This is a genomic window from Aquimarina litoralis, from assembly GCF_039523995.1.
GTDB lineage: Bacteria > Bacteroidota > Bacteroidia > Flavobacteriales > Flavobacteriaceae > Aquimarina > Aquimarina litoralis.
Map to the genome: position 1 here is coordinate 922,747 of NZ_BAAAGE010000003.1, position 115,343 is coordinate 1,038,089.

Genomic DNA, 115,343 nt, shown 5'->3' on the forward strand with positions numbered 1-115,343 from the left:
GGAAAAGAGTAATAAAAGCAAGAGATATTCAAACAAGACGTTTTAGAGAGCAGAAAAATATCCATTACAATGCCCAAATGAATGTAAAACAATTACGATTGTATTGTCAATTAGATACTGCATCTAAAGAATTACTCAAAACAGCTATGGAACGATTGAACCTATCGGCAAGAGCCTATGATAGAATTCTTAAGGTCTCCAGAACCATAGCAGATTTAGAGGGTTCAGAATGTATTAACGGGTCTCATATTTCTGAAGCGATCCAATATAGAAGCTTGGATAGAGAAGGATGGTTAGGCTAACAAAAAATAGACATAAATACGTTATTTTTACACAACGAGTAGGGTTATTATAGATACATCTGTTATTATAAAGAGAATATTAATTATTACACAATTATAAATTAATCATTTTAATCAATCACTAAAATTTTAATTAACTATGAAGTATTTTTATCTCATTTTCGCATTATTATCTTTTGGGGTTTTAACTGCGCAATATAATCAAGAAGCTCCTTGGATGAGTGACTTGAATAATAAGAAAAATAATAGTAAGACAAAACCTACCTTTCAAGAGATTCAACAAGCTTTCAATGCATATTGGGAGACTCATGATAAAGATAAAAAAGGAAGTGGCTATAAGCCTTTCAAAAGATGGGAATATGTATGGGAAGATATTGTAGATGAAGAAGGATATTTACCAACGTCCAAAGATAAATGGATTGCATGGGAGCATAAAAATGAAATAGAAAGTAAGCTATCTGGTACCGACTTAAGTAATTGGGAAGCAATAGGGCCGTTTACCCATACAAATACAGGGTCTTGGTCTTCTGGACAAGCAAGAACTAATGTAATTCTAGTAGATCCTAATGACACAAATACATGGTATGTAGGAACACCAGCAGGTGGTTTATGGAAATCTACTAACTTAGGAGGAGCTTGGACGCCATTAACAGATAACTTACCACAAATTGGGGTTTCTGGAATAGCAGTCGACTACGCTAATTCTGATATTATTTATATAGCAACAGGAGATGATGATGGTAATGATACACAAAGTGCTGGAGTATTTAAGTCCACTGATGGAGGTCAAACTTGGAATCCAACAGGTTTAGGACCTGATAATACACCAAGTTCCATGAATGAAATTTATATGCATCCAACAAATTCTTCAATTTTATGGGTAGCCACAAATCAGGGAATATTTAAGACAAATGATTCTGGAGTTTCATGGGATAGAACACTTTTAGGAAATATAAAAGATTTAAAATTAAAACCAGGAGATCCAACTACCATGTATGCGGTAACAACTAATGAGTATTATAAATCTACAGACGGCGGAGACACTTTTAATCAAATAACTAATGGAGTGCCTACTTCAAATGGTAGATTGGTGATAGAAGTAACACCAGCCAATAATAATTATGTATATATTTTAAGTGTAAATGAAGATTTTACGTTTAAAGGGGTTTATCGCTCAGAAGATAGTGGAGATTCCTTCTCAGAGAGGAATACTGTGACGGATGTAATTGAAAGTAGTCAAGCTTGGTTTGATTTAGCATTAGGAGTATCTCAAACGAATGCCGAAGAAGTATTTGTTGGGTGCTTAAATGTTTGGAAATCAGAAAATGGAGGAACTTCTTTTTCTAGATTGAACAATTGGAGTTTTCCTCAAGGGGCCTCTTATACCCATGCTGATATTCATATGATTAGATCTTTTGATGGAACAGTATTTGTATGTTCTGATGGAGGAATTTATTCTTCAGTAAATGGAGGGAATAATTTTACTGATCATACCGGTGGTATTCAAGCGAGTCAATTTTACAAAGTTGCAATCTCTCAGAATGACCCTAATAAAATGGTTGGGGGACTTCAGGATAATGGAGGACATGCATATAATAATGGAAATGGTAATTGGTTGAATTATTATGGAGCCGATGGAATGGATACGGCTATAAATCCTACAGATGATGATAAGTATTATGGTTTTATCCAAAACGGAGGAGGTCTTTATATGTCTAATAATGCAGGGAGTAGTAGCTCAGGAAGTGTAAATCAGCCTATAGATTCAAGAGGAAATTGGGTAACTCCTTTAGCAATGAATAGTACTGGAGAGTTATTTGCTGGTTATAATAATCTATATAGATTAAATGCTTCAGAGAACGGATGGGTACTACTCGCAGGTTTGGGAAGTCCAGCTGATCAAATGGAAATAGCACCTTCCGATGATACTATTATGTTTATTGCTGTTGGGAGCACACTTAAGAAAACTGAAGATTCTGGAACAACGGTTACAGATGTATTTACTTTTGGAAGTAATATTAGAGGAATTGCAATTCATAGTACAAATCCTAATATCGTATGGATTACTACAGCTTCTGGAGTACAAAAATCTATAGATGGGGGGGTAAGCTTTGATGATATATCCTCTAATCTACCAGTAAATGATAGATACTTTTTCATTAATGATATTGTACATCAGGCAGGAGAAGCTCAGGATGCAATTTATCTGGCTACGAGTATTGGAGTATTTAGAACTGTTACCAATGGTTCTTGGACTCCTTTTATGAACAACCTTCCTACTACAATAGTTAATGATTTAGAAATAAATATTGCTGATAACTCTATTACTGCAGCAACTTATGGAAGAGGGATCTGGAGATCATCACTTCCTAGTTGTTTAACAATTACTGCTGAACAAGAACTTTCCGTAGATAATGGAGCTTTTGAACAAGGATCAACCCAAGGATTATGTACAGGACAATCAATTGAGCTAAATTTAGAAGTATTAACAGGTGATAATCCTAATTTTAGTTGGGTAGGACCAAATGGTTATACAAGTACAGATTCTTCTATCATATTTAATGATTTATCATTAAGTCAGGCAGGAGAATATATCGTAACAATTAACTCAAGTAATACTTGTGGAGCTATCGATTATTCATTTACATTGGATATTGAAGAGGCATTAGAACCAATAGCTTCAGAAGTGAATGTTTGTGCGGATGATTCAGCATTACTGACTGCTTCTGGAAGTTCGGATTTTAAATGGTATACTTCTGCTACAGGAGGAACTGAAATCGCAACCGGTAGTTCATTTACAACTCCTGCAATCACTGCTTCTACAACGTATTATGTGTCTGGTGTTTCTGGTAAAATTGTTACAGAAAAAACCACAGCTCCTGCAGTAAATACAGCTACGGATTATACGAATTCTCCAGGAATTATTTTTAATACTTCGGATGATGTAATCATAGAGTCTTTTACTGTTTCTGCAATGCAGGCAGGAGAAAGAACTATTCAGGTGGCGAATAGCTCTGGTGATTTGGTAGCATCGGCTACAGTTGATATCCCAGAAGGAGAATCACTTGTGACTGTGAATCTAAATGTACCAAAAGGAGACAATAATGTGATATCCGTTTCTAGTGATTTAGTATTACTAAGAAGAACACCATCTGGAAACGGTGTGAGTTACCCATATACATCTCCTTCTAATATTGTTTCGATCGTAGGAAATTCCTTCAATGCATTAGATTTTTATTACTTTTTTTACGAATGGAATTTCACCTCTAAAGGAGGAAGATGTGAGTCTGTAAGAACTCCGGTAAATGTTAATCTAGCTACTGATGTTCCAGATTTAACCGATGGAGATAGTGAGTATAGTATTGATGGAGCAGCGGCTACATCTTTTAGTAACGGAGATACAGTTTCTGTTATTGAAACTTTGGATATTGAATTAACTATACCAGCTTCTACTAATAATGCATCTGTGGTATGGACAGCTCCTGGAGGACAGACGTATAATACCGATACTATTAATTTTGCTAACATCGAGTTAGATGGAAATGAGGATGGTGATTGGACAGTAGAGATTACTTTTGGTGCCAATTGTGGTGTTCCAAATCAATTGATTAACTTTACTTTGGATGTACAACCGGCTACGCTTAGTGTTGATGATTTAAATATCGATACTATTCAAGTGTATCCTAACCCGGCAAATGGTACACTCTTTATTGATAATTCTCTTGATTTTGTAAATCCAGTGATTAATATTGTTGATATAAGAGGAAGAAAATTAAATGACTTCGTAGATGTACAAAATGTATCATCAAAGAGAATTGAAATTAATACTTCTTCATTAGCTTCTGGAGCCTACTTTGTTATGATCGAGAATGATCAGAAAAAAGTGATTAAGAAAATGATCAAAAGATAATCTTGATATACTAGTTATACCAAAACTTAAACTAGCAAAAGACCTCTTACTATTTTTAAATAGTTAGAGGTCTTTTTTTGTAAGATAAAGATGAGAACATCCTAAAGATTAAACCAATTTTTGACTATGTCTTGAAGAATTCATAAAAAACACCTTATTTAGGACTTATAATTATAAGGAATAGAGTCTTTTTAACTTTTTTTTAATAATCCAACAAAGGGAATACTCACTTGCTTAAAGTACTTTTAAAGCTTAATCTAAATAATACATCATGAAAACTCGAATATCTAGGACTTTTATCGTGGTAATGTCCTTTTTATTTGTTTCCGTTATTTCTTGTAAAAAAGAAACAACTGAAACTCAATCAGAAAGCGAAGAAGTTGGTAAATTATCTATCGATTTTGAAAAGTACGAATTAGAAAACGGTCTTCAAGTCGTTTTACATCAGGATAAATCAGACCCTATTGTTTCTGTAGCGATTCAATATGGTGTAGGATCTAATCGTGAAAAGAAAGGAAGAACAGGTTTTGCTCACTTGTTTGAGCATATGTTATTCCAGGAATCAGAAAACGTTCCGCAAGATCAATTTTTTAAAAAAATCCAGGATGTAGGAGGAACCCTTAATGGTGGTACTTGGCAAGATGGTACAATTTATTATGAAGTAGTACCAAAAAATGCTATGGAAACAGTAATGTGGTTAGAGTCTGATAGAATGGGGTTCTTAATTAATACAGTTACCGAAAGTGCTTTTAATAATCAACAGGAAGTAGTACAGAATGAGAAAAGACAACGTGTAGATAACAATCCTTATGGGCACACAAACTGGGTAATTGACAAGAATATTTTCCCAGAAGGACATCCTTATAACTGGCAGGTAATTGGTGAATTGGTAGATCTTCAAAACGCAACAGTAGAAGATGTAAAAGAATTCTATGATAAGTATTATGGACCAAATAATGCAACGTTAGTATTGGCAGGAGATTTTGATACTGCAGAGGCTAAAGCAATGATCGAAAAGTACTTCGGAGAAATTAAAAAAAGACAGCCGGTAGAAAAATTAAAAGTTCAGAATGTTACGTTGTCTGAAACAAAGAGATTCATGCACGAGGATAACTTTGCAACTACAGCCCAGCTTAATATGGTTTGGCCAACGGTAGAGCAGTATACAAAAGATGCATATGCGTTGGACTTTTTAGGAGAGCTATTATCAGAAGGAAAAAAAGCACCATTGTATAAAGTGCTTGTAAAAGAAAAAGAATTAACATCTGATACAAATGCTTGGAATAGATCTATGGAAATTGCAGGTAAATTTAGAGTGAATATTACTGCAAATGATGGCAAAAGCCTTGCAGATATTGAAGCTGGAGTTTTTGAAGCTTTCAAGAAATTTGAAGAGGAAGGAATTACAGAAACAGATATCGAAAGAATTAAAGCAGGTTTAGAAACGCAATTCTATAATGGAATCAGTAGTGTGCTTGGTAAGTCTTTTCAATTAGCACAGTATAATGTTTTTGCTGGAGATCCAGGATTTATTACACAGGATATCGAAAACATAAAAGCGGTTACTAAAGAAGATGTACTTAGAGTGTATAATACTTATATAAAAGATAAGCCTTATGTAATTACCAGTTTTGTTCCTAAAGGGAAGATAGATTTAGCAGCAAAAGATTCTGAAGTAGCTGCAGTGGTGGAAGAAGAGATCAAAGAAAATGTTGAAACAGCCGTAGTAGATTCAAAAGAGGAGATAGAAAAAACACCTTCTGCTTTTGATAGATCTGTAGCACCAAAAGAAGGAGATTCTCCGAAATTAAATATCCCTTCTTCTTGGAATACAACTTTATCTAATGGAATGAAGGTATACGGAATAGAACAAAACGAATTGCCTTTGGTTAATTTCAGTTTAGTAATTTCTGGAGGACATTTGCTTGATTCTTTTGATAAGGTAGGAGTGGCGAATTTAATGACAGATATTATGATGGAAGGAACCGCTACTAAAACTCCAGAACAATTAGAGGAAGAAATCGAATTGTTGGGAGCTTCAATCAACATGTATACAACACGAGAAGCGATAGTTGTTAGTGGAAATACGTTAGTAAGAAATCTTGATAAAACAATGAATCTTGTAGAAGAAATTCTACTACAACCAAGATGGGATGAAGAGGAATTTGCAAGAATTAAGACTAAAACTATTAATGATATTAAAAGGTCTTCAGCTAACCCTAACGTGGTGGCAAGAAATGTATACAATAAGGTATTGTATGGAGATAAGCATATGTTTGCCTATCCAACAAGCGGAACTGTAGCATCTGTAGAATCTATTACTATTGATGATTTAAAACAGTTTTATAACAATAATTTCTCACCGTCTGTAAGTAAATTCCAAATTGTTGGTGATTTAGGTCAAGGCAAAGCTCTTGAAGCACTTAAAAATTTAGAAAGTAAATGGGCAAGTAAAGAAGTAACAATTCCAGAATATGAGATTGTAAATAATAGAGATAAAGCATCATTGTACTTTGTAGATATACCTAATGCAAAACAGTCTGTTATTAACATTGGAAATTTATCAATGGCTCGTACGGATGAGGATTATTTCCCAGCAACTGTTATGAATTATAAATTAGGAGGATCTTTTTCTGGAAATGTAAACCTTATTTTAAGAGAAGAAAAAGGATATACATACGGAGCTAGATCTGGGTTTAGAGGAAGTAAAATCCCAGGTACTTTTACAGCATCTTCTAGTGTTCGTACCAATACTACTTTTGAATCAGTAAAAATCTTTAAGGATGAAATCGAGAAATATAAAAAAGGTATTTCCGAAGAAGATCTTGCTTTTACTAAAAACGCATTGATTAAATCAAATGCACGAAGGTTTGAAACTCAAGGAGCTTTATTAGGAATGTTACAAGAAATGGGAAGATATGATCTTGCTCCTGATTATATTGCTAAAGAAGAAGCTATTATTGAAGGAATGACACTAGAGCAGCATAAGGCATTAGCAAATAAGTATTTGGATGAATCTAAGATGGCATATTTGGTTATTGGAGATGCAGCAACGCAGTTTGAACAATTCAAAAATGCTGGTTTTGATGAAGTAATTATGTTAGATAAAGAAGCTAAAGAAGTAAAACTATCTGATGTGAAAATGTAATCATATTCTCATGGTTATGAGAAAAAAAAGGAAGTGAAACTTTTCACTTCCTTTTTTTTTGAATATAATTTAAAGTTAAAACTCAATTTTTGGGGATTATATAATTTAGGGAAAAAATACTATGATTTATCTGCCTAAGATAGAACTTAATAGTATTTTAGAGATATTCTTGATGTATATATCTTTTTATACGTTTTTGGATGTATTTTCAATGTTTTATTAAATTTTATGGCAAGTAATGAAAACAAAAAACATATTTACTTCACTTTTTTTTCTTTTTTATTTCGTTATTTTCTATGCAAATGACTTTCAATTTGCGCTACAGAAACATCAAAAACCAGTTAATACTTTTTCCGGCAATATAGGTAAAGACTCCTCAATACATATGGTAGTTTTTAAAGACAAAAATCAAAAGAATTACGGAGTCAAATCTTTTTTTGTAGACAGTAATGACATAGTTACTGATTTAGAGATTTTATATTTTACCAAAAAACCAGATATTCTTTCTTATCATTATAGAGATAACATTGTTTCTTTACTAGTACAGACGCACAGGTTTGTTAACAATGTTGGAGGAAACAATAACAGACAAATCTCAGGGTATTCCAAAAAGTTATATACCATCTCGTTAATAGATATGAATATTAGTAATAAAGAGGTAAAAAAACTTGACTTAGTGGATGATCAAGTTGATTTAGTAGATGCTTATTACAGATTGGATGATCAGACGTTAGCCATTGAAATTCAAGAAGAAAATCTTAAAATAAAAAAAATAAAAAATTCAACTTTAATTGATTCTATTTCAATTCAATTTAAAAAGAATGATAGTTTACTAGTTAAAGAGATGTTTACCGAAAGTTTTCAATTTGTTAGAACCAATGAATATGTCAAAAATGGTTCTATATCAGATGCTAAATTTTATTATGAAAAGCAAAAATTGTATTATACAAATTATAACAAAAAAGATAAAAAAATAATCACTGCAACTATTTCTTTGCAAAAGGATGTTGATCCTATAATTAATGAGATCCAGCTTTCACCTCGATACTCATTCAAGTGGACTGCTATGGCTACTTACGTATATGAAGATCATCTATTTTTATTTTGCAGAAATTCTAAGGATATGTATTTAGATGTTATAAATTTTATAACAGGAAAATCTGTTCATAAAGCGAACTTTATGAGTGCTTATTCTAGTGTGCTAGATCCCAAAAAAATCAATTCTTTAAATAGTAAATTGTCTTATTATCTTAATAAACCAACGATTACAGTAAACAAGACTAGAGAAAGAAATATGTTAATTCGTTTTGACTATGTTAAATCCGATAAGTATTATTATAATGACAATTGGTGGTTTCATCATCAATTTATGATGCAACATCAGAATGTGACGTTTCCTCCAACAACAGTTCCTAATAGATTTGGTCCTAATGAACCCTACATAAATGAAGATGGTATTCCTGATATAATAAAAAAGAAAGATTTATCATTAGAAATTATTTTAGATCCTTCTTATAATATTTTAGAAAATGTAGATTCAAAAACAATCTACAAGAAGATCGAAACAGAAAAATTTATCAAACAAATAAAAAAAATAAATGGTGCTAAATTTTTAACTTCTTCTTTTACTGAAAACTTTATCAGATACCTGTTTTATTCCAAAACATTTAAAACTTTTGTATTAAAAACAAGTACTTATCCAAAATAGAATTTTAAATTTTTAGATATTATTGTGTTTAATTTTTATCTTATGTATCAGTTTACAAATGTACTTTTTAAACTCCATATTTCTCATCCCATACCCATCAAGTCCAATAAGCTCAACATTCTTAGAATCCAAAGAAACTAACTGAATATAAAACAGTGAATACCCATCGTTTTTAAACCAGATTTGATTCTCTTTTTTTAAGATTTCGTAGTTACTACATTCTTCAGAGAAAGGTGATTCTTTGATCAAAGCATAGTTTTCATAGTTGATACACTCATAATGTTTCTGAATTTTTGACCAGTATGCTCTATAATATCCAATAATAATGATCGATAGCATGAAGAGTAAAGTAAGTGTAAACATAATGTGTGAGTTTTAGATTGGATTTAATAATTTCCAATAGATTGTTGAACCGAAAAGAAGTTTAAATCCTTAGACGGATCATTCAATTCAATTTCACCTTTTTTAATATCATCTTCAAAAGTTATGAGTTTTTTAAGTACTCCATTTTCTGTATAAACCTTCCAAGGTCCTTGTCTTTTGCCAGAAACAAATTCTCCTTCTATTTTTACATTTCCGTTAGGAAAAAAAGCTTTCCAAGTTCCATGCTCATTTCCGTTTTTATAGTTTTCAATAAAAATCAATTTACCTTCTTTATTATAAATTTTCCAGGTACCTACAGATTTGCCGTGTGAAAAAGCACCTTCTTTTTTTAATTCCCCATTGTTAAAGAAAAACTTCCAAAGTCCATGCAATACATCATTTTTGGTTTCACGTATTTCTTTAATAGTACCATTATTATAATGTAATGTTTTCTTTGTACTTGTATTCGTTTTTACATTTTCTGATATGTTCGAAGTGTTTTTAGTAGAAGAAAGAACTAATTCTTGTGAATGTGTTTTTGAGATGAAAATGATAGAAACAATGAATGTGTATTTTAAAAATGCAGTTCTCATGATAAAAGAGTTTTAATTTTTACAATACAAAGATTCATAAATACTAAATTCTCAGCTACACCTCATTTAGTGAAAATGTTCTCACTGAATTCAGGGGAATAGAACTTTGCGTTCTTGCTTAGCATCTATATCTATTAAAAATACTGTTAGTCCAAAGAATACTTTAGAATTATATGTTGTAGTTAAATATAATATCTTGGGGTATTTACCCCTATGTTTTAAAGTTGTTTTCCTATGCAGAATCCGTGTTTTAGCTATGTGAATTAATGTTTCTAAAACATAATTTTATATCATCTTAATCAGACACATATTTCCCTTTTACAGATTAAGAATTACTACCCCTATTTATCATTGATTACCTGATTTATGTAAAGTTTAAAAACATCTCTGAGTTGGAGATGAATACTATAAACGTTAAACCATATTACTAATAGACTAATATAAACCTATGATATTCGAGGTATTACAGATAATTACTGAAGAAATTAATAATTTCTTTAATGTAGAGATTGATGAAAAACCAGTTTCTCTAGAGAACATTGCTTTTATTGATTCGGAAACAAATGAGAATTCCAGTACCAATAATAATGTAATTCTATCATTACTTCATACCGAAGAAGAAGCAACACTTAAGAATATACTAAATCACCAGATAGAAGGGGCGAAAGTTGTTTATAAAAATAACAAAGTCCATTTGAATCTATACATCATGTTCTCGGCAAATAGAAGTGACTACACAGAGTCATTAAAGAGTCTATCGAAGGTTATAGAATTCTTTCAGTCTAAAAGGATTTTTGCACAAAGTAATACAAATTTTGATAGAGCATTAGATGGAATGGATCAAATCAAGGATTTCAAATTTACCGTAGAACTTTTTAGCCCATCTTTTGAAGAGATGAATTTCATTTGGGGAACACTAGGAGGAAAGCAGTACCCTTCGGTGATATATAAAATAAGTGTACTCGAAATAGAAAGAGATGTTACTCAGGCTGAAGGCGCATTGATAAAGGAAATTAATGGAAGTTTAAATCATAATTAGATGGCGTTTAGAATTTTATACGATACTCTCTTTTCTGTAGAGCTACTTCATTCCTATTTTCTGGATGATGGAGATGTTACATTTCAGTCCATGAATGATGATGAGAAGGAACAGCAGTTGAAAAAGTATAACTTTTTGGATGCTATTGATGTGATTCCATCTCTTGCTACTTATAGAATAATGAAGAATCATAAACTGATTTTAATTAACGAGTCCAAAGGTTTTAAGCTGTTAAGCAATGTTTTAGAAGATACTAATAAATTGAAATCAAGTAGTTTCCTAAATAGTGAACTTACACTAACATTTTTCTTATACAAAAAGGACTATTTATTTGATAATTATACAGAATTAATTGAAGAGAATAATCAGCTCTATTATTTCTCGAATAGAAAACCAGTAACAGAAGCGAATCCGTTCTCTTATATCCCAACGAATATTTCTAATGATTTAGTTACAGAAGATTTTTTGATAACTGAAGAAAGTACACAACAGTTATGGTTTGATATCCAACAGGCAAACATAAATGCAGAAATCAATAAGCGATTGGACTTAATTGCCGAATTAGATCAAGATGACCTAATAACTGATGAAGGTAAACTAATTATTGAGCAATCTATACAAAAAGAGAAAGGGAAAGGTTTATTGGGAATTATAGAGTTGAAAATGATTGGAGATAATACTATGGATGTGGTCGAAATCGATATGAGTGATCCTAACGAGAGTAAAAGTTTTTTATTAGATCCCTTCCCAGCATTCAAAATTCATTTCAATAATAGAAAAACAATCTGGAAGTATATCAAAAAATCAGATGAGAATGAATTGGAAACTTCTTCGGTAAAACCATTGACTAAAAATGGCTTTATAGAAATTGATCCAAATACGGACTTTTCGGGAACATTACCAGTGGATATTGACAAATATATGTTTCCAAATCCCACTGCAAATATGATAAAACAAGTAACAGACGAAAATACAAATATAACAACAACATATTCTGAAATTTTTATTTAATAAACAATTAAAATTATGGCAACTACGTACAAAACACCAGGGGTCTATATAGAGGAAATTGTAAAGTTTCCTCCTTCGGTAGCCCAAGTAGAAACAGCTATTCCAGCTTTTATAGGGTATACTGAGAAAGCAAAAGAGAAGGAAGAAGATCTTACAGAGACGCTGCATATGGATCCAAAGAGAATTACCTCTATGTTGGAATACGAGGTGCACTTTGGGTTTCCACAAAAAGAGACCGCTTTAGGAATTACCATTACCGAAGTCGATGGAGAAAAATCCATTACAGTTACAGAGCCTGTAGAAGATGAAAAATCACCTTTTTTAATGTATTATGCCATGCAAATGTATTTTGCTAATGGAGGAGGACCGTGTTATGTGGTTTCTGTAAATACGTATGCAGATGCAATTGCAAATAATTCATCAACTCCAGTACAGTTTAATGACCTTACTGACGGTTTAAATACACTAGAAAAAGAAGATGAACCAACGTTATTATTGTTTCCAGATGCAACTTCACTTGCTAATGAAGCAGATTTCTATAACCTATACAATAATGCATTAGCGCAGTGTAAAAAAATGCAGGATAGATTTAGCATCATAGACACCTATACAGATGATGAAGATGTTGAAATGAATGAACCAGAAGGAGTGAGAAATTTAATCACTTCGGATATTGATGAAAAGAAATATGGAGCAGTGTATTTTCCATATTTAAAAACAATTTTGGATTATCATTATGATGAAGATGCTTTGGAAATCACTCATAATACCAATCAACCAGTACTTTTAAGTGATACCAACGATTTATTGACGAATATCGCTGATGCGCAAGCTGCAATGACAGGTTTGGTAACAACTCTTACTACAGAAGATACAGCTTTACAAGCAATGACAGCTGGTGATGCGCTAGCAAATTCATCAACGATAACGAATGCACTCACGCCGATCGTAGAAAGTTTATCCGCTATTGTAGAAGATACAAATACAATAGTGAGTAATGCTCATACTGCTGCAGCTAACTCTAACGAAGACGCTGTAGTTTCCGATGCCGCAACCGCCGCTGCAGATGCTTTAGCAGTAGTAGTAGAAGATAGTTCAACGATAGCAACATTGATTACTTCTTTAGAGACTCATCTAACTACTATCCAAGAGGCTGCAAACGGAACAGCTGTAAAAACAGAATCTGCTAATGCCGTTTTGGCCTTAGCTACAGTGGATGCAATGATAGACGCCGTGGAAGCCTTAATAACACCTCCAGTAATAACTGCAATTACAAATGCACAAGCCGTGGATCCAGATAGTGGAAACTTAGATGGTTTTAAGTTGAGTGCTATAAAAGATATGGATAGTGCCACATATAATAATATTAAAACAGCTATCAATAATCTTCCGTTAGAATTACCACCATCATCTGCAATGGCTGGAGTATATGCAAGAGTGGATAATGATCGTGGAGTATGGAAAGCACCAGCAAATGTTTCTGTAAAATATACGGTGAAGCCGAGTCAAAAAATCACCAATGATATCCAAGATAGACTTAATGTTGATACTACTGCAGGAAAATCAATAAATGCAATTAGAACATTTACAGGAAAAGGAACCTTAGTTTGGGGATCAAGAACACTGGCAGGAAATGATAAAGAATGGAGATATGTGCCGGTAAGAAGGTTTTTTAACATGGCAGAAGAATCTATTAAGAAAGCTACAGAGCAATTTGTTTTTGAACCAAATGACAGAAATACATGGGTTCGCGTAAAAGCAATGATAAATAATTTCTTAACACTGCAATGGAGAGCAGGAGCTCTTGCAGGACCTACTCCTGATAAAGCATTCTACGTAAATGTTGGTTTAGGAGAAACCATGACTGCTAATGATGTTTTAGATGGTAAAATGATCATAGAAATTGGAATGGCAGTAGTACGACCAGCAGAATTTATCATTCTTAGATTCTCTCATAAAATGCAAGAAGCATAATAACTCTTAACTAATATAAAATTTTAAAACATAGAAATCATGGCAGAATATCCATTACCAAAGTTCCATTTTAAAGTAACTATCGGTGGAGACACCGAACTGAATTGTACAGAAGTATCTGGTTTAGATTTTGAAACTGAAGTTATAGAATATAGAGGAGGAGCGGATAATGATTATTTCAAGAAGAAACAACCTGGAATGACCAAGTTTGCAAATATCGCTATCAAGAGAGGAACTTTCGCCTCCACTAAAGGACAGTTCTATGAAATGTGGAAGAAAAACGTCTTTTTCCAAGAAGGAGAAGAGAAGTTTAGAAGCGACCTTACCATTAGCATGTTAGATGAAAAACATGAGCCAATACTCACTTGGGAAGCTGCAGATGCATGGTTGTCTAAACTGCAATCTACGGACCTAAAAGCAGATGGAAATGAGATCGCAATAGAGTCTGCAGAGTTTGTAATTAATAGTCTTAAACTAGCATCCTAATGGCTACCTATTATCCACCAGTAGGCTTTCATTTTAGTGTAGAATTCACCGGTTTGTCTACCGGTGAAAAAGACTATCATTTTCAGTCTGTCTCCGGATTAACAGTGGATATAGAAACTGAAGAAGTTACTGAAGGTGGAGAAAATAGGTTTAAGCATAAAATTCCAGTAAGAACTAAATACCCTAATCTGGTTTTAAAAAGAGGACTTCTAGTAAACTCAGAGGTGGTGAATTGGTGTAAAAAAGCTGTGGAGAACTTTGATTTTGAGCCAATAGATCTAATCGTCAAGTTACTTAATGAAAAACACGAACCGCTGATATCCTGGAATATAGTGCATGCATATCCTATAAAATGGTCCATCGGAGATTTTAATGCCGAAGAAAGTAAAGTGGTTATCGAGACGATTGAACTAGTATATAACTATTACAATACCATAACATAAATACAAATGGGAGCAATAGAAATTAAAGAATTGCATATTAAGATCAATGTTGATAATGATGCAAAAAAATCTGAAGGCAAAGTAGCTAAAAGTTCTAAAGCTGATAAGGATGCTATTATTGCTGAGTGTGTTGAACAAATTATGGAAATAATTGCTAAACAAACAGATCGTTAGTCATGAGTACAGGAGAATTAACAAAACTTAGGGTAAAAGCGTATAGCGATCCTCAGTTTAACGATGAGGTAGCTGATGGAGAGTTTACAACACTGATTAATCCAGAGAAGTATACGTTTAATTATAAGATTGAACAAAATGAAGATCAAGCGGCAGGTACCAGTGATCTTTCTCCAAGATTCAATAAAAAACTTCCGGAAGATCTGGAGTTAGAGTTTTTATTTGATAGAACAGGGGTCATTGTTCATTATGGTAATAATCCTAATGTAAGCTCTGGTAATACTGTTTTTAAGGACAATGGAGAAGGGGTTATTGATGATATTGAAAAGTTTAAAAAAGTAATCCTAGATTATAATGGAGAAGAACATGCTCCTAATTATGTAATGATATATTGGGGAACCCTTTTGTTTAAAGGGAAACTCACTGAAATGAGCATAGAGTTCAAGCTTTTTAAATCAGACGGAACTCCAATTCGAGCGGTTGCCAAAGCAAAATTTCAAGGATTTGTAGAAGACGACTTAAGAGTTGCAAGAGAAAATAATCAGTCTCCTGATTTAACGCATGTGCGCTTAGTAAAGGAAGGGGATACATTGCCACTAATGTCGCATCGTATTTATGGAGATTCTAAATATTATCTCGAAGTAGCGAAGGTAAATGAACTGACATCTTTTAGAAAACTGAAAGTAGGAACAGAACTCTTTTTTCCACCAATAGAAAAAATTTCATAATCATGGCGCAAGGAAGTGTAATACAAACCTCTAAAAGTGCGGATCTGATCACTCATAAACTTTTGGTGGGAGGAAATGAACTGTCTAAAAAGTATCAGGTAAAGACGATTTCTATTGAAAAAGAAGTAAATAGAATTCCTACCGCTAAAATTATTCTAATAGATGGAGAACCTGCAAAACAAGATTTTGAACTAAGTAATGAGGAACTACTAATTCCAGGTGCAGAAATCGAAATTACTGCAGGGTATCATTCAGATGAAGAAACGGTTTTTAAAGGAATCATCATTAAACATAATATTAAAATAAGAGCAAATGGTTCTTATTTGATTGTAGAATGTAAAGACGAAGCGGTTAAGCTAACGATTGGTAGAAAAAGCAACTATTTCTATGAAAATAAAGATAGTGATATTATCGAAGAAATTATTGGAGCATATGGTATTGATAAAGAGGTAGAAGCTACAAATTATGAACATAAAGAATTGGTGCAATATCATACTTCTGATTGGGATTTTATCGTAAGCAGAGCACAAGCAAATGGCAAGTTGTGCTTTGTCGATGATGGCAAGCTAAGCATTAAAAAACCGGATTTTACTTCTGGAGAAATCGAAACGATAACTTTTGGAGCTACAATGCTCGATCTAGATGCAGAGATTGATGCCAGACATCAGATAGATAAGGTTACTTCGTATAGCTGGAATTATGCTGATCAGGAACTTGTGGAGATTGAGGCTGCAGATCCATCAGTTTCACTTAATGGAAATTTAGAACCGTCAGATCTTTCATCAATAATAGGATTGGAAAATCTAGAATTGAGACATGGAGGATCACTTTCTACCAGTGAAATGCAAGATTGGAGTGATGCAAAGTGGATGTTTCAGCAATTATCTAAGATAAGAGGAAGAGTCAAATTTCAAGGAATCCCAGCGGTTAAACCAGGTACTATTTTAAAACTTCAGGGAGTTGGTGATCGATTTAATGGAAACGTGTATGTCACAGGAATAAGTCATCATATTTCCGAAGGTAATTGGACAGTAGATGCGCAATTTGGTATCAACCCTAAATGGTTTTCTGAAACTTATGATATTAATCCATTACCCGCTTCTGGATTATTATCGGGAATCTGTGGACTCCAAATAGGTATTGTAAGTCAATTAGAAGAAGATCCTGATGGAGAAAATAGAATATTAGTGCAATTACCCATTATAAATAATGAAGAACAAGGAATATGGTGTCGTGTTGCATCTTTAGATGCAGGAGAAAATAGAGGAGCATTCTTTCTTCCTGAAATCTCGGATGAGGTCATTGTAGGCTTTATCAATGATGATCCTAATGACGGAGTAGTATTAGGAATGCTTAATAGTAGTGCAAAACCAGCTCCTATAACTGCTAGTGATGATAATCATGAAAAAGGATTTATTACTAGAAGTGAAATGAAAGTACTTTTTGATGATGATAAAAAATCCATAAGTATTGAAACTCCGGCAGGTAAAAAAATAGTGCTGGATGAAGATGCGGGATCCATAGTAGTGGAGGATGATAATTCTAACATTATTACCGTCGATAGCTCTGGTATTGCGATTGAAAGTGCAAGCGATATCAATCTTACAGCTTCTGGAGATGTAAATATCGAAGGAACCAATGTAAATATTAAAGCCAACGCACAATTTAAGGCGGAAGGTTCGGCAGGAGTAGAAATGTCTTCGAGTGCTACCGCAACCCTAAAAGGATCCTTAGTACAGATAAATTAGAGAAATATATAGAGAATGAAAAGAAGAGCTTGATAGCAAATTCTTGGGACAGAAACTATAAACCAATAATTAACAACTAAAAAAAGAAAATACAATGCCACCAGCAGCAAGAATAACAGATATGCATGTATGTCCTATGGTAACCGGAGTAGTTCCCCATGTGGGAGGTCCAATACTTCCAGCAGGAGAACCAACAGTGCTCATTGGAGGTTTACCAGCTGCAAGAGTGGGAGATATGGCAACTTGTGTAGGCCCTCCAGACACAATCATTATGGGATCTGGAACCGTAATGATAGGAGGAATGCCAGCAGCAAGAATGGGCGATAGTACAGCTCATGGAGGAACCATAGTCATGGGATTGCCAACAGTAATAATAGGAGGATGATTATGGATACAAATACATCATTTTTAGGAACAGGATGGGGATTTCCACCAGAATTTGTAAAGGAAGGTAACGAGTCCGGAAAAGTAGCAATGCTTTCTGATGAAAGTGATATTAAAAGTAGTCTAGAAGTTTTACTATCTACCCGTTTAGGAGAACGCGTAATGGTTCCGAATTATGGATGTAATCTCGATGAACTTTTATTTAAACCTCTAAATCTCACTTTGAAAACTTTTGTAAGAGAGTTAATAAAAAATGCCATTCTCTACTACGAACCCAGAATAGATGCAGAGAAAATACAAATTGATCAAACCAATGAATTGGATGGAGAATTATTAATCAATATCGATTACCGAATTAGAGCAACCAATGCTAGAAATAATTTGGTGTTTCCATTCTATAAACAAGAGGGTACTAATATTTAAACAAAAATAAAAAGACAATACAATGAGCAGCAGTTGCGAACATAACGATCTATTATTGATGAGGAATGGTACTTCTCAAAGTCAACGTTGTATTGATGCACTAGACCCAGAAAGTATACAATTACACGATTTGAATATCGATGATTGGATGCGATTTGCATATAGGTTCTCACAAAAAGTACAATATTTTGATACAGAAAGTAATACCGTTTCAGGTGACTGGAGTAGCTTTTTTGTAAAAGAAGAAGAAATAGCAAATTTCGTAGAAAAAATTACAAAACTAGAAGAAGCTGGCAGTGCAATGGAAAAAAGTATTCAACCACATCTTTCCTTATTTGCAGCTTTTTTGAAGCTCACTAGCTTTTCGCAAGAACGACTTAATAGTTTGTCTAAAAAACATCTTGATTTTTATTATAAAGAAGTTCTGAAATTAAGTAATAAGGCAGCTGTAGATGATAAAGTGCACGTATTGTTTGAACTAGCTAAAAATGCTATTGAGGTTAAAATAGATAAAGACACTAAGCTAGATGGAGGAAAAGATGAAGATGGCATAAAGCGCGAATATTATACGCAAGAAGAAATTGTGGTCAATGAAGCATCTGTTTCTTCATTACGTAATGTATTCTACGAAGAAGGAGTTGGTATTAGAAATGCTTTGATTGCAAATTCATACGATGGATTAGGAGAAGATTTTCCAGATGATCAGATACGATGGTGGCCTTTTGGATATCCTACAGATACATTAGGACCAACACAAGATGCTGCAACTTATCCGAATCTTCCTTTTGCAAAAACTGGTTTTGGAGTCGCGTCTCCTGTTCTATTGCTAAAAGAAGGAAAAAGGACAATAACGTTTACTATAAGTTTAGGTGCGTTTAGCACAGCAGGAATAAATACTTCAGATATTCCAGAGGCACTAGCCATTTTTTTTAGTGGAGAAAAAGAATGGATCGAAGCAGAGATTAATGTTGCAGAATCTACTGTAGCTTCTGGGGAACTAAAACTAGTGGTTATAATTAATGAAGGACTAGAGTCTATTGTTGGGTATGACCAGGAAGTGCTTTTGGAACCCTATACAACTACAGATCCAGTAGCCAGATTTTTAATAAAAAATAGTATTACGAATACCATTGGAAATACCTTTCAAAATATATTTTCTGCTACTAAGGTAAATAATATCTCTATTGATGTCTCTGTAGATTCCATTCAGGATATAACCATTGAAAATGATTTAGGGGTTTTGGATGCTTCCAAACCATTTTATCCTTTTGGTCCTCAACCTAAAAAAGGATCTAATTTTTTTATTGGTCTTCCCGAAGCATTGGATAAAAATTGGACCGAAATAAATATTGATTTCTCTTGGAAAGATAAACCCAGTTTGGTCGAAAATTATATAGCTTACAGAACAGAGTTTATAGAAAGAATTAGTAAAGATAGATATACGTTAGCTTTAAATTCTAGTGGAGGATTAGTCAATGATGATAATTTAGAAGCTATTGTAGCTAATGAAGACTATTTCACTTCAGAAATACAAGTTCTAGAGAATGGGGTTTGGGAATCAAAAGATCTGGATCATTTACTTTTTAGCGAAGCTGATCGCAATAAAAGTACTATAGCAATTACCCGTACTGCTGAAGTGGGAAGTGAAAAAGGTGGTTTTTTGGATTTTCTTATGGATCCATTACCAAAATTTCAAAAAGGAGGATTTCCATTTCAATCAAAGATACCCGCTAAAGAAAAGTTTTCAGCTTCCATAAAAAAAGGTTTTGTCAAACTTATTCTCAATCAATCATTTTTACATGATCTGTTCCCTAAGATTTTTTCGGTAGCATTATCCAAAGAAAATGCTACTGACACATTAATTCCAAATGCGCCGTATACTCCACAGATAGAAACAATAAAAGTTGGATATACAGCACAAGCAAGTATGACAGATGCTAATGTTCAGCTATTCCATGAACACCCTTTTGGTATATCGGAAGAAAGTGAAGATTTAAAAACGGCATCTGTACTAGCTATTGCCAATCCAGAAATCAAATTATTACCAGCTTATAAAAAAGGATGCTTGTTTATAGGGATTGAAAATGCGAAAAATCTACAAAGTGTTTCCTTATTAGTACAAACCTTAGAAGGTAGTGAAAACCCTGAAACGGCAAATGATTTTGCTGATGGAGAAAAACTAGCATGGTCCATATTATGTAATAATGAATGGCTGTCTTTAAATACAGATTATATAATATCTAACAACACGGATAATTTTCTAAAATCAGGAATAGTAAAGTTTTCGATTCCAAAAGAAGCTACAAAAGAAAATACAAAATTACCAACAGGATTATTCTGGGTTAAAGTAGAGAATCCAAGAGATTTTGATACCGTAAGTCAGCTTATAGATATTAAGGCGCAAGCTGTTTTAGCACAATTTCAAAATAACAATAATAATCTGAATCATTTACAATATGGTATTCCTGAAGGAACAATCTCTAAGTTAGTAGAACGGCTAGCAAATGTAAAAGGAGTTGCCCAGAATTATGGTTCTTTTGATGGTAAACCAGAAGAAACTGATAAAGATTTTTATCGCAGAATTAGTGAACGCCTTAGACATAAACAAAGAGCTATTACTATCTGGGATTACGAAAACCTGATATTACAAGAATTTTCAGACATCTATAAGGTTAATTGTTTAAATCATACCTCTTTAACGTCTTTTTTATCTCCTGGAGATGTAACCTTGGTGGTCATACCGAATATCATTAACCAAAATGTATATGATCCTTATAAACCAAGAATCAGTAAAGCAAAACGTAATGCTATTCAAGAATTTATTAATGATTTGAATACGCTCCATGTTGCGGCTCAGGTAATTAATCCAGTATACGAAGAAGTTAAGGTCAATTTAAAAGCGAAGTTTTACGAAGGTAAAGATGAGAGTTTTTATAGTATCCAATTACAAAAAGATATTGCTAAGCTTTTAGCTCCTTGGGCTTTTGAGGAAACTTCGGTAATTGATTTTGGGATTACCCTACACCAAAGTATGGTAATTAATTATATCGAGAAATTATCATATGTAGACTACATAACCGACTTTCAATTATTGCAAGAAATAGGGATTGACGCATCTACCGGAAAAAAAATATTTAATCAAACAAAGAAAGTAGTACCATCAAGTGCGAAAGTGATTCTCACTTCTGTAGAATATACAAAGCATGCTGTAAGTGTAGTGAGTCCTTCAGAAGAATGTAAAGTATAGGAATGATGATTTTTAAAATATAGAAAAATAGGAGAAAGAATTAATTATTAAAAACTAAAACTCGTGAAAGAAACGATATCCATACCCAAAAATATAAGAACCAAAAATGATTTGGATTATGAATACTTGCGAGAGATTGGAGTAGACTATATAGAGAAAATCGGGAGTAAGCTATGGACAGATTATAATGTACATGATCCTGGGATTACTATTTTAGAAATGCTGTCGTATGCCATAACAGATTTATCGCAACGTATCGAAATGCCTATAGAAAATCTTTTAGCATCTAAGAACAACAATATGGCAAAAATGCACGAACAGTTCTTATCTGCTATACACATTTTACCCACAAAACCAGTTACAGCTTTAGATTATCGCAATCTTTTTATTCATATTGATGGTGTAAAAAATGCATGGATAAAACAACACGAAGAATTTATACACGTCAACTGTAAGGAACATCCCGCTCAATTATCCTATACTCCTTTTGATGAAAACCAAACTTTTCCAGCACCATTTAAATTAAAAGGTCTTAATGATGTAATTATTGATCTGGAAGAAGAAGTTGAAGATCCAACTACTATTATTTCTTTAGTAAAAGACATATATAATCAGAACAGAAATCTTTGCGAAGATGTAGTAGATGTTTCTATTGTAGAAGAACATCCTATTGCGATCTGTGCATATATAGATTTGGATCCAGGTGCTGATGAAGAATATATACTAGCACTAATTTATCAAGCTATAGACCTCTATTTTTCTCCAACCGTTAATTTTTATTCTTTACAGCAAATGTTTGATAAAGGATATACAACAGATCAAATTTTTGAAGGACCTATTCCCTTTTCAAGTGGCTGTGTCCCTTTAGAAAGTAATAAAGGTGGTTTTATTGATAAAGAAGAACTAATCAAAGCAGATCTTCGAAAGGATGTTAGATTATCTGATATCATTCAGCTCATCATGAATATCGAAGGGGTTCATGTAATTAAGGATATCTCAATAAGTAATTGTGGAGAAACTTTAGGATTAGAAGGTGCATGGAATATTTGTATTAAGGATTGGCATAAACCAGTACGATGCGATAAAAGTACTTTTAATTTCACCAAAGGATTATTACCAATAGGAATTAATAAAGAAAAAGTAGCGACCCACTTAGCTAAACTAAAAGCACAGGAAAAAGCCAAATATGAAGATGTTGAGATAGAAGATGTAGCAATGCCATTAGGGAAATACATGGCGCCAGAAAGTTACACAACCATACAGAATGATTTTCCTGATGCCTATGGGATTTCTCCTTTTGGACTTCCCGGAAATGCTAAAAAACCAAGAAAGGCCAAAGCAAATCAATTAAAAGCATATTTGTTGTTCTTTGATCAAGTATTAGCCAATTATTTTCAGCATCTATCCAAAGTAAAAGATTTGTTATCAGTGGATGAACATCTGAAAAAACTATATGTGGATAATGTAATACTTACGGAAGCAGAAGAACTCAAGAATAGGCAAACCTATTATGCACAAAAAGTTGAAGATGTTACTGATATTAAAATGATAGTAGGGGATTACTCGAACTATGAATCTGATCTTCTGGGGATCATAAATGATCTGCACGAAGAAAAAACAGGAAAAGAGGTGTTCTATGAACGAAGGAATCAATTATTAGATCATTTGATTAGTCGATTTGCTGAACGATTTGGTGACTACGCTTTTATGATGAAATTAATTTATGGCGATAATGATATTGCCAATGATGAAATTTTGAGGGCAAAGCTTAGTTTTTTACAAAATTATAAAGAAATCAGTTGCGCAAGAGGACTGGGATTTAACTACTGTAATCCAGAATCTAACTTAAACGATAATGGTATTTGGGATACGGTGAATATTTCAGGTGTTCAACAAAGAATAGCAAAATTACTAGGGATTGTAGATCATAGCAGAAGAGATTTAGCTTCCGAATTTTTAGAAGTTTATGAAGAACTGGATGATGATGGTGTAACAGAATACAGATGGAGAATTAAAAATGAAAGTCAGGTATTGCTATCGTCCAGTAAGCATTATCATAGTTTAGAGGATGCTTTTAAAGAGCTTTTCTTAGCATATCATTATGCTAAAAACCCAGATAATTACGACTTTAAGTTAACCGAAGATGGTACTCAGACATATTTCAACCTAATTAACCCTGATATCAATGATCCAGAGAACGAAGATTGGATTATCGCAAGAAGAATAGCTTTTACAGATACTAAAGAAGAAGGTGTAGCTGCGAGAGATGCTCTAATTGCACTAATAAAAGAGGTAACGGCAGATGAAGGAATGTATATCATAGAACATATCCTGCTTAGACCAGATAAGAATAATTTAGATCAATTTGATGTTGAAGATCCTTCAGGATTAGAACCCGATGCCAGTCCAGAAAATTTTATGCCAGTATGCATAGATGCAGATTGCAAGTCATGTAGCCCTTTCGATCCATACTCCTTTAGGGTTTCGATCATACTTCCTGGATGGACGAAGAGATTTGGGAATAAAGATTTTAGAAGATTTGCCGAGCAATTGATTAGAGAAGAGCTACCTGCTCATGTTTTGGCCAAAGTATGTTGGATTGGACATCCCTTAGGATTAGTGCCAGATGAAGAAAATGACATGCTACATCTTCAAACCAAATACAAGAGCTTTTTAGAGCAATTACATTGTGATACTAGTATAGGAAGCAAATCAGATATCGAGAATTATAGAGCCACTTTAAATGAATTGATAGAGGCTATGAATAAGGCCAATACAATTTATCAAACAGGAAGATTGCACGATTGTGATAATGATGATACAGAAGAAACAGGAAACAAAATAATATTAGGAAGAACCAATATTGGGAATCTTTAAAAAAAGAAGAAAAATCATGGCAACAATACGATTAGAAGAAATTACAACACAATATCGATCTTTTGTTGATGATCAGGTATTGACAGCAGAACAATTAAATACTATTATAGAATATTTCGAAGATCAAAATCGACTTACTCGTATTTGTTTGAGTGGAGTAGGAATCGTCTGTGGTTTGGATGTTTCGTATGAAGAAAATAGTTCTATAATCATTTCGGATGGATGTGCAGTAACCACGGATGGAGATTTGGTAAAGTATCTTTCTAAGACATATACACATATCAAGGTTTTTGAAGATAATGAAGCTAATTATAGCAAATTTGATACTATCAATACCATCCATGAACTGATTACCACAGAAGAATCAGAAACTACGGATTCCCTTGCCCTGAATGAATTAGAAGATATCAATGATAAAGTAGTTGTGCTATATCTAGAAAATTTTGCAAAAGAAGAAACGCCATGTACTTCTACCGATTGCGATACTCAAGGCCAAGAACAAGTTGCCAACATTAGAATCTTATTAGTATCTAAAAATGACGCAAAAGCAATTAGTAATCAATCTAATGATCCAATCTTTAACAGGCATAGTACCACAAAGAAGTTTATAAATCTTCCAGAATTAGCAGTAAAACGCGTTATCCTAACAAACCAATACATAGTAGATAACTCTGGTAATACTGTTATTTCTCAGAACTCTAATACAACAAATTATTACCGATTAAAGAAAAGTTATTACGATGTAATTAAAAGTACTTCTATCATAATAGATTTAAAAACAGCTATTACTCGTCTATTTACGGATTTTAGAACTTTATTGGATACGGATTCTTTAGAAGTAAATAGCAGCAAAGGTATTATTGATAATATAGATGGTTTATTTGATTTTAGTATAAATGATATTCCTATAGATATTCAATATAGATATGATCTTTTAAAAGATTTGATAAGTACCTATACAGAAATTAAATGTTTATTATTTGATTTAAGATGGGTTTGTTGTCCGAATAGAAACGCATTTCCGAAGCATCTTTTATTAGGTGAATTAGTTCCTGAAGAAAGTTATCTCGAATGTAGACATAGTTTTTACCCTTCATCGATTATTACCGATGGAAAAGAAAAATGGTTAGAAATACGAAACTTAATTCAGCGTATGCACTATATGTTAGAGGAGTATCGAATTACACCATCTGCCTTTACAACAATAAAGGTAACACCATCAAGAGATTATGATGAAGATTTAAGCAAAAGATCAATACCTTATTATTTCAGTACTTCTAAAAACCTTATTCAAAATTGGAATTATACAAAAACCAAGAAATTCCAAGAAGATCAGAATTTAGGGTATCGGAGTTCGAATCTATCCAGTAATGATACTATTCAAAACCCTTTAGATTATAATATTGACACAAACGATTTCTATAGAATTGAAGGTCATTTAGGAAAAGACTATCGTACTGCAATAAAAGATCTGGATACTATAAAAACCGAAAAAGGGTTAGCATTTGATATAAAAGTGTTAAGTATTGACGAAGCCCTAGAAAGTTTGGATTTATCGGATTATAAATGTCAATTTGAAGATCTTAATGCTGTATTGAAAGCCTGGAGAGCGGAACAAAATTGTTTGAATGCAAGTGTGGCTAGATTTTTCTCAGGTTTTAGTTTACAAGATAAAGGAAAACACAAATACTACAGAGTAAATAGTTTTGAAACCAATAATACTGGACTTGTAGCGGAGGAACGTTCTTTTTTAGCTCCGATCACACTCGATACTAGTAGAACTGCTTCTATAAATACATTGGCTCTGGAGACTAATTTTGCAAATATAGGAGGTTTCGAAACAGTATATAATGTAGATACTGTTGTAGAAGAAAATATTATCAAAGAAGAAGATGTTTTAGGAAAATTTATAGATAAAGCATTTAAAGAAAAACCAGAAGGCTCTGCAGAGGATATTATCGCAGTAATTAAAAAAGATATAGAGGAGGATCCTGTTATTTCTGCTTGGGAAACAGAAATAAAAGAAGTAGCAATAGACCAGCCAGCAGAGATATTAGCGCATACAAAAGTAGCTACTAGATATATTCCTAACAGTGTAGAGGAAATGGAACCGCAACGAATTAATGATTACAAGATCACCATTGAGAGTCTATGCGAAAAGGTAGAAGCCTATAAAAAGAGAACTACAGGATTATTATACTCGCAAGCATCAAACTATCAAAGAACAGGTTTTGAACAGCAATATGCATTGTTGTTAAATCAATTGTCAATTAATTGTTGTGCAGCAGAGAAAATAGAAATACTACTAGATGAAATTCAAAAGCGCAAAGAAGAAGTTCTTTCCCAAAAACTTTTGTCAAAATTTGTAGAAAAAAATTCTGGATTAGAGCATAAGGCAGGTGTAAAACCAGGAGGAACTTTTGTAATGGTATACAGAGGGAGAACCAAAACACACGGATTATCAATAGCCAATAATGCGTTTTTATCATTAGCACCTGTGACAAATGCAGTTACACCACTTAGTTTTTCTGCTATAAATAATCCAATCACATTAAACCCTCTTACGAATATAAATACCAATAGTTTAGCACTAAATCCAATACTTCCAGAACTAAGTGTAGCTAATCTCACAGGACTAAACAACCTTTTTTCCGTTCCAATTTCTAATGTTACAGAAAATACAGTGGTAGCAGATTTTTCATTACCGTATATATGTTGTTCTGATTGTGCTCCAACAGCATTTATTATTCCTAAACAACCTGTTTCACTTCGATTACCTGTGGATCATATTTGTCTACATAATGAAACTGCTCCAATTCCTTTCGAGGTAGTTCCAGCAGATGGAATTGTGGCTGCAAGCGTTGATGAAAGCCAAAATGGAGGAGTAGTACAGATAGATGGTCGATTCTTCTTTGATGCTAGTCAAGTGACAGAAGAATTGTTAGGTAATGAAATAGCGTTTACAGTAAATGATCAAATTACAGATGCTAAAATTACAGTGTTTAGAAGACCAGAGTTTGATTTTGAAAACTCTGAACCACGGTATTCTAATGATAATACGATAGCCTCAGTAAACTTTATGGTGCAAGGAGCTGACCTTCCTGCGGGTGTTACTTATTTCTGGGATTTTGGAGACAATACGTTACCTGATAACAGAACAGACGAAAACCCAAGACACGAGTTTAAACTTCCTGTAAATGATCAGAATTTAGCGACGGTTACTTTAACAATAACTAATGGAAAATGTAGTCATGATGTTTCTCATGATATTCAGTTTGAAGTAGAAGTGATCGATACAGATTGTGTAATTGATGCAAAAGGAACTATCCAAAAAGGATTCGAAGAATTACCACAGTTTAGTGATTTATCCGAAGAAATAAGAGTCAACATTTTTGAGCCTACATCAACTTTATACAAAACTGTTGTACAGGATATGGATGCATTTATTGCAGGGAAGTTCAATGATCAGCTGATGATGAGTTTTGGACCATTAATTAGAACTACCGCTGAAGCAATTTTAAAAAGAATAGAAGAACAAGATAGTTTCGAATTTAACGCTTTAACCAACATTTTCAGACTACAAATACAATTGTTCTATGCTATTTTATGCTGTCAGTCCAATGATCAAATCGAAGAATTCAGAGGAGAATTAGAAGAGGTATTGGCATCGATTACAAGCGCATTAGAAGAGTTTAGAAATAATCAAATGATTGTGGATACTGATGGAAGATTAAAAGAATTTTTAGACATCACATTAGAAAAAGTATCGGATAAACCGCTATTGGTAGAAAGAATCAAAGAACAATTAGAACTTTTATAAGTAATGGATAAGAGCAAGCATATCATAAAAAAAGTACTCTTTGAGGTAAATACTGCCGATACTAAAACGGCATATTACCTCAAAGATCATCTAGATGTGTTTTTGAAAGATAGTTTATTGCCTACGATTACCTCTTATTTTAATAGTGTACAAGGATTTGGGGATCAAATCTTACGATTCGATACACTTAGACTAGATATTGATTGTGCTAATGTAAAAGATCAAGTACAACTTCAGTTGGATGTCGTAAAGGCATTTCAAAAGAAATTAGGAAATATCGGCGATAAAGCGTTTTTAGATACAAAAGATGCTCCATTCTTACGAACTACCAAAGAGAAAAGTGATGTAGATGCATTTTTCCATTTTCTAAAAACAGGAAGAAATCCATGGTGGGATTCAGAAAAGAAATTAGAAGATCCTTTATTTATAAATACACTCATTTCCAGGAAGAACTTTAAGAAGGAGCTTTTAGAAAAGATAGGAAACTCAAATGTTCGAAAAAGATTGATATATCAATTTTCTGATGAGGTTTTGATTAGGATTTTCAGTAACAGGAAAAATAATATTTCTTTTCCGAAAACACTAACAAACCAAAACAAGCGAGAACAATTTTGGGATTCAATCATAAGGTTTCAGAGGCATAAAAATAAAGAAATACTTCATGAAGAGTTTAATAAATTAGATCACTTTGGTACAAAAAATACTATTCAAAAAGAGGTTTCTCAATTTTTCAAAGAACACTTAAGATTAAAAGATTTTACAAAAAAGGATCTACTTCCTGAAGAAATCAAACTATCAGAACTGCAAAGCATAATTGAGAAAGCATGTACTAAACAAATCAAATTAGCACTAGAAGCAAATAAGGTATTTAAACTTTCGCCTAAGAACATTGAAAAGCACATCGATGATAAATTCAAAAAGAATATAAACAACAAGGTGCTAAAGAAATTAATTGTCCAATTTACAAAGGAGTTATCAACCTTTGTGAAAGAAAAACAAGCTGGTTCACGAAAAGCAATACAATCTTTTGTCGAAGAATTATTAGATGAACAACTAACCATCGAGGTCGATAGTAGTTTACAAAATATTGATATCGCCGAAGATCAAATATTTCAGTATACAGAAGAAGAAATAGACGAAATAGAAGATGTTGCTATTTACATACGTAATACGGGTTTGATCTTGCTTCATCCTTATCTAAAAATCTTGTTTGGTGCTTTGGGACTTTTGGATAAAGTAGGTACAATAGTTCCAGAAAAAGTAGAATTGGCAATCCATTTATTGCACTATCTGGCTACCAAAGAAGAAGAACCGATGGAAACAGACTTAACATTAGAAAAGTTCCTATGTGGTTACCCATTAGATAAACCAATTCGGAAGCATATAAAGTTCCCCAAAAGTTTTAAAGAAGAAAGCGAAAAATTACTGAATTCAGTTATCCAAAATTGGCAAGTGCTAAAGAACACTTCCGCAGATGGATTACGAGAAAACTTCATTAAAAGAGAAGGAAAGTTACTATTAGATCAAGAATCAGGTAAGCATCGAATCATTATTGAGCGTAAAACACAAGACCTACTATTAGAAAAACTTCCATGGAATCTAAATATGATTAAACTACCATGGTTCGATCAACTGTTTTTTGTGGAATGGTGAAAAAGGGAATGTAAGATTTAAATAAGATAAATGTCACACTGAGCTTGTCGAAGTGAATTTAAAGCAAAAAAACTATAGGTTATAGGTTGAACGATTTTATAAGTTTTGGAATAGAATACACAATTAGATATAAAGTAATAAATAGATACGGCATGAGATTACAGCGAAAGAAAAAACCAGGAGTTCAGCATCAGGGATCACAAGCTTTTATTCAGCCAAAACTAAAGGTAGGACAGCCAGGTGATAAGTACGAAGTAGAAGCAGATAAAATGGCCGATCAGGTAGTAAATAAACCTTCTTCCAAAACAGAAGGGGCTATTCAGAAAAAGGGCTCTGAAGAAGAAGTGCAGCAAAAACCTTTGGCTAGTACAATAACTCCTTTCGTACAGAGAAGTATGTTTAAAGATAGAAATGAAGGAACCGTACAGAAGATGGAAGAGGAAGAAGCGGTGCAACAAAAAGAGGAGGAGGAATCTGTTCAGAAGATGGAAGAAGAGGAAACGGTACAACAAAAGGAGGAAGAAGATGCTGTTCAGAAAATGGAAGAGGAGGAAACCGTACAGTCCAAATGTGATGATTGCGAAAGTGAAGAAAGTGTACAAAAGATGGAAGAGGAGGAACCTGTACAAGCAAAATCTAATACCAATTTAGTTTCTTCAAATTCTGATAAAGATTCATCTATAGAATCCAGATTGAAAAATAGTAAGGGGAAAGGCAATAAAATGACTGGCGACACCAAAAATGAAATGGAAACAGGTTTTGGTGCAGATTTTAGTAATGTAAATATTCATACTGATACAAATGCAGTTCAGTTAAGTCAGGAATTGGGAGCACAAGCTTTTACACATGGAAATGATGTGTATTTTAATAAAGGTAAATACAATCCCGATTCTAAAGAAGGGAAACATCTTTTAGCACACGAACTAACACATACCGTTCAGCAAAGTGGAATGATTCAAAGATCAGTGAGTGAGAAAGAATCAAAAGATTTACAAGCCGAACGTTTCAAAGGAAATTTTAGATTAGAACAAGCACATGATCATATAAAATTCATTAGCAAGGGTTCAAAAGGATCGCATGTAGAAAAATTGCAAAAAGGATTAATGAATATTGGTTTTGCACTACCACAATTTGGAGCAGATGGTGATTTCGGAAATGAGACAGAAAGAGCCGTTTTTAGCTTTCAAAATGCATATAATCTATCAGTAGATGGAATCGTTGGTAGCGAAACGATGGGAACTTTGGATGATGTGCATTCAGGGAAAAGCTTAGGAACAGGTTGTTGTGTTGAAGCTTTTCAGTTGCCACAGTCAGGTCTTCCATTTAAGACGATTAATGGAGAAATGTTATCAGAAAAAACTTTTTGTACCAAGAAAAGTTTCAGAATAACTTCTTTCGCTAATTGGGTAAAACCACATGTTTCTAAACATTATAGATTATCTATTGTAGCAATTGATCATGGTTCAGTACATAAACCAATTAGACGATTTGATATAGGGAAGTCAGAAACCCAATTCTTTAAGATAAAAACTAAAGATTGTATGTTTTTCAAAGTATTTATCCAAGTATTTGATCCAAGCAGCAGCCCTGAACTCAGAGGACATATTACTCTCGTGTAAAATTCAAATAATGCGATAAATAGTAAATAAGAAAATTACAGTTAGGACTTATATAAAAACTAACCATCATGAAAGCATTACTAAACGATTTATATCTCTACGAACTAGTATTATTATTACTGGGTGTCTTTTTATTCCTTATTCTAAGTGCTGGATTGGTGTATTATATTATTAAGAAAGAAGAGATTAAAAAACTACTATTGTTCTTTCCAATTCCTATTTTAATGATAGGGTACCCAAGTGTAAAAGAAATAACCATCTCATCAGATAAAATTGCATTTTCGAAGTATCAGGAAGAATACATTAATAATCCTGAAGATACTATTGCAAAACAAAACTTAGAAAAGCTCACTGAAAAACTCGAAGAGCGAGCCCATTCTCCAGAAGATATTATACAGATTAGTAAAGCAAAATTGTTGTTGGGAAATACCAAAGAAGCCGTACAATATGCTAATAAGGCTATTAAAATAGAGAAGGAGAGAACCAATTCAGAAAATCCGTCAACAACCGAAGATCCATCGGTTAATGATGCAGTTAATTCTTCTCAAAAATTAAAAATTACTACTCAGGCAAAGCAATTAAAACAATTAGCGCGAATTCAGAACATGAAAAGCAATGATATAGATACCAATGCTTTAAATGCTAAGATAAATGAGTTAAAAGTTGATAAAGAATTAGTAAAAACCAAAGAAATCATAAAAAGAAAAGCTTTGGAAAATTTAAAGGTCAAAAACTAAAACATGGATATAATAGTAGATACCTGTATAGAGTGACATGTTTACAACGGCAACAAGAAATACTACCAGCGCTAAATCTAGCAATACTTCTCTTTTCCAAAAGGATAAGATGAATAATGCTTTTATTCAACCAAAGTTGAATATTGGTAAGCCTGGTGATAAGTATGAAATAGAAGCGGATAGAGTTGCTGATACGGTTGTTGCTAAAGGAAATGATCAAAGTAGTTCTTTTTTTAGTCCAGTTCCGCAAGTACAAAAACAACAAGAAGAGGATGTTCAAAAACAAGAACTAGTAGAGAATGAAGTGCAACAGAGGTCTTTAGGTGATACCATAGCTCCTTTGGTTCAACGACAATCAGAAGAAGAAATACAAAGCAGAGAACTGCCAGAAAATCAGATACAGCCGAAAGTAGAAAGTACCAGTGCCGTAACAGAACTTCAGAAACAGGAAGAGGAGATTCAGGAAAAAGAGGAGGAAGAAGAAGATGTACAATTGGTACAGCTGAAATCCCAAGCTGCATCAGTAACAGATAGCTCAATAGAATCTCGATTACATAGTTCTAAAGGAAGTGGGTCACCATTGCCAAAAGATACCAAGACCCAAATGGAGTCAGGTTTTGGTAGAGATTTTAGTAATGTACGAGTGCATACTGATTCGAATGCAAAACAAATGAGTCAGGATTTGGGAGCGCAAGCTTTTACACATGGTAATGATATTTATTTCAATGAAGGTAAATTTGATACTTCTTCCAATTCTGGAAAGCATTTACTTGCGCACGAATTGACGCATACCGTACAACAAGGGGCATCTACGGTTAGAAAAAAACCAGTAGAAGTAACATCTGCTCCCAAAATGGTTCAAGGATCATTCTTAGATTGGATACCGGATTGGATACTTGATAACGCGCGTAACCTACCTGGTTATTTGTTGTTTACGGTGATTATACAATACGACCCTTTACGAGGAGAGCGAGTAGAACCCACACCGACAAACCTTTTAAGAGGGCTCATAGGTTTAGTACCATTTGGAGTAGCAATTTTCGATAAGTTACAGGAGTATGCAATTCTTCAGAGAGTTTTTGATTGGGTTACAGGAAAGTTAAGTGAATTAAACCTCACTACACGAGCACTTTTAGATCTGGTAGAGGAAACTTGGGAGAATAATTCTGCAACTTCATTTATTGGTGCATTACGTGAAGAATTTAATGATCTGGTGGATAGGGTCACCACATTTGTTAGTTCGCTAGTAGATCAAATCATAGACTGGATTAAAGAAGCTTTAATTGATGTGGCAGAACCTATTTTAGCAGAAAACCATGCTTGGTCTCTTATTAAAAAGATCATACATTATGATCCATTAAGAGATGAGGAAGTAACTGCTACCACTGTAGAAATTTTAGAAGACTTTCTAATGCTCATTGGTAAGGAAACGGAGCTAGAGCAAATGCGAGAGCGAGGCACCTTACAAGAAACTGCCGATTGGTTAGATACGCAGGTAGGAACTTTTATGTCTTTGTTAGGAGAGTTAAGAGGATTGATCAATGCTGCTTGGGAGGCTATTCGTCCTGCAAACCTGACAGAGATTTCGACAAACCTTACTGCTTTATCAGGAAGAGTTACAGGATTTTTGGAAAGAGTATGGGCATTCGCATCTACAGTAGCAATCGAAGTATTAAAGCTTATTAAGAAAGCATTGTTGAGTTGGCTTTCTTCTGTAGCCAATGAAACCAGAGGATTCTCATTGGTAAAAGTTATTATAGGTAAAGATCCTTTCACTGATGAACATGTTCCTAGAACAGTGCCAAACCTTATCCGTGGTTTTATGAGTCTGATGGAAGGAGGCGAGGCACAATATGCTCAAATGGTAGAAACAGGTGCTATTGCAAGAATTGATGGAGAAATCCAAGCGGCAGTAGATACTCTAAACATGACTCCACAGTATATCGTTCAGCTATTTACGGATCTTTGGAATTCTTTTACAATCGATGATCTTTTAAATCCTATAGATGCGTTTGTTAGAATTATAGAACGATTCGGAGAACCTATCGGTAGACTTATTGCTTTTGTGGCAGAGATAGTTCGAATTGTAATCGTAGGGATTTTGGAAATCATGAATTTCCCGTTCGATTTAATTGGAAATATCATTACCAGATCCTTACAGGCTATCGAAGATATCAAAAGAGACCCTATTGGATTCCTTAAGAATATACTGAGAGCGATTAAAGAAGGGTTTATAAAGTTCTTTGATAACATTGTTACCCACTTGATCAATGGAGTAATGGGATGGTTAATGCGAGAATTAAGAGATGCTGGAATACCGGAATTAACAGATTTTTCTTTACAAGGTGTTATCAGTTGGGTATTGGAGGTCTTAGGGCTTTCTATGGAACGTATTTGGGAAAAACTAGCTGAACATCCTCGCATCGGCCCAGAACGAGTAGCCAGAATACGTGGGGCAATTAATACACTGGAAGGAATTTGGACTTTTATTAAAGATGTACAGGAACGCGGAATCGCAGCAATTTGGGATAAGATTCAGGAACAGTTGAGTAATCTGTGGAACGTAGTTATCGATGCTGTGAAAAACTTTGTGATGACCAGAATCATCACCCAGGTCACGACCAAATTATTAAGTATGCTGGATCCAACAGGAATTATGGCAGTGGTAAATGGTGCAATTGCTTTTTTTAACGCAGTGCAAAGTTTTATTCAGTATTTAAGAGAAATGCTAGAGGTGATAAACTCTTTTGTCAATGGAGTGGCAGATATCGCACGAGGAAATGTAGCTACAGCTGCAGATTATTTGGAGCGTACTATGGGACAGTCCATGCCTGTAGTAATAGGATTTTTGGCAAATCAAGTTGGATTAGGAGGTATCGGTGCCAGAATAGCAGAGATCATAGGATCGGTTAGAGCATTGATTGATGAAGCCTTAACCTGGTTGGTAAACAAAGCGGTTGATACAGGCATGGCCTTGTTGGATAGAGTGATGGGAAGAAGCGGGAATCAACAAGAGGCTGAAGAAGAAACACCGAGTGGTCCTATTGCAACTGCATTAACCGAAATTGATACAGAAAGTACAAGAGAACAGGATGAAGGGGAAGTGACTGCAGAGGAAGCAGAAGGCATTAAAAATAAAGTAAATACAGATCATGCCTCTGTTATAGATATCACATCTGTTACCGATGGAGGAGATACTTGGGATTATAATTATGTACAAAGAGCTGTTGTTAGTAAATCAAAAAGACCTCAAATTCCTCCAACTGTAATAACTCCTGAACCAGATAGTGATAGACCCAAAAGAGTTATTGCGAATCCATTAACTAGTGAAATACCTTCATCGGGAGAGGGACAAGAGACAGGCTCTAGAACAATTGTAAGTGGACAAAATTTGATAGATACTTGGATCGCTAAAACAGGAGAATCTCACCCACAATCACCAGTACTTGGGATACACATATTAGCTCACCATTTGCATGGACCTTGGACTCCTTGGAATATTGTTTTTGGGGCAAAAAGTATTAATGAACAAATGAAAACTCCCGAAAGAATAGCAAGTCAAAATAAAGATTCAATACTGGAATATGATATGACAGTAGGGTATCATGAAGATTCACGGAATGACCAGCTAATCACTAATAATGCTGATCCTTCCGCAGAAGATGTACAAAAAGCTTTAGGATATTATCTCGCAAAATCAATTACAGGACCTGTCAATAAAATAAATGATGATGGTAGTAAAACGGAAATAGGTAGGGCAAATGCACAATTATCCAGATTTCCAGATATAGTTGGAGAACCAATAAAAAGTATTGAGGAATTAGTTATTGAACTTTTTAGAGCAAACTTAACAACTAATACCGTGGAGGAGAATGGTAAAGTTTATACAGCCACTACTTATACAAACTATACTACGGTTGCAGGGGATATTAGTAAACAGGTAGCTGCGGTTCGCCTAAAATTGGATGCTTTAATTGCATCGGGACAAGTGATTAGAATAGGTCATACATATTATGTGGAATAAAAGAATACTATATGAAAAATGAAAACGCTCAGACATTAGATAAAATGAGGAGATTTGGATGTATTCCATTTAACGATCCTTGGCCAAACTATGTAAAGAAATTCAATTTAACTAATGTCCATATCAAAGAATTAACGGAAGTAATTGATTCTTCTAATTTGAGTTTAGTGACGAATAGATGTTCCGAGGAAGAATTTTTTCCAATGCATGCATGGAGAGCTCTTGCCCAACTTAAATCAAAAGAGTGTGTTCCAGTATTACTAAAAGCGCTACTAGCAACTGTAAATAAGGATGCGTTTTGGTATCGAATAGAGCTTCCAAATATGCTAAAGGTAATAGGAAGTGAATCTATTAAAAGCATTGAGGTTTTTCTGAAAAAAGAAATTGATTGGGATTATAAAGTGATTTTAATAAAAGGACTAGTTGAAATCGCGATTAATGAACCAAAACAAAAAAACTTGATTTGGTCTATCATTCATAATGTATTGAAGGATTATAAAAATAATGACCTTTCATTTAATGCAAGTGTTTTAAATGAGGTTTTTAAACTCAGGCCTTTTGAATCTAATTTGATAAAAACAATAATCGATGAAAATAAAATAGATCTAGATTTTATTGATAAAAAAGAGCTTCAAAGTTTTATTAAAGAATCAAAAATGTATGAATAATTAAATGAAACGTTCAAAGATAGAAATCAATATAGCTATTGATTAATAATTACTTTCAATATTAAAAATAATAGTATATCTGGTTCATGAATACCTGAAAGGAAAAACAGCTTTTAGATGAAGGTTCTTGTATAAAGAGCACAGGTAAAAACCCCTTTAAAGATTAGTTTTTAACCCTATTTAAAATCAGTGAATTAAAAGTAAATTTAAGATCTAAATTACCAAGCCAAATCTGAATGTTTAAATCTCAATTATTCACTAAAGTGTGTTACAATGAAAAAAACAGCATATCAAAAAGAATTGGTTATTAAAACAACTCAGAAAAGAAGAGGAGTTGACAATAGTAGGAAAGAAGTAAGGAAAATTCAATCTTGGTTAACATTGTTTTCCATTCCTAACCCAGGAAGTGGAACTGCGACAGAGATCGATGGAGATTTTGGCCCAGCAACAGAAAGAGCAGTGAAGAATTTCCAGATATTCCATAATCTCGAAACTACAGGGATTGTAGATCAGGAATTATTCAGCAAGTTATGTTTTGGACTAAAAGAAGCTTTTGAAAAACCATTATTAAACACGAACCTACGAGATTTAATGGTAGAAGTTGCAGAAAACCATTTACATCAACATCCTTTTGAGTTAACGATCAATGGAGAATCCAATAGTGGTCCTTGGGTACGTAGTTATATGGATGGAAATGATGGTTCCTTATGGTTTTGGTGTATGGGATTTGCGCAAGCAATTTTAGATCAGGCTGCAAGCGCTTTGGGTAAAAATTTTAAAACCTTAATGCCTTTAACATACAGTTGCGATACCGTGGGAAATACAGGATTAGAAAAAGGATTGTTATCCAGATATCAAAAGATTCGACAAGATCCAACGATTATAAAGCCAGGAGATATCTTCTTAATTCAAAAATCGAGATTGGATTGGACGCATACTGGAGTGATCATAGCGGTGGATAATGATGTGATTGAAACCATAGAAGGGAATACAAATCATCAAGGTTCTAGGAATGGCGTTGCAGTAATGAAAAGAACAAGAAGCTTTAGAAGATCTAAAATAGATGTGTTTTCAATAGAACCTTTAGTGTAAAAAGCATGACAAAAACATTAATTCAAAACACCGCACATTTCGATAGTAAGTTATCCTACTTGCGAGAAGTAATAGCATATCGTTTAAAAGATAGTTATACGAATGATGTTCCTGTTTTCCCCAGGTTTGACGAGATCATTTCAGATGATTCGTTATTTTCGGAGTTTGCCAGAGTTAAGCAATTATCACAGGATGAGATAATCACGCTGTTACTGGCAATTGTTCCTCACCTAATGCCTAACTTTTTTACGTCTATCATATCTGATTTTTTACCAAATGGAGGAGAATTACCAGAATTTGGTGGAGTAAAAGGAAAAAACCATAGAGGTATTATCCCTACAGGAGAAACAGTACAGTTTATTTTAGGAGGCAATGATATTCAAAAGAGGATAGCATTGACTGAAATGTTTCACGAAGATCATCTTTTTAAACAAGAAGGAGTCCTTTATTTAGATTCCATTCCAATGGGAGAACCCAGAATGAGTGGGCGTTTGATTTTAGATGAAGAGTATATAGCACTATTTAGCACAGGAAGTATATTGAAACCTACAATGAGCAAAGATTTTCCTGCCGAAAGAATAGAAACTCAATTAGAATGGACGGATTTAGTATTACAATCCAAAACTTTACAGCAAATAAAAGAGATTGAGTCTTGGCTTAACTTTAATGAGATGGTGCTAAATGACTGGGATATGAAATCCAGAATCAAACCTGGTTATCGTATTTTGTTTTCGGGACCTCCAGGAACAGGAAAGACTCTTACAGCAACCTTGTTAGGAAAGTATACTGGATCAGATGTATATCGTGTAGATCTTTCCATGATAGTCTCCAAATATATCGGAGAAACAGAAAAGAACTTATCCAAACTCTTTGATAAGGCTAAAAATAAATCTTGGATTTTATTTTTTGATGAAGCAGATGCTATTTTCGGAAAAAGAACTAATGTTAGAGATGCTCATGATAAATATGCAAACCAAGAAGTATCCTATTTATTACAGAGGATCGAAGCACATCCTGGACTAGTAATTCTAGCTACTAATTTTAAAAATAATATCGATACTGCGTTCACAAGGAGATTTCAATCTATTATAGAGTTTGAGAATCCATCTTATAAAGAGCGATTGGAATTATGGAAGAATAATCTCCCTAATAAAGTACCATTAGCTAATGAAGTTTCTCTCGAAGATGTTTCTAAAAAATATGCGCTTACCGGAGCAAACATTATGAATGTGATACAATATGTTTGTCTAAAAACCGCGGCATCACAACATGCTGAAATTCTTTTAGAAACCATTTTAGAGGGTGTGAAAAAAGAATACTTAAAAGAAGGTAAAATGATCACGATATAAAGTGATTTTTAATAGTTTATGAACTATTTATTCATGTTATTAACAATCCTATAGATTAAAAAGAGGAAATCAATATTTTTAAAAACAATCGTCTTTGGATACCAGAATATATTCAAACAATCAGGGTATCAAGAATTAAAAATATTGGCACATGAATCGATTAATCGTAGTATTTTTTTCAATACTAATATTGGCTTGTAATACCTCAGAACCTTCATCCGAAAAAACTGTAAAAGAACCCGCAACGATAGCATCGGATACTATTAAAGTAGTTGTTGAAAAACCTTTAGAATTAACCAAGAAACAGGCAGTTTCCTTATTAGAATTACCTTTAGCTTGCATCAATACGGAATACCCAAATAAATTAGGGCAAACCATAGGCGGTAAAGAAGATATTGGAGAGCCTAGTGTATTACACCCAGCGTTTTATGGATGTTTTGATTGGCATTCTTCGGTGCATGGACATTGGTCCTTGGTAAAGTTGCTAAAATCCTTCCCAGATATCGAAAACGCTGCGGATATTAAAACAAGGCTCTTAGCCAATATTTCTAAAAAGAATATTGAAGCAGAAGTTGTCTATTTTGAAGGGAAACACAATACTTCTTATGAGCGAACATATGGTTGGGCATGGTTACTAAAATTAGCAGAAGAAATTCATTCATGGGATGATCCTGTCGCTAAAGAATTAGAAATGAATTTAAAACCGCTTACCGATCTTATTATACAACGATATATCGATTTTCTACCAAAATTAAAGTACCCAATACGAGTAGGAGAGCATACGAATACTGCTTTTGGATTGTCGTTTGCCTACGATTATGCAGTTGCTTTGGATCATCAACTCTTAAATGAAGCTATAACCAAAAGAGCAAAAGAGTTTTATACAAACGATACCTCTTGTCCGATAGGTTGGGAACCTAGTGGGTATGATTTTTTGTCTCCTTGTTTAGAAGAGGTCGATATTATGAGAAAGATTTTATCTAAATCATCTTTTGATGCTTGGGTTCAAGATTTTATGCCGCAACTTAAAAACAAGGATTTTGATATTCCAGTAGGAGAGGTTTCGGATAGAACAGATGGTAAACTTGTACACTTAGATGGACTTAATTTTAGTAGAGCATGGGTTTTGTATGGTTTAGCAAATCAATATCCAGAGTATGAACATCTTGTGAATATTGCGAATAAGCATGTTAACTACTCATTGCCAAATCTTGTTGGGGATAGTTATGAAGGAGGTCATTGGCTAGGATCTTTTGCCATCTATGCGCTTCAAAAATAGACTAGTAACACAGCACTAAAAACATAGATGAATGTTCTCAGCGAATGTTCATTGTCCTATTAATATTCTAATACATAATTATATGATCAAATGGCTTCCTAAAATAGGTCCAGGTACCTTAGTAACTGCTGCATTTATTGGTCCTGGTACCGTTACGGTCTGCACAATGGCTGGAGTACAATTTGGTTTTACCTTGCTTTGGGCTTTGGTATTATCGATTGTAGCTTGTGTCGTTTTACAAGAAATGTCTGCGCGATTAGGACTGGTAACACAACAAGGATTGAGTGAAGTAGTAAAGTCTCAGTTTGCAAATAAAGCTATTCGTTGGATACTTATTGCATTGATGCTATCCGCAATCTTTATAGGAAATGCGGCTTATGAAGCAGGAAACATTAGTGGAGGTGTCCTTGGAGTATCTACGATCATAGGATCTCCTACCATACAGATTGGAAGTATACCGCTTAACTATGTCAGTGTTTTGATCGGAATTGTCGCTTTTTTACTGCTGTATATAGGAAATTATAAGATTTTAGAGCGAAGTCTTATCGTTTTAGTACTGTTCATGAGTCTTGCATTCATTATCGCAGCAATGGTAACAAAACCAGACATATCTCTTTTGGTAAAAGGGTTTATCCCTGATCTCTCTTCCGATAAAATACTGACCATAGTTGGATTAATAGGTACTACTGTGGTTCCTTATAATCTGTTTTTACATGCCTCTATTGTAAGTGAAAAATGGAATTCAAAGGATGACTTACCAGCAGTACGAAGAGATACCGTAGTAGCAATAGTACTTGGAGGATTGGTTTCGATGGCAATCATTGTGGCAGGAGCAGCGATCCAGCAGTCAGAAATAAATAATGCAGCTGATCTGGCAAAAGGGTTAGAACCTGTTTTTGGGTCAATGGCAAAATATGTCCTATCGCTTGGGTTGTTTGCAGCTGGAATTACATCTGCAATCACAGCTCCTTTAGCAGCAGCATATGTGGTGAAAGGATGTCTTGGATGGGAGGATGGATTGAAGAGTAAACGCTTTAGAATGGTCTGGATGTTTATCCTTTTTTTAGGCGTTTTATTTTCATCTTTTGGTATCAAATCTATTGTCATTATTCAGTTTGCTCAAGTGGCAAATGGAGTCTTACTACCTATCGTAGCGATCTTTCTTTTATGGGTCATGAATCAGAAAAAATTATTGGGGAATTATACGAATTCTAAACTGCAAAATATAGTGGGTGTTTTGATAGTGTTTGTAACATGCTTTTTAGGGTTTAGAGGTATCTGGAAAGTGTTGATAAGTTTGTAGGAAATAATTTTGTAAAATGTAAGAATTTGAAAAAAGTTTTATTGAATGCAGATGTTGGAGAAGGGGCAGGATTTGATGATCAAATTATGCCATATGTTTCGTGGTGTAATGTTGCTTGTGGTGTGCATGCAGGTGATGACGAAGAGATAAAAAAAACAATAGATTTAGCTATACAGTATAATGTAAAAATTGGAGCACATCCTTCATATCCTGATCGAGAAAATTTCGGAAGAGTGTCTATGAAAATTTCTCAAGAAGATTTAATCAATACATTGACCGATCAAATTTTGAAAGTTAAAAAATTTACCGAAGAAGCAGGTGCGAAATTACATCATGTAAAACCACATGGAGCATTGTATAATGATGCTGTGAAAAATAAGGGTGTTGCTAAAGCCGTTGTTAATTCGATTCAAAATATAGATAAAAGTTTATTAATAATATCGCCAAAAGATTCTGTTATTTCTTATTTTTACAAAGATGATTTTGAGATAAAATATGAGGTTTTTGCGGATAGGAAATATAATAATGATTTAACATTGGTGTCGCGATCCGAAGTTGGTGCGATGATCGAAAATCCTGAAAAAGTTTTTGATCATGTTTGGAAAATGATTTCTGAAGAAAAAGTAAAAACAATCAGTGGGGAAGAAGTGGATGTTTTTTTTGATACAATTTGTGTGCATGGCGATAATCCAAAATCTGTTGAAATTTTGAAGTATATATATAAGGAGTTGATAGCTAAAAATTACGTGCTAAAATGAAGAATTCTGATGTAAAATTTGACTATAAACAATACAGTGAGAATTCAATTTTGATTCAAACCGATGCAAAAGTTGATGAAAATTTGTTGAATTTGTTGATTTTTCATAAAAAATCAATCGAGGAATTTTACGGTAAAGTAATTGTTGAAGTAATTTTATCATATAACTCGTTATTAATTTTATATGTGTCCACTATAGAGAATGTCTATGATAGGTTTTTTGAACTAAAATCACTCGTTTCTGAGGAAGGTTTAAAAATGAGGGTAAAAAAACGCCTGTGGAATATACCTGTTTGCTACGATGAAAATGTGTGTCCGGAAATAGTTTCGTTTGCTGATCAAAAATCAATGAGTGTTGATGATATTATTTCACTTCACACTACTCCATTATATACAATTCATTTTATCGGTTTTTTACCAGGATTTTTGTATTTGAGTGGTCTTGATAAAAAATTGATAACTCCAAGAAAATCAAATCCTAGTCGTTTTGTAGAAAAAGGATCTGTAGCGATTGGTGGAAATCAAACTGGAATTTATCCATCCAATAGTCCAGGTGGTTGGCATGTAATTGGCAAAACTCCTTTGTCTTTTTTCGATGTCAATTCGGATCCTTGTTGCTTTGCTACTCCTGGTGATAGGTTAAAGTTTATATCGGTGACAGCAAATGAATATAACGATATAGGTTTATCTATTTCTAATCAAAATTATCAATTAATTCCTGAGTATTTATAATTGTTATGGTAGAGATTTTATCTTCAGGTATGTATACGACGATTCAGGATAAAGGGCGTTTTGGGTTTTCAAAATTTGGCGTTCCACAAAGTGGTGCTATGGATAAAAGATCTTTTAAGTTAGCAAATGCTTTGTTAGGTAATGATGAGAATTGTGCGGTTATAGAGTGGATGATAATGCCGCCGATTTTAAAGTTTTATGAAGAGTCGGTAATAGTTCTCACAGGTGTAATATGTGATCCTTATATGAATGATCAACCTGTAAAATTTAATCAACCTTTATTAGTAAATAAAGGAGATGTTTTAAGGCTAAAAAATATATCAAAAGGTGTTTTTGGTTATGTAGGAATAAAAAATGGATTTTGTGCGAATCGTGTTTTGAATAGTAGGTCGCAATATAAAAATATTACAGCTTCAGAAAAGTTGGTCAAAACTGATAAGATATCCTATAGTAGTTATTGTGGATTTTCGACATCTTTATCTTCTGTGAAAATTGAAGATGATTGGCTTGGTCTGGAAGTTTTAGAGGTGTATCCAGGTCCTGAATATGATCTGTTAAGTGATACCGAAAAGACATCTATTTTAATGGGGGATTTTACTATTTCTAATGAGAGTGGTCGAATGGCAATTTCAATGAATGAAGTGTTCAAGAATAATCTAACTTCTATGATTTCGGTTCCAGTATTGCCAGGTACGGTTCAATTAACTCCTTCAGGTAGGTTGATTATCTTAATGAGGGATTGTCAAACTACAGGTGGATATCCAAGAATTTTTCAATTATCAGAGGAGGCAATTAATGTTATTGCACAAAAAAGGGTGAGTGAAGGTGTAAAATTTAAAATGTTGTCTTCTTTTTAGTTTGTAGAGTTATTAAGCTCCTAATTCTAATTGATTTTTAACTAGATTGTAATATTTACCTTTTAGTTTGGTTAGCGATTCATGATCTCCACTTTCTGCAACTTCTCCGTTGTCTATAACTACGATTTGATCAGCATCTTTTACTGTACTAAGACGATGAGCAATAACAATAACCGTTTTTTCTTCTAAGAATCTATTTAAATTTTCTACTATTATACGTTCGTTATTTGTGTCTAAGGCACTTGTGGCTTCATCAAAGAAAACAATTTCTGGGTTTTTGTATACTGCTCTTGCAATTAGTATTCTTTGTTTTTCTCCAGTGCTCAGACCTATTCCATCACTCCCTATTTTTGTGTTATAACTTTGAGGGAGTCTTTCGATAAGATCTTTGACGTTGGCTATTTCTACTGCTTTTATTAATCGTTTTTTATCTACTTCTGAATGCCCTATAGTAATGTTTTTAAATATAGTATCATTAAATATATATCCTTCTTGCATTACAACTCCACATTTGTTTCTCCAAGATCTTTGTGAGAAGTTTTCAATACTCTGATCTTTTAGTTTTATTTGACCTTTAGTTGGTTCATAAAACTTTAGTAGTAATTTGATTAATGTTGTTTTTCCACTGCCACTAACACCAACTATTGCTGTTGTTTTGTTTGCAGGAATTGTAAGGTTAATGTTTTTTAGTATGTTTTCTTTTCTACCTGGATATGAAAATGATAAATTTTCTATTGTAATATCTTGATTAATGTTTGTGACATCTGATTTGGATTCATTGATATTTTCTTCGTCTTGTAACTTATGTATTTCATTTAATCTTTCTATCGCAATTTTTGCATCCTGAACGGTATAACTGTTTTTTAACATTTCTTGCAATGGCCCATTCAGTTGTCCGATGATGTACATTATAGATAGCATCATCCCCAATGTTAACTCTCCATCTATTACTAGTTTAGCAGCAAAAAAAACAATAAAAATGTTTTTGAGTTCATTAATAAGTGATGTTCCGATATTTAGAAGTTGTTCAAGTGATAATTTTTTTGTGGCCACTCTAAATATTCTTGCTTTAATGAATTCCCATCCCCATCTTTTTTCCTGCTCTGCATTATGCAGTTTTATTTCTTGCATTCCGTTTATAAGTTCAATAATCTTGTTTTTTTCTTCGCTCATTAAGTGAAAATGCGATGAATCTATAATCGCTCTTCTTTTAAAGAACAGGGTTATCCAACCAAAATATATGATCGTTCCTATCATAAAAACACTAAAAATTTTCAGGCTGTAGTATGCTAGAATACTCCCAAATACTATTATATTAAGAATGGAAAGAATAAAAGATAGAGGAGAGTTTGTTAGTAAATTCTCAATCCTTTTATGATCATTTACTCTCTCCAAGATATCACCTGTTAATTTTGAATCGAAGTAGGAAATTGGGAGATTCATTAGTTTAATGAAAAAATCCGAAATTAAAGATATACTAATTCGAGTAGATACATGTAATAGTATCCAGCCTCTAACAATGTCTAAACTAATCTTACCAATAAATAAAAAAATCTGCGCGAATAATACAATGTAGATAAAATCAATATCTTGATTTTTTATACCTATATCTACGATACTTTGTGTTAGAAAAGGAAATACTAGATTGAGAATACTAGTGGCAATGATTCCTATTGTTAATTGAACTACGAATTTTTTATGAACAAGAAGGTAGCTTATAATGTGCTTAAAACTCTTTTTGAAATTTTCATCTTTCTGAGAGGTGTCTTCAGTTTCATAAAGTTTAGGTGTAGGTTCAAATATTAGCACGAGACCTTCATTAGAGTTCTCATTTGCACCTCTTCCAATCCAGTTTTGGATAAATTCTTTTTTAGAATATTTTATAGTTGTAGATGCTGGATCAGCAACATATACATATCGTTTAGATACTTTGTATACAACCACAAAGTGGTTAGTCTTCCAGTAAATAATAACTGGTAGAGGTACTTCTTCAAAAAACTGAATAGGATTTATTTTTACTCCAATAGTTCTGAAACCAATTTTATCGGCGGCAATACTCAATAATTGCATATTGGTACCTTCTCTTGTGGTTTCAGTATAATCAGTTATTTTTTTTAAAGAAATACTTCTTCCATAGTATTTAGAAATCATTCTAAGACAAGTCGCACCACATTCCATGGAGTTTAGTTGTCTATAATGGGGGAATTTTTTACGCATATCTAATGTTAATTCCAGGTGTTGGAATATGGGTCAAAATTGCAAAGATCTGACTTGAAAAATTTTTGTTCTTTAATGGTAATGTCAGAACTAGAAGTGCACATATGTCTAAACTGGCAATCTTTGCATTTCTCTATGTTATTATTCGAGATGAAATATTTTTGTTTGAAATCATCTGTTTCAATTATAGTTTCTATGCTATCTTTCATTACATTACCATACACTTTATCATGTGATATGTAATTCTTTATATCTCCATTTGTATCAATAGAAACTTTTCTATATAGCCCGGTATTATAGGCTAATGATTCGTAGTACATCTGGTGTGTAATGGTAAAAGAATTTAAAGTAATGGCTTCTTTGGTGTCTTTAGAAAGCTTTTTTGAAGTGTATATTAAGTTTTTTACTGATTTTTTCTCCACCTTAACTTTTTTGTCTTCTTGTGCTCCAAAAACAATCAAAATTGTTCTGGGGTATTTTTGGACAAATTTTACTAAATCAAGCTCTTTATATTTTATATTATGTGGAATAAAAATTTCTACTTTTCTAATAGAACTTTCTTTAATAGAATCTAATGTTTTGCCCAAATTATCTAGAGAGCAATAATCATAACATCTAAATTGGATTAATTGGCAAGATAATCGATCTAATTGGTTTAATACATCAGCGATGTCATACCTGGATGATTTATCAAAAGTAATAACAGAAGAAATTATTTTATATGGAGAATGAAACGTGGTTTCAGTTGGATTAAAAGGCACCGGATTATAGGTATAAAAACCATAAGAATTATTGACAAAATACTCAAAATATTGGTCAATGCCATCATCATGTTTATGATCGAATAAAGATTTAATATCTTGTATACTTTGTTTACTTATTACAGATTTTAGAATGTCATAGAGCAAGTTTGGAATTTCTATATAAGCTCCTCTATCCAAATCCATAATAATACTCTGAGAATATCCTTTTATAGGAATGCAAGTGGGAAATAATAAAAAATGCGATTTTTTTACTGGTATGTTCATTTAGCTTAAATCTAATATATTCGAGTTCTTTTTATAGAAATCCATGATAGCACCTTCGCTTTTATACTTTTTCATGTACTGAAATTTCTCAGGTGTATTTCTTTTATCTTTTTCTTTAATAGATAGAAAATGTACATCAAAGGGTATTGCAGGGTGTTCAGGGAAGGATAAATGTTCTTTGTATTTTGTCTTTTTCATAGATTAGCTCTTATTAATTAAATGTTCGGCAATTTTTTTATTTAGGTAATAATTACATTGCATAGATACATCGCCGAATTGACCTACTGGATTAATTTCTAAGAAATAATAGTAACCATTTATACTTTTCATGATATCTATGGCTCCATAACTTAGATTTAATTTATTCATGAGCTGTTTGATACTTGTTTCTATTGTTTCAGGAAGTTGATATGGGATATATCTAGTAGGTGTATTAGCATCTCTATTTCGCATATCAATTTTTGTCTGCTCATTAAGTTGACTAAAAATACATGCAGAGTAACATGAGTCGTTTAAAAAGATCGTACGTATTTCATATTCTTTATCTATACATTCCTGAAATAGGGAAGGAGCAAATACCTTAGGAGTGTCTTTAAGGTTGTCTATTAGCGTGGTATATTGATGAATAGATAACTCTGTATTTGTATCTTCTGTAGGGTGTTTATATTCAGGTATGATTTCATGCAATGATTTAGTGATAATTCTATGATTACATGATTTAAAAAACGTTTCAAGTTCTCTTTTAGAATTAGTAATGAGTGTTCTTGGGACTGTTAATCCAAGTTTTTCGGCCTCTTGCATTACTATAGGTTTGTTTAATTCAAAGGTTTTAAAGGATCCAAGATGGTTATTAGATTCCAATCTATACCCTAAATATTCCCAGAATACATCTATTCTTTGTTGTAACGTATAATTTAGAATGTTTTTGGGATAAATTCCATTGTATTTAAACTCTTCAATAAATGATTTTGTATTGTGATTTGGTCTTCTAAACCAGGTAGAATCTATCTTTGTAGGATTAGCATTCTCCGAAATTGATTGTTTTTCCTCTTTGTTGATTCCTCCAAATGTGAAGGATATTGTTTTGTCATTAAACTTAAAATGATCTTTATTATCCGATGGACCTATGAATTTTTCATATTTCTGATCATAATAATATAGCCAATCAATGACTCTATTTGTAGAAAAATCTACCTTTTCTGAAAAAATTAAATGCATACGCTTTTTGTGTTTCAAAAGCTATTGCATTTCGCAACAGCTTTTGTTCATGATCAAATAAATAAACTACTTTTTAATTAGGAGGCCATCCAGAACTTCCTCCATCTCCAGCATTAGCTCCTATACCGCACCAATATTGTACGGATTTTCCTTCTTGATCCAAGACTACTGCTTCTTTTTGATCTTTTAGACTGCTTAGTAAGCTGTCCATTGATTTTTGTTTTTTCATACAATGAAATTTTGTGATTTTCTGTTTAGAAAATCGGATTAATAATTATTTTTGATTATTGTCATAAACATCTAGATAGATCCTTTGTGAGGAGGATCTCCCGCACTACCAAAATCCCCAGCATTAGCTCCAATACCGCACCAATATTGTACAGATTTACCTTCTTGATCTAAGACTACTGCGTCTTTTTGATCCTTTAGACTACTTAATAAGCTGTCCATTGATTTTTGTTTTTTCATACAATGAAATTTTGTGATTTTCTATTTAGAAAATCGGATTCATAATTAATTTGAATGCCTGTTTTATTAAATCATAAAACCAGTATTCTTGAGATTTTTCTAGATTAGTTTGGAGGAAATCCTGATCCACCTTTATCCCCAGCATTAGCACCAATACCACACCAGTATTTTACAGATTTACCTTCTTGATCAAGGACTACTGCATCTTTTTGATCTTTTAGACTGCTTAACAAGCTGTCCATTGATTTTTGTTTTTTCATACAAGGAAGTTTTGTGATTTTCTATTTAGAAAATCGGATTCATAATTAATTTGAATACCGGTTTTATTAAATCATAAAACCAGTATTCTTGAGATTTTTCTAGATTAGTTTGGAGGAAATCCTGATCCACCTTTATCCCCAGCATTAGCACCAATACCGCACCAGTATTGTACAGATTTACCTTCTTGATCAAGAACTACTGCATCTTTTTGATTTTTTAGACTGCTTAGCAAGCTGTCCATCGACTTTTGTTTTTTCATACAATGAAGTTTTATGATTTTCTATTTAGAAAATCGGATTAATAATTAATGTAACTACAGGCTTTATAATAATATAAAGCCTGTGTTTTTTGAGATTTTTCTACATTAGTTAGGAGGGTGTCCTGTTCCTCCTCTATCTCCTGCATTGGCACCAATACCGCACCAATATTGTACTGATTTTCCTTCTTGATCTAAGACTACGGCGTCTTTTTGATCTTTTAGACTGCTTAGCAAGCTGTCCATCGACTTTTGTTTTTTCATACAAGGAAGTTTTATGATTTTCTGTTTAGAAAATCGGGTTTATAATTAATTTAAAAGAGGGTTTTATGGCCGCATAAAACCTTTACTATTTTGGATTATCAATTTGGTGGTTGACCACTGTTTCCATGATCTCCAGCATTGGCTCCAATACCGCACCAGTACTGTACGGACTTTCCTTCTTGATCTAGGACTACGGCGTCCTTTTGATCTTTTAGACTGCTTAATAAGCCGTCCATTGACTTTCGTTTTTTCATACAATAAAATTTTATGATCTTCTGTTTAGAAAATCGGTTTTATAATTAATGTAATTACAGGCTTTATAATAATATAAAGCCCGTGTTTTTTGAAATTTTTCTACATTAGTTAGGAGGATGACCTGATCCACCTCTATCTCCAGCATTGGCACCAATACCACACCAGTATTGTACTGATTTTCCTTCTTGATCAAGGACTACTGCGTCTTTTTGATCTTTTAGACTGCTTAATAAGCTGTCCATCGACTTTTGTTTTTTCATACAATGAAATTTTATGATTTTCTGTCTAGAAAATCGGGTTTATAATTAATGTAACTACAGGCTTTATATTATTATGAAGCCTGTGTTTTTTGAGATTTTTCTACATTAGTTTGGGGGGAAACCATGTCCACCTTTATCACCAGCATTCGCACCAATGCCGCACCAATATTGTACAGATTTACCTTCTTGATCTAGGACTACTGCGTCTTTTTGATCTTTTAGACTGCTTAACAAGCTGTCCATTGACTTTTGTTTTTTCATACAATGAAGTTTTATGATTTTCTGTTTAGAAAATCGGGTTTATAACTAATGTGATTACAGGCTTTATAATGATATAAAGCCTGTGTTTTTTGAGATTTTTTTACATTAGTATGGAGGGTTCCCTGTTCCTCCTCTATCTCCGGCATTGGCTCCGATGCCACACCAGTATTGTACAGATTTACCTTCTTGATCTAGGACTACTGCGTCTTTTTGATCTTTTAGACTGCTTAGTAAGCTGTCCATTGATTTTTGTTTTTTCATACAATAAAGTTTTATAATTTTCTGTTTAGAAAATCGGATTTATAATTAATTTAAAAGAGGGTTTTATGACCGCATAAAACCTTTGTTTTTTTAAGGATTATCCATTAGGTGGTTCGCCATGGTTTCCAAAATCCCCAGCATTAGCACCAATACCGCACCAGTATTGTACAGATTTACCTTCTTGATCAAGAACTACTGCATCTTTTTGATCTTTTAGACTGCTTAGCAAGCTGTCTATTGATTTTTGTTTTTTCATACAATGAAGTTTTATAATTTTCTGTTTAGAAAATCGGATTCCTAATTAATTTGAATACAGGTTTTGTTAAATGATAAAACCTGTATTTCAGATATTTTTCCGCATTAGAATGGAGGATTCCCCGCTCCACCTTTGTCCCCGGCATTGGCTCCAATACCGCACCAGTATTGTATAGATTTTCCTTCTTGATCTAAGACTACAGCGTCTTTTTGATCTTTTAGACTGCTTAGTAAGCTATCCATTGATCTTTGTTTTTTCATACAATGAAATTTTGTGATTTTCTATTTAGAAAATCGGGTTAATAATTAATTTAAAAAGTGTGTTTTATGACAGTATAAATCCTTACGGTTAAGGATTTATTCATTAGGGGGATTTCCACTATTTCCAAAATCCCCAGCATTAGCTCCGATGCCACACCAGTATTGTACAGATTTTCCTTCTTGATCAAGGACTACTGCGTCTTTTTGATCTTTTAGACTGCTTAATAAGCTGTCCATTGATTTTTGTTTTTTCATACAGTGAAGTTTTAAGATTTTCTGTTTAGAAAATCGGGTTAATAATTAATTTTAAAAGTATTGGCGGTTTAAATAAAAATGAATATTTCGCCAATTTTGTTTATTCGTTTAGTCAACCATCGGTTGTGTAAAATCTTCCAAAAATGATTCTCATGTTAATCATTAGTAACGGAGTTTTTTTATTTTTTATGGGAAAAAATGAGATTTCTAAAATGGTTGTATATTAATAATAACGACATTAATTTTTATTTGTTTCATTAATATTTATAGTGCTTTTGGTTATTTTAATAGCGGAAAAAACACCTTGGTTTTTTAGTTTTGTTTTGTCGGTTTTTTTGGTTCTATTTCAGTGTCTTATTATTTTTTGTATCTACTTTATTTCTAATAAGATGTATTTTTGATTAAAAAAATATGAATACTATAGTTTCGTGTCTTAGTTGATAAAATTGTTACCTGAATATTTGTTAAAAACCATAGCTTTTAATATTTATTTAACTATTCCTACACTATGATCTTACAAAACATTTAAGTCGGTTGTATCTTATTTTTTTGGATGTTGTATTAAAAAAGTAGAGGATGAATATATTTTACAATATCCATTTTTAAGAATGTACTTTACAGTAGTAAGTGTTCTAATAATAGCAAAATCATTCAATAATACTCTTCTTCTTTAAGAAAGTTTGAGATGGATGCTTTTTAAAAAAAAATTAGCAAGAAGAAAAGATTTCAAAACAACTTATATTGTTGCGTTCATTTACAATTGAAAAATTTAATCTTGCATTTGTTTTAGATTCTAAATTATTGTGTTATTTGTTTAATAGTTAACTTATAACAACTGGATAAGGAAGTCATTTCTAGGGGTAAAACCACCTGCTAGGTATAGGGGGAAAACCCCCTTTGTGTATTTTTTCTGAATTTTATGATATCTATTTAAGTGATTGATAATCAAAATATTGAAATTATGGTTTTTCCGTAAATAAAGTTTGCTAAAGGTTAGGGGTATTTGTGGATAATCTTGTTTTTTGGATATATTAGCGTTAATAAACCCATTAAACAAAATATTATGGCAAAAAAAGTACAAAAACCCCAAAAGTGTATCAACGTAGAAGAAGCTAGAGAGCTTCATGATAATTGGTGTAAGAATAGAGGAAAGCGTTTACAAAAGAAATTAGGATTCGAAGATGCACGCGAATTCCATTGGACCGTAGCTGAGTTGGAGGAGTATTTAGCATACGTAAAACAAGAGTCGGCTGACCAAGGGATTAATGACCCTGGAATAAGAGTTTACCTTGGTGCTTATTCTAAAGGTAAATGCAAAAGGGGAATAGGAAGAGCAACTGTTTTTTTCGCGCCTACAGGAAGTCGTGTTGGAGGTTTGGGAAAAGATGGAGGAAGTCCTGAAAATAATTATGATATAGAACCTTTTAACGGAGGAGGAGATGGAGAACCTCCACATTCTTTTTGATGAATAAATATATGCTTATAGTTAACAGTGTTGAGGTGTTAGCTGCAATAGCAGGCTCAATATATGTTTCAAAATACCGGATAGATCTATCAATTCGGTATTTTGTTTATTTTTTATGGTTTACCGTTTTAGTGGAAACAATAGGGTTGCTTCCTACTTTTATTTATTATTATGAAGATTTTTGTTTTCTAGATGATACTATTTTTAAAAAAAATAAGTGGCTCTACAATACTTACTACATAATAAGTTTTTCCTTTTACATCTGGTATTTTAAGTCGAACTTAAAAAAAAGATGGAATAGGAAGTTGTTAAGCTTGATTTTATTCCTTTATATAATTACAACTACTTTAAATTTGATATTTACAGATGTGTTTTTTAGTAGGACTTCATCATATACATATATTAACGGGTCTGTTTTAATTTTACTTAGTGTGATGTTTTACTTTTATGAAATGTTACAAAGTGATGAAATACTAAGTTTTAATAAATCACTAAGTTTTTATATTTCAATTGGAGCATTGATTTTTCATCTAGTAGTTCCTCCATTAATTATTTATGACAGTTACTTTAAATTAGATAAGAGTCCTGAATTTGTGGAAATTCGAAGGTTTATTATCCGAGGAGCTAATATTTTTATGTATACTTGCTATATATTTGGATTTCTTGTATGCTACAAAAAGAACAACTCTTACAAAAGGAACAGATCTTACTCATAGTTTACTTTTCCGTAATTATACTATTTTTTGCAGTTTTTGCCATAGTGTTTTTTGTAGCCTTTCAAAAAAGAAAAAACAAATTGCTTCTTGAGCGCTTAAAAGCCAAACAACGTTTTGATGAAGAACTCCAAAACTCAAAGCTCGAAATCCAAGAGCAAACTCTAAAAAATGTAAGTTGGGAACTACACGATAATATTGGCCAGTTGCTATCTACTGCCGTAATGCAAATCAATATTTTAAGCACCAATTTAGAACCAAAGATCAAAGATTCAGTTCAGGATATCCGAAGTTTGGTTGGTGATAGTCTACAAGAAATTAGAAATCTTTCTAAAACCCTAAATCACGAAGTAATACAAAATATTGGTCTGATAAAATCTATCCAGGTTGAGTTAGATCGGTTTAAAAAACTAAATTTCCTAACCCCAGAGCTTGTTGTTATAGGAGAAGAGTTGTTTATCAATCCTAAGGATGAAATTATCATCTATCGTATTGTTCAGGAGTTTTTCTCTAATACCATAAAGCATGCAGAGGCATCTCATTTATTAGTAAAACTAGAGTATTCGCCAGATGATTTAGTAATTATCATCAAAGATGATGGGGTTGGGTATGATATGGAATCGGTGCAAGCTAATTCTGGATTATTAAATATGAAAAGTAGAGCAGCTTTGGTAAATGCAACTTTAGACTGTATTTCGGAGCCTAATAAAGGAGTATTGCTTACCTTGCAGTACCCATTTAAAGAAGAAGATAAGGTATAACAAAATTAAATCGAAAATGAAGAAAAAGACTGTTGTCATTGTAGATGATCATCTTCTATTCGCTCAATCTCTAGAAAGTCTTATAACCAACCTCGAAGGATACGAGGTTTTGGCTATTCTAAAAAACGGAAAAGAACTCACACAATATTATCTGCATAAAAGAAAAAAACCAGAGCTCATCTTGCTAGACGTAAAAATGCCTGTGATGGATGGTATCCAAACCATGCAGTGGTTAAAAGAAAACCAACCAGAGCAGAAAGTATTGGCGCTAACTATGGAAGATGATGAAGAAACCATCATCAAAATGTTAAGAGCAGGAGCGAGAGGGTATTTGTTAAAGGATATTCATCCAGAGAACTTCGAGTTTGCTATGAAAATGGTTATCGAACAAGGGTTTTATTATTCGAGTAAGATAGAGACTGCGCTAAAATATACAGAAAAAGCAGATGCGAAGATTACCGAAAATCTTGCTGAAAAGCTAACCGATCGAGAATGGACTTTTTTAAAGTATGCTTGTTCTGAGCTTACGTATAAGAATATCGCGGGTGAGATGAATTTGAGTCCTAAAACTATAGAAAATTATAGAGAAGCAGTTTTTAAAAAATTACAAGTAAAGACAAGAGTAGGGCTCGTAATTTACTGTATGAAGAATAACTTATTTAAATTAGACTAAAGATTTCTATTCGTAACTATTTGTTTTTCAAAATTAATTTTTACTATATTTATCCCCATAAATGAAGAAAACAAATTTAAATATCATTAATGTCATTATTATCGAGGTGATTATTTCATCTTGGTAAAGGGATATGATATGATACAAACTTATACTAAAATCCCTTTACGTTCGTAAAGGGATTTTTTTATGAACTGTTTTAAACCAGTTCTATGAATAAATAAAATAATGAATTTACAACAAGTAATTATTGTCCAAATTATTATCAACATTGTGATTATTATATCAGGGTGAGAAGGGCATTATGAATATATAATTTAAAAATCCCTTCTAATAGTAGAAGGGATTTTTTTTAACTAAAAAAATAAAAATATGTTATGTAGTGATTGTAAATAAATTAAGTGTAAGTATCTGTAAATCAGTATAAAATGATGGTTTGTGGATGGTTGGATGTTGTAAGCTTATTGAATTAAATTTAACAGTTTAGTCATTACGAAATAATTTTATACTATGGTTTATTTAGATACATGATAATATGTTAATAAATAAGTTAAAAAAATAAGAAATTGATAAAAAAATAACATTCAGATAAGGATGAGTATTAATAAATATAGTAAACGAGTTACACAAGATGATACCCAACCAGCTGCACAAGCCATGCTTCATGCTGTTGGGTTAACCGATGAAGATTTTAATAAGCCATTAGTTGGTATTGCCAGTACAGGTTATGAAGGTAACCCTTGTAATATGCACTTAAATGACTTGGCCAAGTTAGTCAAACAAGGCACAAGAGAAGAAGATGTGGTTGGATTAATCTTTAATACGATTGGTGTAAGTGATGGAATTTCTATGGGAACTCCAGGAATGCGTTTTTCATTACCGTCTAGAGATGTTATTGCGGATTCTATGGAAACCGTAGTACAGGCCATGTCCTATGATGGAATGGTAACAGTAGTTGGATGTGATAAGAATATGCCTGGAGCATTAATGGCGATGATTCGTTTAAATAGACCCTCGATTTTGGTATATGGAGGTACAATTGCTTCGGGATGTCATGAAGGACGAAAGCTAGATATTGTTTCGGCATTTGAAGCTTGGGGTGAAAAAGTAGCCGGAACGATGGAGAACACAGAATATAAAAGTGTTATTAAGAAAGCAATTCCTGGTGCTGGAGCTTGTGGAGGAATGTATACCGCAAATACCATGGCATCAGCGATCGAAGCTTTGGGGATGTCACTTCCGTATAATTCATCAAATCCTGCTATTAGTAAAAACAAGGAAGAAGAAAGTATCGCTGCGGGTAGAGCTATGCGAGTGCTATTGAAAAAAGATATTAAACCTTTGGATATCGTTACCAAAAAGTCATTAGAAAATGCTGTTCGTCTGGTAACGATCTTAGGAGGTTCAACAAATGCTGTACTTCATTTTTTAGCAATTGCTAGAGCGGCAGATGTAGAATTTACCTTGGCAGATTTTCAGAGAATAAGTGATGAAACTCCATTCTTAGCAGATCTAAAACCAAGTGGAAAATACCTAATGGAAGATGTTCATGATATCGGAGGGATTCCTGCTGTGTTAAAATATCTTTTAAAGAAAGGGTTATTACATGGAGATTGTTTGACCGTTACTGGAAAAACATTGGCAGAAAACTTATTAGACGTTCCGGATTTAGAAGAAGGACAAGATGTGATAAAACCATTAGAAAATCCTATTAAAGCAACCGGACATTTAAGAATCATGTTTGGAAACTTAGCAAAAGATGGATGTGTTGCAAAAATAACTGGGAAAGAAGGTTTGAGCTTTACAGGTAAAGCCAAAGTTTTCGATAGCGAGTATGATGCGAATGATGGTATTAGGGATGGAAAAGTTCAAAAAGGTGATGTAGTCGTCATTAGGTACGAAGGTCCTAAAGGAGGTCCTGGAATGCCAGAAATGTTAAAACCAACAGCGGCAATCATGGGAGCGGGCCTTGGTAAAGAGGTTGCATTGATTACAGACGGAAGATTCTCAGGAGGAACACATGGCTTTGTTGTAGGTCATATTACTCCCGAAGCACAAGAAGGAGGTTTGATTGCATTAGTAGAAGATGGTGATATGATCACTATCGATGCAGAATCAAATTCAATTACGGTTGCTATCGAAGAAGAAGAAATAGAAAGAAGAAAAGCTGCTTGGGTTCAACCACCGTTGAAGTTTAAAAAAGGAGTTTTATATAAATATGCCAATACAGTTTCATCTGCATCGCAGGGTTGCGTAACAGATGAATTCTAAAAAAACATTTCAGTACGAGCTGAAAGAAAAATATATAGCGTAATGGAAACACAAACGCAAACAATAAAAAAAGAAACTGAAACAGCCTCTGGTCGAATGACGGGCGCTGAAGCAGTAATACATTGTCTGTTATCAGAAGGTGTAGATTTAATTTATGGATATCCTGGTGGAGCAATTATGCCAGTATATGATGAGTTATACAAGTTTCAAGATAGATTACATCACGTTCTTACCAGACATGAACAAGGTGCTACGCATGCAGCGCAAGGGTATGCAAGAACTAGTGGAAAAGTCGGAGTCGCAATTGCTACTTCAGGTCCGGGAGCTACAAATTTTGTTACCGGAATTGCGGATGCGCAAATTGATTCGACGCCAATGGTTTGTATTACAGGTCAGGTAGGTTCTCATTTATTAGGATCTGATGCTTTTCAGGAAACGGATATTATAGGAATTTCTACTCCAATCACTAAATGGAATCATCAGGTCACCAAAGCTGAAGATATTCCTTCTGTGTTAGCCAAAGCATTTTATATCGCTCGTTCAGGTCGTCCTGGTCCTGTTTTGATTGATATAACAAAAGACGCTCAGTTTGGTGAACTGGATTTTAAGTACTCAACGTGTAAAGGTGTACGAAGCTATAAACCCGTTCCTGAAACAGATCCAGAAACAGTACAACAAGCCGCTCAATTAATCAATAATGCTAAGAAACCTATGATCGTTTTTGGTCAGGGAGTGATTTTAGGAGAGGCTGAAGAAGAGTTAAAACATTTTGTAGAAAAATCTGGAATCCCTGCTGCTTGGACTATTTTAGGACTGTCTGCATTGCCAACAGCTCATCCGCTAAATGTGGGAATGGTGGGAATGCACGGAAATTATGGACCTAATAAGCTTACCAATGAATGTGACTTATTAATTGCAATCGGAATGCGATTCGATGATCGAGTTACAGGTAATTTGGAAACCTACGCAAAACAAGCAAAGATTATTCATTTCGAGATTGATCCAGCAGAGGTTAATAAGAATGTAGAAGTAGATGTTGCTGTCATGGGTAATGTTAAAAATACCCTTGCACAGATACTTCCTTTAGTAGCACCTAAAACCCATGAAAATTGGTTGCAGGAATTTAAAGATTTTGATACCGTAGAATACGAAAAAGTAATTAAAGATGAACTATATCCTTCTAAAGAAGGACTTTCGATGGGTGAAGTATTGCGAGGAATTAATGAGGAAACCAAAGGTGATGCGGTTATTGTATCCGATGTAGGGCAACATCAAATGATCGCTTGTCGATATGCAGAATTTGTAAAAACAAAAAGTAACGTCACTTCTGGAGGATTAGGAACTATGGGATTTGCCTTGCCTGCAGCTATAGGTGCTAAAATGGGAGCACCAGATAGAGAAGTGGTGGCAATTATTGGTGATGGAGGTTACCAAATGACCATACAAGAGTTGGGTACCATTTTTCAGACAAGAGTTCCTGTGAAAATTGTAGTGTTAAACAATGATTTCTTAGGAATGGTGCGTCAGTGGCAACAATTGTTCTTTGATAAACGATATGCCTCTACAGAAATGGTAAATCCTGATTTTATCACTATTGCTAAAGGATATCATATTGCGGCTAAAAGAGTAACAAAAAGAGAAGAATTGCAAGGTGCAATTGAAGAAATGATAGCTTCCGAAGAACCTTATTTCTTAGAAGTGTGTGTAGAAAAAGAAAATAATGTATTTCCTATGATACCTACGGGAGCGTCGGTTTCGGATATAAGATTATGTTAGTTATGGAAAGAGAGTGTTATACCATATCAGTATATACTGAGAATAATATAGGATTGTTGAATAGAATTTCTGCAATTTTCCTAAAGCGTCATATTAATTTAGATAGTATGACCGCTTCTGTATCCGAAATAAAAGATGTATTTCGTTTTACTATTGTTGTAAAAATTACTGAAGAACAGGTAAAGAAATTAGTAGGACAGATCGAAAAACAGATTGAAGTTATCAAAGCGTTTTATCATAAAGATGATGAAACGATTTATCAGGAAACTGCGTTATTTAAAGTTGCTTCAAAACTATTATTTGAGGAGCGACAAATACAAAATGTGATTAAAGAAAGTAATGCTAATATCGTCACAGTGACTCCAGAGTTTTTTGTTTTGGAAAAAACGGGAAGGCGTAAAGAAGTCGAAAAGTTATACGATCAACTAGAACCTTATGGATTAATGCAATTTGTTCGATCTGGAAGAATAGCAGTAACTAAGGATAAAATGCATATATCATCTATATTAGAAGAATTTGTAGAAGAAACTGTGTAAGGGATAGCAGTGGCATCCTTTTCTAGAGGTACCCTGAGGCTCTCGAAGGGAACCACTAGAAAAGATATAACGAATAGCCCGATCCGCCTCAGGCGGAATACACACAAAAAATAAAACAACTAAAAATCAAAATTAAATAGATTTCCGTGAGAGCGGAAGTAACCACAAATTAAGAAGGAAATGGCAAATTATTTTAATACGCTATCATTAAGAGATCAATTAACACAATTAGGTAAGTGTAGATTTATGGACTCTTCTGAGTTTACAGATGGAGTAAATGCATTAAAAGGAAAGAAAATAGTAATTGTGGGATGTGGAGCACAAGGACTGAATCAAGGATTGAATATGAGAGATTCTGGTTTAGATATTTCGTATACACTGAGAGAAGCAGCTATTAAAGAGCAAAGACAGTCTTACAAAAATGCTACAGAGAATGGATTTACAGTAGGAACTTATGAAGAATTAGTGCCTAATGCAGATATGGTAATTAACCTTACACCGGATAAGCAACATACCCAAGTAGTAAATACAGTAATGCCTTTGATGAAAGAAGGAGCTACATTGTCGTATTCTCATGGATTTAACATTGTAGAAGAGGGAATGAAGGTTAGAGAAGATCTAACGGTGATTATGGTAGCACCAAAATGTCCTGGTTCTGAGGTAAGAGAAGAATATAAAAGAGGGTTTGGAGTACCTACCTTAATTGCGGTACATCCTGAGAATGATCCGCAAGGACATGGTTTAGATCAAGCAAAAGCATATGCAGTAGGAACAGGTGGCGATAGAGCAGGAGTCTTAGAATCATCATTTGTAGCTGAAGTAAAGTCTGATTTAATGGGAGAACAAACCATTTTATGTGGACTTTTACAAACGGGATCTATTCTTTGTTTTGATAAGATGGTTGAAAAGGGAATTGATCCAGGATATGCTTCAAAATTGATTCAATATGGTTGGGAAACTATTACCGAAGGGTTAAAATATGGTGGAATTACCAATATGATGGATAGACTATCAAATCCTTCAAAAATAAAAGCATTTGAACTTTCAGAAGAGTTAAAAGATATTATGCGTCCGTTATTCCAAAAACATATGGATGATATCATTGGAGGTCATTTTTCTAAAACAATGATGGAAGATTGGGCAAATGGAGATAAAAACCTATTGTCATGGAGAGCAGAGACAGGAGAAACAGCTTTTGAAAAAACACCAGCTGGAGATGTTGAGATCTCTGAACAAGAATATTACGATAATGGAGTATTGATGGTAGCTATGGTAAGAGCAGGAGTAGAGTTAGCTTTTGAAGCCATGACTTCTTCTGGTATTATTGAAGAGTCTGCTTATTATGAGTCTCTACATGAAACCCCATTAATAGCCAATACTATTGCTCGTAAGAAATTATTTGAAATGAATAGAGTGATTTCTGATACAGCTGAGTATGGATGCTATTTATTTGATCATGCATGTAAGCCTTTATTAGCAGATTTCATGAAAAAGATTGACACTGATGTTATAGGAAAGGCTTTTGATGCTGATAAAAACAACGGTGTAGATAATGCTAAGTTAATAGAAGTAAATACTGCTTTGAGAAATCATCCAATTGAAGTTGTAGGTTCTAGACTAAGAGCTTCGATGACTGCGATGAAGCCAATAGTATAATATAAAGTTTATTTGTCTAGCTGGGTCTGTTGAAGTTTTTTTGAGATGTGTATTGTGTAATCTTTGATGGACTCAGACTGGCAGATGAATTATTCCTATGTAAATAATGAATATGGATACTGAAGTAACCACATATTTTCCGGAATTAGAAGATATCCAAAAAGCGGCCTCCACTATTAAGGAGGTCTCTATGGTTACGCCCCTAATGAATAGTATACGATACTCAAAGAAATATGATGCCAATATTTTATTAAAAAGAGAAGATCTACAAAGGGTACGGTCTTATAAAATTAGAGGAGCTTTTAATAAAATTAGTTCATTAACCAAAGAGCAATTGGTTAAAGGAGTTGTATGTGCTAGCGCTGGTAATCACGCACAAGGTGTTGCTTTTGCTTGTCATCATTTAGGCATCGAGGGAACCATTTATATGCCATCTGTAACACCAAAACAAAAGATTGAACAGACACAGATGTTTGGTGGAGATCAGGTGAAAATAGTTTTAGAAGGTGATACTTTTGATGATGCTTCCAAAGCAGCAAGAAATATTTGTAAAACACAAGGGAAGACGTTTGTACATCCTTTTGATGATCCTAAAACTATAGAAGGTCAAGGAACTATTGGTTTGGAAATTTTTAAGCAGGTAGATCATCCTATTGATTACATTTTTGTGGCCGTTGGAGGAGGTGGATTGGCATCTGGCTTATGTGGTGCTATGAAAGCGCTATCACCTAAAACAAAAATTATTGGAGTAGAGCCTAAAGGAGCTCCTTCCATGTTGACATCTATTCGAGAAAATAAAAATACTGAGATCGTAGATATTGATAAGTTTATTGATGGTGCTGCAGTGCAAAAGGTTGGAGATTTAAATTTTGATATATGTAAATCTTATTTGTCAGATATGATTACTGTTCCTGAAGGATTGGTATGTCAAACAATTTTGGATTTGTATAATAGGGATGCAATCGTAGTAGAACCTGCAGCCGCTCTTACTTTAGCTGCTTTAGAAACTTATAAAGATAAAATCAAAGGTAAAAATGTAGTGTGTATTGTAAGTGGAAGTAATAATGATATTACTCGAACTGCGGAGATTAAGGAACGAGCATTGTTATATGCAGATTTGAAACACTATTTTATAGTTCGTTTTCCGCAAAGAGCTGGTGCCTTAAAACAGTTCGTTGGAGAAATATTAGGTCCTAATGATGATATCACTCATTTCGAATACTCCAAAAAATCAAGTAGAGAAAATGGTCCTGCAGTAGTAGGAATAGAACTTAAAGATAAAAAGGATCTTCAACCTCTAATTGCAAGAATGAAAGAGCATAATTTCTTTGGAGATTATCTTAACGATAAGCCAGATCTATTTCAATTTCTAGTATAGTAAAATAGGACTATTGTTCTAAAAGCCCATCTGCAATCCAATCTTCAACTATATTGATGGTTGCTTGTGGCATTCTTCCTCCTTCATCCGAAGGTGGCATTACATTAAAAGCATTTGTGGTGTTTATAAAACTAAATAAGTTTCTGTCATTTACTGCATTTACTACTTGCTGAAAGGTAACTAATTCCATTGGTGCCGAATTTTGTAATGGGGATCCATGGCACTCTAAACAATTGGAATCTATAATATTTTTTACATGACCTATATAGGTAGAAGTTTGTTCTGGAATCGGATCTGGATCGATAACTACATCTGGTTCAGTAGTTCCATCATCACTACTGCTACAACCTATTAGAATCATCGTAAATGCGCACAGTAATAGTAAAGTTGGGGATTTCATAGTTTTCAATTTTTCTTAAATATAGCAAAATTCTTAAGAGTACATTATGGTATTCTCTGATAGCACTAACGCAGACTTCTAGAATAAATTATAATGCTAATTGTATATTGTATTCTTTTAACAATTGTATATGATCTTCTAATCTAAATTCAGAAGCTTTAAATCGGTCTCTTCGTGCACTTGCATCTTCTTTTCTGATAATACTTCTAACAAAACGACGTACTGCGGTCTCGTTTTCCAAAATCAATCCAGGGACCGTAATACTTTTTCCTTCGTCATTTTTTGCAACCATGGTAAAGTAGCTAGAATTACAATGTTTTACTTTACCAGTCATAATATTTTCTGCTTCCACACGAACACCAACCACCATAGAGGTAGTGCCCACATGATTTATAGAGGCTTTCATAGTAACTAACTCTCCAACTTCGATAGGTTTTCTAAAGTCTACCTTATCTACACTGGCTGTTACACAATACGCTTCAGAATGTTTTGATCCACAAGCAAAGGCAATCTGATCCATTAAAGAAAGAATATACCCACCATGAATTTTACCACTAAAATTGGAATGCGAAGGTAGCATCAACTCTGAGATCACTACTCTGGATTCTTTTCCTGCTTTATATTTCTTCATGTACAATTACTATTTATTTCTAAAATGTGGTGATTCTTCTTCTTCTACATCGATCACAAAGTATTTAGAGTCTCCTAACCACGAGACCTTAGCAAAACGTTCCTTATACTTTAGTTTTACATATCGCCCTTGGTATTCTTCTAGTTTTTTGATGACTTCTTTATTTTGATCCTCTACCGAAAAACTGAATATTTGTGCGCCAGATATTCCTTGGCTTATTTCTCCTTCCCAAGTTTTAAATAAAACACCTTTATTGCTAAATTTAATCAGTTCTCCACTTCGCACACCTTCGCTATAAGTTGCATAATAAACCGAGGCAAACCATGCAGCAAAAAGTACTACAATGGCGGCAATAATAATTAAAAGAATTTTTTTCATTTATATCGAATTTCCAGAATTCAGTGGTTATTAAAGGTACTTTATCTTTTTGAAAATGATGTAAAAGTAACTATTTGCATAGGTTTTAAGTTCTTACAAATATAGATGGATTTTTTCTTAAAATGATTCGTAAACTTTAGTTACAAATTCATCAATATACTTGGGTTCCAACCATCTAGTTACAATGACAAGGTTTTGTTCTTGATCAATAACTATAAAATTACCTCCGAAACCAGCGGCATAATACAGGTGTTCTGGTAATCCTTGCCAATGGCGACTTCCTTTTTTATTTAACCACCACATAAATCCGTAATTGTTATTGGCACTAGAAGGTTGTATTGCTGCTTGTATCCATTTTTTAGAAATCAATTGCTTGTCTTTCCAAACCCCATTATTCATAAATAGTAATCCAAAACGTGCATGATCTAATGTATTAATAAATAAACCACCACCAGAATGACCACCACCGCTTACAGATTGCATCTGCATACCATCTATAGTTACCCATGAATTGTCATATCCATACCATCTCCAAGTGGAAGATGCTCCAATTGGATCCATGATATGTTGTTTAAGGATTTGGGGTAACGGCTTGCGCCAAACATTAAGTAAGGAGTAGGCTAATACATTAACTCTAACATCATTGTATTCAAATACGGTTCCTGGATCATTTAGCTTTCTGTGTTTCCAATCATCTATACCTCCAGTATTTGAAGGACGATCTGCCCAATCATATCCGCCCCATAACTGCCCAGACCAGTCAGATGATTGTGTTAATAGATGTCGCCAACTTATTTTTTTATTATGAGCTCCATCAAACGTATGATCCCATACATACGTATAGGTAAAATCATCAACAGAGCCGATTAGTTTTGAATCTATAGCTAAGCCTGCGATTGTGGACAGGTAACTTTTGGTTACACTAAATGTCATATCTACACGATCAATAGCTCCCCATTTGGCAATAATATATCCGTCTTTTAAAATCAGACCAGCAGGCCCGCCTCTCTTTTTGGTTGGTCCAAGTATTTGATGATAAGGTTCACGTTCAAAACCTTTTAAGATGGTAATACGTAAATCTTTAGATCCAGAATACTCATTTGCTTCTGCATAAGCGATGGCTTCATTTAGTTTAGCTGAATTTATATTAAATTCTGAAGGACTTTTTTCTTCCCAATTTCCTCTCTCTGGGAAATATAATTCTTGCGATATCCCAAGATTAACAATAAACCCAAAAAGAAATGTAAAGATGTGTGTTTTTTTACTTTTCATGAGTTCGAATTCTTTTGTTTGATCATTTTTTTAATAAGCAGAAATACACCGACAGCAAAGACTACACGTCCTATAAAAGAAAATATACTAATTCCAGTAGATATATATGAATAGCCTGTGTGTTGCCATTTTTCATAAAAAGCAAATTGTATAAATACGATTTGTCCAATAATAACACATAAGAATGTAATGACGTTTCCAATTAAAATTAGAGTCCCGTCTATTTGCGAACCCATTTTTAATAAATAGTAAATGCTTATGATGATAAATAGTAAGGAAGGAATAGCATATACTAAGCCCATTAATAATTGTATCATCACCTGAGTGGTATTTGAATCTATCATTTTTAATTAAATTTCATTGTCTTCGGAAGCTCTTTTGATAATTGCTTCTGGTAATGATTTTTTAGCTTTAGCTCCCATCTTTTTAAGTTTTTCAACACTAGTGATCAAGTTACCTCTTCCTTCTACTAATTTATTCATTGCGGATGCATAGTCTTTTTTGGCATCATCAATCTTTTTGCCTACTCCAGTAAGATCTTTCATAAGTCCTTCAAACTTATCATAAAGCGCTCCAGCCTGTCTTGCAATTTCTATAGCATTACGTTGTTGTTTCTCGTTATTCCACATAGTATCAATAGTACGAAGAGTAGCTAGTAGGGTAGAAGGAGTAACAATAACGATATTCTTTTCAAACGCCTGATTGTATAATTTGTTATCTCCATTGATGGCGATAGCAAATGCTGGTTCAATAGGTACAAAAAGTAATACAAAATCAGGGGATTCGATATCATAAAGATCTTGATAATTTTTTTCGGCAAGTTGATCAATATGACGTTTTAAAGAGGTAATATGTTCTTTTAAATACGTATTTCTGATAGTTTCATCATCTTCATTTACATAACGCTCATAGGCAGTCAATGTCACTTTAGAGTCAATGATCATTTTTTTATTATCCGGTAGATGAATTACCACATCTGGTAATACTCGCTGTCCTTCTGCTGTAGTAAAGCTTTGTTGTACAAAATACTCTCGGTCTTTTTCTAATCCAGATTTTTCTAAAACTCGTTCTAGTACCAATTCTCCCCAATTTCCCTGCATCTTACTATCACCCTTTAAGGCTTTGGTAAGATTGGTCGCCTCTTTACTCATTTGTTCATTAAGATCCTTTAGACCTAATATTTGTTGGCGTAAAGCTGCATGGTAGTCGATACTTTCTTTATGTGTTTGCTCTACTTTTTTCTCGAAAGTATTGATCTTTTCCTGTAGCGGATTTAAGATGTTTTTGATGTTTTCTTTATTCTGCTCTGTAAACTTATTAGATTTCTCATCTAATATTTTGTTTGCAAGGTTTTCGAACTCTTTGGTAAACTTTTCTTGTAGCTTTTCTACTTCTCCTTTTTGTTCTTGATTTTTGAGCTGTAGGTTTTCAAATTCGGTATTACGTCGGGTAAGTTCAGTATTTAAAAATTCTTTTTCTCTTCGGATTTCATCACGTTCTTTACCAATTTCTAAAAGCTGCTTTTCTAAGGCTTCTTTTTGAACTTGTTGCTGTTGTTTGGTAAGTTCTAACTGCTGCGTAGCTGTTTTTTTAGTTTCTTCTAGTTGTAATTGCAATTGATTACTACGCTCATTAAGGGCACTCTGATCGCTCTTGTTCTTAAGCGATGAAACGTATTTACCAATAAAAAAACCAATGATAATGGCAATAACTGCAACCAGCAGTAATATGTATTCTGACATGTGAATTTTATTTACTCTATGATAGAGATTTTAATTTTTAGAGACTAGTCTCTAGATAAAAAACAAGCTTATAACAACATGGTGATATTTACTCAAGTGTTATTTGATCAAAGATAAAAATTTAGGAGTTAGAAGAGATAGTGAATTATAAGTAATTATTTACATTATAACTCTTCCTCTAAATCTTTTAAAGTTTTTAAAAGATTGACAATATGCCTTTCGGAATGATTACGCATAATAAACTCAAAATACCATAAGGCATCCTGTTCACTAGTGTTATTAAATCGCCACTGAACTTCCATCAGATCTTTGATAATATCTGATAAATCATCATTAGCGTCACCCAATCCGGTATCGGGTTTTGTCATTTCAAAAGGATCTAAGATCATTTGATAGAAACCTAATTTCGGAAAATTGGATCTAATCGTATTCGATATTTTTTCGAAATTAAAATCTGGAGGATCAGGATAGTCTTTCTCATCAACTGGAGTTTTACCTGCTATGGCTAAGTATTCTTGATATAAAGAGATTAATGCTTGTTTAAGAGCAAGTTCTCCATTAGGGATGTTAAGTTTGGGAGTAGTGCCCCACTTTATAATGTGATCTATAGATTCTGTTAGATTTTCCAAGGTAAAATTTATTACAAAATTAAATAACTATCTGGATACAACAATCTGAGTTTAAAAAATAAATGGCTACCCGAATAACGAATAGCCATTTAAAAGAATAAGTGTTATAATTAAATCTGTACTTTAATATCTATTTTGATAAAATCTCCAGTGCCATCTGTTCCAGAAATTTCTACCACTTTAATTACTCCTTTGTTACCATATTGATCTGCAAACTCTAATATATCACCTTCAGATAAACCTGTTACTCTTTCCGAAGTAGGAGTTGCGATACCATTAAGGTCTGATGCGCTTGTAACTGCATCAAAGTCAATGGAAGAAGTAGTAATATAAAAATTGTTTAGTTCCGAAGCATCTAATTCGGAAATCGCAGGAACATCAATAATATTTGTAGGGTAGTTAGCTGTAGAAGCTAAAGAAGCATTTTGTGTTGCTCCATAATAATATCCAAAATCCCACAATGCAGCAGTCTCTATACCATCGTTTATAACGTATACTTCATTATTAAAAAGAGATATAAATGTTTCAGAAGAACCATCACCTAGAGGTGCAGCTAACATTGTTTGAGTGAATGATTTGATACCGTTAGCAGTGCTAGTTCCACTTCCAGTAATTGTGATAGTACCAACGGCAGTATCGCCTATAGCATTTCTTTTAGAAATATCTCTAAAATCTCCACGTCCTGTGGTAGCCCATATCGTATATACTATTTTACTATCAGCACTTGTAGGAACAGGAAAAGGAATAGCAAATTCAAATTCATCCGAATTATCAGAGGATAAATCTAAAGAACCATCTTTTTTATCATCAACGGTAACACCACCAACTGCAAAATTGTAGGGTTCAGCGCCAAAATCTGAAACATTTTGAGTTACGTATAAACGTCTCATAGGATTTGATGATCTGAAAGCAACTTTTACTAGTGCATTATTTCCAGAAACATTAGATCCATCAATCATGACAGTTCTGTTGTCTGTGCCTGTTTCGAAAACAGAAAGTTCTCCATCAAAAGTAACAGGGTCTGTAGGGTCGATAAAAATGTCATCATTACTATCACTACTACAACTAGTAATGAATAAGGTAATTGCTGATAACATGATAAATGATTTGAGTCTAAAAATTTTGTTCATTATGTAAGGTTTTATTTTGCCCCGAAAGTATCACTTTTCATATTAAAATATGGGCGCTGGGCACTCAAAAAATCTACGTTTTTTCTGCAAGAAACACATTAAATCGTTAAAAGGATTTTAGGGATTATTACGTCTTTGAAACCCTAAATTAATGTCGTACTTTGTAACTTCCTGTTTTCGGGTCAAATAGGATAAGATCTTCTGGAAATAAAGAAGAAAATGCTCTACATTGGATAAGTTCTTTGGGTCTTCCAAATTCAAAACCATCTGTATTCATTACAATCATTTTATCACATAACTGTATGGCAAAATCGATCTCGTGAGTCGAAAACAAGATTGTTTTCTGAGTTTCGAAGGCTAATCGTTTTAAAAGTTTCAGAATATAAGCTTTATGATATACATCTAGATGCGTAGTAGGCTCATCTAGCATGATAAATGGAGTATCTTGGGCGATTGCACGAGCGATCAGTACTTTTTGTAATTGTCCGTCACTTAATTCGAAACATCTTTTGTTAACCAACTTGGTAATATGAGTGACTTCAATCGCTTTTTGTATTTTTTCTATATCCTCATCAAGTAATTTTCCAACCCAATTTGTATAAGGTTGTCTGCCCAAAGCTACTAATTCTTGTACAGTGAGATTTTTTGAAGCTATTTGTTCTGTGAGTACGATGCTTAGTTGCGAAGCAAGTTCTGAAGTTTTGTAGGTTCTGATTTCTTTGTCAGATAAAAAAACATCTCCTCTTAGCGCGGGTTGCACTTTTGAGAGTGTACGTAGTAGTGTAGACTTACCAATACCATTGGCACCAACCAAGCCTACAAGTTCACCTTCATATAGTTTTAGATTGATATCTGCAGCGACTACTTCGAGATTATTCTTATGACGATAACCAATAGAAAGTCCTTCCGTTTGTAAAACGATATTTTTATTTTCGGTATCTGCAGATGCTATCTCCATAAGCTCTTAAAATAACATTTTTCGTTTTCTAACCAATAACCAAATTACAATCGGAGCACCTATCAAAGAAGTAATAGCATTGATTGGTAATGTGTATTCGGTTCCTGGTAACTGAGAAACTGTATCACAAATTAACATAATCATACTTCCTATTAATATGACTGCTGGTATCAATGTTTTATGATCCGAAGTATGAAATAGTTGTCTTGTAAGGTGTGGTACTGCCAATCCTATAAAGGCAATCGGTCCTGCAAAGGCTGTAATACTTCCCGCTAACAAACCTGTAGCCAAAATAATCAAGAAGCGACTTTTTTTAATATTTAATCCAAGACTACGAGCGTAATTTTCTCCCAAAAGTAATGTGTTTAGTGATTTGATTGAGAAAATTGCCAGTATCATCCCAATAAAAATAATTCCAGAAAATATGATAACATCAGTCCAAGATAAATTTCCTAGACTTCCGAATCCCCAAAAAATAAATCGCTGTAACTGTTCAGCAGGTGCGAAATATGAAAGTACACTTACAATGGCAGCTGTAATACTACCAAACATTAATCCGATGATAAGAATAGCCATGGTATCTTTTACTCTAATAGAAACGAGCATTACCAGAAAAAGTACCAAAACACTTCCCAAACTCGCTGCTGCCACCAATCCCCAATTAGATACCAAAAATAATGCAGTACTTCCACCAATAAGAGTGCTTCCTAAGATCAATAAAGCTACACCTAGACTTGCTCCAGAACTTATTCCTAATACAAATGGACCTGCCAGCGGATTTCTAAATAAGGTTTGCATTAATAATCCCGAAACACCTAATCCACTTCCTACGATAACCGCAGTAATAGCCTTTGGCAGTCTATAGTCGATTATAATATGTTTCCATGATTCTTTTTCTACAGTACCTCCAACTAAACTTTTTAAAGTATCTACCCATGGAATGAGTACAGATCCAAGACTAATGTTTGTTATAAAACATAACAATAGTACTATAGCTATGATGAGAAAAACTGCTTTATATGATTTATTTGGGGTCAATTAGTTTAGTTTTTCAAAAAAATAAGGTTCGTAATCTTTTAATAATTCTGGATGTGCTATTTGGATAATATCTTTTAGAATCAAATCCGGTCGCATAGGTCCTAATTCATAATATATCAATCCACCTTTGGATCCAGTTTTTAGAGTAGAAGAATATACGGTTTTATTTTTAAAAGCTTCAAAAAAAGTATATCGATTGTTCTTTTCTTTTAGTTCTTCTAACGATCTAGAAGAACCAGAACCTATCCAAAGCTCTGCGTTTTGCGCTTTTTCTAAAACACTTTCAAAATTCAGCGCGATACTCCCAGTTTTTTGTGTGTCTTTCCACAAATAATTGGTATTTGCGTCTTTTAAAAATTGGGCAACATAACTGTTTCCTCCGGGAACATGCCATACGTCTTTAAACATATTTCCTGATAAAACTGTAGGTTTTTTTTCTGTGTTTTTTGCTAGCGCAGTAGCTTTAGTATAGTCTTGTTCTATTTTGTTAAAAATGCTATCAGCTTCTTTTTGTCTATTATAAAAAGCAGCCACAAACTTTATCCATTCGGCTCGTCCTAAAGGATGTTGTTCCATCCAAGAACCATTCATTACAACTGGAATTCCAGTTTTTTCTAGTAAATCATACGTTTTGGTGTCTCCGGTGGCAGAATACCCTATGATAATTTCGGGAGCTAGTTCTAAAGTTAGCTCTGTATTTAAATGTCCGTTATTTCCTAGTTCTAGAATAGATCCATTATCTATTAAAGCACGAGTTTTTTCTGATGATATATAATCACAATGTGGAAAGCCGATTAGTTTGTTTTCCAGTTGTAAATACTCTAACATCGGAATATCTGTAGTAGAGGTAACTACGGTTTTTTCTACTGGAATTTTTATGTAAGATACTTTTCCTTTTACATCTGGTTTTTCAGTTCCTTTTGGATATAAAATATAGGTAAATCCATTTTTTGCATCAGGCCAAGGGGATGTAATTTTAATTTCTTTATAGGTATCCTTATTTTCTATAGTAAATCCAGTAGCGTAGGAGACTTGTTGGGAAAAAAGTTCTGGTACAATAGTAGATGTAGTTTCTTTTTTTTCTTCTTTACAAGAAATAAAAAGGAGGTATGGTAGTAAGAGAAAACAAAATTTATTCATTTGAATTTAAATATTTTTCAAACTTCGAAATATTTTTTGAAAACCTGCTAAGAATTACCGTTAATTTGTACAACTTAATTTTTAGATATGTCTTTTTTATGTTCCTGGAGTGGGGGAAAGGATAGTTGTTATGCGATGCATATGGCAATAAAAGATGGATATTCACCATCTGTTTTATTAAATGTATTGAATGAGTATGGTGATCGATCTCGTTCTCATGGAATTCCAAAAGAAATTCTAAAAGCGCAAGCTAATGCGATGAGTCTTCCTATTTATTTTTTTGAAAGTAGTTGGGGGGATTATGAGCGTCTGTACATTGAAAATTTACAATCATTGACCAAAAAATACAGTTTACAATCTGCTATTTTTGGTGATATTGATATCGAATCACATCGTCAATGGGAAGAAAAAGTATCGAATGCGGCAAACCTAAATGCGATACTGCCTATCTGGCAACAGCCCAGAAAACAATTAGTTTTGGATATGATAGCGTATGGTATTGAAGCGATCATCGTTTCTTGTAATAATGATCTAGGTTTTGATTATTTAGGAAGAACGATTGATCAAGAACTTATTCAGGATTTAGAATCTTTAGGAGTTGATGCTTGTGGCGAAAATGGAGAATATCATACCTTGGTTATTAATGCACCACTTTTTAAGAAAAAGTTAAACGTACAAGTTGTAGAAAGAGAAACGTCTTCTAATTATAATTTTGCCAAGTTAGAGTTGGTATAAATTGATACTAATTAAATTTTTACAACTTCTCCGTATTCTAATTTAATACTAAAAGAATCTTTTAAGGCTATTTTTTGCAAGTGAGAAAGTAATGCTCTTATAGGGCCTGCATGAGATACAATGACTATTTTTTCATCTATATTAGAGGGTAGGTTTTTATAAAAGTCAAGAATTCTTTGTTGAAGCATCACATATGATTCTCCGTTGGGAACAGGAACATTTACAAAATCTTCCATCCATGGATTCAGTTCTTTTTTAGAGATATCATCCCAAGCTTTTAATTCCCAATCACCAAAATCTAATTCCTGTAGTCTCTCATCGAATATTATGGGAAGGTAAAAACTTTCCGCAAGTAGTTTGCATCTTTTTAGCGGACTGCTGTAGACTCTTGTAATTTCTTTTAGCGGGAGTTTCGTGTGAATTTCTGACACTTCAGCGTTAAAATTATTGGTAACATCCAGATCACTTTGCCCGTAGCAGATTCCTTTTTCTATGTTTGGAGTGGTATGTCTTACCAGATATATTTCCATAATGCGATAACACTTAGATAAAAAATTACTTCACTCAATTGTTGTACTGCACCAGCACAATCTCCTGTTTGGCCTCCAATCCATTTTTTAAATTTAGCCGCTAGGAACATTTTAGAAAAATACATTGGTATAATCGCTAAACCTACTAATGGATTAAAGAAAAATACAAGCGGAACGATTCCAAAAAATCCACTAATCAATAACATCGATAAGCTCATACTTTTAGCAGCAGGTTTTGCTTTGCTATCTTCCGTATCTCTAACATAGGGATGTGTATAAATTAAAGTAGTCGCTATAAAACGACTGAGACTATGACCAGAAATTAAAATTAGTGGTATATAAGATGTTTCAATTTCTCTTAATGCAGAAAATTTAATAGCAAGAAGTAGCAGAATTCCAATAGTACCATAGGTGCCTAATCGCGAATCTTTCATGATAAGAAGGATCTTTTCTTTGGTCCAACCACCACCAAAACCATCACAAACATCAGCAAAACCGTCTTCATGAAAAGCTCCTGTTGTATAAATGGTACTTACCATAGATAATAACAAGGCAATTTCTGTAGAAAACAACAAAGAAAAACCATAAAATACAATAGCTCCAATACCACCAACAAGTATTCCTACTAAGGGGAAATACTTAGAACTTTTTCGTAAATATTCAGGATCATGATTTACCCATTTTGGGCATGGAATTCGAGTGAAAAACATCAGAGCTGTAAAAAATATATGGATTTCTTTCTTCATGAAATGACTCTTAGGTTTTGTTACGAATTGATCGATATTGTTATATTTTCAGAAAAGTACTTCCAAAAAGGAATAAAAGCCGAAATACATAAGACTATCGCTAGTAGTATTCCTATGATCCCTATTTTATGTTTTTTTAAGGTAGCAATAACACCAAGGTATATACTTAATAAAGAAAGGCTAACCGTTACCATTTTGAATAATCTGGTAAACGAAACAAGATCGTCAATAAAAATAAAGCGAATTTGTTTTCCTGAAATGATACTATGCTGTATTTCATGCATTTTAACATGGTATTTATAAGCAAAGAAAAAACCAACCAAAGCAACAAGTATGGATACAATACTTTTTTTCACTTTGTTAAGATTCTGATGTATTTACAGATGCTTCTTCGAAGCTAGCCATATTGTTTAAAAAGGCAATAGCAGAAGTTATTATTGGGTACGCTACAGCAGCTCCTGTTCCTTCTCCTAATCGCATGCCAAGATGAATTAGTGGTTTTTTTTCTAGAAAGTTTAGCATTTTCTGATGACCTTGTTCATTAGAAGTGTGTGCAAAAATACAGTAATCTAATACATTTTCATACATAGCATTAGCAGCCACTAAGGCAGCGGTAACGATGAATCCATCTATGAGAATAGTCATTTTTAGTTCGGCAGCTCTAAGAATAGCACCAGTTGTCATTGCAATTTCAAAACCTCCAAAAGTGGCCAATGCTTCATTTGCTGATGCTGGTTTATGTTTTTGAAAAACTGATTGTAGAACAGCCTGCTTTTTCTTTTTAGCATCTCCCTGAACTCCTGTCCCAGCTCCTACACATTCTTCAATTGGTATTTTTGTAAAATAAGACATAAGTAATGAGGCAGCGGAAGAGTTTCCGATTCCCATTTCACCAAATCCAATAATATTACATCCATCATTATAAACCTCGGTTACCAAAGAAGCTCCCGTTTGTATAGCTTTACAACATTCATCGCGAGACATTGCGGGTTCGTTCTCGTAATTCTTAGTACCATATGCAATCTTAGCATCAATTAGTCCTTCGATTTGATCAAAGTCATGATTTACACCAGCATCTACAATTTTAAGAGCTATATGATGCTGATTACAAAACGCATTAATAGCAGCGCCTCCATGTAAGAAGTTGTATACCATTTGTTGCGTTACCACTTGCGGATAAGGATTTACTTCTCCTTTTTCTGCAATACCATGATCTCCAGCAAAAACTAAAATCGTAGGGTTATCTAGACTTGGAACACTAGTATGTTGGATAAGGCCTATTTGCAATGCAATTTTTTCTAAAACCCCTAGTGATCCTACCGGTTTGGTTTTAAGATTAATCTTATGTTGAATCTTACTTTCTAAGGACTTATCGAGAGGTGTTATCGTAAAATTCATATTATTTTATTTTTACAGGTATTCCAGAAACCATGAAAATGGCTTGATCAGCATGTTTGGCAATATGTTGATTCATCCAACCCTGAAGTTCTGTGAATTTTCTTCCGATTTCTGTAGTTGCATGAACGCCCATTCCTATTTCATTAGAAATGATTATAATATTAGCTTCTATCGTAAGGAGTTTATTAAATTCTTTTTTTGCTTGATCAAGGGACATTTCAATGTCATTTTTGGTATCTACAAAGAAATTGGTAAGCCATAGGGTTACACAATCAATAACTACAGTAGTATTTTTCTGAATTACTGTAGAGAGTTCTTTTTCCTCTTCAACGGAAGTCCAAGCATCACTTCGATCCGCAATATGTCGATCGATTCGCTTTCTGTGATCACCATCCCAAACTCTGGAAGTTGCTATGTAAACTGGTTTTTTGGAAAGTTCTAATGCTAGATTTTGTGCATAACTACTTTTTCCAGAACGTTCTCCACCAGTGATGTAGTACAACATTTTTTTAAGGCTTTAGAGTGCGCAAAGATACTAGTATTATCAATTTATTTGTTAAAGTGGATGCAATTTCAGAGAAATATAATACATTCGCGCAGAATTTTGGTTTTGATACGCTTTAATAGCGTAGAGAATTAAAAGGGAATCAGGTGAACTGAAAATGTGAATGTAGCATTACGAATTACGATTTCTGTCATATTATCGTAAGCCTCACATCTCATATTTTAAATGAGTATTCCTGGGCTGTTCCCGCAACTGTGAGCTTTGTCCGCCAAAAGCGGATGCTTGTTGTTAGTTCTTTTAACCACTGTCCGCCTGAGGCGGATGGGAAGGTAAACAACAAGACGCGAGCCAGGAGACCTGCCTAAGTTCGATATGTCAAACTTTCGGGATAGAGGTTTTGGTATGGGTAAACTACATACTTTTTTCCGGTAATTGTAAACAATAAGTCATTTAGGAAATGAACAAAAAAGTGTTTTTTGGGGCTGCACTCGTATTCATGGCATCCCAGGTTGTTTCTGCACAGCAAACAACAACAGAAGAAGAAGTAAATGAATTAGAAGAGGTTGTCATCTCTGATTCAAAGTTTAATCTCAAAAGAGAACAGAGTGGTAAGGTAATTACCAAAATTACATCAGAAGAATTAGAGCGCAGTCAAGGGCAATCTTTGGCTACCATTTTGAATAGAGTGGCGGGTATTGAAATTAATGGTAGTAATAGTAGCGCCGGTAAGAACTTAAATTACAACATTCGAGGAGGTGGTAATCGTCAGGTAGTAATAAGAATAGATGGTGTAACTGTAAATGATCCTTCTACTATTTCTGGAGAGTTTGACTTACGACTTTTATCGCTAGATCAAATAGAATCTATTGAGATTCTAAAGGGAGCCTCTAGTACGTTGTTTGGTTCAGGAGCAGCTACTGGTGTAATCAATATTACTACAAAAGCTGAAAGTACAAATAAAATATCAGCGAATTTTCAATCTAGTATTGGTACAAATCAATCTCAAGAAGAGCAAGACTATGATGTAAATGAATTTGTGAATTCGGCTTCAATTAATGGAACGGTAGGTAAAGTGAGTTATATTGCAAGTTTTAGTAATCAATTCACTGATGGATTGTCTGAAGCGGAAAAATTTGAAGATGATTCTTCAAATGAACGATTTGACAGAGATGCATATAATAAATATAATGTGTATGCTAAACTAGGATACCAATGGAATAAGAACTTTAGATTTCATTTTTTTGGAAATTTAGATGATTTCAGAAACGAGTTCGATACGGGGAATGGTATAGATGGAAATAATAGTGGTTCGAGCAGACAATTACGCGGAGGAAGTTTTTGGGAAGCAAAATATCCAAATGGGAGTTTTACTTTTGTGGATAGCTATGCATTATTAGAGCGAGAATTTTTAACTGATTTTCCTTCTAGAAGTGAAAGTAGAGTGTATACGTTTGATGCCTACAATAAATATAAATTTGGGAATTGGCTTTATACAGTAGTGGGAGCGAACGGTTCTTATAGTGATTATAACGGGTTTAGCGCTTTTGGTAGAAACGAACCGCTAACGCAAACTATTAATGATCACGAAGCTGATTTTGATATTATCGATCCGTATATAAATGTAGTGTATGCTTCTCAATTTGGTTTAAATATAAATGCAGGAGCAAGATTGAATATCCATAGTGCTTATAATAATCATTTGGTTTATAATATAAATCCATCATATACATATACTTTTGGAGATAATTACATAAAAGGACTTGCTTCTTATAGTACCGCTTATATAACACCTTCCTTGTTTCAATTATTTGCACAAACTTTTGGGAATAGTGATTTAGAGCCTGAAGAAAATAGAACAATAGAAGTAGGAGCAGAATTTTCACTCGATAAAAAAACAGTGATGAGTGCTGTGTATTTTAATCGTAATCAGAAAAACGCTATTGATTTTGTTAATTCGCAATATCAAAATATATCAGAAGAATTTACAACTAGTGGATTAGAAGTTGAGATAAATTCAAAGTTATTTGAAGATAAACTTGTTTTAGGAGGTAATTTCACATACACTAAAGTAGATGAAAACCTTTCCGTTATAGGTATTCCTGAAATTAAATTTAATGCTAGTGTTGGATATAATTTATCACCTAAGTCTTTCGTGTCACTCAATTATCAATATAACGATGATAGAGCAGGTCGATTTACGGATTTTATGACTTTTGCATCCGAACCTAGAACACTGGATAGTTATGGAATTTTAGATTTTTATATAAATCATAGGTTAATGGATAATTTAAGTATCTATGCAGCGATGAATAATATTACCAATGAAGAATATCAGGAGATTTTTGGATTTAGTACTAGAGGTAGAAATGCTAGAATAGGTTTTAATCTAACTTTTTAAGAAAAGATATTATATTATTTCAACTAAAAAAACTCAGGTCGCTAAGACTTGAGTTTTTTTAGTTTTTATATGGATACAAATATATTTATTCTTTCGTATCGTTGTCGATAGTTTTATACATTCTCTGATAGTTAGGCAGTTTCATTTTACTTTCACCTATAGTTTCTAGTGTTAGGCTCTTAGCATTCGTATTAATTCTATTTCCTAAAATATTATCAATAGCAGCTTTTAATAGCGGTTCGTTTGGATCTCCCAAAGTCCCTAAATTAGAAAAGTCTTCCGCAAGCTCTATTTCAGGAGTAAATCCACCAAAGTAATCTGTAAAACCAACAGAGTTTAATGATCTTAGTACTAATGGTTGCATTGCATATGTGTGACCTGGATTTGCACCATTACGACCAAAATTATCAGAATCATATAAAGTAATGGACGCCTGAAATTTACCTCTTGTTGTTGTCCCCACTTGTATTACATTAATATAAGGATCTAATCCATTAATTAATAACTCGCTTGCAGAAGCGGAGCTTCTACTTGTTAATACATATAATCTGGTCAAGTTTAAACTATTAATTCCAGCTCCTGTTCTTATGGTATTGTCAAAGAGGTTTGTTCCTCCAAATTGCTCTTGTCGATCCTCATTCCATTCTTCTGTGGAGAATATTTGCCCATTAAATTGACCAGTAATCATACTGGCTAAATCAATTGCTGAGGTAACAGAACCACCACCATTATATCGCAAGTCTAATATAAGATCTGTTACATTATCTGCAGCTAATTGTCCGAAAGCATTATTTAGTTGCTCATCAAAGTCTCCTGTAAATCCATTGTACATAAGATAACCTACTGGGTTTCCTCCAACATCAATAGTACTGGAGATAAACACAGGATTTTCTGTGTACTGCACTTTCGTTAAAGAAACAGAAGTACCAGTTGGTGTAACATTGTCTCCATCAAAAGTCGCTAAACCAATAGTATAGGTATCTGGATTTAATAAAGTGCTAAAATTTTGATCTGTAATTTGTGTGCCATCTATAGTATTAAAAACATCTCCTCTTTGTATTCCTTTGGTTTCAGCATCTGTTCCTGGTAATACGTAACGAACGTATCCAAATACATTAGAAGCATCATTTGGGTAACGTACCAGACCAAATTCCATCCCATTGTTTCTGGTAATACCATCAAATGCTTGTTCTAGCGCTACAAAATCATCCACCAAAAAACTAAATTCATCCACATCAACCCCACTAGCAGCATCTACTTCTTGTGTTCTGAGGGCTGCAAAGATAGCTTCAGGAGAAGAGAATCCGCTTAAAAAGTCGGTATATTCCTGATTAGAAGAAAATCGATCATTTGCCAAATCATTTACATCGGTTTTATATAAATAGAAGGTATTCATACCTTTCCAGATAAAATCATTTATTTCTACTACACCCGATAGACCAGGAACATCATCATTATCATCAAAACAACTGGTAAAGGAACTTCCCAATAGAAGGGTTACGATCACATACTTTAAAATTTTCATATACTTTCTTTATTTATATAACCCTAAAAATAGGGACTTTATTATAATTTTAAAAAATTGTGTAACAAATTATAGAGGTAGTCGTCTCCCTAATATAAAGCTAACATAAAAAGCTTTGTAACCACCAACCAACGAAATATGAAAGAAAGGGCATTTATAACGCTTACTAATAGTTTTAAAGACAAGCTGTATAGGTTGGCTAAGAGATTGTTGGTGAGTAATGAAGAAGCGGAAGATGCTACGCAAGAAATTTTATTAAAGCTATGGCGAAACAAATCGAAAATGGCAGAATATAAAAATGTAGAGGCTTTTGCCATGACGATGACTAAAAATTATTGCTATGATAAATTAAAAGCGAAAGAAACTGGTAATTTAAAAATTGTACATAGCAATTATAAAGATGAAAGACCTTCATTACAAAGAGAGGTAGAAGCTAAAGATAGTTTGGAGTGGGTCAGTAGAATCATGGATGATTTACCAGAACAGCAACGAATGATCGTACAACTAAGAGATATAGAACAATATGATAATGCCGAAATTGCAGAAATGATGGAAATGAACGAAACTGCAGTTCGGGTAGCTTTATCAAGAGCAAGAAAAACAATACGACAAGAATTATTAAAAAAACACAATTATGGAGTTGTCTAACATAGAAAAATTACTGGAGAAGTATTTTGAAGGAGAAACGACCCTTTCTGAAGAAAAAGAATTAAAGGTTTATTTTACCGGAGAAAGTGTGCCGTCGCATTTGGAGAGATACAAGGATTTGTTTCAGTTTTTTTCTAATGAAAGCCAAGTAACTGCAAGTTCAGAAGTAAGTTTAAAAACTAATACATCCAAAGTTCCATGGTATACCTGGATAGGAGTAGCTGCATCAATAGCTTTAATTGTGGGGCTATTTATAAAAGATATCCCAGCAGGAGCCGATCCTGAAGGCGTGTATGGTACTTATGACGATCCTGAGATTGCGTTACAAAAAACCAAAGAAGCCCTCGATTTGGTTGCCAGTTTAATGAATGAGGGTAAAAAGGAGCTAGTGTACCTAAATGAATTTGACAATGCCAAAAAAGAATTGGTATATATCAATGAGTTTGAAAACACTAAAAATAAATTAATAAAATAAACACGAATACTATTTCCCGATGGGGAGTCTTAAAATTGAATTAATTATGAAAAAGTTTGCAATAATATTAGTAGCAGCATTAGTACCATATTTCTCTATTGCACAAAGCAATTTTGATAAGTACGAAGATATGAACGATGTATCGTCTATAGTGGTAACAAGTAAAATGTTTAAATTGTTAAGTAAGATTGATCTAGAAAGCAATGATCCAGAAATTAAAGATTATGCGAATCTGGTAAAGAACATTAAAAACATTAAAGTCTTTGTTACCGAGAAGAACGAAATTGGTCAGAAAATGAAAGCCGATGTGCAAAAGTATCTTAGTAATACTTCATTAGATGAACTGATGCGTTTTAAGAGTGATGGAAAGAATGTAAAGTTCTATTCTAAGCCTGGTAAAAATGATAATTTCGTTACAGAACTCTTCATGTTTATGGAAGGTATGGAAAACGATGGAGGTCCTAATACAGTGGTAATGACCATTACAGGAGATATAGATCTTAGACAGGTTTCTAAAATAGCAGATCATTTAAATGTTCCAGGAGGAGAAGAACTTAAAAAAGTAAATAAGAAAAATTAAACTTATATAATTAGTTTATGTTATACAAGCTTCTTTAGATAATTGTATCTAAAGAAGCTTATCATCAATCAATCAACCATTAAAACCAAATAAAATGAAAAATATTAGTAAGCTTATCCTTGTAGTTTGCGGATTACTATATATAAGTTGTAGTAATGAACAATCATTGCAAAAGTATTTTATCGATCATCAAGGAGATAAGGATTTTGTTGCCGTGGATTTAGCAACCAGCCTTTTGGACGCTAGAACAAGAGAAGCTAATCTTTCTGATGACGAAAGAGAAGCATTAGAAAGTATTAAGAAGGTTAATTTTTTAGCGCTCCCAATTAAAGAAGATAAAAGCGAAACCAAAACGCGGTTTGAAGAAGAAAAAACTAAGATCAATTCGATTTTAAATGCTGAAAAATATGAAACACTAATGAGGTTTGGTTCTAATGGAACAAAAGCGGTATTAAAATTTGAAGGAGAAGAAGATAATATCGATGAAATGATTGTATTTGCATCTAATAAGGAACGTGGTCTAGCTTTGGTAAGAGTGTTGGGTGATGATATGAAGCCAGCGAATATTGCGAAACTAATGAACGCAATAGATAAAGGAAGCGTAGACATAGGTGCTATAAAAGATATTATAGGAGAGGTTAACATCAACTAATAATATAAATTTTCAGATAAAAAAAGCTTTGATCATAAGTCAAAGCTTTTTTTTATCTAAATAAACTCAGTTGGCTATAAGAACTTAATTCTAAAAATGATTTAATTAGTTGGTTTCTCATCGTAAAACGAAGAAAAATTTATCTCTATGTTTATTTTTTCTAAAATCTCCATACCAATGGGTTTTTATTAAAAAAATACTCTTCTTCTGTACATTTTATCTTTTATTGATATACTGTACGGACTTGTTTAATTTTTTTGGATTACATTAACTTTAGGTAAAAACTGTTTCATTGTCTGTGAAAATATAATAAAAACGAAAAATACTGTTAATTGAAATAATTAACAGCATTTTCAATGATTGATGAATGTATATGTGATTGGTTAGTTTGAAATATTGATCACTTAAAAATGAATCTTGATACGGATTGCTTGCTCCAATGAAATATCATTATCCTGATCTTTCAAAGATTTTACAAACTCTGGAGTTACTCCATGGATTTTTAGACTTCTCGCTTGATCAGCAGAAATATTGCTATATCCAAGGTCTTCAAACGGCTTTACAAACTCAGGAGTAACATTATGAATTTTAAAAGATATAATATCATCTAAAGGAAGATTGCCGAACCTTGTCTTTTTAAAGTCTTTAATAAATTGTGGTGATACGTTATGTATTTTAAGAGACATAAGATCATCTATAGAAAGATTATTGTATCCCATTTTTGCATATTCCGAAGCATAATCTGAAGATACATTATGAATCTTAAGAGATTTGGCATCATCCAAAGATATATTCTTGTAACCTGCTTTTTTAAAGGTGTTAATAAACTCTGGAGTTACATTATGTATCTTTAATCCAACTACTTCATCTAAAGGAATATTTTTATATCCCGCATCATGATATCTTTTAATAAAATCAGGCGTCACATTATGAATTTTTAAAGAGATGATATCATCTACAGATACATTGTCATAACCAAGTGCCTTAAACTGTTTGATAAAATCATTTGGAGTCGTTTGCTGACTCTTTTGATATCCTTTACCAGAACTATTTGTAGAACTTGATTGGCTATATTGCTGTGCAGCGTTTGTTAATTGGGGAGTTACATTGTGAATTTTCAATTTCACGGCTTCTTTTAAGGAAATATTCTTTTGTCCAGCCTTTTTATAAGATTCAACTAAACTTGGTGTTACATTATGAATCTTTAAATTCTTAGCTTCTTTTAAAGTAATATTTGGATACCCCATTTTTTGGAAACTTTGTACAAAAGTAGGAGTTACATTATGTATTTTAAGGTTCTGTGCTTCTTTTAAAGTAATGTTTTTGAAACCAGCATTTTTGTACGCCTGAACATATTCTGGTGTTACGTTATGGATCTTAAGGTTTTGTGCTTGTTTTGCCGAAATATCAGTATATCCTTCTTTTTTGAAATTAGCAATAAAATCAGGGGATACATTATGAATCTTTAATTTCATATAATCTTCTAAAGACATCTTTTTATATCCATTATCTGAGTAGGACTTGATAAACTCTGGTGATAGGTTATGGATTTTAGCCTTAGTAATTTTCTTTAATGATGTTTGTTGACCGTTTACTTTGTTGATGAATTTTATGTACTCGAGATCAACATCAAAAAGATTCAACTTACTCACTTCATTCATAGTATAGTCATTGTAGCCAAGGTTAGCTAACCCTTTTCGATACATCTTCAGTTTATCAAGAGAAAGCCCTTTATGGATAATATCTTCAAAATCATCCTGATCTAAAGAAAGATTTTCTTGTTTTAAATACGCTAAATAAGTTTCATCAAAATCAGTAAGGAAACAATGAACAAGTTCTTCATTATCAGCCGAAAATCCATAATCTCTTAATGCTTTACTGAAATTGGTATTCGGAGTGAAGGTATATCTTCCATCTCCAAGCCCATTTTCAAATTCTCCTGTAAATAACATAGTTCCTGCATCTCTGGTAATTTCAAAATTTTGTTTGTTTCCAGCTGGAAAACCTGCAAAGAATAAAGGGTCATAACATCTAGTAATAGACCAGTAACTTCTTTTTAGTGGTTCTGCATTTCGATACATAATACATAATTTTCCTCCTCCAAGCTCTGCATCCCAAGATCCTCTGGTATAATCATTCTTAAATTTTGATTCTTCAAAATGTTCTTCAGATGGAGTTTCTATTTCATCAGAATAGAAAGCATCGTTTTCTGCGGGTGTTGGATTCATGTGAACGGGATTAAAAGATAATACGGTTAGAGCTAGTAATGGAATAATGATTAGGTATTTCCATCCTGATTTCGCTGTTGATTTTTTAGAATTCATCATAATTATTCGTTTTTTGAGAAATGATTGATTGTAACTTGTTGCCAAACCTGTTGGCATATCTGGGGTTGAAACTTTTAGTAAATTCATTTGATATACCTCTTTATCTTCACCTTTTTTTAGCATACCATCATCGGTAAGATATTCCAGGTTGTTATCAATAGCCTTGCGGTATAACCATGCGAATGGATTAAACCATTGTATGGTAACTAATAATTCTACTAATAACATATCCAAACTATGAGCACCAGCTATATGCATTTGCTCATGTTTTAATATTTGTAAATAGGTATCTGGATCGTATTGATTTGGGTTTATAAATATTCTGTTCCAAAAAGAGTAGGGAGCATGATTAGTATCTGTTTCTACAATTTTATAGGCATCCACTTCGATACTTGGATATTTTATCATCCTGAAGATGAGTACCGCAAGTTGTATCAAGAAATTTATGCCAAATGCCATCACACCTAATACATAGATATAAAGCAAAATTGATTTCCAATCTAGAGCAATGATTGATGGCGAAATAGTTTCTGTAATACTTTCTGAAGTTGAAGTTACGGGAGCCGAATCAGAGAATGATATTGTTTTTTCAATCGAAGCATTATTATTCTCTGAGATTGCTGTTTGTTGGATCTCGGAATCAGCCGAAGGCTGAAAAATTGTAGTCTTGAATGAAATGTTTTCTGGTACGGAAATAAATGGTAAACAAAAAGATACAAGAACTAAACCAACTAAAACCCATCTATTTAGATGATAAAAGGTTTCTTTAGAAAGAAATAACTGATATATGATATAGGATAAACCTATAAGAGCAGCACTGTAGATGATATAAGCCATTACTTGTTGTTTTTGATGAGTTTGATGATTTCTTCTAATTCTTCGGTATTGATCTTTTCTTCTTTGGCAAAGAATTTAACTAAGGCTAGAGGTGAATTATCAAAGTAATTATTTACAACCTCACCCAAAACATCTTTTTGGTAATCATTTTTAGAGATCAAAGGATAGTATTGAAAACTATTGCCAAAAGCTTTATGACTAATAAAACCCTTTTCTTCCAAAATCTTTACGATTGTAGCAGTGGTATTATAATGAGGCTTAGGATCTGGTAACTCTTCTATAATTTCTTTGATAAAAGCTTTTTCCAGTTTCCACAAACTCTGCATAATCTGTTCTTCTCTTTTGGCTAACTTTTGCATGATGTCTAATTTTGATAATACAAACATACTCCTAATAAATTAGTTAAACAACTAATTTATTAGGAGTAAAACTAATTTATTAGGAGTTATGGAGCTGAAGCCCTTTTATTACTTGGGTTTTGCAATAGTGTTAAAAAAAAGTAAAAGTGTTTTTTAGAAAGGAAGATTACTTAAATCTACGTTACCACCAGATAGGATCATTCCTATTTTTTGACCTTGAAAGCGTTCTTTTTCTCTTAATAAAGCGGCAAGTGGAACGGCACAAGAAGGTTCTATAATGATTTTCATTCGTTCCCATATCAAACGCATGGCAACGACGATTTCTTCTTCATCCACACGAATAATTTCAGAAACATATTGCTGAATGATAGGAAAGGTAAGATCTCCTAATGGCATTTTAAGTCCATCTGCAGCTGTATTAGTAGTTTCATTAATTTCTAAAGTTCCACTTTGTAATGCACGATATGCATCATCTACTTCAAAGGGTTCTCCACCAATTACGGTACAATTAGTACCAAAATAATGGGCCGCTAAAGAAGTTCCAGCAATAAGTCCACCTCCACCAACAGGAGCGAAGATATAAGTAAGATCTGAATGGTCTTCTAATAATTCCAACGCTGCAGTTCCTTGTCCTAATATTACATTATGGTCATTATAAGGGTGCAAAAAAGTAGCGCCTTTTTCTACTTGTATCCTGTTTGCAGTTTCTTCTCTATCTTTATGAGTAGGAGGACATTCTATAATATGACCTCCATAATCTCTAACAGCATCCTTTTTAACTTGTGGTGCGTTAGAAGGCATAACAATATATGCTGTAATGCCTAAGCTTTGAGCAGCCAGAGATAACGCTTGTGCATAATTCCCAGAGGAATGTGTAACAACTCCTTTTGCTTTTTGTTCGTCTGAAAGTTGCAAGATTGCGTGTGTGGCTCCACGCATTTTAAAGGCTCCCATCCGCTGAAAATTTTCACACTTAAAATAAATTTCGGCCCCAGCAATATTATTTATAAGTCTGGAAGTTAATATTGGAGTTCTATGGATATAAGAGGAGATTTTAGCTGCCGTATCGATAAGACTTTGTGCATTCATAATTATAGTAAGATTAGCCTTGGACGAAGATACTAATTATGTTCCCTCTTAAATATCAATACCTTTTAAAACTATATACGTTTTTAACCTAAACAGATATATCATAAGCTTCTCGCATCCAACTGATTAACTCTTGGTCTATTTGCTCTACGGATTGTAATTGTACTCGATGCGTGCACATTGTTCCGAATGGTCCGGAATCCAGTAATCTATCTGTAGTTGGTTTCTCTTTAAGTTTGAAACCTAAATCAATTCTTGTTTTAGTAGCTGGTTTAATTAGTAGAAACTGTCTTTTTCTGATAATGCTAACGCTAGTTTTTTTAGGAGTTTTAGTAACATCTGTACCAAAGGAATCTACTACAGAAACTAGTTTCTCATAGATTGGAATTAACTGTTCCTTTCCTTTATATTGGTTCGCTACTAAATCTTCAGTAGTTTCATTTCCTTCCTTTGATAAAGTTACGATGGTATTAGCAAAACCATGAGTTACTCCGTGTTCTTGTTTTAAAAACTTCACTGCTTCTCCATGTTTAGCAAATGATTTGTCTTTTAGAATAGACTTCCATTCTTCCAATGATTTGCCTGTTTTTTCAGGCATATTATTAATCATAGTTTGTAATGCTTGATTCATGGTTGGTATGTATTTAAAGAAGAGAAATTTAAATTATAAGTACACATTAGAAATTAGCTGTTCCACCGTTGGATGGTCATTTCCACCAGCAGGTTCGATAGTAATATTTAAGGATGCTGCATTTTCAATATATTTCATGGTGATCATTTCCTGATCTTGTGCGATTACGCCCATATCAATCATTTCTCCGTCCACATCCGCCCACATCTGATATGTTTTGCTATTATCTAATCTAGAAAGCCCTTGAGGATTAAGAATTACTTCTTTATTCTGATGATTTACATATGCTACGGCAGAAGAAGAAGGAGATTTTTGATTTCCTTTAAGTACCAATTGTACTACTTTTGGATTGTTAATCGCTCGATACCACTTATCAGTTTCCTTTAGATCATCTTCTACGGTTACTAATCTGTCTTGTAGATCAGTAGTTTCTTTTTGCAAAGTCACAATAGTAGCTTCGGTATTTTTCCACTCATTGTATAACCATCCTGAGGTACATAAAAATAGTGCAGCAAGACTTGCTGCAATAGCAAAACGATAAGAGACTTTTTTCTTTTGTAGAAGAGGGAATACGGTTTCTTCATTCGTTTTATTCGTTTTTATAGCATTAAGAAGATTAGATTTGATAGGAGTAGGAGGTGAGATGGCATTTTCAAAAGCCATTTGTTCCATGTCATCTTCCATTTTTCGGAAGTACGCTTGTAATTCCGAATCTTCTTTCAGTATTTTAGCTACCTCTCTAGAATCTTTTTCAGAAAGTTCTCCCAGTAGATATTGTTCTAGTACTCCTGTATCTTTTATTGTATTCCTATCCATCATCTCATCATTTCAATAATAATCCATACGATTCCAAGTTCCTCTTTATAAGATTCCCTAAGTTTTTTCAATGCCTGTTTGATATACGATTTAAATGTTCCCAAAGGCACGTTCATTTCTTGATGAGCTTCTCTATGTGTAAGCCCATTAAAGTATACAAGTTCTAAAGCTTTTTGATGATGAGGTTCCAATCTCTTTAAGGAGCCTTCTAGTTGTGTGATATCTTTTCCCGCTTCAGAAGTACTTCTTTCTTTATATACACTTAAATCTTCCGTTTGGATGAGGAGAGCATCTTTTTTTCTTAAAGAATTTAACGTTATGTTCCTTGCTATTCTATAGGACCAGGTAAAAAACTTCCCTTTCTCAGGGTCATAAGTGTTAGATTTTTGCCAAATTTTCATAAAAGTTTCTTGTAATAGATCCTGTGCTAAACCTTCGTCTTTGCACATTCGTAAAATGACACCATAAATCGCTCCAGAATAGAGATCATAGACCCTAGACAAAGCTTGGGTATCTTGATTCTGTAACTTTTTTATGAGTTCTAAATCGTCTTTCATTTATTTATTGGCTTCTTCAAATTTAAAAAAAATCTCATCCAAACTCATCCAAACGAAACAATCTTGTGTATATGATAATGAAAAACGCGTTTAAAAATGTTTAATTATTAAAAAATAAAATCATGAAAAAACTAATTTTTATTGCATCAACATTGTTCTTATTCGTAGTATCTCAATCCGTATTCGCACAATCAAAAAAAGATATTGTGGATGTTGCAGCATCAGTCAAAGACTTTTCGACATTAGTAACTGCTGTAAAAGCTGCAGATCTTGTTGGAGCGTTAAAAGGTGATGGACCATTTACTGTATTTGCACCAACAAATGATGCATTCGCTAAAATTGATTCAAAAACACTTAATTCTTTATTAAAACCTGAGAATAAGGGAAAACTAACTTCTATTCTTACTTATCATGTAGTATCTGGAAAAATTGATGCTGCAGCTGTGGTAAAAGCACTTAAAGGAGGTGGTGGCAAAGCTGAGTTAAAGACACTTAGTGGTGCTACCTTAAAAGTTATCAAAAAGGACGGAAAGATTTGGTTAAAAGATCAAAACGGGAATTATAGTCCAATTGTAAAAACTGATGTGATGGCTTCCAATGGAGTGATTCATGTGATTGGTGATGTTGTAATGCCTAAGTAGTAGCTTTATACATCAGTAATAAGCGCTGTATCAGATACAGCGCTTATTTTTTTAATAAAATCGATAGGATTAAAAGTGTATTTTTAATACGGATACTTTGTTTACAACCAAAGTTTACTAAAACTCCATGAGTTCTCCATCCTGCGGGATATATATTTTGTCTATTAATCCTTTTTTTGATAATTCAGAAGTTAGTTCTTCTCTAGTAATTGGACAATGGTTAACTGCTTCTAAATGGTTCGCAATTACCTTATCGGGAGCATTTTTTACAAATTTGACAATATCTTCCATAGTCATTAATAAAGGTCGAAGGAGATCCAATTGTGCTCTACCACTTGCCACTACACTAATATCTGGTTTGTATTGTTTAAGTACTTTATCAACAGCTTGGGTATAAATAGTATCTGAACTTAAATAAATTGTTTTTTCATTCGGAAGCTGTATGTAATAACCCATAACATTTCCCATAGGTTTTGCTACGAATCCATACCCATGTCTGGCTGGAATTCCTTCTATAGTGCCCCCTAAAAAGTCTGAAGATTTCCAATAATTAATAACTTGTGAAACGTTTAGTCCACGTTTAAGCAGTATTTTTTCATCTTTAACACTGCAGATTATTGGGATGTTTCTTGATTTTAGAAATTGTTCTGCCGCTTTATCTAAGTGATCAGGATGTAAATGTGTTAGCAAACAATGTGTTGTTTTATGTACTATTTCCATTGCGTTCTCGGGTAGATCTAGAATAGGATTTCGTTTGGGTTTATATCTAAAGAACGTAAAAGACGGTCCGGCTGTTCCTTTTTTACCCAACATTGGGTCTATTAAAATAACTTTATCCTTAGTCTCAATTACCATTGTAGCATTCCTGAGATGATGTATTTTCATGACTTCATATTTTAAAAAGATAAAATTAAAGTGCTAATTATTTGATTTCATTGATTTGAATCAAGAAATTCGTCTTCGGATTCTACTTAATGTTTCAGGAGTAATGTTTAAGTAAGAAGCAATGTGGTATTGAGGAATGGTTTGTAACCAATTTGGTTTGTAAATAAGTAATTCATTATACAATTCTTCCGATGATTTGGTTATTCTATTATATTCAAAAAGTTCTTTTTGTTTTAGTAGTTTTTGAAAAGACAGATCAATAAATGATTTTCCACATTCGTATTTTTGCAGCAGTTGTCTAAATGGAATTTTATCAATTACCAATAACTCAATATCAGTCAACGTCTCTTGATTTTTTTTGGTTTTAGTATCATGAATAAAAGATGATAAATCGGTAATAAATTGTGGTTTGGTATAAAAATTAATGTTCGTTTCCCGGTTACTAGATGAATAGTATTCTCTAATGACACCATTATTCAAAAACCGAAGTTGCCTTTCTTCTTTATGTTCGGTAAGAATTTGTGTGTTCTTTTTTATTTTTTTGATACTAAATAAATCCAACAGTTCCCTTAATCCATGTTTGTTTAATGGATATTCCGTTTCAAAAAATGATGATATTTTAGATGTATCAAGATGCATAGCTGTATTTTACTTATACTTAAACCAAAGTATTTCGGATGCTGTTTAATTATTATATCAACTGTATATGTTTTATTTCGGTAATCAAAACTTTTAGAATATAATAGCGATTACTACTATATAAGATATAAATAAAAAATCAACGTTATTATACAAAAGAAATAGCCCATTTCAATAAAGATCATAGGAAAATAGGTTTTCCAAAATTTATTATTAATGATTATTTCATAGGTGTCATTCTTTTTTAAATAGATAATATCCATATTTTTTTTAGAACTTTTAAAACTAGTACCATAATCAAGTTCTTGGATTTTTTCTATTCCATTGGTGTCATAAAATTTCACAATCGGATAGTACATTGTACTGGTGTATCCATCAGAATCTTTACTTCTTTTTTCTACAAAATCAATGATTGTTGCTTTTGTTTTAACCCCATTACTTTCAATTCTAATATTTTTATTTCGGAAATAATATCCGATATAAATGAAAACACCTCCTACGATAAAGAAGATAGCTATAACCAGAAGATTTTCCATTTTGTAAAGTTTTATATTATGTTTTTTAATTTTCTATTGTAAACATATAAATATAGTTTTTACTTTTTAGTTAATTCTCAAAAACAAATAACGGTTTAAGTAACTACCTAAACCGTTATTCTCATGAAAAGGAACCAATCCTTAATTATGCGTTTTACTTAATTTGGCCCAATTTTTATCTGCCGTACTTTTCAGTTTATTATGATTGTTTTCTGCCAGCCATAGTTGTTTAGCATCTAACTCTACATTGTTAAGAAAAAGGAAGTACTTACCATCTTTTACAATAAACTTTGTAGGGTCTACTCTAAATTTAGCACCTGCATAGGTTCCAAAGGCGCAGAACCCTCCATATGCTGGTAAATATTTAGAAGGATTTTTATCGAATTGCTTTTTCTGATCTGCAGATGTGAAATAATATACCACCTTTTGATATTTAGATTTGAATTGTTTATTCCCTCGTTGTGCTAATCCTAAGTCCAAATAGGAAACTGGACTGTATCCTTGTAAAGCGATATTACTATTATCTATATTATTAGCCTTTTTATCTTGAGCAGTTACTAAAGAAGTTCCTAAAAAAGCGATTAAAATGATTGATAATTTAATAAGTTTCATAATTTTTTGTTTAAATATTAATGTTGTGTGTTTTTGCTTATGCTGCGTTAAAGTATTCTTCTCTAATTACTTTTCCGTCGTTGTTCCAAACTCTTCGAATGATTTCATGCCAGTAGATTTTACTACCATCTTTCATGTCAAAATCAAAAGTAAATTCAGACGCTGATACATTACCATCCGCGATCGTATAATGATGTTCTATTCCGTTAACATTGGCAATTGATCCCGCAAAGCCTTCCATTTTTTCGATCATTGCTGGTTTGCCTGTTGTTCCTCCGTTGCCATAATCAGAAGTGATAGCATCAGGTGCGAAAAATTCTTTTACTGCTTCTACAATTGCACCTTTTGATACAATTGCATCCATTTTTTGTACTTGTTCTTTAATATTCATCTTTTTGTTTATTTAAATGATTAATACACTGCAAAGATGAAGCAGATTTCAAGTAAAAATGTTACCAAAAAAGGACTACGAATTGTACTTTTTAGATTTAAAGTCTGAAGGAGTAATTCCTGAGTAGTGTTTAAAGAATCGAGTGAAGTGGTTAGGTTCTTCAAAACCTAAAGTGTGCGAAACAGCGGTAATAGATTCGTCTTCAAGCAACATAAACTTAGCAGTATTCACAAGCTCTAATCGAATTAATTGACCAATAGTGATATTCATTTTGGATTTTACTTTATTTGAAAGTGCCTTAATCGAAAGGTTCATTTTATCGGCATAAAATTCTAATGATCTTTCGGTAGTATGATATTTTTGAAGAAGTTCTAAAATATCCTGAGTAAATACATCCCGTCTTTCAAAATCGAAATTTTCTCGAAATTGCTTTGGAGTTTGTCCAGTAGATTTTTTAAATACTCTATTGAAATAGGCATCATCTTTAAAACCCAGATCATAAGAAATCTCCTGAATATTTTTATCCGTAAAAGCAATTTGTTTCTGGCTTTCTTGCAAGCGTTTGGAACTTATTAAGTTCTTTATAGATAATCCAACTTTATTTTTAACCAAAGCTTGCGCATTATAACCATTCTCATTGATAAGACCTACCAAATCTTGGCCAGTAAGATTATTTGCGTATTCCAGGTCTATTACATCTTTTATATCAAAAATAATTTGATATTCTTCTTTATTAGCTTTAAAAGGATTCTGCCAATACCATTGTTTAGAGGATATATCAATAATGTTTGAAGAGTTATCCGTTAAAGCAGATTCTGATAAAAAACTATTGCATTCATCACATTCTATCAAGTCGATATACCCAAGGGATATAAGATGTTTAAATAATACCCTAACATCATTATTATAAAATTTTTCATCATTAGAAAATTCGATTTTCCGAACTTCAAATGTATCTGATAAGAATTTGATGTATTGTCCTTTCTCTAAAAAGATTGCTTTTTCTTGCCAGTCAAAGTAATTCTTAAAATCAACTTGAATGCTACCATTACCCGATAAAATATGAAATAATGTATGTCTTTCTATAAAGTATACTTTGTTCAGTTCTGGTGAGAATTTTTTGACTTTGTGCATAAGAGTGGAGGAGTAGTATCTTCTTAAGATAGAAGTATTTTTAGAGTAGGTATTATCTTGTTACTAATAAATACTTAGACGTTTATGATCCTATTGATTACATTATTAAAGAATAAGATTATGCTGTTCTAAGGATCTTTTCCATTTTCTTTCCTCTTGCTAACTCTTCTATAAGTTTATCCATATACCTAGCTTGTTTAGTTAAAGGAGTGTCGATTTCTTCTATTCTATAGCCGCAGATAACTCCTTTGATTAGGTGAGCGTTTGGATGTAGGGTTGCTTTCTCAAAAAATGTTTCAATCGTAGCCTTTTCATCAATTAATTCTTGAAGCTTTTTTTCATCAAAACCCGTTAACCATTCTATTACTTGATGTAGTTCTTCTTTTGTTCTTCCTTTTTTCTCTACTTTATTCAGATAATGAGGATATATAGAAGCAAATACTATTTTTGCAACGCGAGCATCGTGTTCTGGTGTTGTTGCCATAATGTTATCTCTTTAAGTATCCTTGGATATTTTTCCTTTCAAATTGATACAATGATCTGGTAAAATATACAAAAAGTTATATAAAACTACTTATCGTATGATTTCTGTAGGTAGTTTTTCTTCTATGATCTTACCGTTTTCTTCATAAACGTAATAAGAAAAAGATTCAGAGTCCAGAGAAACACTATTTTTTACTTTTCCATTGATGAACAAAATTCCAGATCTATCATCACAGGCATATCCATTGGTTAGTTTTTTGTCTAGTATATTTTTATGATAAAGCGGTTTTCTTGATTTTTCGGAATGATAATGAGGGCAGTGACTATAATTTAGAAAGCCCAATCCTTTTACAATGGTAAGTTCTTTTGGTCTGGAATCGGTAGTCCCTGCATTAAACCAGCATAATGAACCTGCACTGCCTCCAGCCATTACAATTCCTTTTTCATATGCTTTTTGTAAAGCTGCATCGATTTTTTGGGCTTTCCAGATGGCAAGCATATTAAGTGTATTTCCTCCACCAACAATAATTGCATCCATTTCTAGTAGTATCTCCTCAAAAGTTTGTTTTTGTGTAGAAGAATTGATCCATACAGTCATTACTTTGGGTTTAATATCTAAATCAGAGCATAGTTCATACCAATAATTTATATATCGTTGATTATCTGCGGTAGCTGTAGGTAAAAAGCATATTTTAGGCTTCTCCTTATTTGTAATGCTAGCAGTATATTTTATAAATTCTTTCGTTATTTGACCACCATAAACGAATGCTTTTTTATCTGTTTGTGAGTAAGTTACCATGGTGATGAGAGCAAAGAATATGGTTAAAATTTTCTTCATGTATGTTGTTATTATTGTGTGTTTTTAAAATTATCTTCGAAATATTTAACCCATTTACCGTCGACCAATTTTTCTCCGTATTCGCGAAAACCACCTTCTTTGGTTCTTCCAAAAATAAATCTATTGGTCTCACTACTATTTACAATCAACTTTCCGTCTTCATATGCAGCAGGATATTTTCTTACACCTCGCTTCGAAAAAGGATAATAGTAATATGTGTTATCTTTTTCATCATAATAAATTATAGTATGTAATTGTAGAAATTCACTATTTAATTTGATGACCAAAATACTTTTTTCCAGGTCATAGGAAATATGTTGATATGCTGATCCTTGTTTGGTGACTTTTCCATTTTCATAAATGGTACTAGTACCTATCCATTCTCCAGTCATAAAGTTTAATAACTCCATTTGCTGCGTGTTAGAGGATTGACCAAAAGCTAGATTGAAGAAAAAAATAAAAGCTAAACAGCAATAATACTTGTGGAAACTTAAGGAAGTGTTTTTGTATTTCATGTAATGTGCGAATGAGAATTGATTATTGAGTTTTTTTTCGTTTTATATGGAATTAATGAAAAAGAATTACCAGCAGCAATATACATTAATCAGAAAAATACAGCTAGGTATTATAAACAGTATTTAGATTTAGCTTCTATTAATTGGTTTTAGTATAGATATCAATACTAATTGGTTTACCGTTTTTAATTTCAAAATCAGGAACGGTTTTCTCCAGTTTAAAGTCAAGCTTAGCCATTGCTCTTTTACAGTTTTTATTATTGGATTCTACAAACCCTTCTATTCGGTTTAGCAATAAGTGCTTAAATCCATAATTACAGATCAATGGCAGAACTTCTTTCATAATGCCCTTACCCCAAAAATCTGGAAGTAACCAAAGTCCAATTTCTGCTATTTTGGTTTGATCATCTATATCGTTTAATCCACCTGCTCCATAAAATACTTTGGTATTAATATCACAAATTGCCCACCATAGTTGTTTTTTATCCGCGAACCAAGTCATCTGCTCTTTTGTAGCTTCTAAACTGTTATAGCTAACTCCATAATATTGAGTGATTTTTGGATTAGAAAGACCATTATAAATGTTTTCTAGATCAGAATCAACTATTTCCCTGAGCAGCAGTCTATCGGTTGTAATTGTTGAAAATTTGTTTTCTAGCATTTACAATCTATATTTTATGTATCTTTTTATTGAAGACTTGTTGATTTTATTTTGTTTTCATGGCTGTAATTGTTTCATACTCCATATACCATTATGAAACTCGTACAGTTTTCTATGATGGAATCTTGTTTCTTTAAATTCCATAAATTCAATTCGTATGGGTTTAATAGAAAAGCCACCCCAGTTGCTTGGTCGATCGATTCTTTTTCCTTCTACAACTTTATCTTCTATATTCTTTTCAAGTAATGCTGCGTTATCCAGTTCTTTTCCTTGTTCGCAGATAGAAGATACAGCCTTAGCGTTTATGTTTCTTTCTTCGAAATACCTATCTGCTAATTTACTATTTATAGTAGTAGCAATCCCCTGAACTCTTATTTGTCTTTCTGTTTCTGCCCACCAAAAAGTAATAGCTACGTTGTTGTTATTATTGATCTCAATTCCTTTCCTAGAGTCTAGTGGGCCTGTAACGATAAAAGAGTTGTCAACAATCTCTTTGAAAGAAACGAACCTAGCATTTGGAAAATTATCAATTCCCATGGTAGATAGACATACTGCAGAAGGTATCTTTACTTTGGTTAGCTCACATTCTTCGTTAAACCATTTGGAGAAAATAGCGATTGGATTTTCAGTGTTTTTCATTTGTTTTAATGAGTTATGGATCGTATTACGTTGATACCTTAAACATTATCTGTTCATTTAAAACAAATGTAATGATTTAGGTGTTCATATACTTTTGGTTATGAATACAGTAGGTTTTAACAATCCTTATTATGTATCCATTTTTATTTTTTATTCCATAAGTAGCACAAACAAAGTACGATAAAACTATCTCCAATTATACTGTATATGGTCTTTGTGTAATTCATAAGCATAGCTAGAAAAAAGTATTATTTTTTTATGATTCGATTTTAAGTCAAGTTATCCAGATGAGTTTACTAAACATTATATAAGTCAGACGATGATGATTACTAAAGCATTTAAAAGTTTAAGAACGCAGGTCTATTAAAAGAATAATTGTAACGTTCCTTGCTGAGGTATTTCATCCCATTGTTTACAAAGCTGATCAAAGTCTATTTTCATTTTTTCAATTTGAGATAACTTCATATGAGGAATACTAATTCCATCCATATTTCGAGCTTCCCATGCTGTTAATTGGATAAATTGATCAGTATTAGAAGCTCCAGAACCAATAGCTTGTAGATTTCTTGCCATGATTTCAGACAACCAAGTTTCTGCTTCTAAGGTTTTAATGATTTCTTTATCAGAAAGCTGTTCTATTGTCATTCCGGATTTTATTTTCCCATAAAATCCATGTTGTAGATCAAATTCCTTTTCTACAACATAATGCGCAAGATCATGGTTGGGAATATCGGGCCCTAAGTTTATACTTGTCCATGTTCCATCATTTCTTTTGCAAGTAAGGGTATTTCTATTTTTACCCTTCGTAATCAGTATCTCCATGTTTTTTGTCGATTGAGGAAAATGTAATTTGTATAATTCACTCGATATTTTGCGTCTAAAAGTCTTCTGTTTTTTCAAGAAGTAGAGCTATACCCTCATTCGAAGAAGAGGCTTTTCTAAATAACCATCCTTTACAAAACTCTTTTTTAGTGTACTTAATTTTTCCCAGAGCAGGATCTGAAACCCAAATAGTGTCTTTATTTACTTTATAAACAACAATAAAGTGATTATTGTTCCAATGAATAATTGCAGGTAAAGGAACTTCGTTTGCTAATTGATCAAATGAAATTTTTACACCTAAATTTTTTAAACCAATACTTTGAGCTGCTTCGCTTAATCCAAGCAATGTTGTCCCATTATTTTGCATACCGGATAGTTCTTCTAATTCCTTTAAAGCGATATCTTTTCCAAAATATTGACTAACCATTTTTAAACAAACTGGTCCGCATTGTTTGGGTGTTTCCTGAAGTATAATAGGAAAATCTTGACTAGATAGTTTGGTATCACAGCTTAGAAGAGTTGTAATCAGTAGTAGAAGTAAGAATGACTTAATTTTCATCGCTTAATTTGTTAATATGCACTATTTCTATAGGTATCAAAACCTTATAAAATGTTACCCTATTTACTCATGTTTTTCTTATAACATAGAATTAATTGTTTTAGGATAGATCATGTTGTTTAATAATCTCTAAAGTTTCGTTTACAAAATCTGTTTTTCCAAGCACATACGAACCTCTGTCATTTTTATATTTAGCAGCCAGTTCAATTTTTAAGTTTTCATACGCTTTTGCTCTTTCGGGATTGGCATTTAGATAATCCCTAAAGTCGATTTGTTGCCACATGATATTGTCCTTAGGGCACATATGAATATGAAAAATTTGCTCATTTGCTCCCTCTAGATTATAACCTTTTCCAAAGGATGAATACGCTTCGATGTTTTCTCTAGCAGGAACTACAAAATGTGAATAACCTAGTTGCGTAAATTGGTTGATAAGGTCTTCATTAAATAGTAATTCTTTAGGGATTTCTATCATCAAATCGATATAAGGTTTAGATTTTATGCTGGGGATCGATGAACTTCCGAAATGTTCTATTCGTAAAATCTTTTCACTTCCAACAGTATTTAGAATCCTTTCTTTTTCATCTTGATACAGAGATTTCCAATTGGGATTATGATCTACTAGTTCAATAGGAAAAAGAGTGTTCCATTCATCTTTGGTTAAATCATATAAAGTCTTTTTCATCTGAGAAGTTTTTTGAAAGATTAACGAGGTTATTAGGAACGGCAATATACTATGAAGAGAAAGAAAATAGCATTCTCTTTTTGGCTTTTTTACGAGATCAAACTTATTTTTTCAAGTCTATTTGTTTTAAAAGTTGTTCGAGTATTTCATCTTTTTCATCTAATAAATAATCCTGTACATAAATATCTGGAATAACACCTTTATTATTATCCAGACCACTAACGCGTTGTATTTTTCCTTTTGCGATGTCTACACTGATTCCTGTTTCTGGTAATTGATAGTTAAAAATAGAAGCATACAGATTCGGATACTCTGCAGTTTCTTCACCTACAATTTTTCCAAAATTATAATCTTGTATCTGGGCTGCTGTTACTGTAGATTGCGAATAGGATTGGCGATTTACCAATACGTAAACATTGCCATGGAAACGTTTACTCTTGGGTTGTGGTTGATAAAACCCAAAGTCATATTCGTATATTTCACCATCCTCATGTAGTAAGGTAGATTTCCAATACGATGTGGTTGTATCCTTGGTTTTTCTCACATGTTCTTTTAGTAAAGCACTGGTCTTAAGTTGAAATTTAGAACACCATTTAAAGGGTTGGTTAGCAATATATGATACCAAGTAGTCACTAAAGGAATCATCACCGCCAGGATTATTTCTTAAATCAATGATGAGGTTTTTATTTTTTTTGGATTTTATTTCTGTAAAAGCACTATCAACAAACTTACGATATTGACCCTCATCTCCTCCAAATTCACCAGGTCTAAGATAGGCTGTGGAACTAGATAAAAATTTAATATTTCTATCGCGTTTTATGATATCATCACGTTTTGTCTCATATTCTTCCAAGGCTTTTATAGAAGCTAGTTTATAAGTAGAAACGCTATCGTTTCTTGATATTTCAACTTCAAACATTTTTTGTTCTCCAAAAGTTAACCAATAGAATCTTGGAAGCGTTAGAAATTCTAATTGTGCATTTTTAAAGTATATACGTTCAGCAGCAATTTGTGGATATATTGTTTCTAAAATTTTTTGAATCGGCTGATTATTAATGCTTATAAGTTGATCTCCAATCTTTATGTCTGAGTTTTTTGACCAGTTTTTTCTTACCAAGACTTTACCTTTTTCAATGGCTACTTCTAACGGAAATATGGTACCTCCTGTTTGAGCATAATTGATGTAAGACTGAACAGGAAAAGAAATTCTAGTATGTCCATTGTTTAATAATGCAGGTACTTGCTGTAATAAACGAGTAGTTTCTAAAAGGCTTAAAGAATCATTTGTAATCTTATTTTTAATTTTATGATATTCTTTTTCAAAAGCTTCTTCAGTAATCGTATGATAACAATTGTACTGAGTAGTAATTAGTGATTTCTTAAGATAATCAAGATCGTTTAGGACTTGTTTTTTTGAAAATTTAGATTGTCCATAGGTCAAACAAGTGTTTAGGATGATAAAGACAAGAGTAGTTATAAATTTCATGAATGTAAATAATTTTAGGGAGCAATATTATGGAAATAAACTACTTCAATCGTCCTAATGCTTCTATTAGGACTTGTTTTTTGTGTTTTTAAGATATTGACTTGGAGTCATTTGTGTAAATTTTTTAAAAACATGATTAAAAGTTGATTTCGAATTGAATCCACATTCAAATGCATGTCCCAGTAATGATAACTTATCTTGCTCCGGTGACTGTAGACGATTTTGGAATTCTTTTACACGATATAAATTGATTAAATCGTAAAAATTTTGATTGCAATTTTGATTAATTTTTGCAGACAGTTGTTTAGGTTTTATTCCTAATAAATCCGCTAAAGAATTAAGATTAAGATCTGGATTGAGATAAGGTTTTTCATGTTGCATCAAATGATTAAGTTTTGAAAGAAAAGCTTCATCTTTTTCTGAGGGTGTTTTTTGAGGTTTCTTATCAATTGGTTGTACCCGAATAATTTCGCGCTCTTTTTGAATATATCCTTTAAAACCTATCCAACAAGTTATCGCTGCTAATACGGCAAAATTTGGTAGGAAGTAATATTCTCGAAGACTTTTATCAAAAACAAACCGATCCACTTCTGTAATTATTCTATACAGGATATGATAACTGGCATAAATAATAATGGGTGCTTGTAACCATTTTAAGGATAGTTGTTCAATTTTAGAATAGTAATCTTTGAGCCGTTTTTGGTATTTGATCAATATTCCTAATGATATAAAACTATATAGTAAGATCGAAATTACACCCAACCATTGTTGCGTTAGATAAACATACGAATAGGAGGGAAGTTCTTCTAAGTAAAGTCCATTGGATCCAATCCTGTAGATTGAGGTTCTATAGAAAATGAACTCTAATAGCAAAGGAAGAAAATGTAGGTAGTGTATTTTTCTAAATTGAAATTTGGGATCACTGATACATTTTGTATAGAAATAAAGAGAGGGACCGATACCATAGAGCATTTCCATTTGAATATATCTAAATACGTATAGTAATTCATAGTCTTTTAATACATTCACTACTACAATATTAATAACCATTAGCGCATAAAAGAATACTAATAGGGATAAAAAAATGTTTGCTAACCGTTTTGGTTTTTTAAAAGCAATCAATCCACTTAGTATCATTGCCTGTAGCGCCAATACGCAGATAATAGTAAATAAAATAGGGTTAGAGGTAACCATCTAAAGTATTTGTTTTTCTATTTGCTAAAATAATAATGGGAATTAAATAAAGGAGGCAAAGGATCTTACAATTTTAAAATTCTGTTTTACATGATTTTAATGTATGCTAGATAATCAGAAAACTTTAAACTCATTATTATTAATAAGATCCCTTTTCTTTGTTATATAACTCAATCGCTTTTAGATATTTTATTCCTGTGGATTTTGTTTGCGGATACAGAAAGCCACTTAGTTCTTTATGATGTTTATCAATCCACTGTACTAGCGAATCTCTGTTTTTTACAAACTTTTCGATATTAAAAACTTCATATTCAATTCGATTCACTTTTACTATTCTGTTTTGATCAAACTGTAAAGTTTCTACCCAAACTACAGGTTCTTGGGTAAGAAAAAAGATTCTTTTATCGGTTTTGGAAACTTTTGCAGTAACGATATTTTTTGCTTCCTTCATTTCAAGGATTTTGTAGGTTGGATCAAAAACAGATTCCCATGCTAACCAAGTATTATATCTCTGGCAAGAAAAACGTTCTTCATAGTTATCTTCATTTTCTCTGATCACAATACTATCTCCGACTAGCGAAATCATCTTAGTACTATCAGATTGATCTAATGCTTTATAATATTGTGAAGCAATTTCGAGTTTATTGAACGTTTTATTCTTTTCGTTTTCCGAAGTTTTACAGGATACGCATACTGTTATAAATAACAGAAATGATATTACTCGTTTATTCATTTTATTATCTCATATTAAGTGCTTAAAATAGAAACAAAAAGGGATAATAAATTAATCATTAGTAGCTTTCTTGTTTTTTGGTTTTGAAAAAGCATACATAATCTTTATTGAACTAATAAGTGTACAAATGAATAGTGCAAATTTAGAGTTGTTTGATGAGGGAACTGTTGCTCCAATTCCCATACCTAAAATAAAAAGAGCACCAAATGTTGATATCAATATTTTAGGAGTAATAATTACTGATCCAACTTTCAAAGACTTTAATTTCATAAAATATCTACTTTTTAATATTGGCAACTAATTTTGATAAAGTGTTACAATTTTATCCTACTAGATTTTATGAATCTTATGAAATAGATGCTGTTGTATAGTTTTATTTCCAATATAATTATGATTGTTCTTTTAGTACAAACTCTTCTTTTCTATTGTTTTTAGCGTATTTATAAATCATAGTTGATGAAAAAATAAAATTCGCAATCCAAATTCCTAAACCAACAAAAATTAGTTGTTTTGCCTGATTATTAAATTCTGTAAATTCACGAAATTCAGAAAGTAAAGCTCCGAAGAAATAGATGTTTATTAGAAAGAATAGAGATCCTAAAGTTATTCCCAAGACTCTTTTTTTGTATACTATTTGAAGAATCAGAACTCCTATCACTCCAATAAAAATTGGATGAATGTAAAAAGGCGGTGAATATCCAACTAAAATTGCTAATGTGATAAAATAGAATTCGGGTAATCGTAAAAAAACTGTTTTCATGTTTTTGGCTTTATAACGAGTATTACTAATGGATACAAATTATACTCATGAATCTAACGTTTAGTTATTTAGTTAATTATACAGTCCTGAGATTTTACAGAAATCTGTATTTATAAGCTTTTGCTCAGATTGGGTTAGTAATAAGAGTTATAAATTAATTAGTTTATATATGAGTTCACTTGTATTGAGGTTTTGAGTACTTATAACAAAAGTACTATGCACTTTAATTTTACCAGAAACACAAATTATATTTGTACCTGTTTTACTCATTTTTATATTCACATAATAACTTTGTTTTCTTTCTTCGAGTAAATGATCATCCCATCCTTCAATGCTAGAAATCGAAATGATACAAATATAGTCATGATCTATCTGATCATATTTTTTTTGAGGAGTGGACTTTAGATCAGATTCTAGAGGCGTACTCGATGTTAATTCATAATTGAAACTAATTTTATGTTTTGATTTTCTGAATCGCTTTTTTATCTTTTTTTCTAAATCTTCATAAAAATTTACTAAATGCGTATCATCTTTAAAGATAAATAAAATCTTGCTTTTAGGATTAATTTGTGAGATTATAGTCTTTTCTATTAATTCAGATCCAGGTTCAAACCTTTTTTCCTCTTGACTATAAGCAGTTATTCCTATTTGTAGTGCTATAAAAATTAATATAGTTTTTTTCATATAATTCTGATAAAAATAGACAGAGTGATAACATTTATTATTTGTGTCTTAGTAAGACAAAATGTTACTTCATTTTTTTGATTTTCCCATTTTTTAGAATTTTGTATGTGGTTTTTGACACCTTTAATTCTGTGGTATTTGCGATCTTATTTTCGTTAATATCGATTTGCCATGATTTAGAAGAATCTATTACAACTAATTTTAAGTTGGTATCCAAGATTGCACTTTCCAATGTTTGTCCTTTCATACCAAAACTAGAATTTCCTAATATATTAAGAGAATCGATTTTGTTACCATTATTGTCGAAGGTTATTAAAAAAGGAGCTAGTCCATTATCTGCTATTGAATATTCGATTATACCAACAATTCTTTCATTGTTAAAAGCAATCCCATAGGGAGCATGAGTCCAACGATGTTTGTATTTTTTAAATAGAATTGAATCATGGTTTTTTGAAGGATTCATCCTAGAATTAAGGCTGAACTTTTGCGGAAGCACTAGAGTGTCCAGACTTCTTAGATAATCATGAAAACCTCTTTCTTCTTTCTTGCAGGAAAAAATAATGATCGATAAAAGTAGAATGAGCGTTTTTTTCATTCGATTAACCAAATTTTTAATTACAAGAATAGTGGATTTTATTGTATATGGCTATTAGGTTTGATTTTCTCTAATCCTATCCATTCGTGTTCAATATCCTTCATTAAAAGTGCGTTGTCAAACTTCACAGAGCCTTTTGGGAAGATATTTTCATTCTCGAAAAAACTGGATTGAACATTTTTTACATCCAAAAGAGAAACTTTCCAATTGTATGCTTTTAATTCTATTCCGTCGAAATCATCATTGTCCGGAGAATAGCCAACAGCACCATTCTCAAAAAAATCGGAGACACAATTTAAATCATCAAAAACACTTTCTTCATTCCATTTCGGAGTCTCACAAGCCTCTATGGATAAAGTAGTGTCATCATCACTAACAAAGGCGACATTGTAATTTCCATTTGCTTCATCAACCTTAAATTGTGCAAGATGATGTACTCCTGGAAAAATTGTTCCTCCTGCTAGAGAGTTTAGTCTAGAAGAAGTATCTCTTCTGGGAATATAAACTCCTTCGCGCAACTTTCCATTTTCATGCCATTCTACTGCGATTCTGTGGGCACCATTTTCAGAGGAAATTCCGATTTGTTTTGGTAATCCCTTTGGTCTAATTTCTTTTAATCGAATGAGGCAAATTCCGACAATTCCTTTTCCTTTCACTAATTTGGGTTTAAAAGGCTTTGGCAAATAGTTTTCCAAAACTTCTTTATCTACCCGATAATTAATTAAAATTCGTCTATCGATTATCCCTTTTATTTTTGGTATTTTCATTCCTCTGGTTCATGTTATTGTAAATTCAATTGCCATGAAACTCCAAATTGGTCTTCGACAAATCCAAATTTTTGACTGAAGCCGTAATTGTTCAAAGGCATCATAACTTTTCCATTTTCAGATAGTTTTATAAATAAACGCTGAAGTTCTTCCTCGTTTTTGCATTCTACATAATTTGATACTGCTGGTGTAAATCCCCATTCATGTATGGCTGGACTATCACTACACATAAACAATGCACCATTTAGATTAAACGTGGCATGCATTATTGTTCCTTCTTTTCCCGGCCCTTCTTTTCCCCAGCGCTTTGTATTAATAATGTTAGAATTGTCAAACAATGCTATATAAAAATTCATAGCCTGTTCTGCATTTGCATTTTGAAATGTTAGAAATGTTGCAATTTGATCATTTTCAAGATCTTGCTTTTTATGGAATATTGTTCTTAAACTATCAAGTTTGCTTTTTAAATCAATCAACTCTGCATTTTTTTCATCTTCTTTTTTTACCTCCGTACAGCTGTATGTTATGAGTAGTAGGAGTAGTAGTGGAATAACTCTGATCATAGTAGATGTTTTTTGATGTTGCGGAAATTATTAACGTAATTTAAAAATATAACCTATGTAAAGATACAAGATAGCTAAGATTAACTAGATGGATGTTGTACTCAAATAAATTTAGATAAGCATAACTTTTCAGGTATCCTTTGATTTCTTTTCTTGAGTGGCCCACATAATGATATCTCGAAAATCAATTTTAGCCCGTTTGGTCAGTTCTATAACTTCATCTACATTACCTTTTGCTATGTATAGAATCGACATTCTAGTATTTTTTAAGTTATATTCCGATTCGGCCATAACATGTTTCAATTCAAGAGATGAAAGTTCTTTTATTACAGATTCTCTGAAATCTAACGCAAAGTCTTTATTAATTATATCCAGTATTTCCTGATCCATGTTTTTGCAATATTATTCATTCATTATTTGTTCTAGATGATGTTCTAAATGATCTACATAATCCATCATCAAAAACCTTAAATCAGAGAAATTATTTTGGTCTAATTCAATTTTATAATTCAGTGTTTCTTTCTTTTGAGCCTTTATTATATTTAGAATTCTAATGTTGATCGAATTCCAAAGTTCGAGGATCTCTTTGGTGTCAGAATTTTGATAATCATTAGCCAGTACCAGAGCACCCTGGTTATATTTTTTAATCTTATACGGTCTGTTTGCAAATTGAATTTCGGTAAACCTCTGTAGGTTATTGATTCCAGAATCTATTAAATGACCTAAAATCTCTTTTTTTGACCATTTTTCAGCAGATTCTTTAGCTCTAAGTTCCAATTCTGAAATCATCTCTACATATTCCATTCCTTTCTTCAATAATTGTTCAAGTTTATTGGTAGTTTCGGTCATTTCTTAATTTTACTTTATGAGTTTTTAGAGTGTTTTTTGGATGTTTCTTGTAAAACTAAATAAAACTTAAAACACCACAGTTTTTATAATTAGTGTATTGATTCGTTTATAATGATATGAACGAACAATGAATTACTGTTAATCTATTCTAAGATATTACTTATTTTAAAACCCATCATCTGGATATTTTAAAAATTCGATATCACTTAAACAATTGAATAGTTGACTTGCTATATAAGTTAATCGCTCATTTATTTTAAGAAATATATAATCATTTTCACCAAGCATCTCCAAGAACTCATCATTTTTAAATATAAACTTTACATCTTCAAATTCATATTCATAATATTTACCTTTATAATATCCAGCAGAATGGAGCACACAGTTTCTTAGTTTGCCACAAAAACTAATGAATTTTAGATCCTCTGCGTAGTTCTCTCCATAACAGTTATCTCGTCTCTTAGAAAGAAACTTAAATTTTCTTAGTAAAGGAATAAAAGAACTTTTTACAAGTTGATTAATGATCTCTTCTTTTTTATGAGACTCTTCAATAAGTTTAATAAGTCTAGTATTTAAATCTGTTACTATAGCTTTTGTAATTGCATCTGTCTTTAAATTCTCAAAACATAAATCTATGGTTACCTCAAAATTGGTAAAGGAATCAACAAATAGTTTACGATTAAGGTCATTATGAAATCCATTTGATAATAATGGGATGTCAGCGACTTCATAGACTTTTAAAATATGGGGCTGTAGGTCCATGATTTCAGCATCAAATTTGATATTACCATTTTTTATTTCGGTACTAATTTCAAAAAATACTTTTCCTAAATAAAACTCATTGATGATAGAATAAAGATTTTCGAAGTACGCTATTCTTATATCATTTTCTGGATAATCTAATGCATAAATTTCGTTTTTTATTAAATCCAGTACATTTTTTAGTTTATCGATATTCTTCATACTGATTTGCTATTGCCTAACATTTAATATATGTATCCCAGTAGAAGAAAATGTTACCTTAAATTGTAAAGAAATCTTTATAAATTTAGTTATGAAGTAGTTTTTTCTTTACAGTATTCGAATTGAGCTAAAATAAGTCCAAACAATAAATAGGAATTGTAAAGGAATTCTAAACCAAAGATAAGAAAGTCCATTTCCGCCGAATGTTCCTTTTTGATAATCTATTTGATGAATGGATGCATAAATATTCATCGGTAACATTACGAATAGAAAAAGAATCAAAGTCCATCCACTAATTGTTTTAGAATAGGGGACAAGTAGTCCAATTGCTATAAGAATTTCAAGAAATCCTGTCATATAAACAAGATTTGTTTTGAACGGAATAAATTGTGGGATCATCATTGCCATTCCCTTGGTGAAAACAAAATGTCCAATTGCGGTAAAACACAACATTACGGACATTGCTATCCTAGCTGATAATGTAAAGTCATATGCTGTGGTAACGATTTTAACTGTAAAAATAGCAATTATAAAAGTGGATAAAAGTACTATTAAGGGTTTCATATGGTCTTCATTTTAATTCGCTTACAAAGTTTGTAAATGATTTTAAAGTAGACAATGAACCTAAGTTAAGTAATTCGTTTACGTATTCGGCTCAAGGCTTGGGGTGTAACACCAATATAAGAAGCAATGTATTTTAGTGGAATCTGTTTTAATAATTCAGGACGTTCTAAGAATAAGTCCAAGTAACGTTCTTCAGCTGTTTTACTTAACAAGGAAACTTCTCTTTTCGACTTTATTAAATACATGTTTTCGGCCATTGTTCTTCCAATAAGATTTCCACTTTCAGTTTTCTTATAAACTTCTTGAAGATCTTTATAAGATATTCTCCACAGAGTGGTTTTTGTTAGTGTTTCGATTTGATAGAGTGAAGGAGTTTGTGTAATGAAAGAATCGTATGCAGTTACAAATTCGTTTTCAAATAGAAATCCAAATGTTAGGTCGGTTTCTTCTTTCGGGATATAAAACCTCACTATTCCTTCAGAGATAAAAGATAGGTAGTTCTCAATCATACCTGCTTTTATGAGAGTTGAATTTTTCTGTACTATTTCTTTTTGCAGTTTTGAAGAAAAAAAATCCCAATCAGCATGATTCATTGGATACAAATGATCAATGAATTTTTTTATTTCTTCCATGCTACGGATATTATTAGAAGTGAATTTCTAAGAGCTACTAAGGTAATAAAATCTTTAAGGAATTCTGTTTACTAATTTGGATGTAGTAATTTATATTTTTTCGCTCACTGATTTTAATTTTCTTTTTTTATAATGATTTTTAATGAAGTTGCTTAACGTTTCTTATGCAGTATGTTTGCTTCCAGAAAGGAGTATGTGTGATAAGTAAATTGTTGAGAGTCATTAGTTTTTGGATAAACTTTATCCATGTTTTATAATCAACATTGTAAGTTGAGCACTTATTTTGATGAAAAAAATCAATTGCAGCATCAGTTCCTTTATTTATGTATATATTCTTCAGATTGCGTTGAAACTCCGCTGCTCGTTTTAAATATTCTTCGTTATACCATGGTCTCAAAGGAACTTCTATTCTTGGAATCATACCCATATAATTTCGAAACTTATCTATGCATTGATATATTCCTTCGTTTTTGTTATTTCCAGTTAGAATATTTAAAGCTACATTTATAAGCCAATCATTATAAGGTAAATTAAAATCTATATTTTGTAATTGCTTAGTCATATATTCATCAGGATATGGTGTAATACAACTGATCCACGCTGCCCATGCCACACCTCTCCATCCAAACTTGATGAAATCCTCAAAGAGTTTCTCATCTATTGCACTTACCGACTTAAAGCAAAAATAAAAGAACTCTAGATGTTCACATTTAACAGAGTGATATTGTGTAATATACTCTGAGTGATAATCAATCAATGCTAACTCATCTCTCAGCCACTTTTCTGAACTTTTTTTTTGTCCGATTTTTAAGTAGTATGGAAAAATCAAAAACTCACGAAAATCTAAATAGTTGTATTCTTTAAACATCTTATTTAGTTTAGCTTTTTAGAAATGATAAACTGTTTTAGCGTATGATTTCGTTATGGTGTTACGTAATAAATTTAGCAAATAAATCACAGATAGAAGATCCATAAGTACTTTCGTTTGTAGATGGGAATAAGCAATTACTTTTAGACGGAGTTGTGTATTCTTTTATTTTAATAAATCAATTATCACATTTCCTCTTTTTCTCCCATTATCAACATATTCGTGAGCCTTTACTATTTCATCAAGTTTAAAGGATTTATCGATAAATGGTTTTAGTTTTCCTTTTTCAGCCATATCTTTTATCAACTTAAGATGTTCATTCTTTTCTTTTGTTAACATTTTAACTGAAACGAAAGTACCTCTTGTTTTAAGCACATTTTTTGCCTTTGATTTTGTTGTTTTTCCAACAGCATCAAAAATAATATCGAACCTCTCATTTCTCTGGGAATAATCTTCTTTTTTATAATCTATCAAACTTGAAGCACCTAAAGATTTTACCATTTCGAAATTTGAAGCACTACATACGCCTTTTACAGAAGAGCCTTTTTGATTAGCAATTTGTACGGCATAGCTTCCAACACTTCCAGAAGCTCCATAAATTAAAACGTTTTGTCCGCTTTTCAAATTAGCTTTCTCTAAAAGGTAAATTGCAGTCATTGCTCCAATTGGTAATGCCGCAGCTTCCTGATAACTCAAATTTTCTGGTTTTAAACCAACTACACCATTTTTCCATTTTTGAGGCAAGCATATATATTCTGCATACGAACCTGTATTTAGCATTGTTGTGGTTCCAAATACACTGTCACCGACATTAAATTCAGTTACGTTTTTCCCAATTTCTTCAACTATTCCTGCCAATTCGTGGCCTAGAATTTTTTTCTTTGGCTTGAACAGTCCAAAAATTAATCTTGCAGGAAGCCAAAACAAAGGAGGAAAATCGGAACTTCGAAGTCTAACATCTCCCGAAGTAACAGTAGCTGAATGTATTTTTACTAGAATCTCATCATCCTTAGGTTTAGGTTTATCAATGTCTTTTATTTTGAGAACCTCTGGTGGACCGTATTTTTCATAAACTATTGCTTTCATATTAATTTTTTTTGCTTTTTGAAATAAGACGTATTGTTAAATATAACAAACGTATCTCACCTAAAAGATAGCTATGTTTTGTTATCCAGTGTTGTGTATAGTTTTTCTTTTTAATATTTGAAATATTCCCAATATCAGAATTGCAATTATTACACCTTGAACAAATAATATACTAATCCCTAATAAGAAAGGATATATAAATTCAATATTTCCGTTTTCGGTTAAATAATCCCTATGATAACTCGTCGTAATTATTATAAAACGTTCAAAATATATTCCGACCTTCATACAAAACGCTATAAACATAACATACCAAAATTTTATTGCCATTTTTTTTATCATCAAAGTAAATGGTAAAATCAATGCAGCTATAAACATTATCCAGTATATAATTGCATAAGGTCCAACCGCACGATTAATAAATGTAGCTTCTTCGGGGTTAATTATAATAGTTACTAAGGATATTGTCCAAGTAATAAACGTATAAATGATTATTAACCATCTAATTAGATTTAAAGCTTTTTTCGTTTCAAATCGGTTTTTAAAGAAAACTTTGACTAGAAACAAAGTCAGAATTATTGGGATTAAACATTGAATCAGATTTACATCTATGATTTTTATGATTAGATCGTATAATTCCATTTTTAGATCTTATTATATTCTTGCTTACTTTGTGATGAGGAAGTCTGCTAAAGAGGAAATGTCGATAGCACAATGACCTCCATATAATGGATGCCATTCGGTCTTAATTCCTTTTGAGATGGCTATATTAACAAAAGCTTCAGTACCTTCATAATTGCCAAATTTGTCATATAGTCCACAAGATAGATACAATTCAGGAAAGTCGATATTGGCTTTCTTAATTAATTCAATTGGAGAAACTTTGTTCCATTCTTTTTCATTTGGTATATATTTTTTTGCCATTAAGTATATTCCAAGTGCAACTTTTGGGTCTGCCCCTGTACGTTTCATAGCAGCCTTTATTTTATCGAAGTCTGAAAATGGAGAATCTAAATAGATTCCAGGACATAATGATGCAACTTTCGAAAATAACTCAGGATGGCTAAGTCCTAAGATTAGAACATTTAGACCTCCCATGGATTCTCCAACTAAAATTCGGTTTTTAGGTTTGCCAATTTTAGACTCGATATACGTTAAATTTGATATAAAATCATTCATTAAGCCGCTACCTTCTTTAGAATTTTTAGGAGTGAGTAACCATTCAGGGCCATAGGAAATTAAGACCACCGTTGGTGGATTTACGTTTGATTTTTTCCAATATGACTGGATCAATGATGTATAGTATGTATCGTCATTCCAGATGGTATTGTCTAAATTTCTTCCATGAAAATGGTAAATGATATCTTGATTAACACCACTTTTTGCTTTATAAATAGAAAAATTCAGTTTTCCTTTTGTAAATGATTCTGATGCTGATGGGGTAAAGCTTACTTTTTGAACTCCATAGGGACTGGTTAGTTTTCCCCAAATTATATAAAAGCTACATATAGTGACTAGAAAAATACAGAAGATTTTAATTTTCCTTGAAGAGATATTCATTGATTTTTACTTCTTGATTATTGTGACGGACTTGTGTATGGGTCGCAGCGTACAAAGAGATACTAACTTTTCGGATTAACACAGAGCCTTCCGCCTAAGGCGGATTGTTTTTAACTTATCAATTTTTAAAAGCCAAATTTTTAATTTGGCGGACTTTCTAAACATACACAACCCTTTTGGTTAAACACTTATTAGCTATGTTTTATACAATGTGTTGTACGCTGTTTTTATTTTCTTTCAATTTTCACTAATCCTTGTCTAGTTGCTAAAAATAAATTCCCTTTATCATCAAATGTCATAGTCGAGATGTAAGAAGTTGGAATATCAGAATTTTCAGTATGATAATTTTCCCAACTACCATTTAAATCATACCTGACCAATCCAGCTCTATCCGTTGAAATCCAAAGCACTTTTTCGGTTTTGTCATATAGCACGCAAGTAGCATGATTAAAAGGCATACCTGAATTTTGAGTCGTAAATTGTTTGAAATTTCCATTTACTTCCCGAATAGCTATTCCCTCATCATTATTGACTTGCTTTTTGTTTTTTCTATCGAATTCATATAAGGTAAAATATAGGTTGCCATTTTCATCTTCATCCATTGATGTAATACACTTACCTTTTAAAACCGTAGACGATTTTTCAAAATTGGTAACTTGATTATTTTCATCAACCATTGCTGAACCATCATAAGTTCCAATCCAAATTCTGTTTTTGGAATCTCTTTTAGCAAATGAAACTCTTTCGCCAGGTAAGTCTTTGTATAAGTTCTTATCAATTTTTGACCATTTATCATCTTTAAGTATTGTTATTCCATTTTTTGAACAGAAAAAGAGTTCATCTGTTTTTGAGTTGTTCACAATATTATATGCAGAATTAATTCCAATTTGTGTTGAGTCATATTTTACCCATTTATCATTGTCAAAACTGTATATATTTTTTTTTGCATAAATCCATTTGACATTATTGTTATCTGTCGCTAATTCGTAATACCCGAAGTATTTACCTTTTTTAGAAATATTTTGTTCGGCATTTTTGAATTCTTTTCCATTAAAAGTTACTAAACCTTGGCTAACGGTAAGCCATATTAAACCATTTTTATCAACCGAAATATGGTCATTCCAATTATTAGGTAAATTTGAATTCTTCGAGTTCCAAACAGTTATTTTATAATTGCCTAAATTTTCGTTTTTGTAGACATAGGTGTCATTATAAATTTCTGGACTATTTGGTTTATCAAAGGATTTTTTGAAAGCCTCTTTGTCTACTCTCTCTATTTGTCCTATGATTTTGTTGCTATCTACTTTGAAAACAATATTGATTGAAGATTTTTCTTCTGTTTTACCATTTGTTACAGCAGGTTTCCAACTTTTGAATCGATTTAGCTCTTTAACTATTTTTCGTGTTATGAAGTTTTTTGATTGATCTGTATGACTTAAAACACAAGCACGTCCATTTGAATTGACAAGAACTTGAAACATAACAGCACCTTTAATACCAATTAAATTAAGTTCATCGTTCAATTTTTCCTGAAGTTTTGAAAATTCCTGTTCTACATAACCCGCTTTTGTATCTCCACAGTCAAGACAAAATCTTTCAGTTTTGCATTTGTCAAGTTTTACAGGGAACAGATTTTGTGCATTCAGAGATAAAGTAGTTAGAATAAAAATAGGTAGGGAATATATTTTCATTTATAGTTTTATTTTCTGGTTTAGGTATATTGCTGCCAACGATTCATGTATGAGTCGGAATGTTTCGCTAGGGCATCATGACTCCATACATCTGTGTTAGCAAATTGTTATTTTTTTATAATTGGTATAGATTGTTTTCCGATTGAAGTTTTGATCTCAACAAAATAGAAGCCTTTAGAGTAATTATTAAAATTAATGTATATTCTATTAATATTTTGATAATCTGATTGGTGGACTACTCTCCCTAGTTCATCTAAAACAGATATTTTGGCTTTATTTAAAAAAGTCTTAAAATCTATTGTAAAATTACCGTTATTTGGATTTGGATATATTTCAAAATTGTCCGCTAAGTGGAAATCATTTACGGTTAATACATTATTTTCTAATTTTAAAACAAATAAGTCATAATTATAACGCCCCCCTTTGGTATATAAATTATTGACTTCAGCACTTGGATCAAAATCCATTTTACCACCCATAAATCTACCTGTAACATACAAACTTTCCGAAGAATCATCCATAATCATTGAACGAGTAAGATGATTTAGAGAACTATTTGAAATTTGAGCTCCCCAAAGAAAATTTCCATTTGCGCTTAATTTTTGAAAGAAAATACCGCTACCATACTGTATGTCTGGAGTTACGTTATAAACCCCTTCATTTGGGTCCAAATCAGCATTACCATCTATGGATCCAGATGTATAAATATTTCCTAAAAAGTCTGTAACAATCACACTTGATTCTACCCAATCACCTTCTATCTGTTTTACAAACTTGAAATTACCATTAATATCTAATTTTAGGATAAAGGAATTAAGGGAATCACCGTAAACAGAACCATTTGTAGAAGTTAATATAGCTGATCCATTATTTGGGTTGAAATCTGTAGTTCCACTGAAATGGCCTGTAGAATATAAATTCCCAAAATCATCAACAGTTATTGATGAAATCCAGGGATTCCCACCGATTATATCTTTTGCCCACA

116 protein-coding genes, 1 pseudogene and 1 riboswitch (2 of these 118 only partly in view) are annotated in these 115,343 nt (G+C 32.7%); of the genes and pseudogenes, 44 read left to right on the plus strand and 73 right to left on the minus strand.

The window, feature by feature from the left end; translation table 11 throughout:
* The 4 genes from ABD077_RS18310 to ABD077_RS18325 form a co-directional block, all read left to right on the plus strand.
* A protein-coding gene (locus tag ABD077_RS18310; protein WP_343913685.1) for a YifB family Mg chelatase-like AAA ATPase crosses the window boundary here: on the plus strand, positions 1–302 show its final stretch. Its footprint begins 1,237 nt before the window's first position; the window shows 302 of its 1,539 coding nt (coding positions 1,238–1,539); the start codon falls outside the window, past its left edge; it ends in the stop codon at positions 300–302.
* Positions 303–441: 139 nt separating this feature from the next.
* Entirely contained in the window at positions 442–4,212 is a 3,771-nt protein-coding gene (locus ABD077_RS18315; RefSeq protein WP_343913686.1) for an Ig-like domain-containing protein, read from the plus strand.
* Between the two features lie 271 nt (positions 4,213–4,483).
* Positions 4,484–7,360 carry a M16 family metallopeptidase gene (locus ABD077_RS18320; RefSeq protein WP_343913687.1) on the plus strand — a complete coding sequence of 959 codons (2,877 nt, stop codon included), beginning with the start codon at positions 4,484–4,486 and terminating at the stop codon, positions 7,358–7,360.
* 238 nt (positions 7,361–7,598) lie between these two features.
* A complete protein-coding gene (locus ABD077_RS18325) occupies positions 7,599–9,068 on the plus strand; it encodes a hypothetical protein (RefSeq protein WP_343913688.1) in 1,470 nt (489 codons plus the stop codon).
* Positions 9,069–9,080: 12 nt separating this feature from the next.
* On the opposite strand, the gene ABD077_RS18330 is transcribed toward ABD077_RS18325, so the two are convergent.
* Both ABD077_RS18330 and ABD077_RS18335 read right to left on the minus strand, forming a co-directional pair.
* Positions 9,081–9,431, minus strand: a complete 351-nt coding sequence (locus ABD077_RS18330; RefSeq protein WP_343913689.1) for a hypothetical protein — start codon at positions 9,429–9,431, stop codon at positions 9,081–9,083.
* 23 nt (positions 9,432–9,454) lie between these two features.
* On the minus strand, positions 9,455–10,024 hold the full coding sequence (locus tag ABD077_RS18335; RefSeq protein ID WP_343913690.1) for a toxin-antitoxin system YwqK family antitoxin: 570 nt from the start codon (positions 10,022–10,024) through the stop codon (positions 9,455–9,457).
* A gap of 448 nt (positions 10,025–10,472) precedes the next feature.
* Between ABD077_RS18335 and ABD077_RS18340 the strand changes: the two genes are divergently transcribed.
* From ABD077_RS18340 to ABD077_RS18460, 25 genes are all read left to right on the plus strand, one after another.
* On the plus strand, positions 10,473–11,063 hold the full coding sequence (locus ABD077_RS18340; RefSeq protein ID WP_343913691.1) for a Pvc16 family protein: 591 nt from the start codon (positions 10,473–10,475) through the stop codon (positions 11,061–11,063).
* Positions 11,064–12,074, plus strand: a complete 1,011-nt coding sequence (locus ABD077_RS18345) for a hypothetical protein (RefSeq protein ID WP_343913692.1) — start codon at positions 11,064–11,066, stop codon at positions 12,072–12,074.
* Positions 12,075–12,089: 15 nt separating this feature from the next.
* Positions 12,090–14,048, plus strand: a complete 1,959-nt coding sequence (locus ABD077_RS18350) for a phage tail sheath family protein (RefSeq protein ID WP_343913693.1) — start codon at positions 12,090–12,092, stop codon at positions 14,046–14,048.
* A 39-nt stretch (positions 14,049–14,087) separates the two neighbouring features.
* Entirely contained in the window at positions 14,088–14,534 is a 447-nt protein-coding gene (locus tag ABD077_RS18355; protein WP_299607134.1) for a phage tail protein, read from the plus strand.
* A complete protein-coding gene (locus ABD077_RS18360; RefSeq protein ID WP_299607136.1) occupies positions 14,534–14,977 on the plus strand; it encodes a phage tail protein in 444 nt (147 codons plus the stop codon). The genes ABD077_RS18355 and ABD077_RS18360 overlap by 1 nt, the downstream gene beginning before the upstream one ends.
* Before the next feature lie 6 nt (positions 14,978–14,983).
* On the plus strand, positions 14,984–15,151 hold the full coding sequence (locus tag ABD077_RS18365) for a DUF5908 family protein (protein ID WP_343913694.1): 168 nt from the start codon (positions 14,984–14,986) through the stop codon (positions 15,149–15,151).
* Between the two features lie 2 nt (positions 15,152–15,153).
* A complete protein-coding gene (locus ABD077_RS18370) occupies positions 15,154–15,879 on the plus strand; it encodes a CIS tube protein (RefSeq protein ID WP_343913695.1) in 726 nt (241 codons plus the stop codon).
* 2 nt (positions 15,880–15,881) lie between these two features.
* Entirely contained in the window at positions 15,882–17,627 is a 1,746-nt protein-coding gene (vgrG, locus tag ABD077_RS18375) for a type VI secretion system tip protein VgrG (RefSeq protein ID WP_343913696.1), read from the plus strand.
* 94 nt (positions 17,628–17,721) lie between these two features.
* Entirely contained in the window at positions 17,722–18,012 is a 291-nt protein-coding gene (locus tag ABD077_RS18380; RefSeq protein WP_299607142.1) for a PAAR domain-containing protein, read from the plus strand.
* A gap of 2 nt (positions 18,013–18,014) precedes the next feature.
* Positions 18,015–18,434, plus strand: coding sequence for a GPW/gp25 family protein (locus ABD077_RS18385; protein ID WP_299607144.1), 420 nt, complete (start codon positions 18,015–18,017; stop codon positions 18,432–18,434).
* Positions 18,435–18,456: 22 nt separating this feature from the next.
* Positions 18,457–21,681, plus strand: coding sequence for a baseplate J/gp47 family protein (locus ABD077_RS18390; protein ID WP_343913697.1), 3,225 nt, complete (start codon positions 18,457–18,459; stop codon positions 21,679–21,681).
* A gap of 63 nt (positions 21,682–21,744) precedes the next feature.
* Positions 21,745–24,558, plus strand: a complete 2,814-nt coding sequence (locus tag ABD077_RS18395; protein ID WP_343913698.1) for a hypothetical protein — start codon at positions 21,745–21,747, stop codon at positions 24,556–24,558.
* A gap of 16 nt (positions 24,559–24,574) precedes the next feature.
* A complete protein-coding gene (locus tag ABD077_RS18400) occupies positions 24,575–28,378 on the plus strand; it encodes a PKD domain-containing protein (protein ID WP_343913699.1) in 3,804 nt (1,267 codons plus the stop codon).
* Between the two features lie 3 nt (positions 28,379–28,381).
* Complete coding sequence (locus ABD077_RS18405) at positions 28,382–30,031, plus strand: contractile injection system tape measure protein (RefSeq protein ID WP_343913700.1); 1,650 nt, start codon at positions 28,382–28,384, stop codon at positions 30,029–30,031.
* Between the two features lie 152 nt (positions 30,032–30,183).
* Complete coding sequence (locus ABD077_RS18410; RefSeq protein WP_343913701.1) at positions 30,184–31,650, plus strand: eCIS core domain-containing protein; 1,467 nt, start codon at positions 30,184–30,186, stop codon at positions 31,648–31,650.
* Between the two features lie 68 nt (positions 31,651–31,718).
* The gene (locus ABD077_RS18415) at positions 31,719–32,387 is read left to right on the plus strand and encodes a hypothetical protein (RefSeq protein WP_343913702.1); all 669 of its coding nucleotides are present in this window, start codon (positions 31,719–31,721) and stop codon (positions 32,385–32,387) included.
* Positions 32,388–32,424: 37 nt separating this feature from the next.
* On the plus strand, positions 32,425–36,411 hold the full coding sequence (locus ABD077_RS18420) for an eCIS core domain-containing protein (protein ID WP_343913703.1): 3,987 nt from the start codon (positions 32,425–32,427) through the stop codon (positions 36,409–36,411).
* Positions 36,412–36,422: 11 nt separating this feature from the next.
* A complete protein-coding gene (locus ABD077_RS18425; RefSeq protein ID WP_343913704.1) occupies positions 36,423–37,079 on the plus strand; it encodes a hypothetical protein in 657 nt (218 codons plus the stop codon).
* A 273-nt stretch (positions 37,080–37,352) separates the two neighbouring features.
* Positions 37,353–38,171, plus strand: a complete 819-nt coding sequence (locus ABD077_RS18430; RefSeq protein ID WP_343913705.1) for a peptidoglycan-binding protein — start codon at positions 37,353–37,355, stop codon at positions 38,169–38,171.
* Positions 38,172–38,176: 5 nt separating this feature from the next.
* Positions 38,177–39,520 carry an ATP-binding protein gene (locus ABD077_RS18435; RefSeq protein WP_343913706.1) on the plus strand — a complete coding sequence of 448 codons (1,344 nt, stop codon included), beginning with the start codon at positions 38,177–38,179 and terminating at the stop codon, positions 39,518–39,520.
* Positions 39,521–39,671: 151 nt separating this feature from the next.
* On the plus strand, positions 39,672–40,799 hold the full coding sequence (locus ABD077_RS18440) for a DUF2891 domain-containing protein (RefSeq protein ID WP_343913707.1): 1,128 nt from the start codon (positions 39,672–39,674) through the stop codon (positions 40,797–40,799).
* 82 nt (positions 40,800–40,881) lie between these two features.
* On the plus strand, positions 40,882–42,102 hold the full coding sequence (locus tag ABD077_RS18445) for an Nramp family divalent metal transporter (RefSeq protein ID WP_343913826.1): 1,221 nt from the start codon (positions 40,882–40,884) through the stop codon (positions 42,100–42,102).
* A 26-nt stretch (positions 42,103–42,128) separates the two neighbouring features.
* Complete coding sequence (pxpA, locus tag ABD077_RS18450; protein ID WP_343913708.1) at positions 42,129–42,860, plus strand: 5-oxoprolinase subunit PxpA; 732 nt, start codon at positions 42,129–42,131, stop codon at positions 42,858–42,860.
* Positions 42,857–43,591, plus strand: coding sequence for a 5-oxoprolinase subunit PxpB (gene pxpB, locus ABD077_RS18455; protein ID WP_343913709.1), 735 nt, complete (start codon positions 42,857–42,859; stop codon positions 43,589–43,591). The genes pxpA and pxpB overlap by 4 nt, the downstream gene beginning before the upstream one ends.
* A 5-nt stretch (positions 43,592–43,596) precedes the next feature.
* Complete coding sequence (locus tag ABD077_RS18460; RefSeq protein ID WP_343913710.1) at positions 43,597–44,448, plus strand: 5-oxoprolinase subunit C family protein; 852 nt, start codon at positions 43,597–43,599, stop codon at positions 44,446–44,448.
* A gap of 12 nt (positions 44,449–44,460) precedes the next feature.
* Here ABD077_RS18460 and ABD077_RS18465 read toward each other — a convergent pair whose 3' ends face one another.
* The 16 genes from ABD077_RS18465 to ABD077_RS18540 form a co-directional block, all read right to left on the minus strand.
* Positions 44,461–46,665 carry a peptidase domain-containing ABC transporter gene (locus ABD077_RS18465; RefSeq protein ID WP_343913711.1) on the minus strand — a complete coding sequence of 735 codons (2,205 nt, stop codon included), beginning with the start codon at positions 46,663–46,665 and terminating at the stop codon, positions 44,461–44,463.
* An 8-nt stretch (positions 46,666–46,673) separates the two neighbouring features.
* Positions 46,674–47,693, minus strand: coding sequence for a grasp-with-spasm system SPASM domain peptide maturase (gene gwsS, locus ABD077_RS18470; protein WP_343913712.1), 1,020 nt, complete (start codon positions 47,691–47,693; stop codon positions 46,674–46,676).
* Entirely contained in the window at positions 47,694–47,891 is a 198-nt protein-coding gene (locus ABD077_RS18475) for a hypothetical protein (protein WP_343913713.1), read from the minus strand.
* A gap of 3 nt (positions 47,892–47,894) precedes the next feature.
* Positions 47,895–48,911, minus strand: a complete 1,017-nt coding sequence (gene gwsG, locus ABD077_RS18480; protein ID WP_343913714.1) for a grasp-with-spasm system ATP-grasp peptide maturase — start codon at positions 48,909–48,911, stop codon at positions 47,895–47,897.
* Positions 48,912–48,984: 73 nt separating this feature from the next.
* Complete coding sequence (locus tag ABD077_RS18485) at positions 48,985–49,140, minus strand: hypothetical protein (protein WP_343913715.1); 156 nt, start codon at positions 49,138–49,140, stop codon at positions 48,985–48,987.
* 71 nt (positions 49,141–49,211) lie between these two features.
* Positions 49,212–49,379: a hypothetical protein gene (locus ABD077_RS18490; RefSeq protein WP_343913716.1), complete on the minus strand. Its 168-nt coding sequence runs from the start codon at positions 49,377–49,379 to the stop codon at positions 49,212–49,214.
* 104 nt (positions 49,380–49,483) lie between these two features.
* Positions 49,484–49,639, minus strand: a complete 156-nt coding sequence (locus tag ABD077_RS18495) for a hypothetical protein (protein ID WP_343913717.1) — start codon at positions 49,637–49,639, stop codon at positions 49,484–49,486.
* Positions 49,640–49,743: 104 nt separating this feature from the next.
* Positions 49,744–49,899 carry a hypothetical protein gene (locus tag ABD077_RS18500; protein WP_343913718.1) on the minus strand — a complete coding sequence of 52 codons (156 nt, stop codon included), beginning with the start codon at positions 49,897–49,899 and terminating at the stop codon, positions 49,744–49,746.
* 105 nt (positions 49,900–50,004) lie between these two features.
* Positions 50,005–50,160, minus strand: a complete 156-nt coding sequence (locus ABD077_RS18505) for a hypothetical protein (protein WP_299260743.1) — start codon at positions 50,158–50,160, stop codon at positions 50,005–50,007.
* Positions 50,161–50,258: 98 nt separating this feature from the next.
* Entirely contained in the window at positions 50,259–50,414 is a 156-nt protein-coding gene (locus ABD077_RS18510; protein WP_343913719.1) for a hypothetical protein, read from the minus strand.
* A 105-nt stretch (positions 50,415–50,519) separates the two neighbouring features.
* Positions 50,520–50,675: a hypothetical protein gene (locus ABD077_RS18515; RefSeq protein WP_343913720.1), complete on the minus strand. Its 156-nt coding sequence runs from the start codon at positions 50,673–50,675 to the stop codon at positions 50,520–50,522.
* A 105-nt stretch (positions 50,676–50,780) separates the two neighbouring features.
* Positions 50,781–50,918, minus strand: a complete 138-nt coding sequence (locus ABD077_RS18520; RefSeq protein WP_343913721.1) for a hypothetical protein — start codon at positions 50,916–50,918, stop codon at positions 50,781–50,783.
* 123 nt (positions 50,919–51,041) lie between these two features.
* Positions 51,042–51,197: a hypothetical protein gene (locus tag ABD077_RS18525; protein ID WP_343913722.1), complete on the minus strand. Its 156-nt coding sequence runs from the start codon at positions 51,195–51,197 to the stop codon at positions 51,042–51,044.
* Between the two features lie 97 nt (positions 51,198–51,294).
* Positions 51,295–51,453, minus strand: a complete 159-nt coding sequence (locus ABD077_RS18530) for a hypothetical protein (protein WP_343913723.1) — start codon at positions 51,451–51,453, stop codon at positions 51,295–51,297.
* A gap of 104 nt (positions 51,454–51,557) precedes the next feature.
* Positions 51,558–51,713, minus strand: a complete 156-nt coding sequence (locus ABD077_RS18535; RefSeq protein WP_343913724.1) for a hypothetical protein — start codon at positions 51,711–51,713, stop codon at positions 51,558–51,560.
* 96 nt (positions 51,714–51,809) lie between these two features.
* The gene (locus ABD077_RS18540; RefSeq protein ID WP_343913725.1) at positions 51,810–51,950 is read right to left on the minus strand and encodes a hypothetical protein; all 141 of its coding nucleotides are present in this window, start codon (positions 51,948–51,950) and stop codon (positions 51,810–51,812) included.
* Between the two features lie 1,081 nt (positions 51,951–53,031).
* Between ABD077_RS18540 and ABD077_RS18545 the strand changes: the two genes are divergently transcribed.
* The 8 genes from ABD077_RS18545 to ilvA all read left to right on the plus strand — a co-directional run bounded on the left by ABD077_RS18545 (position 53,032) and on the right by ilvA (position 63,197).
* Positions 53,032–53,433, plus strand: a complete 402-nt coding sequence (locus ABD077_RS18545) for a hypothetical protein (RefSeq protein WP_343913726.1) — start codon at positions 53,032–53,034, stop codon at positions 53,431–53,433.
* A 796-nt stretch (positions 53,434–54,229) separates the two neighbouring features.
* Positions 54,230–54,907, plus strand: coding sequence for a sensor histidine kinase (locus tag ABD077_RS18550; protein WP_343913727.1), 678 nt, complete (start codon positions 54,230–54,232; stop codon positions 54,905–54,907).
* A 16-nt stretch (positions 54,908–54,923) separates the two neighbouring features.
* A complete protein-coding gene (locus ABD077_RS18555; RefSeq protein ID WP_299607169.1) occupies positions 54,924–55,580 on the plus strand; it encodes a response regulator transcription factor in 657 nt (218 codons plus the stop codon).
* A gap of 594 nt (positions 55,581–56,174) precedes the next feature.
* Entirely contained in the window at positions 56,175–57,851 is a 1,677-nt protein-coding gene (ilvD, locus tag ABD077_RS18560) for a dihydroxy-acid dehydratase (protein ID WP_343913728.1), read from the plus strand.
* Positions 57,852–57,893: 42 nt separating this feature from the next.
* Positions 57,894–59,627, plus strand: a complete 1,734-nt coding sequence (ilvB, locus tag ABD077_RS18565) for a biosynthetic-type acetolactate synthase large subunit (protein ID WP_343913729.1) — start codon at positions 57,894–57,896, stop codon at positions 59,625–59,627.
* A gap of 2 nt (positions 59,628–59,629) precedes the next feature.
* Positions 59,630–60,163, plus strand: coding sequence for an acetolactate synthase small subunit (gene ilvN / locus ABD077_RS18570; protein WP_299607173.1), 534 nt, complete (start codon positions 59,630–59,632; stop codon positions 60,161–60,163).
* Between the two features lie 180 nt (positions 60,164–60,343).
* Positions 60,344–61,819, plus strand: coding sequence for a ketol-acid reductoisomerase (gene ilvC, locus ABD077_RS18575; protein WP_343913730.1), 1,476 nt, complete (start codon positions 60,344–60,346; stop codon positions 61,817–61,819).
* A 112-nt stretch (positions 61,820–61,931) separates the two neighbouring features.
* Positions 61,932–63,197, plus strand: coding sequence for a threonine ammonia-lyase IlvA (gene ilvA, locus ABD077_RS18580; RefSeq protein WP_343913731.1), 1,266 nt, complete (start codon positions 61,932–61,934; stop codon positions 63,195–63,197).
* A gap of 10 nt (positions 63,198–63,207) precedes the next feature.
* Here ilvA and ABD077_RS18585 read toward each other — a convergent pair whose 3' ends face one another.
* From ABD077_RS18585 to ABD077_RS18630, 10 genes are all read right to left on the minus strand, one after another.
* Positions 63,208–63,597: a hypothetical protein gene (locus ABD077_RS18585; RefSeq protein ID WP_343913732.1), complete on the minus strand. Its 390-nt coding sequence runs from the start codon at positions 63,595–63,597 to the stop codon at positions 63,208–63,210.
* Positions 63,598–63,685: 88 nt separating this feature from the next.
* On the minus strand, positions 63,686–64,228 hold the full coding sequence (locus ABD077_RS18590) for an acyl-CoA thioesterase (protein ID WP_343913733.1): 543 nt from the start codon (positions 64,226–64,228) through the stop codon (positions 63,686–63,688).
* 9 nt (positions 64,229–64,237) lie between these two features.
* A complete protein-coding gene (locus ABD077_RS18595; protein ID WP_343913734.1) occupies positions 64,238–64,606 on the minus strand; it encodes a 6-phosphogluconate dehydrogenase in 369 nt (122 codons plus the stop codon).
* 117 nt (positions 64,607–64,723) lie between these two features.
* Positions 64,724–65,878, minus strand: coding sequence for a serine hydrolase domain-containing protein (locus ABD077_RS18600; protein WP_343913735.1), 1,155 nt, complete (start codon positions 65,876–65,878; stop codon positions 64,724–64,726).
* 350 nt (positions 65,879–66,228) lie between these two features.
* Positions 66,229–67,620 (minus strand): DNA recombination protein RmuC, encoded by a 1,392-nt coding sequence (locus ABD077_RS18605; RefSeq protein ID WP_343913736.1) that lies wholly within the window; start codon positions 67,618–67,620, stop codon positions 66,229–66,231.
* A gap of 164 nt (positions 67,621–67,784) precedes the next feature.
* Positions 67,785–68,249, minus strand: a complete 465-nt coding sequence (locus ABD077_RS18610; RefSeq protein WP_343913737.1) for a DUF5063 domain-containing protein — start codon at positions 68,247–68,249, stop codon at positions 67,785–67,787.
* A 110-nt stretch (positions 68,250–68,359) separates the two neighbouring features.
* Complete coding sequence (locus ABD077_RS18615; protein ID WP_343913738.1) at positions 68,360–69,379, minus strand: hypothetical protein; 1,020 nt, start codon at positions 69,377–69,379, stop codon at positions 68,360–68,362.
* A 148-nt stretch (positions 69,380–69,527) separates the two neighbouring features.
* Positions 69,528–70,337: an ABC transporter ATP-binding protein gene (locus tag ABD077_RS18620; protein ID WP_343913739.1), complete on the minus strand. Its 810-nt coding sequence runs from the start codon at positions 70,335–70,337 to the stop codon at positions 69,528–69,530.
* Positions 70,338–70,343: 6 nt separating this feature from the next.
* Positions 70,344–71,375: a FecCD family ABC transporter permease gene (locus ABD077_RS18625; protein WP_343913740.1), complete on the minus strand. Its 1,032-nt coding sequence runs from the start codon at positions 71,373–71,375 to the stop codon at positions 70,344–70,346.
* Positions 71,376–72,515, minus strand: a complete 1,140-nt coding sequence (locus ABD077_RS18630; RefSeq protein ID WP_343913741.1) for an ABC transporter substrate-binding protein — start codon at positions 72,513–72,515, stop codon at positions 71,376–71,378.
* An 87-nt stretch (positions 72,516–72,602) separates the two neighbouring features.
* Between ABD077_RS18630 and ABD077_RS18635 the strand changes: the two genes are divergently transcribed.
* On the plus strand, positions 72,603–73,250 hold the full coding sequence (locus tag ABD077_RS18635; protein WP_343913742.1) for a Dph6-related ATP pyrophosphatase: 648 nt from the start codon (positions 72,603–72,605) through the stop codon (positions 73,248–73,250).
* 11 nt (positions 73,251–73,261) lie between these two features.
* Here ABD077_RS18635 and cobC read toward each other — a convergent pair whose 3' ends face one another.
* From cobC to ABD077_RS18660, 5 genes are read right to left on the minus strand one after another with little or no spacing between them, the layout of a single operon-like run.
* Positions 73,262–73,780, minus strand: a complete 519-nt coding sequence (gene cobC / locus ABD077_RS18640; protein WP_343913743.1) for an alpha-ribazole phosphatase — start codon at positions 73,778–73,780, stop codon at positions 73,262–73,264.
* Positions 73,762–74,526: an adenosylcobinamide-GDP ribazoletransferase gene (locus ABD077_RS18645; protein ID WP_343913744.1), complete on the minus strand. Its 765-nt coding sequence runs from the start codon at positions 74,524–74,526 to the stop codon at positions 73,762–73,764. The genes cobC and ABD077_RS18645 overlap by 19 nt, the downstream gene beginning before the upstream one ends.
* Positions 74,527–74,546: 20 nt before the next feature.
* Positions 74,547–74,882, minus strand: a complete 336-nt coding sequence (locus tag ABD077_RS18650) for a hypothetical protein (protein ID WP_343913745.1) — start codon at positions 74,880–74,882, stop codon at positions 74,547–74,549.
* Between the two features lie 4 nt (positions 74,883–74,886).
* Complete coding sequence (gene cobT / locus ABD077_RS18655; RefSeq protein WP_343913746.1) at positions 74,887–75,924, minus strand: nicotinate-nucleotide--dimethylbenzimidazole phosphoribosyltransferase; 1,038 nt, start codon at positions 75,922–75,924, stop codon at positions 74,887–74,889.
* 1 nt (position 75,925) lies between these two features.
* Positions 75,926–76,429 carry a bifunctional adenosylcobinamide kinase/adenosylcobinamide-phosphate guanylyltransferase gene (locus ABD077_RS18660; RefSeq protein ID WP_343913747.1) on the minus strand — a complete coding sequence of 168 codons (504 nt, stop codon included), beginning with the start codon at positions 76,427–76,429 and terminating at the stop codon, positions 75,926–75,928.
* Positions 76,430–76,512: 83 nt separating this feature from the next.
* Positions 76,513–76,808, plus strand: a riboswitch (cobalamin riboswitch).
* A gap of 78 nt (positions 76,809–76,886) precedes the next feature.
* Here ABD077_RS18660 and ABD077_RS18665 point away from each other — a divergent pair.
* Positions 76,887–78,827, plus strand: coding sequence for a TonB-dependent receptor plug domain-containing protein (locus ABD077_RS18665; protein ID WP_343913748.1), 1,941 nt, complete (start codon positions 76,887–76,889; stop codon positions 78,825–78,827).
* An 85-nt stretch (positions 78,828–78,912) separates the two neighbouring features.
* On the opposite strand, the gene ABD077_RS18670 is transcribed toward ABD077_RS18665, so the two are convergent.
* Positions 78,913–80,352, minus strand: a complete 1,440-nt coding sequence (locus ABD077_RS18670; RefSeq protein WP_343913749.1) for a S41 family peptidase — start codon at positions 80,350–80,352, stop codon at positions 78,913–78,915.
* A 138-nt stretch (positions 80,353–80,490) separates the two neighbouring features.
* On the opposite strand from ABD077_RS18670, the gene ABD077_RS18675 reads away from it, so the two are divergent.
* From ABD077_RS18675 to ABD077_RS18690, 4 genes are all read left to right on the plus strand, one after another.
* Positions 80,491–81,000, plus strand: coding sequence for an RNA polymerase sigma factor (locus ABD077_RS18675; protein ID WP_343913750.1), 510 nt, complete (start codon positions 80,491–80,493; stop codon positions 80,998–81,000).
* Positions 80,987–81,475, plus strand: coding sequence for a hypothetical protein (locus ABD077_RS18680; RefSeq protein ID WP_343913751.1), 489 nt, complete (start codon positions 80,987–80,989; stop codon positions 81,473–81,475). The genes ABD077_RS18675 and ABD077_RS18680 overlap by 14 nt, the downstream gene beginning before the upstream one ends.
* Positions 81,476–81,521: 46 nt before the next feature.
* Entirely contained in the window at positions 81,522–82,055 is a 534-nt protein-coding gene (locus ABD077_RS18685) for a DUF4252 domain-containing protein (protein WP_343913752.1), read from the plus strand.
* A gap of 94 nt (positions 82,056–82,149) precedes the next feature.
* Positions 82,150–82,707, plus strand: a complete 558-nt coding sequence (locus ABD077_RS18690; protein ID WP_343913753.1) for a DUF4252 domain-containing protein — start codon at positions 82,150–82,152, stop codon at positions 82,705–82,707.
* A 404-nt stretch (positions 82,708–83,111) separates the two neighbouring features.
* Here the strand turns inward: ABD077_RS18690 and ABD077_RS18695 are convergent, their stop codons facing one another.
* The 6 genes from ABD077_RS18695 to ABD077_RS18720 form a co-directional block, all read right to left on the minus strand.
* Positions 83,112–85,871, minus strand: coding sequence for a M56 family metallopeptidase (locus tag ABD077_RS18695; RefSeq protein WP_343913754.1), 2,760 nt, complete (start codon positions 85,869–85,871; stop codon positions 83,112–83,114).
* Complete coding sequence (locus ABD077_RS18700) at positions 85,871–86,230, minus strand: BlaI/MecI/CopY family transcriptional regulator (RefSeq protein ID WP_280936580.1); 360 nt, start codon at positions 86,228–86,230, stop codon at positions 85,871–85,873. Before ABD077_RS18700 ends, ABD077_RS18695 begins: the two co-directional genes overlap by 1 nt.
* Positions 86,231–86,383: 153 nt before the next feature.
* Entirely contained in the window at positions 86,384–87,319 is a 936-nt protein-coding gene (locus ABD077_RS18705; protein WP_343913755.1) for a threonine ammonia-lyase, read from the minus strand.
* Positions 87,320–87,407: 88 nt separating this feature from the next.
* Positions 87,408–87,950: a DUF4287 domain-containing protein gene (locus tag ABD077_RS18710; RefSeq protein ID WP_343913756.1), complete on the minus strand. Its 543-nt coding sequence runs from the start codon at positions 87,948–87,950 to the stop codon at positions 87,408–87,410.
* 33 nt (positions 87,951–87,983) lie between these two features.
* Positions 87,984–88,766 carry an anti-sigma factor gene (locus ABD077_RS18715; protein ID WP_343913757.1) on the minus strand — a complete coding sequence of 261 codons (783 nt, stop codon included), beginning with the start codon at positions 88,764–88,766 and terminating at the stop codon, positions 87,984–87,986.
* Entirely contained in the window at positions 88,766–89,323 is a 558-nt protein-coding gene (locus tag ABD077_RS18720; RefSeq protein WP_343913758.1) for an RNA polymerase sigma factor, read from the minus strand. Before ABD077_RS18720 ends, ABD077_RS18715 begins: the two co-directional genes overlap by 1 nt.
* Before the next feature lie 122 nt (positions 89,324–89,445).
* Here ABD077_RS18720 and ABD077_RS18725 point away from each other — a divergent pair, with 122 nt between their 5' ends.
* The gene (locus ABD077_RS18725; RefSeq protein WP_299607313.1) at positions 89,446–89,964 is read left to right on the plus strand and encodes a fasciclin domain-containing protein; all 519 of its coding nucleotides are present in this window, start codon (positions 89,446–89,448) and stop codon (positions 89,962–89,964) included.
* Between the two features lie 117 nt (positions 89,965–90,081).
* Here the strand turns inward: ABD077_RS18725 and ABD077_RS18730 are convergent, their stop codons facing one another.
* From ABD077_RS18730 to ABD077_RS18890, 33 genes and pseudogenes are all read right to left on the minus strand, one after another.
* Complete coding sequence (locus ABD077_RS18730; RefSeq protein ID WP_343913759.1) at positions 90,082–90,849, minus strand: MBL fold metallo-hydrolase; 768 nt, start codon at positions 90,847–90,849, stop codon at positions 90,082–90,084.
* A gap of 60 nt (positions 90,850–90,909) precedes the next feature.
* A complete protein-coding gene (locus tag ABD077_RS18735) occupies positions 90,910–91,488 on the minus strand; it encodes a Crp/Fnr family transcriptional regulator (RefSeq protein WP_343913760.1) in 579 nt (192 codons plus the stop codon).
* Positions 91,489–91,604: 116 nt separating this feature from the next.
* A complete protein-coding gene (locus ABD077_RS18740) occupies positions 91,605–92,024 on the minus strand; it encodes a DUF3592 domain-containing protein (protein WP_343913761.1) in 420 nt (139 codons plus the stop codon).
* Positions 92,025–92,165: 141 nt separating this feature from the next.
* A complete protein-coding gene (locus ABD077_RS18745) occupies positions 92,166–92,636 on the minus strand; it encodes a YHS domain-containing (seleno)protein (protein WP_343913762.1) in 471 nt (156 codons plus the stop codon).
* A 37-nt stretch (positions 92,637–92,673) separates the two neighbouring features.
* Positions 92,674–93,027, minus strand: coding sequence for a nuclear transport factor 2-like protein (locus ABD077_RS18750; protein ID WP_343913763.1), 354 nt, complete (start codon positions 93,025–93,027; stop codon positions 92,674–92,676).
* Positions 93,028–93,102: 75 nt separating this feature from the next.
* A complete protein-coding gene (locus ABD077_RS18755) occupies positions 93,103–94,161 on the minus strand; it encodes a helix-turn-helix domain-containing protein (RefSeq protein WP_343913764.1) in 1,059 nt (352 codons plus the stop codon).
* A gap of 118 nt (positions 94,162–94,279) precedes the next feature.
* Positions 94,280–94,645, minus strand: coding sequence for a DUF2200 domain-containing protein (locus tag ABD077_RS18760; RefSeq protein WP_343913765.1), 366 nt, complete (start codon positions 94,643–94,645; stop codon positions 94,280–94,282).
* A gap of 90 nt (positions 94,646–94,735) precedes the next feature.
* A complete protein-coding gene (locus ABD077_RS18765; protein WP_343913766.1) occupies positions 94,736–95,482 on the minus strand; it encodes a Type 1 glutamine amidotransferase-like domain-containing protein in 747 nt (248 codons plus the stop codon).
* A gap of 11 nt (positions 95,483–95,493) precedes the next feature.
* Positions 95,494–95,892: a hypothetical protein gene (locus ABD077_RS18770; protein WP_343913767.1), complete on the minus strand. Its 399-nt coding sequence runs from the start codon at positions 95,890–95,892 to the stop codon at positions 95,494–95,496.
* A 244-nt stretch (positions 95,893–96,136) separates the two neighbouring features.
* Positions 96,137–96,658 carry a GNAT family N-acetyltransferase gene (locus ABD077_RS18775; RefSeq protein ID WP_343913768.1) on the minus strand — a complete coding sequence of 174 codons (522 nt, stop codon included), beginning with the start codon at positions 96,656–96,658 and terminating at the stop codon, positions 96,137–96,139.
* A 57-nt stretch (positions 96,659–96,715) separates the two neighbouring features.
* Positions 96,716–97,321, minus strand: a pseudogene (locus ABD077_RS18780) (pyridoxine/pyridoxamine 5'-phosphate oxidase); the annotation flags it as partial.
* Between the two features lie 339 nt (positions 97,322–97,660).
* Positions 97,661–98,119, minus strand: coding sequence for a hypothetical protein (locus tag ABD077_RS18785; protein WP_343913769.1), 459 nt, complete (start codon positions 98,117–98,119; stop codon positions 97,661–97,663).
* Positions 98,120–98,174: 55 nt separating this feature from the next.
* Positions 98,175–98,678, minus strand: a complete 504-nt coding sequence (locus ABD077_RS18790; RefSeq protein ID WP_343913770.1) for a cysteine peptidase family C39 domain-containing protein — start codon at positions 98,676–98,678, stop codon at positions 98,175–98,177.
* A 100-nt stretch (positions 98,679–98,778) separates the two neighbouring features.
* Positions 98,779–99,363 carry a GrpB family protein gene (locus tag ABD077_RS18795; protein WP_343913771.1) on the minus strand — a complete coding sequence of 195 codons (585 nt, stop codon included), beginning with the start codon at positions 99,361–99,363 and terminating at the stop codon, positions 98,779–98,781.
* 103 nt (positions 99,364–99,466) lie between these two features.
* The gene (locus tag ABD077_RS18800; protein WP_343913772.1) at positions 99,467–100,849 is read right to left on the minus strand and encodes a S41 family peptidase; all 1,383 of its coding nucleotides are present in this window, start codon (positions 100,847–100,849) and stop codon (positions 99,467–99,469) included.
* Positions 100,850–100,915: 66 nt separating this feature from the next.
* Positions 100,916–102,043, minus strand: a complete 1,128-nt coding sequence (locus tag ABD077_RS18805) for a helix-turn-helix domain-containing protein (protein ID WP_343913773.1) — start codon at positions 102,041–102,043, stop codon at positions 100,916–100,918.
* A 139-nt stretch (positions 102,044–102,182) separates the two neighbouring features.
* Positions 102,183–102,776 carry a hypothetical protein gene (locus ABD077_RS18810; RefSeq protein WP_343913774.1) on the minus strand — a complete coding sequence of 198 codons (594 nt, stop codon included), beginning with the start codon at positions 102,774–102,776 and terminating at the stop codon, positions 102,183–102,185.
* Positions 102,777–102,827: 51 nt separating this feature from the next.
* A complete protein-coding gene (locus tag ABD077_RS18815) occupies positions 102,828–103,046 on the minus strand; it encodes a hypothetical protein (protein ID WP_343913775.1) in 219 nt (72 codons plus the stop codon).
* A 118-nt stretch (positions 103,047–103,164) separates the two neighbouring features.
* Positions 103,165–103,536, minus strand: coding sequence for a hypothetical protein (locus ABD077_RS18820; RefSeq protein WP_343913776.1), 372 nt, complete (start codon positions 103,534–103,536; stop codon positions 103,165–103,167).
* 147 nt (positions 103,537–103,683) lie between these two features.
* Entirely contained in the window at positions 103,684–104,220 is a 537-nt protein-coding gene (locus tag ABD077_RS18825; RefSeq protein WP_343913777.1) for a hypothetical protein, read from the minus strand.
* Between the two features lie 64 nt (positions 104,221–104,284).
* Positions 104,285–104,815, minus strand: a complete 531-nt coding sequence (locus ABD077_RS18830; protein ID WP_343913778.1) for a hypothetical protein — start codon at positions 104,813–104,815, stop codon at positions 104,285–104,287.
* A gap of 38 nt (positions 104,816–104,853) precedes the next feature.
* Positions 104,854–105,582: a DUF2071 domain-containing protein gene (locus tag ABD077_RS18835; protein WP_343913779.1), complete on the minus strand. Its 729-nt coding sequence runs from the start codon at positions 105,580–105,582 to the stop codon at positions 104,854–104,856.
* 14 nt (positions 105,583–105,596) lie between these two features.
* The gene (locus ABD077_RS18840; RefSeq protein WP_343913780.1) at positions 105,597–106,145 is read right to left on the minus strand and encodes a VOC family protein; all 549 of its coding nucleotides are present in this window, start codon (positions 106,143–106,145) and stop codon (positions 105,597–105,599) included.
* Positions 106,146–106,274: 129 nt separating this feature from the next.
* Positions 106,275–106,535, minus strand: coding sequence for a hypothetical protein (locus tag ABD077_RS18845; protein ID WP_343913781.1), 261 nt, complete (start codon positions 106,533–106,535; stop codon positions 106,275–106,277).
* Between the two features lie 12 nt (positions 106,536–106,547).
* Positions 106,548–106,994: a DinB family protein gene (locus tag ABD077_RS18850; protein WP_343913782.1), complete on the minus strand. Its 447-nt coding sequence runs from the start codon at positions 106,992–106,994 to the stop codon at positions 106,548–106,550.
* A 165-nt stretch (positions 106,995–107,159) separates the two neighbouring features.
* Positions 107,160–107,957 carry a hypothetical protein gene (locus ABD077_RS18855; protein WP_343913783.1) on the minus strand — a complete coding sequence of 266 codons (798 nt, stop codon included), beginning with the start codon at positions 107,955–107,957 and terminating at the stop codon, positions 107,160–107,162.
* A gap of 108 nt (positions 107,958–108,065) precedes the next feature.
* Positions 108,066–108,521 (minus strand): DoxX family protein, encoded by a 456-nt coding sequence (locus ABD077_RS18860; protein ID WP_343913784.1) that lies wholly within the window; start codon positions 108,519–108,521, stop codon positions 108,066–108,068.
* A 65-nt stretch (positions 108,522–108,586) separates the two neighbouring features.
* Complete coding sequence (locus ABD077_RS18865; RefSeq protein ID WP_343913785.1) at positions 108,587–109,153, minus strand: Crp/Fnr family transcriptional regulator; 567 nt, start codon at positions 109,151–109,153, stop codon at positions 108,587–108,589.
* Between the two features lie 139 nt (positions 109,154–109,292).
* Positions 109,293–110,021, minus strand: a complete 729-nt coding sequence (locus ABD077_RS18870) for a hypothetical protein (protein WP_343913786.1) — start codon at positions 110,019–110,021, stop codon at positions 109,293–109,295.
* A gap of 165 nt (positions 110,022–110,186) precedes the next feature.
* Positions 110,187–111,107, minus strand: coding sequence for an NAD(P)-dependent alcohol dehydrogenase (locus ABD077_RS18875; RefSeq protein ID WP_343913787.1), 921 nt, complete (start codon positions 111,105–111,107; stop codon positions 110,187–110,189).
* A gap of 666 nt (positions 111,108–111,773) precedes the next feature.
* Positions 111,774–112,667: an alpha/beta hydrolase-fold protein gene (locus ABD077_RS18880; RefSeq protein ID WP_343913788.1), complete on the minus strand. Its 894-nt coding sequence runs from the start codon at positions 112,665–112,667 to the stop codon at positions 111,774–111,776.
* Positions 112,668–112,894: 227 nt separating this feature from the next.
* Entirely contained in the window at positions 112,895–114,358 is a 1,464-nt protein-coding gene (locus tag ABD077_RS18885) for a ligand-binding sensor domain-containing protein (RefSeq protein WP_343913789.1), read from the minus strand.
* Between the two features lie 107 nt (positions 114,359–114,465).
* A protein-coding gene (locus tag ABD077_RS18890) for an SBBP repeat-containing protein (RefSeq protein ID WP_343913790.1) crosses the window boundary here: on the minus strand, positions 114,466–115,343 show its 3' portion. 874 nt of this gene lie beyond the right edge of the window; only the last 878 of its 1,752 coding nucleotides appear in the window; the start codon falls outside the window, past its right edge; it ends in the stop codon at positions 114,466–114,468.

Bases quoted from the DNA above. Each gene is read 5' to 3' on its own strand.
- ABD077_RS18410 (WP_343913701.1), top strand. From the start codon at position 30,184: ATGAGATTACAGCGAAAGAAAAAACCAGGAGTTCAGCATCAGGGATCA.
- ABD077_RS18885 (WP_343913789.1), bottom strand. From the start codon at position 114,358: ATGAAAATATATTCCCTACCTATTTTTATTCTAACTACTTTATCTCTG.
- ABD077_RS18800 (WP_343913772.1), bottom strand. From the start codon at position 100,849: ATGAAATTTATAACTACTCTTGTCTTTATCATCCTAAACACTTGTTTG.
- ABD077_RS18755 (WP_343913764.1), bottom strand. From the start codon at position 94,161: ATGCACAAAGTCAAAAAATTCTCACCAGAACTGAACAAAGTATACTTT.
- ABD077_RS18485 (WP_343913715.1), bottom strand. From the start codon at position 49,140: ATGAAAAAACAAAAATCAATGGACAGCTTACTAAGCAGTCTAAAAGAT.
- ABD077_RS18495 (WP_343913717.1), bottom strand. From the start codon at position 49,639: ATGAAAAAACAAAAATCAATGGACAGCTTGTTAAGCAGTCTAAAAGAT.
- ABD077_RS18425 (WP_343913704.1), top strand. From the start codon at position 36,423: ATGAAAAATGAAAACGCTCAGACATTAGATAAAATGAGGAGATTTGGA.
- ABD077_RS18595 (WP_343913734.1), bottom strand. From the start codon at position 64,606: ATGAAAAAAATTCTTTTAATTATTATTGCCGCCATTGTAGTACTTTTT.
- ABD077_RS18850 (WP_343913782.1), bottom strand. From the start codon at position 106,994: ATGACCGAAACTACCAATAAACTTGAACAATTATTGAAGAAAGGAATG.
- gwsG (WP_343913714.1), bottom strand. From the start codon at position 48,911: ATGCATTTAATTTTTTCAGAAAAGGTAGATTTTTCTACAAATAGAGTC.
- ABD077_RS18380 (WP_299607142.1), top strand. From the start codon at position 17,722: ATGCCACCAGCAGCAAGAATAACAGATATGCATGTATGTCCTATGGTA.
- ABD077_RS18810 (WP_343913774.1), bottom strand. From the start codon at position 102,776: ATGAATAAACGAGTAATATCATTTCTGTTATTTATAACAGTATGCGTA.
- ABD077_RS18690 (WP_343913753.1), top strand. From the start codon at position 82,150: ATGAAAAATATTAGTAAGCTTATCCTTGTAGTTTGCGGATTACTATAT.
- ABD077_RS18635 (WP_343913742.1), top strand. From the start codon at position 72,603: ATGTCTTTTTTATGTTCCTGGAGTGGGGGAAAGGATAGTTGTTATGCG.
- ilvN (WP_299607173.1), top strand. From the start codon at position 59,630: ATGGAAAGAGAGTGTTATACCATATCAGTATATACTGAGAATAATATA.
- ABD077_RS18770 (WP_343913767.1), bottom strand. From the start codon at position 95,892: ATGGAGTTATTAAACTTTATGACTGGAGAATGGATAGGTACTAGTACC.
- ABD077_RS18505 (WP_299260743.1), bottom strand. From the start codon at position 50,160: ATGAAAAAACAAAAGTCGATGGACAGCTTGCTAAGCAGTCTAAAAGAT.
- ABD077_RS18585 (WP_343913732.1), bottom strand. From the start codon at position 63,597: ATGAAATCCCCAACTTTACTATTACTGTGCGCATTTACGATGATTCTA.
- ABD077_RS18370 (WP_343913695.1), top strand. From the start codon at position 15,154: ATGAGTACAGGAGAATTAACAAAACTTAGGGTAAAAGCGTATAGCGAT.
- ABD077_RS18320 (WP_343913687.1), top strand. From the start codon at position 4,484: ATGAAAACTCGAATATCTAGGACTTTTATCGTGGTAATGTCCTTTTTA.
- ABD077_RS18315 (WP_343913686.1), top strand. From the start codon at position 442: ATGAAGTATTTTTATCTCATTTTCGCATTATTATCTTTTGGGGTTTTA.
- ABD077_RS18535 (WP_343913724.1), bottom strand. From the start codon at position 51,713: ATGAAAAAACAAAGATCAATGGATAGCTTACTAAGCAGTCTAAAAGAT.
- ABD077_RS18710 (WP_343913756.1), bottom strand. From the start codon at position 87,950: ATGAATCAAGCATTACAAACTATGATTAATAATATGCCTGAAAAAACA.
- ABD077_RS18460 (WP_343913710.1), top strand. From the start codon at position 43,597: ATGGTAGAGATTTTATCTTCAGGTATGTATACGACGATTCAGGATAAA.
- ABD077_RS18825 (WP_343913777.1), bottom strand. From the start codon at position 104,220: ATGAAAAAAACTATATTAATTTTTATAGCACTACAAATAGGAATAACT.
- ABD077_RS18345 (WP_343913692.1), top strand. From the start codon at position 11,064: ATGGCGTTTAGAATTTTATACGATACTCTCTTTTCTGTAGAGCTACTT.
- ABD077_RS18730 (WP_343913759.1), bottom strand. From the start codon at position 90,849: ATGAAAATACATCATCTCAGGAATGCTACAATGGTAATTGAGACTAAG.
- ABD077_RS18515 (WP_343913720.1), bottom strand. From the start codon at position 50,675: ATGAAAAAACAAAAGTCGATGGACAGCTTATTAAGCAGTCTAAAAGAT.
- ilvB (WP_343913729.1), top strand. From the start codon at position 57,894: ATGGAAACACAAACGCAAACAATAAAAAAAGAAACTGAAACAGCCTCT.
- ABD077_RS18680 (WP_343913751.1), top strand. From the start codon at position 80,987: ATGGAGTTGTCTAACATAGAAAAATTACTGGAGAAGTATTTTGAAGGA.
- ABD077_RS18405 (WP_343913700.1), top strand. From the start codon at position 28,382: ATGGATAAGAGCAAGCATATCATAAAAAAAGTACTCTTTGAGGTAAAT.
- ABD077_RS18720 (WP_343913758.1), bottom strand. From the start codon at position 89,323: ATGAAAGACGATTTAGAACTCATAAAAAAGTTACAGAATCAAGATACC.
- ABD077_RS18530 (WP_343913723.1), bottom strand. From the start codon at position 51,453: ATGAAAAAACAAAAATCAATAGACAGCTTGCTAAGCAGTCTAAAAGAT.
- ABD077_RS18660 (WP_343913747.1), bottom strand. From the start codon at position 76,429: ATGTTGTACTACATCACTGGTGGAGAACGTTCTGGAAAAAGTAGTTAT.
- ABD077_RS18675 (WP_343913750.1), top strand. From the start codon at position 80,491: ATGAAAGAAAGGGCATTTATAACGCTTACTAATAGTTTTAAAGACAAG.
- ABD077_RS18440 (WP_343913707.1), top strand. From the start codon at position 39,672: ATGAATCGATTAATCGTAGTATTTTTTTCAATACTAATATTGGCTTGT.
- ABD077_RS18880 (WP_343913788.1), bottom strand. From the start codon at position 112,667: ATGAATATCTCTTCAAGGAAAATTAAAATCTTCTGTATTTTTCTAGTC.
- ABD077_RS18855 (WP_343913783.1), bottom strand. From the start codon at position 107,957: ATGAAGAATATCGATAAACTAAAAAATGTACTGGATTTAATAAAAAAC.
- ABD077_RS18685 (WP_343913752.1), top strand. From the start codon at position 81,522: ATGAAAAAGTTTGCAATAATATTAGTAGCAGCATTAGTACCATATTTC.
- ABD077_RS18840 (WP_343913780.1), bottom strand. From the start codon at position 106,145: ATGATCAGAGTTATTCCACTACTACTCCTACTACTCATAACATACAGC.
- ABD077_RS18545 (WP_343913726.1), top strand. From the start codon at position 53,032: ATGGCAAAAAAAGTACAAAAACCCCAAAAGTGTATCAACGTAGAAGAA.
- ABD077_RS18735 (WP_343913760.1), bottom strand. From the start codon at position 91,488: ATGCATCTTGATACATCTAAAATATCATCATTTTTTGAAACGGAATAT.
- ABD077_RS18670 (WP_343913749.1), bottom strand. From the start codon at position 80,352: ATGAAAATTTTAAAGTATGTGATCGTAACCCTTCTATTGGGAAGTTCC.
- ABD077_RS18870 (WP_343913786.1), bottom strand. From the start codon at position 110,021: ATGTTTAAAGAATACAACTATTTAGATTTTCGTGAGTTTTTGATTTTT.
- ABD077_RS18750 (WP_343913763.1), bottom strand. From the start codon at position 93,027: ATGAATATTAAAGAACAAGTACAAAAAATGGATGCAATTGTATCAAAA.
- ABD077_RS18795 (WP_343913771.1), bottom strand. From the start codon at position 99,363: ATGAAAAAGACTTTATATGATTTAACCAAAGATGAATGGAACACTCTT.
- ABD077_RS18360 (WP_299607136.1), top strand. From the start codon at position 14,534: ATGGCTACCTATTATCCACCAGTAGGCTTTCATTTTAGTGTAGAATTC.
- ABD077_RS18475 (WP_343913713.1), bottom strand. From the start codon at position 47,891: ATGAAAAAGACAAAATACAAAGAACATTTATCCTTCCCTGAACACCCT.
- ABD077_RS18340 (WP_343913691.1), top strand. From the start codon at position 10,473: ATGATATTCGAGGTATTACAGATAATTACTGAAGAAATTAATAATTTC.
- ABD077_RS18400 (WP_343913699.1), top strand. From the start codon at position 24,575: ATGGCAACAATACGATTAGAAGAAATTACAACACAATATCGATCTTTT.
- ABD077_RS18415 (WP_343913702.1), top strand. From the start codon at position 31,719: ATGAAAGCATTACTAAACGATTTATATCTCTACGAACTAGTATTATTA.
- ABD077_RS18510 (WP_343913719.1), bottom strand. From the start codon at position 50,414: ATGAAAAAACGAAAGTCAATGGACGGCTTATTAAGCAGTCTAAAAGAT.
- ABD077_RS18725 (WP_299607313.1), top strand. From the start codon at position 89,446: ATGAAAAAACTAATTTTTATTGCATCAACATTGTTCTTATTCGTAGTA.
- ABD077_RS18865 (WP_343913785.1), bottom strand. From the start codon at position 109,153: ATGGAAGAAATAAAAAAATTCATTGATCATTTGTATCCAATGAATCAT.
- ABD077_RS18700 (WP_280936580.1), bottom strand. From the start codon at position 86,230: ATGCAAAAGTTAGCCAAAAGAGAAGAACAGATTATGCAGAGTTTGTGG.
- ilvA (WP_343913731.1), top strand. From the start codon at position 61,932: ATGGATACTGAAGTAACCACATATTTTCCGGAATTAGAAGATATCCAA.
- pxpB (WP_343913709.1), top strand. From the start codon at position 42,857: ATGAAGAATTCTGATGTAAAATTTGACTATAAACAATACAGTGAGAAT.
- ABD077_RS18835 (WP_343913779.1), bottom strand. From the start codon at position 105,582: ATGAAAATACCAAAAATAAAAGGGATAATCGATAGACGAATTTTAATT.
- ABD077_RS18790 (WP_343913770.1), bottom strand. From the start codon at position 98,678: ATGAAAATTAAGTCATTCTTACTTCTACTACTGATTACAACTCTTCTA.
- ABD077_RS18390 (WP_343913697.1), top strand. From the start codon at position 18,457: ATGAGCAGCAGTTGCGAACATAACGATCTATTATTGATGAGGAATGGT.
- ilvD (WP_343913728.1), top strand. From the start codon at position 56,175: ATGAGTATTAATAAATATAGTAAACGAGTTACACAAGATGATACCCAA.
- ABD077_RS18715 (WP_343913757.1), bottom strand. From the start codon at position 88,766: ATGGATAGGAATACAATAAAAGATACAGGAGTACTAGAACAATATCTA.
- ABD077_RS18785 (WP_343913769.1), bottom strand. From the start codon at position 98,119: ATGGAGATACTGATTACGAAGGGTAAAAATAGAAATACCCTTACTTGC.
- ABD077_RS18385 (WP_299607144.1), top strand. From the start codon at position 18,015: ATGGATACAAATACATCATTTTTAGGAACAGGATGGGGATTTCCACCA.
- ilvC (WP_343913730.1), top strand. From the start codon at position 60,344: ATGGCAAATTATTTTAATACGCTATCATTAAGAGATCAATTAACACAA.
- ABD077_RS18330 (WP_343913689.1), bottom strand. From the start codon at position 9,431: ATGTTTACACTTACTTTACTCTTCATGCTATCGATCATTATTATTGGA.
- ABD077_RS18350 (WP_343913693.1), top strand. From the start codon at position 12,090: ATGGCAACTACGTACAAAACACCAGGGGTCTATATAGAGGAAATTGTA.
- ABD077_RS18805 (WP_343913773.1), bottom strand. From the start codon at position 102,043: ATGGTTACCTCTAACCCTATTTTATTTACTATTATCTGCGTATTGGCG.
- ABD077_RS18845 (WP_343913781.1), bottom strand. From the start codon at position 106,535: ATGGATCAGGAAATACTGGATATAATTAATAAAGACTTTGCGTTAGAT.
- ABD077_RS18820 (WP_343913776.1), bottom strand. From the start codon at position 103,536: ATGAAAACAGTTTTTTTACGATTACCCGAATTCTATTTTATCACATTA.
- ABD077_RS18465 (WP_343913711.1), bottom strand. From the start codon at position 46,665: ATGCGTAAAAAATTCCCCCATTATAGACAACTAAACTCCATGGAATGT.
- ABD077_RS18335 (WP_343913690.1), bottom strand. From the start codon at position 10,024: ATGAGAACTGCATTTTTAAAATACACATTCATTGTTTCTATCATTTTC.
- ABD077_RS18590 (WP_343913733.1), bottom strand. From the start codon at position 64,228: ATGAAGAAATATAAAGCAGGAAAAGAATCCAGAGTAGTGATCTCAGAG.
- ABD077_RS18830 (WP_343913778.1), bottom strand. From the start codon at position 104,815: ATGAAAAAAACGCTCATTCTACTTTTATCGATCATTATTTTTTCCTGC.
- ABD077_RS18355 (WP_299607134.1), top strand. From the start codon at position 14,088: ATGGCAGAATATCCATTACCAAAGTTCCATTTTAAAGTAACTATCGGT.
- ABD077_RS18555 (WP_299607169.1), top strand. From the start codon at position 54,924: ATGAAGAAAAAGACTGTTGTCATTGTAGATGATCATCTTCTATTCGCT.
- vgrG (WP_343913696.1), top strand. From the start codon at position 15,882: ATGGCGCAAGGAAGTGTAATACAAACCTCTAAAAGTGCGGATCTGATC.
- ABD077_RS18435 (WP_343913706.1), top strand. From the start codon at position 38,177: ATGACAAAAACATTAATTCAAAACACCGCACATTTCGATAGTAAGTTA.
- ABD077_RS18630 (WP_343913741.1), bottom strand. From the start codon at position 72,515: ATGAATAAATTTTGTTTTCTCTTACTACCATACCTCCTTTTTATTTCT.
- ABD077_RS18695 (WP_343913754.1), bottom strand. From the start codon at position 85,871: ATGGCTTATATCATCTACAGTGCTGCTCTTATAGGTTTATCCTATATC.
- ABD077_RS18620 (WP_343913739.1), bottom strand. From the start codon at position 70,337: ATGGAGATAGCATCTGCAGATACCGAAAATAAAAATATCGTTTTACAA.
- ABD077_RS18490 (WP_343913716.1), bottom strand. From the start codon at position 49,379: ATGAAAAAACAAAAATCAATGGACAGCTTATTAAGTAGTCTAAAGGAT.
- ABD077_RS18875 (WP_343913787.1), bottom strand. From the start codon at position 111,107: ATGAAAGCAATAGTTTATGAAAAATACGGTCCACCAGAGGTTCTCAAA.
- ABD077_RS18520 (WP_343913721.1), bottom strand. From the start codon at position 50,918: ATGGACAGCTTGTTAAGCAGTCTAAAAGATCAAAAAGACGCAGTAGTC.
- ABD077_RS18760 (WP_343913765.1), bottom strand. From the start codon at position 94,645: ATGGCAACAACACCAGAACACGATGCTCGCGTTGCAAAAATAGTATTT.
- ABD077_RS18775 (WP_343913768.1), bottom strand. From the start codon at position 96,658: ATGCTAGAAAACAAATTTTCAACAATTACAACCGATAGACTGCTGCTC.
- ABD077_RS18740 (WP_343913761.1), bottom strand. From the start codon at position 92,024: ATGGAAAATCTTCTGGTTATAGCTATCTTCTTTATCGTAGGAGGTGTT.
- cobT (WP_343913746.1), bottom strand. From the start codon at position 75,924: ATGAATTTTACGATAACACCTCTCGATAAGTCCTTAGAAAGTAAGATT.
- ABD077_RS18665 (WP_343913748.1), top strand. From the start codon at position 76,887: ATGAACAAAAAAGTGTTTTTTGGGGCTGCACTCGTATTCATGGCATCC.
- ABD077_RS18420 (WP_343913703.1), top strand. From the start codon at position 32,425: ATGTTTACAACGGCAACAAGAAATACTACCAGCGCTAAATCTAGCAAT.
- ABD077_RS18365 (WP_343913694.1), top strand. From the start codon at position 14,984: ATGGGAGCAATAGAAATTAAAGAATTGCATATTAAGATCAATGTTGAT.
- ABD077_RS18860 (WP_343913784.1), bottom strand. From the start codon at position 108,521: ATGAAACCCTTAATAGTACTTTTATCCACTTTTATAATTGCTATTTTT.
- ABD077_RS18325 (WP_343913688.1), top strand. From the start codon at position 7,599: ATGAAAACAAAAAACATATTTACTTCACTTTTTTTTCTTTTTTATTTC.
- ABD077_RS18745 (WP_343913762.1), bottom strand. From the start codon at position 92,636: ATGAAACTTATTAAATTATCAATCATTTTAATCGCTTTTTTAGGAACT.
- ABD077_RS18540 (WP_343913725.1), bottom strand. From the start codon at position 51,950: ATGGACAGCTTATTAAGCAGTCTAAAAGATCAAAAAGACGCAGTAGTC.
- ABD077_RS18605 (WP_343913736.1), bottom strand. From the start codon at position 67,620: ATGTCAGAATACATATTACTGCTGGTTGCAGTTATTGCCATTATCATT.
- ABD077_RS18615 (WP_343913738.1), bottom strand. From the start codon at position 69,379: ATGAACAAAATTTTTAGACTCAAATCATTTATCATGTTATCAGCAATT.
- ABD077_RS18600 (WP_343913735.1), bottom strand. From the start codon at position 65,878: ATGAAAAGTAAAAAAACACACATCTTTACATTTCTTTTTGGGTTTATT.
- ABD077_RS18500 (WP_343913718.1), bottom strand. From the start codon at position 49,899: ATGAAAAAACAAAAGTCGATGGACAGCTTGCTAAGCAGTCTAAAAAAT.
- ABD077_RS18430 (WP_343913705.1), top strand. From the start codon at position 37,353: ATGAAAAAAACAGCATATCAAAAAGAATTGGTTATTAAAACAACTCAG.
- ABD077_RS18525 (WP_343913722.1), bottom strand. From the start codon at position 51,197: ATGAAAAAACAAAAATCAATGGACAGCTTACTAAGCAGTCTAAAAGAT.
- gwsS (WP_343913712.1), bottom strand. From the start codon at position 47,693: ATGAACATACCAGTAAAAAAATCGCATTTTTTATTATTTCCCACTTGC.
- ABD077_RS18815 (WP_343913775.1), bottom strand. From the start codon at position 103,046: ATGAAATTAAAGTCTTTGAAAGTTGGATCAGTAATTATTACTCCTAAA.
- cobC (WP_343913743.1), bottom strand. From the start codon at position 73,780: ATGGAAATATATCTGGTAAGACATACCACTCCAAACATAGAAAAAGGA.
- ABD077_RS18765 (WP_343913766.1), bottom strand. From the start codon at position 95,482: ATGAAGAAAATTTTAACCATATTCTTTGCTCTCATCACCATGGTAACT.
- ABD077_RS18445 (WP_343913826.1), top strand. From the start codon at position 40,882: ATGATCAAATGGCTTCCTAAAATAGGTCCAGGTACCTTAGTAACTGCT.
- ABD077_RS18705 (WP_343913755.1), bottom strand. From the start codon at position 87,319: ATGAATGCACAAAGTCTTATCGATACGGCAGCTAAAATCTCCTCTTAT.
- ABD077_RS18645 (WP_343913744.1), bottom strand. From the start codon at position 74,526: ATGAAGAAAGAAATCCATATATTTTTTACAGCTCTGATGTTTTTCACT.